This window comes from Amycolatopsis sp. NPDC051373 (genome assembly GCF_040689465.1).
Classification (GTDB): Bacteria; Actinomycetota; Actinomycetes; order Mycobacteriales; family Pseudonocardiaceae; genus Amycolatopsis.
Genome location: NZ_JBFBAE010000033.1, coordinates 1 through 111,766 on the forward strand (window position 1 = coordinate 1; position 111,766 = coordinate 111,766).

Consider the following 111,766-nt stretch of genomic DNA (forward strand, 5'->3'; position numbering starts at 1 on the left):
CTTGCGCTATGCTAGCTCCGTAAGGCAGGATCAAGTCACATCGGAGCAGGTCAAAGCACTATTTGCGGCGACGGCTCTCACGCCATACCGGGACGTTAACGACCGACCCCGACATTTTCGGCAGCTCGGACTCGCCCGGCACGTCGGTGAACGCCCACTTGTCGACGCCGCCGCCCATGATTTCGGCGTAGCGGCGGGCGCCGTCGGCGTTGGCGAAGCGCACCTGCTGGCCGTTGGTGAGGTGGGTGATCTTGACTGCCACGCTGCCTCCAAACGCTGAAAACCGAGAGTGCCGGCCCGCGGAGCTTCCCCCTCCGGGGCCGGCTCGATCAGTAGAACACGTGTTCGAAGGTGCCCGCAAATCGGGTCCCCCTCGTGGGCGACGCATGTCCCCCAGAGGGGTAACACCGCTGGTCAGCGAATCATCGCGAGACGCGGCCAGTGGTCCAGCCCGAGCGCCGCCTCATGCGCGCGGATGGTGCGCAGCGAGGGTCCCCACGACGACTCGAGAAGCTCCCGGAAGCCCAGTCGCGCGTAGTACGGAGCGTTCCACGGCACGTCACGAAAGGTCGTCAAAGTCAGCGCCGGCAAACCACGAGCAACAGTCCACGCGGCCGCCGTCTCGATCAGCTGCCGCCCCAGCCCCCGACGTGCGAAAGACGGCAGCACCGACACCTGCTCGACGTGACCGTTGCCGTCCACGACGTCCGCCACCAGATACCCCGCCACGACACCCGAGACATCCACCACCCAGCACCGCCCGCCGACCCGGTACGGCTCCAGCTCCGCCACCGAAAACGGTTCGTCATCCGCGACGGCCGCCATCCCCAGGTCGCGGAACGGCCCTCCGGCCGCGCGTTCGAGCTCGCCCAGCAGTGGCAGGTCGACAGCGGTGGCGAGCCGGATCATCCCCCATTCCTACCCGCTACACCGAATACGACGAAACTGCTTTCTTGATGCGCTCGGCATACACCTGCAACGCGCTGATCGCCTCGGCCCGCGCGGCGTCGCCGATGCGCGCGGCGGGCCCGACGAGCGAGAGCACGCTCGGCCGCGTCCGCCCCGTTTCCACCGGCACCGAACACGCCCACACGCCGTCTTCGATCTCGCCCCAGCTCTGCGCGTAGCGGTTGGCCAGTGCGAGCTTCAGCTCCTCGCGCACCTCGATCCCGTGTTCGCGCGCGATCTCCGCGACGCGCTGCTCGCGTTCGCCGTCGGGCAGCAGCGCGAGCAGCATCTTGCCGGTCGCGCCCGCGCCGAGCGGGATCGAGTGCCCGGGCTGGAACGTGAACCGCATGGCGCGGTCGCATTCGACCCGATCGGTGCATACGGCCAGGTCACCGAAGTGCTGGAACAGCAAGATCGTCTCGCCGAGCTCGCGCGACGCTTCCTCCATGGTCGGGCGGGCGATCCGGGCGACGTCGTTGGCCAGCCGCGCGGCGCGCGCGAGCGGCATCACCTGGCTGGTCACGTGGTAGCGGCCCGAGCGGGCCTCTTCGAGCAGCTGAAGTTCCTTCAGCAACTGCACGTAGCGATAAGTCGTGGCGACCGGGCTGCCGATCACCTCGGCCAGCTCCGCGACGCTCGCTTCCCACCGGTGCTCGGAGAACGCGAGCAGCACCTGCAGAACCTTGCGCGAACTGCTTGTGCCTGCCGTTCGGCGCGGGCCCGCGGAGCGTTCTTCGGAAGGCGGCATTCGGATCCTCTTCGTGGTCTGCGACCCGACTCGCGAACGCGACAGGTGAGTAAATTACCACATGGCCGGAACAATGGCGCGCAGTGAATTCACCGGAATGATCACGGCCGGCTAATCGGCCCGTTTCCCGGTAATCAGGAACGGCGTGAGCAACCCCGGCACCGTCGCGTCGGCCAGCGCGAGTCCGGCGCTTTCGCCGACGTCCACCACGTGGTAGCGGCCGCGCCCCGCCGCGATCGGCGCGATCACCGTGACGAGCCCGGCGCGCCGCTGGAACCACGAGCGTTCGACGACGATCCCGGTCAGCCCGTCGCGCCGCACCGCGACCGTCGTGCGCGCCAGCGAACCCGAGCGCGTGACGAGGTAGCGGCCGGCCAGCGCGTGGCCCAGCGTGCGGTAACGGTCCCAGCCCACCAGCACCGCGAACGGCACCAGCACCAGCGCGAGCTGCCACGGCCAGTCCGGCAACGCGCCGGCCCACGCCAGCAGGAACAGCGCCGCCGCCGGCACCAGCACGCTCGTCAACGCCCGCGTGATCCGCCGGTTCAACGCCTGCCGCGGGTGCCGCACGAGCGCGGCGCCCGCGACGTCCTCGCCCAGCACCTCGCCCGCCACCTCCTGCGCGCGTCCCAGCGGCGCGGGCGGCAGCAGCAGCCCGCCGCCCTTGTCGGCGCCCTTGCCTTCGCGCAGGCCCGCGGCCACCGCCACGCACTTCGCGCCGCCGGCCATCCGCAGCGGCAACGGTTCCTTCAGCTCGACGCCGCGCAGCCGGTCCTCCTCGATCGACACCGACCGCGTGGTGAGGAGCCCCCGCCGGATGTGCAGCGTGCCGCCCGGCTCGCGCGTGAGGCGGAAGTTCCAGAACGACAGCACGTAGCCGCCCACCGAAAGCACCGACACGAGCAGCAGCAGGCCGATCGCCGCCGTGACCACGGTGAGCCACACGGGTTCCTGTGTCACGCGATCGGCCAGCTCGCGCAGCGGCCCGTAGCGCACCGGGTCGAGGTTCAGCTCGTGCGCGAAGTGGTAGACGGTGCCGAGCATCGCCCCCACCACGGCGATCCCGGACAGCGTGAACGGCGCGTACCGCAGCCACTTCCGGTCGACGGCCGCCACCAGCTGCTCCGGCGGCGCCACGACGTCAGCCGGCACCGATTTCCGGTGCAGCAGCAGGGTCCGAAGTCGTTGCGCCTCCTCGCGCGTGACGGCGTCGAGTACCAGTTCGTCCTTGCCTGGCCCCTTCCCGTGCGAATGCCGCCCGGTGCCGATCCGCACCGCGGCCAGGGAGAACAGCCGGTGCTTGGGCTCCGACACCACGTCGACGGTGCGGATCCGGTCGCGCGGCACGGCCCGCTGCTTGCGCAGCAGCAGGCCGGTGCGCCATTCCACCTGTGTCGCGGTGATGCGGTAGCGCGAGGTGAGGCAGTGCGAGATGCCGGTGGCGATCGTCAGAGCCGTGAACGCGAGCCCGATCCACTGCCAGCTGTTGCCCGAGCCGAGTAGGAGCGCGCCGACGAGCACGGGCAGCGACCGCACGAGGTCGAGCACTGGCCGGATCAGCAGCATCCGCAGGTCGAGCCGGTGCCACGGGGCTTCCGCCGTGCCTTCGTACGCCTGCGTGGTCGCCGGCAGCGCCGCGCTCACGTGGCATCCCCGCGCACGGCATGCGTGGTGCGCGTCAGCTCGTCGGCCAGCGCCACGGCGCGGTCGTGGTCGAGGCCGGAGATCCGCAGCGGCCCCGCGGCCGACGCCGTGGTCACCGTGATCCGGGCCAGCCCGAACAGCTGCTCCAGCGGGCCGCGCTCGATGTCCACGGTCTGGATCCGCGAGATCGGCGCGATCCGCCACTCCTGCTTGAGCCAGCCGGACTGCGTGTACACGGCGTCGGAAGTGACCTCCCATCGGTGCACGCGGTAGCGCCACTGCGGCATCACGAGCAGGTGCAGCGGCCCGAGCACGCAGCAGAGCACGAGCGTCACCGAGAGCCACGACGGCGGGTCGTCGCTCGTGGCCACCACCACCGCCTGCACGCCGATCACGACGAGCCAGCCGATCGCGGCCGACGCCGTCCAGTGGCCGATGGCCTTGCGGCTCACGCGGTGCGCGGGTGGCCGAAGGCTGAGGCTCAGTTCTTCTGCGGTCACCTGCTCAGCGTGCCTGAACCGCGGTGACCGTGGCCACGACAAGTGTCACTGTGCCCCGATCCGGGGCCCCGGTGAGTGCGTGGCGTTACTATTTCGGCCGCGGGCGGGATGGATTCGTGGCGGTGCCGCGTTGAACCCGGTTAAGCCTGTGCACGACAGCGATCAGCAGGAGGATTCCGGTGGGATTCGATCCCGAGGAACTGTACGAGGTGGACTCGGACGTCCCCGACCTGGACGGAGCCGTGCTCCTGCACTTCTTCGACGGTTTCATGGACGCGGGCTCCACCGGCAGGCTCGTCACCGACCACCTGACGAACGAGGTCGAGAACCGCGTCATCGCGCGCTTCGACGTCGACCGCCTCATCGACTACCGCTCCCGGCGGCCGCCGATGACCTACGCGGTGGACCATTGGGAGGACTATGAGGCTCCTGAGCTGGCCGTTCGCCTCCTGCACGACACCGACGGCGTGCCGTTCCTGCTGCTGTCCGGCCCCGAGCCCGACCACGAGTGGGAACGCTTCGCCACCGCCGTGAAAAGCCTGGTGGAGCGCTGGGGCGTGCGCTTGACCGTCGGTTTCCACGGCATCCCGATGGGCGCTCCGCACACCCGCCCGCTCGGCGTCACGGCCCACGCCACGCGCGAGAGCCTCATCGGCGGCGACCACCAGCCGCTGCCCAACCGTATGCAGGTGCCCGGCAGCGTGTCGGCGCTGCTGGAGTACCGCCTCGGCGAGTGGGGTCACGACGCGATGGGCTTCGCCGCCCACGTGCCCCATTACCTCGCGCAGTCGGCCTACCCGTCGGCGGCGCTGCTGGTGCTGGAGTCCGTCGAGCGCGCCACCGGCCTGCACCTGCCCGACGGTGAGCTGCGCGTGGCCGCGCAGGTCGCCACCGCCGAGATCGACCGCCAGGTCGCCGAGTCCGACGAGGTCGCCGACGTCGTGCGCGCGCTGGAGCGCCAGTACGACACGTTCGTCGAAGCCTCGGGCCGCGACAGCCTGCTGGCCGAGTCGCAGGAGCACATGCCGACGGCCGAGGAACTCGGTTCGCAGTTCGAACGGTTCCTGGCCGAGCAGGGCGGGGACGCACCGGACCGCTGAGGAACCGGCGGGTGCCCCGGCCGGCGTCGGTGTCAGTCGCGGGCCCGTCTGCGCCCGGTGCGATACGCGATCGCGGCCGAGCGGACCGTCTGCCAGGCCCACCACATTCGTGTCGTCATGGTCGCCACCATCCCATGATCGGCCCAGGGGGTTTCGGGCAAGCTGCCTGAAGGGGTGCGGCGGGTGACGTTCGGACCACGGGCAGCCACCACGCCACTGATCGGTACACAGTCGCTGATCGGTACACAGTGGACGCTTGCCGTTACCCGCGGGTAGACCGGCCGCCTCGAATCAACGCCCGGTTGACGTATATCGTCCCGGGATGAACCAGCCGCACCAAGATCGTTTCACGGCAAAGACTTTGGGCGGGGCGCTGCGGCGGAAAGCCGGCCTGGTGCTGCGCCGGGTGGCCACCCGCCTGCATGACCCGTACACCGATCAGCTGAACCAGATCCGCGATGAGCTCCGCGAGGAGATCGTCCGCCAGGGTGACCGGTTGCTCGACCGGGTGGTGGAGTTCGAAATCCGCAGCCGCCGCGACATCGTGTACGCCGGCGATCAGGACGCGGCGCTCGAGAGCAACGTCTTCGCCCGCGAGAACCTCGTCGGCGCCCGCCACTTCGGCAGCCCGCCCGAGACGCTGAAGTTCGCGTTGTCCCTGGCCCCGACGGGCGGGATGGCGCTCGAGTTCGGCGTCGCGTCGGGCAACACACTGCGCACCATCGCCGCCGCGCGTGGCGGCGTCGAGGTCTACGGCTTCGACTCCTTCGAAGGACTGCCCGAGGCGTGGCTCAACGGCATGCCTGCCGGCGCCTTCGCCCGCGAGGACCTGCCGGACGTCCCGGGTGCGGAACTGGTCGTGGGCCTGTTCAACGACAGCCTCCCGGGATTCCTGGAAAAGCACCCGGGCCACGTCGATTTCCTCCACGTGGACGGCGACCTCTACAGCTCCGCGAAAACCGTGCTCGACAACGTCGGCCCCCGCCTGCGCCCGGGCAGCATCGTGCACTTCGACGAGTTCTTCAACTTCCCCGGCTGGAAGCGTCACGAGTACCGCGCGTGGATGGAACACATCGAGAAGACGGGCGTCGAGTTCACATACGAGGCCTATACGTACAACGACAACCAGGTGACGGTGCGGATCACGCACGTGCCGGGGTACGAGGCACCCGCGCCGGAGTCGGCGGACCACGCGGGCAGGAAGATCACGCCCTAACGCGGGTGGCAGCCCTGCTCGTTCAGCGGCCCGATCGACGGCAGGACCAGGCCGCACAGGTACCCGTCGATCCAGTGGCCGTTGCCCGCGAGGTTGGTGCCGAGGCGCAGGAGCGGGGCAAGCGCTTTCACGCCTTGGGCGAGGGAATCCTGGTTGCGCTGCAACAAGGACGTGAGCCGGTCGAGGCCGGCGAGTGTCGGGCCGAGGGTGTGGTCGTTGTCGGCGACGAGGCCGGACAGCTGGGCGGCGAGGCGCCGCGAGCCGTCGAGCAGAGTGGAGATGGCGGACTCGCGGCGGGCCACCTCGTCGAGCAGGAGGTTGCCGTCGGCGAGCAGGCGCCGCACTTCTGCGTCGCGGTCGACGAGCGTCGAGGACACGGTGCGGGTGTTGGCCAGCAGCGCGGTCAGCTGCGCGTCGCGGGAGGCGATGGTGTCCGACAGGCGGGAGAGGCCGCCGAGCGCGGTCCGGACGTCGGCGGGAGTGCCGGCGAACGTCGCGGCGAGCGTGTCGAAGCTGCGCGCGAGCCGCGTCGTGTCGATGTGGTCGACGGTGGCCGAGAGGTCGCGGAACGCGTCGAGCACGTCGTAGGGCACGGTGGTGCGCGAACTCGGGATCGGCACGTCCGGGTCGAGCGAGCCGGCGCCCGCCGGGTCGAGCGCGAGATATTTCTGGCCCAGCACCGTTTTCAGCTTGATGGCGGCAGTGGTGCTGTTGCCGAGCCACGCGTCCTTGACCTTGAACGACACGCGCACGCGAGCGCCGTCGAGCGTCACGGCGGACACGCGCCCGACCTCCAAGCCGGCGATGCGCACGTCGTTGCCGTTCTGGAGTCCGGCGGCTTCGGTGAACTCGGCTGCGTACGTGGTGCCGTCGCCGATCACGGGCAGGTTCCGGGCGTTGAGTGCGGTGACGATGCCGAGCACCAGCACGGTGAGCCCCACCAACGCGGTGCGGACGGGGTGGCGGGGACCTCGGGCTGATCGCACGGCGTGAACAGTGCCGCAGGCGGCGTGGTGACGCCAGTCACACAACACGTTCGGTGGAAGCCGGGCAGGTTCGGCGGCGATCGCCGGCGGGTACTTTTCGGCGAAACGTTCAACTCCCGGCGGAAGGTGGCACGGCGTGGCGCACACACGGGTCTACCGCGACGGCGTGCTGGTCGAAGAGAACTTCCCGGTCGAGCAGGTCTCCGACTACCTGCAGGACCCGGCCACCACCGTCTGGCTCGACTTCTGCGAGCCGACCGAAGACGACCTCACCTCGATCTCCGAAGAGCTCGGCCTCCACGCGCTGGCCGTCGAGGACGCGGCCGAGGAACACCAGCGGCCGAAGTTCGACCGCTACGACACGCATTCCTTCCTCATCGCGTACTCGGCGCACTTCGACGTCGACACCGGCATGGTCACGAAATCGGAGCTCGCCGCGTTCGTCACGAAGCAGGCGCTCGTGACCGTGCGCAAGGACGACGGGTTCGACATCGAAGCCGTGGCGCAGCGGTGGGACTCCTCGGCCGATCTCGCGAAGTCCGGCGTCGCGTTCCTGGTGCACGGCCTGCTCGACTACATCGTCGACGGGCACTTCGACAGCGTCCAGGCGCTCGACGACCAGATCGAAGCCCTGGAGGACCTGGTCTTCGACGAGCGGCCCGACCAGCGTGAGCTGCAACGGCGCTCGTTCCGGCTGCGCAAGAGCCTCACGGCTCTGCGCCGCGTGGTGCTGCCGATGCGCGAGGTCGTGAACACGGTGATGCGCCGCGACCAGCACCTGGTCGACGGCGTGATGATGCCGTACTTCCAGGACGTCTACGACCACGTGCTGCGCGCGTCGGAGTGGACGGAGTCGTTGCGCGACCTGGTGGCGACCGTGCGCGAGACGCAGCTGAACCTGCAGGGCAACCGGCTCAACACCATCATGAAGAAGGTCACGAGCTGGGCGGCGATCATCGCGGTGCCCACGGCGGTCACCGGGTTCTACGGGCAGAACGTGCCGTACCCGGGATTCCAGGCCACGTCCGGATTCTGGGTGTCCACAGTGGCCATTGTGCTGCTCTCGGTGGCCCTCTACGCGTCGTTCAAGCGCCGCGACTGGCTCTGATCGCGTTTCACCCCGCGCGCACCCGGGTAGGTTCGGCGGAGAAGGGATCTCGCACTTCGGGGAGAACAGGCATGCGTGACTTCAGCGCCGGGCTGCACCCGGCTGCGGACCTCATGACCGAGGAAAATCTGGCGCACCAGCAAGAAGTGCGCTGCAAAGCGACTCGCGCCGTGGCATCGAACTCGCGCGACGGCGACGACTGCGCGCTCCTGCTGGACATGCTGGGACTGCACACGGCCGACAGCCGGCGCGGGGAAGTGGCCTGATCTCAGCCGGCGGGGAGCTGCTGCTTCTCGGACGTCTCCCGCTCCTGGCCTTCCCGGTCTCGGCACAGCGTGCACACGAGCTTTTGGCCGATGCACTGGCCTTCGGGCGTCACGAGGTGGGCGACGTGCAACGTGGGGTAACCACACTTCTCACAGGGAATCGCGGTGCTCTCGTGGCTGATCAGCACGCGGATCGGCATCGGGCTCTCCTCTGGCGGAGTCGGGTGGCGTCGGGCTAACCCGTTTGGCCGCAGCTCAGACGCGACGGCGGCGGTTGTCACCCGTTCGGCGCAACAGGTTCACCCTGGGTAGAACGACAGCTCCGGCTGCGCATGTCTAGGTCCGATAGACCTCGGTTCCGGCCACGTACGTCCGGACCACCCGCGTCGCGCCGATCTCCTGGCGCGGTCCGTCGAACGGGTCACGGTCGAGAACCACCAGGTCGGCGGCCTTTCCGACGGCGAGCGAGCCCGTGCCGTCGTCGAGGTGGTTCACCGCGGCGCTGCCCGCGGTGTAGGCGCGCAACGCGGTCGCGAGCGGTAACGCTTGTTCCGGACCCAAGGGCGGAGTGGTCGCGCCGGGCAGGACGCGGTTCACGGCGACGTGGATCGCGGCCAGCGGATCGGGGCTGCTGACCGGCCAGTCGCTGCCCATCGCGAGCGCGGCGCCGGTGCGCACGAGATCGCCGAACGGGTACTGCCAGGCGGCGCGGGGATAGCCGAGGAAGGGCAGCGTGAGCTCGTCCATCTGCGGTTCGTGCGCGGCCCACAGCGCCTGCAGGTTGGCCGTGGCGCCGAGGCGGTGGAAGCGCGCGACGTCGGACGGGTGCACCACCTGCAGGTGGGCGAGGTGGTGGCGGCGGTCGGAAGTGCCGTTGTCGGCGATGGCCGCTTCGAGCGCGTCGAGGACGTCGCGGACCGCGCGGTCGCCGATCGCGTGGAAGTGGACCTGGAAGCCGGCGGCGTCGAGGGCGGTCGTGACGGCGCGGAGCAGGGCGGGGTCGAGGAAACCGAGACCGCGGTCGCCGGTCGGGTGGCCGTGGGCGTCGAGGTAGGACTCGAGCATGGCGGCGGTGAACGTCTCGACCACGCCGTCCTGCATCACCTTCACCGACGGCGTGCGGTAGTTGCGGCACCGCGCCGCCGTGGCCGCGCGGATTTCGGCGAGGCGCGCGACCTGGTCCGCGACGGCTTCGCGCGGGCACGAGCGGTCCCACCACAGCGCGCCGGTGACCTTCGCGGTCAGCGTGCCGGCGGCGTCGGCGCGCAGGTAGGACTCGTGGACGTTCGGCCCGTCGCCCGGCACGGGCACCCAGGCGTCCTGCCAGTTCGTGACACCGCAGGAGTGCAGGTAGCGCTGGGCTTCGGCGAGGGCAGCGTCGAGGTCTTTCTGTGTGTCGACCGGTGCGACGCGGGCGACGAGGTCGGCGGCGCCTTCGTGGAGGAGCCCGGTGGGTTCGCCGTCGGCATCGCGTTCGATGCGGCCGTCGGCCGGGTCGGGGGTGTCGCGGTCGATCCCGGCTCGGGTGAGGGCGGCCGTGCTGACCCAGCTGGAGTGGTGGTCGCGGTTGGGGAGCAGCGCGGGGCGATCGCCGACGACGGCGTCGAGCGCGGCGCGGTGCGGGCGGCCGCCCGGGAACGCTTCCATGGCCCAGCCGCCGCCGAGGATCCATTCCCGGTCGGGGTGGGCGCGGGCGTATTCGCCGATGATGCGTGCGTACGCGTCGGCGGTTGCGGCGCCGGAAAGGTCGCAGCGGATCCGTTCGAGCCCGCCCAGCACGGGGTGCACGTGGGCGTCGCCGAAACCCGGCAGCAGGAGTCCGCCGGCGAGGTCCACGACGTCGTCGGCTTCGCGCAGGAACGGCTCCACCGTGCGGTCGCCGCCGAGGGCGACGATCCGGCCGCCGGACACCGCGACGGCCGAGCAGACCGTGCCCGCGGCGTCGGCGGTGAAGACGCGGCCCTCGCGGAACACCGTGGTCGTCATTACTGCACGGTAGCCGGGCGAGTCCACGGAGGACTCCGGGTCGGATGGGGAATTTTCGTTGCCCCCGCGAACCATCTGTGCGTTCCGAAGAGGACCGATCTTGCAACTGACCAGCGAGATGACCACATCGGCCGAAGTGAACGTTTCGTCCGAGATGGTGCCTTCGCTCGCGGTGATCTTGCCCGAAGTTACCCCATCCGGTCGGCCGGAGGGACCAAATCACGGACCTCTGAGCACACTTCGTGACTCCCAACCTTCTAACGGAGGAAGGCGTTGGGGCATTCGATGTATCTGCCACTCCGCCGTAACATCCTGTGCAGAGGAGCAGTCGGGTGAAAGCTCGGCTGAGGGGAGGGGTTTCGAGGATGAAAACAAGCAGGGTGGATTTGGCGGACGACTACCTCACGCGCCAGCAGCGTGCGCTGGCCGAGGCGGTGGAGTCCGACGGGGGTTTCGGTGAGGGAGGCCGCAGCTTCCGGATCGCCGCGCACCTCGCGGCCGAAGGTGGCCTGCACCGTTCCGACGTGATGGCCGCGACAGCGCTTTTCCTGGCCTACACGGCCTTCCAAGAGGGCAACCTCGACGCGGCGCAGGGGTTCGCGCGAAGGTTGCGTGGTCTGGACCCGGCCAGCGTCGAGCTCGTGTTCCACCTGATGCGGCTCGAGGTCGGGCGCGAGCAGGGCTGGCTGCCCCGCACGCAGTACGACGACCTGCTGGCCTACGCGTGGCGCGAGAACCGCTTCGACCTGGCGCAGCGCGCCGGCGACATCCAGGCGCGTGACGTCGACCCGGGCGCGGCGCCGGTCGGTTCGTGGGCCGAGCTCGAGCGGACCCTCTGCCCGCTGCTGGCGTGACGCCTGGCTAGCGCGGTGGTTCCGGCGCGTTGCGCGCCATGAACGTGCCGGCGTCGCCCTGCGACGGGTCCACGAAGACCACGTCGTCGGGGCGCCGCCTCGGCACGTCCACCGACAGCACCACGAGCGGGTGCTCGCCGATCCGCGGGAAGCCGTGGACCTTGGTCTTCTCGAAGTGCAGCAGCAGGCCCGGGCGGGCTTCGAACTCTTCGCCGTCGAGGTGGAACGTGCCGCGGCCGCTGAGCACGTAGAGGTGCTCGTCGCATTCCGTGTGGTAGTGCAGCGGCAGTTCGCGGTAGATGCGGAAGATCCGCGCGCTGGCCGTGGGTTTGTCCACGAAGTACTCGTCGACCAGCATCGTGTCGCCATTGTCGGGTAGCCGTTCTAGGGCGGCGAGGACGTCGAACACGTTGTCGTTTTCCACAGTCAGCTCCAATCGGTTCGGTCGAAGAGCTCTTTCAGCTTGGCACCTCGGGGCGCGCTCGTCGCGGAGATCCAGGCGATGCGACCTCGCAGATGGGCCTGGAAATCGGGGTGGCCGGCGTGGTTCTGCGCCTGGGGGCCGGTTGTCGCGCAGTTGTGGAGCGTGGCGCGGAGGTCGTCGTAGTGGGTGCGCTGGGCCGCGGGTTTGGTGTTGACCACGAGGCCGGCCACGCGCTGGCGCTGGTGCTTGGCGGCGACGGAGGTTTTGTCGTCGCGCAGGTGGAAGCCTTCGTCTTCGACGATTCTGCGGACGCCGGGGAACAGGCGGTGGAGGGGGAGCGTGGCGGCGCCTGAAAAGGCGAGGTCGTCGGCGTAGCGGGTGTAGTTCGCCCCGAGTTTTTGTGCCAGGCCCGAGAGCCTTCGGTCGAGCCGGTTGGTGACGACGTTCGCGACGGCCGGGGACGAGGGTGCACCTTGGGGCAGGTGCGGCTTTTTGAGTTGGTCGCGGACTTTCCTGGGTGCGTTCTTGAGGACGTCCGGTGGCGTGGTTGTGGTGAGGATTCCGGCCAATGCCTGGGCGACGGCGGGTGGGTAGCCGGCCAGTTCGAGCAAAGAGCGGATCCGGCGGGCGGAGACGGTGGGGAAGAAGTGCTCCAGGTCCATGCGGATGACTCTTTCCTGGCCCGCGTGGGGTTCCGCGCACGTGAGGATGGAGCGGCCGGGGTGGAAGCCGTGGGCGGCGTCGTGGACCGGGAGGGCGGTGAGGACGTGCCGGCGGATGCGCCGTTGAAGTTCCGCCAGGCGGGGTTTGGGGCGCTCGATGAGGCGGAGGCCTCCGGTGGAGGTGGGGATCCAGTGGTGGTGGTAGTGGCGGAGAGTGCGGTTGGCGCGGTCGTTCCAGTGGCGGGGGTCGGAGAACCAGGAGAGTTCGCCCGGGGTGAGGTTCAGGGCGGCGGCGCAGGATTCGAAGCTGGCCCAGCGGGGGACTTGCCAGCGCCAGACCGGGGGAAGAGGGTCCAGGGGGCATGGTTCTTGGGGGCCGAGGGGTGTTGTCGACTCGGCCGGGTTGGTCGGCACGACAGGGTGGGACGGGTCGGGCGGTGTGCCCGGCTCGGCTGAGTTGGTCGGCGACGCGGGGGTGACTCTTTCTCCGTTCATCCGCGCGGTCTTGTACGCGCAGCGTGCCGCCCTCGCGTGGGGCGCTGTGATCGGGTGATGTGGTGCGTTCCGGGGTTGCCCCGGAAGGGGTGGTTCTCCACCGGGCTCACCTCCCGCGTCGCCGGTGGTCGAGTCTAGGGGTGGTTGGTCGGGCTCGGCGTGCTGCGCACACCATTGCGCCCGATGAGTGGGTGGTGGGGCACCCCGATTTTTGATTGTCAGACCGCGTTTTGGAAAGCCATCGGGGGCCGGCCGGGGAAAAGGTGCGGGAGTGTGGGGGGTGAGTTGTGTTGCCGGGTGGTGGTTGAGGGGTGACAAGAGCGGCGCCGGCCAGCGTTGTGTGATGGGCAGCGGCGGGGTGCGGTCGGGTTGCGGTGGGAGGTGGCGATGGAACGCGGAGTCGACGAGGCCATGGTCGAAGTTCGGGTCGCGGTGACTGTCGCTGAACTTGAAGAGGCGCGGGAGTGCTGGCGTGCGGCCAATGTCGCGCGCGGCAAGGTGCCTGGGGCGGAGCGGGTGGAGCGGGTGCGGGAGAAGTTGGCGGATCCCGAAGCACTGGTGCTCGTGGCGGTGGAGGGCGGGTGCGTCGTCGGCATGGTGTTGGCCGAGGCGGGGCGGGCGGAAGACGGGCGGGGGCCGGTGGAGCCGGGGTTGTGTCACGTCTCGATGGTGTTCGTGCGGCCGGAGCGCTGGGGCGCTCGAGTGGGCGCGGCGTTGCTGGGTGCGCTGAAAGAGCGCGCCGCGGGCCGGGGCAGAGCCGGCTGCAGCTGTGGACCGGCGTCGCCAATGAGCGGGCGCTCGCGTTGTATCGGCGCGTGGGGTTCAGGGCCAGCGGGCGGCGGCGCGAGATCTTCGGGGTCGGGCAGGTCGTTCACCTGGTGTGTTCCGGTGGGTGACACGGGCCACGCACGGACTCTCTTGACCTCAAGACCTTGCCTATAGCAAGTTTTGCCCTATGCAAGACTCCGATCTTGAACGCCTGGAGCGGCTGACGCGGGTGCTCGTCGCGGTGGCGTGGGACAGCGCCCACGCCGCGCCGCGCGGGGTGACGTTTCCGCAGGTGCGGTTGCTGGTCGTGTTGGCCAGTGTGGGGCGGGTGCCGTGTTCGCGGTTGGCGGCGGCGATGGGCGTGAACGCGTCGTCGGTGACGCGGTTGGCGGACAAGCTCGAGGCGCACGGCTATGTGCGGCGCGGGGAGGACGAGCACCGGCGCACGGTCGTCACTGTTGAGGTCACGAAGGCGGGGCAGGCTGTGGTTGATGACGTGCTCGCGCGCAGGCATGAGGCGCTCGGGGAGTTGCTGGGGCAGCTCGATCCGAAGCAACGCCAACAAGCAGCGGCAAGCGTCGAGGACTTGCTGGCGGCGGCGGAGAAGGCGCCGCTGGTGCCGTCGGCCGGGCCGGGGCGGCTGTGAGCGCGCCGGGGCGGGCGGCGCACCTGGGGGACTTCAGCGTGCGGCCGCGGATGTTGCTGATCACGGGGTTCGCGCTGTTCGTGGGGGCGGCGAGCGCGGTGGCGGCGTTCGCGTTGCTGAAGCTGATCGGGTTGATCACCAATCTCGTCTTCTACCAGCGCGTCGCAACGGACCTGGTGGCGCCGGGCGCGGTCCACCACCCGTGGTGGCTGGTGTTGGTCGCGCCGGTCGTCGGTGGGCTGGTGATCGGCGTGATGGCGCGGTACGGCTCGGAAAAGATCCGTGGCCACGGCATGCCGGAGGCGATCGAGGCCATCCTCACGGGCGAGAGCCGCGTGGCGCCGCGGGTGGCGTTGCTCAAGCCCGTGTCGGCGGCGGTGAGCATCGGGACGGGGGGACCGTTCGGGGCCGAGGGGCCGATCATCATGACCGGTGGCGCCGTCGGGTCGATCCTCGCGCAGCTGCTGAAACTCAGTGCGGACGAGCGCAAGACGTTGCTGGTCGCGGGGTCCGCGGGTGGCATGGCGGCGACGTTCAACGCGCCGCTCGCCTCGATCCTGCTGGCGGTGGAGCTGCTGCTGTTCGAGTGGCGCCCGCGCAGCCTCGTGCCGGTCGCGGGGGCCGTCGCGGTGAGCACCGTGCTGCGCGGCTACCTCCTCGGCACCGGGCCGGTGTTCGGGGTGCAGGCGCCGCAGAGCACCGGGCCGCTGGCCGACGGGCTGGCGCTGATCCCCGGCATCACCGGCGGCCTGCTGGCGATCGGGGCGACGGCGCTCGTCTACTTCGCCGAGGACCTGTTCGCGCGCGTGCCCGTGCACTGGATGTGGTGGCCGGCGATCGGTGGCCTGATCATCGGCGCGGGCGGGCTGGTCGAGCCGCACGCGCTGGGCGTGGGTTACGACGTGATCGACCAGCTGCTCACCGGCCAGGCCACCACGCAGCTGATCGTGGGCATCCTCGTGGTCAAGACGCTGATCTGGGCCCTGTCACTGGGCTCCGGCACGTCCGGCGGCGTGCTGGCGCCGGTGTTCATGATCGGCGCCGCGCTGGGTGCGGCCGAGGGAGCGCTGCTGCCGCACGTCGCGGCCGGGTTCTGGGCGACGTGCGGGCTGGCCGCCGTGGTCGGTGGCGTGATGCGCTCGCCGCTGACCGGCATCGTCTTCACACTCGAGCTCACCCACGCGTGGAGCTACCTGCTGCCGCTCGTGGTCGCCTCGGTGTCGGCGTACGCGTTGTCCGTGTTGCTGCTGAAGCGTTCCGTGCTCACGGAGAAGATCGCGCGGCGGCGCTTGCACCTCACGCGTGAGTACACGACCGACCCGTTGGAGACGTTCTTCGTGCACGAGGTGATGACGCCGGGACCGGCCGCGCCCGCGCGCGTCACCGCGTTCCCCGACGAGACGCTGCGCGAGGTCGCCAACAAGCTCGCGCTCGGCCACGTCACCCGCGCCCGCGTGGTGGACCGCGAGGACCCGGAAAAGGTCCTCGGTGTCGTCACGCTCGCGCAGCTGCTGCACGCGCGCAGACGTGACCTGCACGAGGAGCACCATCGCGAGCGCGTGCTGCCGATGCGGGTCGTGGTCCCGGACTGACAGCCCCGCGCACGTCGCGATCTTGACAGTGTGAAAATGATCCACGTGGGTTCGCAATCGCGGCGGCGCTGGTCGCCCGGGTGGATCGTGTTCACCATCGTCCTGGTGCTGATCGCCGTGCCGGCGAGCGTGTTCGGCTACAACACGCTCACGGCCGGCGCGCACGAGGAGGAGCACACCGTCTCGCCCGCTTACTTCGCCGACGTCTCGGCGCTGCCCGTCGCGCCGCCGGCGCCGGCCGTGCAGCCGGGCGGGTCGAGCGGCACCTGGCGCATCGGCTGCGGCCGCGACGAGGAGGGGCGCCACAACTCCGACAACGTCGTGATCAGCCCCGGCGTCGCCGGCGGGGCGCACCACCTGCACGACTACGTCGGCAACGACTCCACCACGGCGTTCTCCACCGACGCTTCCCTCGCCGCCGCCGGCACCACCTGCCAGGCCGGCGACAAGTCGACCTACTACTGGCCCGTGCTGCGCCTGCCCCGCGGCGACGCGCGCCAGACCGTGTTCGGGCGGATCCTCGTGCCGGACTCGGTGCTGATCGAGTACCAGGGCAGCCCGGTCACCAACGTCGTGCCGATGCCCCGCTTCCTGCGCGCCAACACCGGCAACCCGCACGGGTACACCCAGGGCGGCGTCGGCACCGACCACGTGCAGTGGACGTGCTCCGGCAGCCGCGACCACGTCGGGCGCCAGTACCCGCGCTGCCCGGCCGGCCAGCAGGTCGTGCGGTTGTTCGACTTCCCGAGCTGCTGGAACGGCCGCACCACCGACAGCGCCAACCACAAGTCGCACCTGCTCTTCCCCGCCCCGAACGGCGCCTGCCAGGCCGGCACGTTCGCCGTTCCGCGCCTGCACCTGGAGATCTCCTACACCGTGCCGGCCGGCGCGGAGTACGCGATCGACTCGTTCCCGGAGGAGCTGAACAACCCCGTCTCCGACCACGCCGACTTCATCGACGTCATGCCGGACGCCCTGATGGCGACGGTCGTCGACTGTGTGAACTCCGGCAAGCACTGCTCTGCCTGACGCCCGAGGCCGGACAGTGGCGTTGGTCACGGTTCGGTATCCGCTGAACTGAACCCCGCTCGCCATCCGTGTGCCCCTCGTGGAGGTGAGGAGATCCCGCACCTTGCGGGACTCGGGAGGGTGGTAGCGGATGGCCGGGTTGAGGACCCGTCATCGCCAGCAGGTCGCCGACGAGGCTCTCGTGCGCTCGCTGTTCGAGGAGCACGGCAAGGCGATGCTGGCGTACGCCACGAGGCTGCTCGGTGATCGAGCGGCGGCGGAAGACGTCGTGCAGGAGGCATTGGTGCGCGCTTGGCGACACCCCGACAGTCTGGTCAACGGCAAGGGCTCGGTGCGTGGCTGGCTGCTGACCGTGGTGCGGAACCTGGTCACGGACAAGATCCGGGCGCGGGCCGCGCGGCCGACGGAGGTGGCGGAGTCGCCGACCACCGTGCCGGTGGCGCGCGATCACTCCGACCAGGTCGTGGACTCGATGGTGGTGCTCGCGGCGCTGGACGACCTGAGCGCCGAGCACCGCGAAGTCCTGGAACACGTGTACCTGCACGGGCGGACGGTCGGTGAGACCGCCGAGAAGCTGGGCATACCACCGGGCACGGTGAAATCGCGCTCCTACTACGGGTTGCGCGCTTTGCGTGAGCAGTTCCGGTCGCAGCGACTGGGAGTGGGGGCCGCCTGATGAACACTTCGCACAACGACCGGTTCGACCTCGAGGCCTACGTGGCCGGCGAGGCGGGCACAACCGACCAGCAGGACGTCGAGCAGCACCTGACGACCTGCGCGGAGTGCCGGGAGGAGGTGGAGTCATTGCGTGAGATGCAGGAGTTCCTGGGCGCGTTGCCGCCCGAGGCGCTGCTCGACGGGCCGCCGGACGACGCGGACCTGCTGCTGCAACGCACATTGCGGCAGATCAGGTCGGAGTCGGCGGGTGCCCGCGGCCGGGGCCGGATCCTGGCCGCGTCGGCGGCGGTCGTCGTCGCCGCGGCAGCGCTGGGCGCGGGCGTGCTCGTGGGGAAGTCGGGCGACAGCGGGCCAGGTTCGGCCGTCGCCGCGCCGCCGGTGTCCGCACCGGCCACTGTGGCACCGGGAACCCGCAACGCGGTGGGCGAGTCCGCCTCCGGGGCACGGCTGAACGTCGCGGTCACGCCGGCGGTCGGCTGGGTCCGACTCAATGCGTCCGTCACCGGCATCCCGGAGGGGCAGAAGTGCCGGCTCGTGGTGGTCGGCAAGGACGGCAGCCGTGAGATCGCGGGCAACTGGCTGGTGTCGGACAAGGCCGCGAGCGACGGCGTGAACCTCGACGGTTCGGCGCTCGTCGACCCGGCAAACGTCGCGTCGGTGCTCGTGGAGAACACCGACGGGCACCAGTTCGTGTCGGCCTCGCTGTAGGTTCGCCGAAGGGCGCTGCCCGTTCGTCCAGTGTGGACTGGATGAACGGGCAGCGCCTTTTTGCTTTCCTGGCACGGAGTTCGCGTTTTAGCTAGGTGTGACCGCCGTCACGAAACTTCGGTGAACCCTCACGGGGACCACACCCGTGTACCGGTCATCAAAGGCTCGCCATCTCCGGCAGCCGGCTCTGACAGGGAGAAACCCGAAATGTTGCGTACTCGAGTTGCGATGCTCGCCGCCCTGGTGGCGACGGGTGTGGCGGCGCTGACGGCGTGCGGTTCCACCGCCGGCACGCCGAGTGCCGCTCCGGCCGGTGCCGGGGGCGCCGACACGGCGTCGTCGGTCAACTTCCTGACCGGGACGGCCCAGGAGAACGGCGCGCCGCAGAACACCGGCGACTTCGCCGACCCGTCCGACACCGACGCCGCCGAGCAGTGGGTGGAGCTCGACGCCGGGTCCGCGTCCGGCCTGAACCCGGTGGTGCTGAACGGAAAGGGCTTCCTGCTCTACCGCTTCGACAAGGACAGCCCGAAGCCGCCGACGTCCAACTGCAACGGTGACTGCGCCAAGACCTGGCCGCCGGTGACGGTGAAGGCGGGCGGCAAGGTGTTCCTCAACGGTGTCGACAAGAACGACGTCGGCTTCGTCAAGCGCCAGGACGGCACGCTGCAGGTCACGATCGGCAACTGGCCGGTGTACAAGTTCAGCGGCGACACCGCGCCGGGTCAGGCCAAGGGCCAGGGCGTGGGCGGCACGTGGTTCGGCGTCACGCCAGAGGGCGGCAAGGCCCAGACCTCGCAGGAGGGCACCGACCCGACGACCGGCGTCGACTACAAGACCGGTACCGCCAAGGAAAACGGCGCGGACCTGTCCCAGGGCGACGACTACAAGGGACCGCGCACCGACGACGCCGCGATGAAGTGGGTGCAGCTGACCCGCGGTTCGGCCGGTGGCCTGAACCCGATCGTCCACGACGGTGCCGGCATGACGCTCTACCGCTTCGACAAGGACAGCCCGAAGCCGCCGACGTCCAACTGCAACGGTGACTGCGCTGTGAAGTGGCCGCCGGTGCTGGTGAAGCCGGGCTCGCGCATCTTCGTCAACGGTGTTCCCGCCGCCAAGATCGGCATCCTGACCCGCGCCGACGGTTCCCGCCAGGTCACCATCGGCGGCTGGGCGCTCTACCGCTTCTCCGGCGACAAGAAGCCGGGCGACATCAACGGTGAAGGCGTCGGCGGCACCTGGTTCGCCATCTCGCCGACCGGTGGCAAGGTCCTGCCGAAGGGTGGCGCCCCCGCCTCCAGCGGCCAGGCGGCCCCGCCCGCGTCCTCTTCCTCGACCGCGACCCCGCCGTCCTCGAGCACCACGACTCCTCCCGGTGGTGTGACCCTCGGCAACGGCAGCGCGATCCTCGACAGCGGCATCAACTTCTCCGAGCCCAACGGTTCCTTCGGTGTCGCGGGCCCGGGCTGTGTCGCCAACCCGCAGCCGACGCAGGTTTCCTCGATCCAGCTCAGCGGTGGCCCGGTGAAGCTCTGGAAGGGCCCGAACTGCACCGGTCAGTCGATGGTCATCACGGCCAGCGTGCCCGACCTGAGCAAGATCGGTTTCGACAAGCAGGTCGCCTCGATCCGCTTCGGCGACAAGTGAAGTAATCCGTAGCCGAAGAGCCGGCGTGTGCACCGACGGGGGGTGCACACACCGGCTCTTCTTTTTATGGGCGCTGTTTACGCGATGTGGCGAGAGTGGCCGGACCAGAAGGGTTCGGCGAGTTTTCGTTTGTCCACTTTGCCCACGGAGGTGAGGGGCAGCTCGTCGGTGAAGGCCACGGTGGACGGTACGAAGTGGTCTCCGCCGAGTTCTTCACGTACGTGGTGGCGGAGTTCGGCTTCTGTGGTTCCGGCTACGACGACAGCGTGAACCAGTTCCCCCTCGCCGTTCTTTCCTGGGACCGCGAAGACGGCCGCGGCTTTGACGGCGGGGTGGGTGAGCAGGGTGTGCTCGATGGCGGTGGAGGCGACCTTGGTGCCGTGCTCGCCGGTGATGATCACGTCGGCGATGCGGTCGTGGAGGTAGAGGTAGCCTTCGTCGTCGAAGTGGCCCAGGTCGCCGGTGGGGAGCCAGTTGTCGGCGATCGCGGGTTCGCCGTGGTAGCCGTCCATCATGGACAGTCCGCGGACGAGGATCTCGCCGTTCTCCGTGCGGGCCTCCATGCCGGGGACAATGCGTCCTACGGAGCCGAGCCGGTGGTCCCGGGTGAGCTCTTCGGCGGAGATGCTGGCGATCATCGGTGCTTCGGTGAGGCCGTATCCCTGGCCGACTTTTGCGCCGAAGGTGTCGAGCGCCTGTCTGAGCCTTCTTGGCGGAAGCGGGGCGGCGCCGAGGGAGAGGGATTTCAGGCTGGAAACGTCGGTGCCGGCCAGTGCCGGGCTGTCGAGGACCGCGGCCAGCCTCGGGGGTGTGAGGGAGAGGCTGGTGACGCGGTGGGTTTCGATGTCGCGAAGGAGCTCTTCGGCGTCGAAGTTTGTGCGGAGCACTACTTTGTTGCCGCAGAGGAGTGCGCCAAGCGCGGCGGCGTTGCCGGTCATGTGCGTGAGCGGGGCGGTGATGAGGACGGTTTGGGTGCCGTCGGGGGTGAAGATGTGGGCCATGCCGTCGTAGATGCCGGTATGGCGGATGAGTTTGGGTGTGCCGGTGGTGCCGCCGGTGGGGAAGATCGCGGTGACCCGGTCGGGGATGGTGTCCGGAGTGGACGGTTCGCCGGTGGTGAGCTCATCGAGGTCGAGGAGGGTGGCGCCGGTCTGCTCGAGGGCCGCTTCCCTGGCCGGCTTGCTGGCGGACGCAGCCACCAGCAGCACCTCGAGCCCCCGCAACTGAGCGGCGACCTGCGCGAAGATCACTTCAGGCCGGTTGGACGAGTCGATCGCCACGATGCCGGTTGTGCCGCTGAGGCCGGTGTGGATCCGGCGGAGCGTGTCGGCTGCCCCGCGGTAGGTCGTGGCGAGCCCTTCGTGGTGGAACAGCACGGTGTCGCCACCGTGGTCGAGCATGGTGAGGACGCGGGTCAGGAAGTAGCTCACGTGCGGCACGGTAGCCGTATCTGCTGGCGTTGCGGCCCATGCGGTGCAGCAGCAGCCCCTGCGGCGACGGATCCGGCGACCCTTGCGGCGAAGACCGAAGGGCGGGCTTTCGGTGAGTCCATTCGGCCGATTCGAGGTTGCCGGATCGGTGCAGGCGTGATCGTCGGTGGTGGGCGCGTATCGGGGCAACTCGGCAGGGCGCCGCATTTGCAGATTTCGGACATCGCGCAACCGTTCGGTCGGAACGTTTTCGCCCGTCACGCGCAGGCGTTACCGTGGGCCCACTGGAGGGAGTGCCATGAAGCGTGTCGTGCAGGTGGTGGCCGCCGCCGCGGTGGCCGTGGTGACGGTGGGGGCGGTGCCCGGGGCGGTGGGTGCCCGGGAGCTGACGCCGAGGCAGCTGGCGGGGCAGCGGGTCATTTACTCGTACGCCGGGTTGACGCCGCCGGAGCAGCTGCTGCAGCGGATTCGCGGGGGTGAAGCGGGTGGGGTGATCTTCTTCGGCGAGAACATCTCGTCGAGCAGCCAGATCGCGGGTGTGGTGAAGCAGCTTCGCGACGCGGCGGCGCAGAGTCCGGTGCGCGAGCCGTTGCTGTTCATGACCGACCAGGAAGGCGGGCAGGTCCGGCGGCTGCCGGGCGAGCCGACGCTGTCGGAGAAGCAGGTGGGGCAGTCGGCGAACCCGGAGGCGGCGGCGAAAGCGGCCGGCACGGGAGCCGGGAAGAACCTCGCGGGCGTGGGGATGAACGTCAACCTCTCGCCCGTGCTCGACGTCTACCGGCAGGCCGGCAACTTCATCGACGAGTACGGCCGCTCGTACTCGAGCGACGCCACCACGGCGGGCACGCTGGGCCGGGACTTCGTCGCCGCGGAGCAGGCCACGGGCGTCGCGTCGACGGCGAAGCACTTCCCCGGGCTGGGCGCGGCGCCGGCGGGGAGCAACACGGACGTCGCGCCGGTGACGTTGAACGTGCCGCTTCCGGAGCTGCGTACGAAGGACGAAGCGCCGTATGCGGGGACGGCCGCGAAGCTCGTGATGCTGTCGTGGGCCGTGTATCCGGCGCTCGACGCGAGCCACCCGGCGGGCCTCTCGCCGACGGTAGTGCAGGAAGAACTGCGCCGCCGCGACGGCTTCGGTGGTGTGACCATCACCGACGCCCTCGAGGCCGGCGCCCTCCAGGACTACGGCGACACCGGCAACCGCGCCGTGCTCGCCGCGAAGGCGGGCGTCGACCTCATCCTCGCCTCCGGCCGCGACGTCAACCAGGGCGACGCGGCGGCCGACGCGCTCGCGAAGAACCTCGGCTCGATTCCGGACTTCACGGCGTCGGTCGAACGGATTTCGGCTCTGCGCAAGGGGTTGTCCTAGTCTCGAACGGCGGACCGCCGCAAGTTCGGCGTCGTGACGGCGACGGCGGCCACGCACAGCAAGCCGCCGCTGACGAGCGAGGCCAGCGCGGCGAGGGGACTACGCGTAGCCGGTCATTTCGACGAGAACCACGGCCACGCACAGCAAGGACCGGGTTGATGCGGCATTCGCGCAAGAGAGCTGGCCACCTCATCGTGAACCGCCGCAGACTCGGCGTCGTCGCGGAGATGGCGACCGCACAGGAAGCCGCTGCTGGAGACTGACCACGAGGCCTGCGCAGGAAGCCCGGCCGGATCACTTCAGCGCGAACCGCCGCAAGCTCGGTGTCGTCACGGCGACGGTGGCCACCGCGGCCACGCACAGCAGCCCGCCGCTGACGAGCGAGGCCAGCGCGGACGTCGGAGCCGCCACCAGCCCCGCGCGCAGGTTGCCGAGGTTCGGCCCCGCCTGCCCGACGATCTGCTCTGCCGCAGCAACCCGCCCGAGCAACTCGTCGGGCGTGTTCAGCTGCACGACCGTGCTGCGCGAAACCACCGACACCGTGTCCGCGGCGCCGGCCAGCGCCAGGAAACCCAGGCCCAGCCACGGATCCGTGGTGAGCCCGAACAGCGTCAGCGCAAGACCCCAAGTGGCTGACCCCGCGAGCATCACCGCCCCCGGCCGTGGCAGGCGGGTGAAGACGCCGGAGAACACGGACGCCGCCACGCCGCCGACGGCGATCGCGGTGAGGAACAGGCCGAGGGTGCGCGGGTTGCCGCCGAAGCGTTCGGCGTTGACGAGCGGGAAGAGGCTCGTCGGCATGGACAGGACCATCGCGGCGAGGTCCGTGAGGAGCGCGCCGCGGACGGCGGGGGTGCGGACGAGGAACGCGAGGCCGTCGGCGATGCCGCGCAGGCCGGGGCGCGCGGAGTCATCGGGTTGCATGGCCGGCAGGCCGAAGGCGCCGTAGAACGCGCAGCCGAACGTCACGGCGTCGACGGCGTAGCAGCCGGTCACGCCGACCCAGCCGATGAGCACGCCGCCGATCGCGGGGCCGAGCAACATGCAGCCCTGGAAGGAAATCCGGTTGAGCGCGAGCCCGGCGGCGAGCTGTTCGCGCGGCAGAAGCCGGGGAATGAACGTGCGTGACGCCGGCCCGCTGCCCGCGACGAAACACGATTGCACCGCGAGGATCGCCAGCACCCCGGCGACGGGGAACCCCGGCACCGCGCTCTGCGCGACCAGCAGCACCGAGCACGCGGCCTGCGCCACCGTCATCACCAGGTAGAACCGCCGCCGGTCGACGCGGTCCACGAGGGAGCCCGCGAACAGCCCGAACACGACGATCGGCAACGCCTGGGCCAGTCCGACGACGCCCGTCCACACCGTGCTGCCCGTGCGTTCCCACACCTGGAACAGCACGGCCACGAGCGTCAGCTGCGCGCCGAGCACCGAGCACGTGCGCCCGATCCACAGGCGCCGGAACTGCGGTGAAGTGCGCAACGGCGTCACGTCGAGCAGCGCGCTCATCGCCAGGCCTCGTCGCCTTCGAGCTTCTCGGCGATGCGGTCGTGGAAGCTCTTGCGCGCCAACGCTTTTTCGACGTCCGCGACCACCTTGCTCAACGGGTACGGGATCTCGGCCTCGAGGTCGGCCAGCACCGCCTCCGTCGCGCGCCACTCCGCCGCGAGCCGGCCGACGATCTCCTCGGCCTTGGGCGTGAGCACCACCTTCTTGCTGCGCGCGTCGTCGCCCGTGGTGGTGGTGACCAGGCCGGCTTTGCGCATGGCGGCCACCTTCTGGCTCAACGCCGAGTGTGTCCGCTCCACCGACGCCGCCAGCTCGGTGATCGTCATCGGCCCGCGCGCGTGCAGGCGCAGGAGCTCCATGACGAAGCTCGGTTTGAGGCCTTCGATACCGCGCTCGGTGTAGAGGCGGCCGATGTCGTCGTCCATCGCGTGCTGGAGCAGGCGCATGGGGCGCCAGAGGCTCTGTTCGGTGGGATCGGTGAACTCGGGCATGGCGGGGAGTGTAATAGGGCTTATATAAGTGCTGTTGAAGTAGGGCTGTTCGGGTGAAGGTGTTCCGGTGGCTGGGAAATCGGCCGATTCGTTGTGGTCCAAGGGAGATCTCGTGCCTCGACGCCGGTTCGGAAGTCGATCACGCGGGTACTTTTCCGGCGCTGGCAAAGGATTCCCCACCGCTGCCGGCCTGGAGGATGCATGCGTCACAAGCCGAGGTTCACCCGTCGAGCGGTATTCACGGCGGCGTTCGCGGGGATGGTCTTGAGCGCGTGCGGGGCGGTGTCGCGACGGGTGCCGGCGGCGGCGCCACCGCCGTCCTCTTCGCAGCCGCCACCGTCGCCCCCGCCACCACCGCCCCCGCCGCCGAACGCGCTGGCCACGAGCCTGCTCGTCGGCTACTGCGGCGCGCCGCACGCGAAAGCCCTCGGCGAGATGACCGGTGATCTCGGCGCGGCCGGGCGCAAGCTGGTCGGGCAGGCGGGGGCGTACCGGCAGGCGGTGACGCCCGTCGTCGAGCTCATCGCGACGGCCGCCCACCGCACGCCCGGCCCCGACGGCATGTACCGCACCCGCGCGTCCGACGCCACGATCGCCGGCTACCTCGCCGAGGCGCGGGCGCTCAACGGCGTGCTGCTGCTCAACATCCAGCCCGGCCGCGCGGATTTCCTGCCCGAGGTGCGGGCGTACGAGCGGTGGCTGGCCGAGCCGGACGTCGGCGTCGCGCTCGATCCGGAGTGGGCCGTCGAGCCAGGGGTGGTGCCGGGCGAGAAGTTCGGGCGGACGACGGGTGCGGCGCTCGACGGCGTCGCGGCCTACCTCGCCCGGCTCGCCCAGGACCGTCGGCTGCCCGACAAGATCATGGCCTACCACCAGGTCGCGGCTTCGATCGTCCGCGGCGAGGCCGCGTTGGGGCCGCACCCGGGCGTGTCGATCGTCAAGGTCGTCGACGGCATCGGCAGCGCGGCCGCGAAGAACGCGACCTGGCGCACGCTCATGGCGGCCAAACCGGCGCACGTGCTGGCCGGCTTCAAGCTGTTCTACGAGGAGGACACGCGTCACGGCGCAGCGCTGATGACCCCGTCCGAGGTACTCGCGCTCACGCCGAAACCCGCGTACGTCGTGTATGAGTAAGCGCCCCCGATCCGGGTGACACCCACGCGTGTGGTCATCCGCTCGGCGCCGGGAGGAACGGGCACTCTTGCTGCGGACCCTCCACGACGGGAGCAGCTCGTATGCAGGCCTGGTGGCCCCTCGCGACGGTCGCCGCGGTGTTCACGGCGCTCGCCCTGGTGCACCTCCGCCGGTCGGCCCGGCCGCGTGGCACCAGGCAGCCGGCCGAGGCGCCTTCGACCCGGCGGCTGCTGTCGCCTGAACCGCCTGTTGTCGTCGCGGCGCGCGGCCAGGCCCGCCACCGCCTGGAGGCGGCCGCGCGCTCCCGCGGTGAGGTCGACCCTCTGGCGCGCTACCCCGTGGCGCGGCAACGCCCGGTGCCCAACGCCGTCGCCTGGCACCTCGGCGGCCCGGACTCGACGCTGACGCAACCGTTCGCGCTCCCGCAGCCCCGCAACCGCGGCGCAGACTCGCGGAACTGGTCCGCCGCCGCACCTTCGCGCCCGACCCCGCCGACCCGTCGCCGTACCCGCCCCGGCAAGATCATCACCGACCCGGCCTGGCCGGGGCCCCCGGTTTCCCGGTCCCGCCCGGCGGTTCCCGATCCGTCCGGACGAGACCGGGAACCGCGCGCCTGGCCCACCCGCCGCGACCGCGACCGCCCCGACGATTGACGACGGGTTTCCGGCCACGGAGATCTGACTTCGGAACGATGATCGCGGCGACCCCGGCTGCGGAGCGGGGCTGTATGCCACTTCGGCGATCCACAGTGGTCCGGGTGTCGCGGAGGTCGGACCGGCGACGGCGGTTGACGGCGGCCAGGGTTGTCGTGATCTGGACGCCGAGATCACGACCGTAGGAATCGGCATCGCTCGGTGTTCGGCGGGCGTCGTGACAGAGGTCGGCCGAGATCAGGCCCGTCGCGACCCGCGGCCTCGGAGATCGCGGTCACCCGGACGATTGACGGGCGCCACCGCCGGGTACGTAAGGGACAGCCCGCCGCTGTGGTCCCTCCCCCCACCTCTGCGGCGGCGGGCGCGGGCCGGGCCCCGACTGTGGGGCCCGGCCCTGCCACAGTCTTATGTGGACGAAAGCGCCGGCTCGCCGGGACAGCTGCCCGCGGCAGTCCGTCCGGTGCTGAAGAACTCTACCGCCTTCGACCCGCACGCCACGAGGTCGAGCGAGCCGTGCGCGCCGTTGTCGACGGTCAGGAGCGAACCACCGAGGTGGCGGCGCATGTCCTGCGCCCAAGACGCCGGGGTGGTGGTTTCCGTGCGGTGGGCCACCAGCTGCAGCGGGCTCGTCCCGCGAACCAAGTGCCACGGCTGCTTCGGCAACGGCCACCCGGCGCACCAGTGCTGGTAGCCGGCCATGCCGTGGAACAGCGGCGACGAAGCCTGCCGCTGCTGCTCCTCGCGCCACATGGCGGGTTCGCTCGGATCGGCGCCCTGGTCGTTGCACAGCACGGAAACCTGCATGAGCAAGCCGGCGAAGTGGCTGTCCTCGAGGCCGAACCCGGTGAACTCCGGCTCGTTCCCGACGAGCGGTGGGTTCTTGCCGTCGCGAAGGGCGATGAGGGTGTCGGCCATGGCGAGCCAGTGGGATTGCTGGTAAGTCAGCACGGTGCGGAGATTGCCGCCGCTGAACGTGAGCGGTTTGCCGTCGGCGGTGACCTGGCGCGGGTGGGCGTCGAGGTCGGCGGCGAGGGCGGTGACGTCGGCGCGGATCTTCGCGGCGTCGGTGCCGAGGCGGTACTGGCCGTCGCGCGCGGCGAGCCAGGCGGTGAAGCGGGAGAAGTTGGCTTCTGCGGCGTCGACCTGGCCGTTGTTCATCGTGCGGAGGCTGAAGTCGGGCGGCATCACAGAGTCGAGCAGCATGCGATCGACGTGCTGGTCGTAGCGGCTGCGGTACACGGCGCCGAGCGCGGTGCCCCAGGACACCCCGTAGAAGCTGATCTTCTGCTCGCCCAGCGCGATCCGGATCTGGTCGAGGTCGCGGGCGACGACGTCGGTCGACAGGCTCGCGATGAACTCCGGGTCGTACGCCATGCAGCGGGCGTTCTGCTTGGCTGTCTGCTCGTAGCCCTGCCGGTACCGCTCGGCGGGCAGTGCGCTCGGGTCTGGATTCGGGCCGTCCTCCGTTGCGACGTCGCACTCCTTGCCGCCGCTGAACCCGACACCGCGCGGGTCGAAGCCCACGATGTCGTGGTCCACGCCCATGCCCGCCACGGTCGTGTGGCTCAGGGTGAGCGGCATGTCGAGCCCGGAGTTGCCCGGCCCGCCGGGGTTCACGACGATCACCCCCTGGCGCTTCTCCGGCGACGTCGCCTTCAGCCGACTGACCATCAGGTCGAGGCGGCGGCCGTCGGGGTGGGCGTAGTCGAGCGGAACGGAGACCTTCGCGCACTCGGTGCGGGCGTCGGTCTGGTCCCACTCCTTGATCAGGGTGCGGCACGGGGTCCAGGCGAGTGCCGCGTGCGCGGGCGTGGCCGCGACGACCGCAGGCAGTGCGATGGCGACCGCCAGCAAGGGGACGAGCTTTTTCATGATGATCATGATCGCGGCGCACGAGGTGGGCTGCCTCGGGCGATCGGGTCACAAACCCGGCCGATCGGCTGATGTGTCCTCCGGAGGTAGCTCTGGCGCGACGGTTGTCGGCGGTTGATCGTCTGCGGCATTTCCGGTTACGGCACCGGCGGCCGTACCGTGACAAGACGGCCGATGACCTGTTGGTGCAGTGGGAAACCGGCGTGCTCGCGCTCACCGGCACAGTGCGAGCGCGAACGGACCGGTCACGGGGAGGCGTTCGACGCGCTCACCGAGTGGGTCGGGTTTCCGCTGTGCTGCAAGGTTTGCGGCGGCTCGCAGCTTCCTCGCTGTGCAGAACGACCGCGAGTGGCGGCGGCTGTGCGCCGACGCGACTGACGCGTTTTGTCGGAGGTGGGTGCGATGCTTCCGGCATGGTCCCCGTACTGCTCTTGATCGACGTCCAGAACAACATGCTCCTCCCGCCCGAACCGGTGCCTTCCGCGGCCACTGTCGCACCGGCGATCGCCGCGGTGCTCTCCCGTGCGCGTGCCGCCGGCGCGCCGGTGGTGCACGTGCGCAACAACGGCACCGGCGACGATCCCGACGTGCCCGGAACGCCGGGCTGGACCCTGGTCCACGACGTCCGTCCGGGCGAACACGTGGTGGACAAGACCACGCCCGACTCCTTCGCCGACACTCCTCTGTCGACCCTCGTGCCCGCCGGCGCGCCCCTCGTCGTCGCCGGCATGCAGAGCGACTTCTGCGTGCGCGAGACGACCCTGGAAGCCCTCCGGCGCGGCCACCCGGTCACCTTGGTCACCGACGCCCACGCGACCTACGACGGCGCAGTTCCCGCCGCCGAGGCCTCCGCGGCGGTCGCCGCCGAACTGGCCACCGCGGGCGCCTCGCTGGCCTCGAGCGAGGTGGTCCACTTCGGCTGATGGAGATCACAGCCGCCGCGCGGCCTGCTCGGGAGTAAGGTAAGTCATCGGGTGATGACATCAACTGATGACTGAGGTGTGCCGCGATGTCCGAGATGCGTGGAACACCCTGGCGGCTTGAAGGATGCGAGCTGCCGGGGCGGGCCGGTGCGGTGGTGGTGCGCGGGTTCGTGCCTGGCGGGCACTGGTCGTCTGGACGATCCGGGTGCCACTGCGGCGATTTACCGACGGGTGAGTCGGCCGGGCAAGCGTTCGGCGCGTGCGCAGCGAGTCTGGCGTGGGGTCTGGCGTGAGCGGGCCGCAAGACCGTTCTGTGCGCGCGGCGGGTGAGGCGCCGGAGTGCCCTGTGCCCGCGACCGGCGACGCACCGCAGTGCTCCGCGAGTGGCGCGGGCGAGGCTGACTCGCAGGTCCGCGGTCCGCGGTCCGCGGTCCGCGGTCCCGGGTCGGGGTCGGGGTTGGGCGGGCCTTTCCTCGGTGCCGACGGCGGGCAGCACACGCGTACCGCGGCCGAGGCGCCGAAGCCTGCCGGGGCTGTGCGGCAGCAACGCGATGCGGGTGCGGAGCTCGGGTTGGACAAGCCTGTCCCCGGTACCGGCCCTGGGCGGCCTGCACGTGCCACGAGCGGGCTGGCGGAGAGCGGCAGGGCTGAGGGGCAGGTGCGCGGTTTGGGGTTGGGCAAGTCTGCGCCAGGTGGGCGGCTTGCGGGTGTCGAGGGGGAGGTCGACGAAGGTGCCGGGGCTGAGCGGTACCCACGCGGTTTGGGGGTGGGCGGGCTTGTGCCAGGTGGGCGGCTTGCGGGTGTCGAGGGGGAGGTCGACGAAGGTGGCGGGCCTGCGCCAGGTGGGCGGTCTGCGGGTGTCGAGGGGGAGATCGACGAAGGCGGCGCGGCTGAGCGGCACCCACGTGGCTCGGGTGCGGCGCCGGGATGGGACGGGCCCGTTCGCGACGCGCCGGCCGCGAGGTCCGCGCGCGCCACAAGGGAAGTAGCCGAGGGCCGCGCGGCTGAGCGAACCGTGCGGGGGTTGGTGCCCACATTGGTGTTCCTCGGGCTCGTCGTGGCGGTGATCAGCAGCCTGGGGGCGCCGCTGATTCCGGCGGTGGCTTTGGTGCACCGGGTGTCGCTGGGGGATGCGCAGTGGTCGTTGACGGTGACGTTGGTGGTCGGGGCGATGGTCACGCCGGTGATGGGGCGGCTCGGCGACGGGCCGGCGCGGCGGGGCGTGATGCTGGCCGGGCTGGGGCTGGTGGTGCTGGGGTGTGTGCTGGCGGCGTTGCCGTTCGGGTTCGTGGCGTTGCTGGTGGGGCGGGGGTTGCAGGGCGCGGGGCTGGGGCTGACGCCGCTGACGATCGTGGCGGCCCGGGAGGCGTTGGTGCCCGCCAAGGCGCGGCCGACGATGGCGATCTTGTCGATCACGACGGTCGCCGGGGTCGGGCTCGGGTATCCGGTGACCGGGCTGATCACGGAGCTGGGTGGGCTGCAGGCCGCTTACTGGTTCGGGGCCGTCGTGGCGGCGGCCGCGCTGGTGGCGGCGATCAAGGTGGTGCCCCACGCGGTGAACGCAGAGGCGAAGCGGCTCGACGTGCCGGGGGCGGTGCTGCTGGGGGTGGGGCTCGGGGCGTTGCTGCTGTGGGTCAGCAAGGGTGAGGAGTGGGGCTGGGGTTCGGGAGCGTCGATCGGTTCGGTGATCATCGCGGTGGGCGCGCTGGTGGCGTGGGTGTGGCACGAGGGACGCAGCCCGCACCCGCTCGTGGAGCTGCGGTTGTTGCGGCTGCCGGGGGTGCTCGCGGCCGACGTCGCGGCGCTGTTGTCCGGCACGGGGATGTATCTGCTGACGTCGTTGATGGTGCAGTTCGTCCAGACGCCGCCGGCCGACGGCGGGCTCGGCGGGTCGGTGGTGGTGGCCGGGCTTGTGTTGCTGCCGTTCTCGATCGGGAGCCTGCTCGCCAGCCGCATCGCGCCGCCGGTGATCCGGCGGGGGCGGGGGCGCGTGCTGATCCCCGGGGCTTCGCTGGTCGGTCTGGTGAGCGTCGGCGCGTTCGGCTTCGTGCGACACGACTACTTGGTGCTCACCGTCGTCATGGCGGCAACGGGGCTCGCCGTCGGCACGGTTTTCGCCGTGCTGCCCGGCATGATCACGCGCGGGGCACCCCCGCACGAGACCGGCAGCGCGATGAGCTTCAACCAGGTGCTGCGTTACGTCGGCTACTCCACCGGCAGCGCGCTCAGCGCCGCGATCCTCGTCGGGCACACACCGGACGGCCGGCACTTCCCGAACGCCCTCGGCTACACGGTCGCCGCCTTCGCCGGGGTGGCGGTGTGGGGCCTGGCCGCTGTGTTCGGCATGCTGCTGCCCGGAAAAACGACCGAAGGAGCGCGCGGATGACGGACCGACCCACGCCGCGCCGTCGGGATGCCCGGCGGACGCGGGCCGCGTTGCTGGAGGCCGCGGCGGAGTTGTTCGCGGAGCGCGGGTATGCGCAGGCGACGATTCGAGACATCGGCGAGCGGGCGGGCGTCGATCCGGCGATGATCGCGCGGTATTTCGGGGGGAAGGCGCAGCTGTACGTCGCCGTGTTGCAGGAGGAGACGGGAAACGAGGAGCTCGCGGATCTGGGGGATGCGGAGCGGTTGCGCGGGCTGGTCGGGCGGGCGGTCAGGCAGGGGCCGGGGCCGCTGTACCAGGTTGCGCTCCAGCCGCACGACGACGTGAAAGCCAACGAGTTTTCGCGGGAAGAGCTGCATCGCCGGATCGTGACGCCGCTTGCGCGCCGGCTGACCTCGGAGGGGGTCGAGCAGGCGCAGGCGCGTGCGGAGCTGCTGACGGCGGCGTTCGTCGGGGTGCTGATCGGGCGGACGTCGGGTGCGTTGCCGGAGCTCGCGGCGCTCGACGAGGAGAGCCTCACAGCCTTCGTGACCCGGCTCGTGTCCTCTATGGAGTGAACCGGGCACGGAAAATGCCTCCAAGCACCGGAACCTGTTTCGGGGGTCGGCCGTCCTGGGTAGTGAGGAGGCGGCGTGGGAGCCGCCCACGAAGGGGAGTGCAACATGCGGGGTAAGACGATCGTCCCGGGTATCGCGGTGCTGTTCGCGTTGACGGCCTGTTCGAGCACCACACCGCCGCCGGCCAGTGCGCCGCAGCCGACCCACAACGCGGCGGTGAACGCGGACAAGCCGGCGGTCCAGCAAGAGATCCAGCAAGACAAGGACGTCCGGCAGTCCTTCCACGCCGAGCTCACCATCCAGGACCAGGGCCTCGGCCTGCTCGCCCTCGAGAACACCGGCAAGGAACCCGTGACGATCCAGGGCTGGCCGACGCTGCAGTTCCTCGCCGCCGACAACTCACCGCTGGAGGTGCCGACGCGCAACGTCGACATCCCCGGCGCGGGCCCGTCCATCACGCTGCGCCCGGGCACCAACGCGTTCGCCGGCGTCAAGTGGGAGACGGGCGACAAGGGCAGCACCGACACGTTCGTCGCGACCACCCTCAAGCTCACCCCGCCCCACGGCACGAGCGCGACGGTCGTCGACGTGATCGGCACGGACGGCAAGAAGGTCGGCTACCCCGAGCTCGACGTCACCTCGGTCAAGGTCGGCACCCTGCAGCCCAGCACCCAGGGTGTCCTCGTCTTCTGACCACGTCTCACCGGACGCGCAGGTCATCCAAAGCGGACAGGTCCCACAACATCCCGTGACCTGGCCGGTCCGGAGGGGCCACGCGTCCGTTGTGGACGGTCAACGTCTCCTGCAGCACGTCGTCGATCAGCGGGAAGTGCTCCACGTACGGGCAGTTCGGCACGGCCGCCGCCAAGTGGACGTGCAGCTCCGGCAGGAAGTGCGGGCTCAACGTCGCACCGAACGCCTCCGCGATGGCCGAGACCCGCAGCCATTCGGTGACGCCACCCGTCAGCGCCACGTCCGGCTGCAGCATCGAAGCGGCCCGCGCGTGCAGGTACGCGGCGAACTCGAAACGCCCGTGCAGGTGCTCGCCGACCGCGACGGGCATCGGCACGGCGGCCGCGAGCGTCGCGTGCCCGGTGACGTACCGCGAAGAGCTGCTCTGAGCGCTCAGTCCTGGTAGTCCAGCAGCCCGCGGTGGTGCTCCAGCAACGACTTCAGGCTGTCGACGAGCTGCTTGCGCTCGGTGGTGTCGAGGCCTTCGAGCATCCGCTCGTTGACCTCCACCGCGCGCTCGGTCGCCTCCGCGTAGAGGGCCCGGCCGGCGCTCGTCAGCCGTACGACGCGGCGGCGGGCGTCTCCGGGGTCCTTCACCTGGCTGACCAGCCGGCGGGCGACGAGCCGGCGGATCACGTCCGCGGCCGTCGAACGGTCGAGGCGGGCGCGGGAGCGCAACGTCGTCTGGTTCAGTGGGCCCTCGTGGGCCCTCGTGGGCCAGCGCGTGCAGCACGGCGAACTGCGGCGAGGTGAGGCCGCCGGGGAACACGTCGGACCAGATGGCGACGTGCAGCTGCTGCGTGGTGCGCAGCAGGTGCCCGATCATCCCGTAGAGGTCGAACTCGACCGGATCGGACTTCGCCATCGCCGAACACCCCCGCCCGCGGACTGATCGTCCGGATACGGACGAATGTCGGGGTGAAGGATACAAGCCGCCTGCTCAGCCGGGGTCGGGGCGCACTGGCAGGATCCGTGCCATGAGCACTTTCCCCGCGCTCGACGGCGTGCACCACCACAAGTACCCGGTCACCGACCTCGCCCGGAGTCTGGCGTGGTGGGAGCGCGTGTTCGGCGCGTGGCGGCAGCCCGAATGGGACCACCGCACGCCCGACGGGGTGCTGTTCGCGTACCTGCTTCGGGTGCCGGGGCTGGCCGGCCCGGTGGAGCTGCGGCTGGCGCCCGGCTCGGCGGCCGCACTGGCGGGGTTCGACCCGCTGACGCTGGCCGTCGCGGACGAGGCCGCGGTACGGGCATGGGCGCGGCACTTCGACGCGCTGGAAGTGGCGAACTCCGGAGTGCTGCGGGGAATCACCGGCTGGCTCGTCGCGACCGCCGACCCCGACGGCGTGCCGATCCGGCTCTACAGCAGGGCGTCGCACGAGTGGGACCCCGAAGGCGCCGACCTGGGCAGCTCCTGGACGGCGCCGCTGCCGCGGGACGTCCCGGCCCGGTGATGTGCCCCATCGTCCCCTCGCGACGGTGACCTGCGTCGCAAGTCTGATTCGCGTTTCACGGGCCCGGTGAGGCTGGGTCCGTCAAGCGCGAGAGGCGAAGCGGATGAGCCCTTACGAGACGGCGGCGTCGGAGTCGCTGAGCCCGGCCGAGGTCGCCGGGCTGGCGAGGCGGCTCACCGGTCCCGTCGTGTTGCCCGGCGACGCGGGGTTCGAAGCCGAGTGTGCGACCTTCAACCTGGCCACACCGGTGCGGCCCGCCGTGGCCATCGGGGCGACCACGGTGGCCGACGTGCGGGAGGCGGTGCGGTTCGCGGTCGACCGGGCCCTGCCGATCGCCGTGCTCAGCACCGGGCACCAGGTCGTGAACCGGGCGCGCGGTGCCGTGCTGATCACACTGTCGCGATTGGACGCCGTCGAGGTCGACCCGGTGGCCGGGATCGCGCGGGTGCAGGGCGGCGCGCGCTGGAGCCAGGTCACCGAACGGGCCGGCGAAAGCGGGCTCGCGGGCATGAGCGCCGCGTCACCCACGGTGGGGGTCGTCGGCTACCACCTCGGCGGCGGGCACAGCCCGATTCTCGGGCGGACGCACGGATACGCCGCCGACCACGTGCGCGCGTTGCGGCTCGTCACGGCCGACGGTCCGTTGCGTGAGGTGACCGCTGACGCCGAGCCCGAGCTGTTCTGGGGCCTGCGGGGTGGCAAGGGGAACTTCGGCGTGGTCACGTCGATGGAGTTCGCTCTGTTTCCCGTGAAGTCCTTCTACGGCGGCGGCTTGTTCTTCGCGGGCGAGCACGCCTCGACGGTCCTGCACGCCTGGCGGGAGTGGGTGACGGAGCTGTCGCGGGAGATGTCGTCGTCGATCGCCTTCCGGCACCGCTCGCGGCCGGCGGAGTTCGTGGTCCACGTGCGGTTCTCGTCGCTCGGTTCGCCCGCCGAGGCGGAAGCCGCGCTCGCGCCTTTGCGGGCGCTCGCCCGGACCGTGCGTGACACCGTCGCCGAGACCGCGTACCGCGACGGCCACCGCCTGCACCTGGACCCGTCGGTGCCGGCGGGTTGGCTGGAGCGCTCGGCCGTGCTGCGGTCGTTCCCGGCCGAGGCGGCCGACGCGCTGCTCGCCGTGGCGGGCCCGGATTCCGGGACCGAACCGGGTTTCGTGGAGCTGCGGGCGCTGGGCGGCGCGCTGGCCGACGAGCCGGCCGTGCCGAACGCCGTCGCCGGCCGCGGTGCGCCGTGGGCCCTCGTCGCGTCCGGTGGGCAGGAGCCCGGGACTCGGCTGGACGCCCTCGTGGAGACGCTCGCGCCGTGGTCGCAGGACGAGCGCAACGCCAACCTGCTGACCGCCGGGGACGGCACGACTCCAGCCGAGGTGCGCGCCGCGTACGGTTCCGCGCGCTACGAGCGGCTCGCACAGCTCAAGCGGCGTCACGACCCGCAGAACCTGTTCCGCGTCAACCACAACATCGCGCCGGCGGCCGGCCCGCCCGCGCCCTGGACAGCACGGCCCTGGACAGCACGATGGCCCCGGATCGAGTGATCCGGGGCCATCGTGGTGGTGGGCGATACTGGGATCGAACCAGTGACCTCTTCGGTGTGAACGAAGCGCTCTCCCCCTGAGCTAATCGCCCTCCAGGTGAGTCCACATCGGACTACGTGCGCGATACTGGGATTGAACCAGTGACCTCTTCCGTGTCAGGGAAGCGCTCTCCCGCTGAGCTAATCGCGCGCTGTCGGGAAACCAGCTTAGCGAACCCCTTCCGGGCCCTGTCACGGGGGCCACCCTCCCGCCGCGCCGTGGTCCAAGCGACCCCGCGAGGGGTCCCGCCGGGGTTCGCGTGGCGACACCGACCGGGGCCCGAACGGACTGGCCGGCGGGGGCGAAAACCGGCGGCCCGCAAGGCGAGTTGACAAACCCCGGAGCTGGGCGGACGATAACGGAAATGTGCTCTGACGGCGAGGTGAAATAGCGCCGTTCGGTTCCGGTTCAGGTGTCCGGTACTGATTTCGGAGTAGGCGGCTGTGAGGTGGCGGATGCGGCACGGCGAAGCACCTTCGACTACCACCGCCGCTCACCCTGAGTACAACGCGCTCGGCACTTCCGGCTGGAGCGCGCTGCTCGCCCAGTCGCTCCTCGCGTTCACCGTCGAGTCCGACGATCCGCAGCACTTCCGGGGCTACCTGCGCAACCGCAAGATCGCCGACGTCGACTTCATCGAGATGGCCACCGGCCGCCACGTCGCGCACCGCAGCGCCGACACGATCGCCCGCGACTGCCGCCCCGACTACGTGCTGTGCCTGCAGGTCGCGGGCGTGGGCGAGTTCCACCAGGGCAGCCGCACGGCCGTGCTGCAGCCCGGTGACCTCACGGTCTTCGACGGCACGCGCCCGGCGACGGTGGTCAGCAGCGCCGGCTACCGCAACGTCTGCATCAAGTTCCCGCAGCGCCTGCTGCGGCTTCCGCGCTCGCACGTCGACCAGCTCACCGCGGCCCGCATCAGCGCGCGCGACGGGCTGGCCCCCGCGACCGGAGCGCTGCTGATGACGCTCGGTCACGTCATGGAGGACATCTCCGGCCGCACGCGTTACCTCGCCGCCCGCAACGCGCTCGACCTCGTCTCGACGATGTTCGAAAGCATTCTGGACGTGGCCGGGGGTGACGGGAAAATCGAGGGGAACGTCATTCCCGGACAAATCCGGGAATACATCGACGAACACCTCGGTAACCCGGAATTGTCACCCGCGGCCATCGCCTCCGCGCAATTCATCTCGCTGCGGAAACTGCAGGGCATCTTCCAGCAGAACGGCACCACGGCTTCGGCCTGGATCCGCACGCGCCGCCTCGAGCGGGGCCAGCGCGACCTCGTCTCGTCGGGCGAGATGTCGGTGGCGGCCATCAGCCGGCGCTGGGGGTTCAAGACGCCTTCGCACTTCGGCCGCGCGTTCAAGGACGAGTACGGCGTGACGCCGGCCGAGTTCCGCCGCGAGGCCTCGGCCGGCTGACGGCCGTCACGCGCAGGCGGCCCGCAGGATCCGCTCCACCGCGCCGGCGTCCACCGGCCGCGGGTTCGGGATGGGCAGCAGTTCGCACACGGCCGTGACGGCCTCGTCGAGCCGGTCGAGCGGGAACCCGACCGCACGCAGGTCCGCCACCGCCCCCACCTGCCGGTACAGAGCCTGGAGCCCGGCGACGGCGTCGTCGGCACCGAGCGCGCCCGCGATGGCCCGTCCGGCGCCGCGGCGAGGTTGAACGCGAGCACGTGGGGGCACGGCGGCGTGGGTTTCGGCGTGGGGCAGGTCGAAGGCGCCGCCGAGGGCGTGGCAGATCTTGTGGTGCAGCCCGGACCCGGCCACGGCGACGCCGAGCCGGCCAGGTAGGAGCCGTAGAGCAGCTGCTCACGCTGCGCGGCTCCGGACGCGCGGAGCCCGGCCGCGAGCACGCGGATGCCTTCCGCGGCCACGACCGAAGTGACCGGATTGGCACCGGGTGCCCAGAACGCCTCGACGCAGTGCGCCACCGCGTTGAGCGCCGAGGACACCGCGACCGGCCGCGGCAGCGTGGCCGTGAGGTCCGGGTCGTAGACGACGGCGCGGGGCAGCACACGGTCGTCGCGCCCGGTCTGTTTGCGGGCCGCGCTCGTCGTGCCCCAGACCGGCGTCACCTCCGAGCGCGCATACGTCGTCGGCACGCAGACCAGCGGAAGGCCGGTGGTGAGGGCGACGGCTTAGCCCGTGCCGGTGGTCGAGCCGCCGCCGACGGTGACCAGCCCGTCGACCGAATGCAGCGCGGCAGCCCGGCGGACGGCCTCGGCCACGTCGACCGGCACGTGCGGCCGGACGTCGTCGAACCGCACGACCATGCGGTCGGCGACTTCGCGCGTCACCTCGTCGGCGGACGGCGCGTCGGCGATCACCATGAGCCGGATCAGGCCGAGCTCCGCGACCTCGGCCGCGAGGTTCCGCGCGGCCGCGCCGCTCGCGAACCGCACCCGGACGGGCAACGCGCGGTAGACGAACTCCACCGGGCTCACGCGCCCGGAATCCCGGCCAGCAGCGCGGCCGCCGAGGTGCTGGCCTCGGTGGTGATCACGTGCTCGTCACCGGGGTCGATGCGCAGATCGACCGATGCCCCCAGCCGCGTCAGCGCTTCGGCGGTCCAGTGGACCCGCTGCGCGGCGACCCACGGATCGTGCTCGATGCTGCGCACCAGCGCGGGGACCCCGGCGAGTGGGTTCCCCGGCGCGGCGTCGACCTCGGCCGTTCCCAGATAGCCGCCGGTGAACAGGACCAGGCCGCCCACCCGCGGGTGCTCGTGTACGGCGAATTGCGCGAGCAGGCAGGCGCCCTGCGAGAACCCCCACAGCACGATCCGCCGCCGGTCGAAGCCGTCGGCGCCGATGGCGGCGAGCGTGGCCCGCACGGCCGCGAGCGCTTGGGTCAGGTCGGGTTCGTTGTCCTGCAGCGCAGCGGTGAACGGCAGCGGGTACCAGGTGTCGCCGGCCGCGTGGGGCGCGTAGTAGCGCACGCCCGGCGCGTCGATGTCCTTCGCCACGCCGCGCATGAAGTCCGGCGTCTGCCCGCGGCCGTGCACGGCGAGCACGGCCACGCGCGCCTGGTCGAGGGGCTCGCCCCACTGCTGCACGGGCCTGGTCAAGTGCTTGTTGTCCGACAAACCTTCGTTCCTCTCGCCCCGAAGTGCACCCCTGAAAACCACGACGGCCCTCCGGCGGGGTGTCCCGCCGGAGGGCCGTCGCGTCAGACCTCGATGTGCTCGAGCTTGCCGAAGATCTCCGCGCGGCGGGACTCGAACTGCTCGGGCAGCTGGAACGCGGTGCCCAGTTCCTGCGGCGACTCGTCGCAGGTCCAGCCGCCTTCGGCGTGGGTCACGGCGAGCTCGAACAGCGCGCCGCCGGGGGTGCGGACGTAAACCGACTTGAAGTACTTGCGGTCCTTGAGCTCGCTGATGTCGGTGTAGCCGGCGCCCTCGACCTGGAACTTCACCTCGTCCTGGTTGGCCAGCGTGCCGAGGTTCCACGCGAAGTGGTGGATCGTGCCGGCGCCGTAGCGCCAGGTGCCTTGCTCGTCGGTGTTGTTGACGATCAGCTCGACGTTGTTGCCGATCTTCTCGCCGCCGATGCGCAGCGCCACGCGGTCGCCTTCTTCGGTGAGCGCGCTGTCGCCGAAGAACGTCTCCTGGCTGAACTCGACCATCCGGTCCGGTGTCGCCACGTGCACGCCGACGCCGTGGATGCCGTGGATCGCGTGCTCGGGCGGCACGCCGTTGCCCGGGTGGCCCACGCGCGGGTCGCCGTCGTTGCCGACCAGAACGTACTCGATGCCGCACGGGTGGCGGAAGAGCAGGCGGCGGTCGCCGAACACCTCGGCGTCGTGCACCTCGACCTTGTGCTCGGTAAGCCGCTGGTGCCAGTAGGACAGCGACGTCGAGGGCACCGACAGCTGGACCTCCCGCGCCTGGTTCGTGCCGCGCTTCCCGAACAGCCCGGCCTGGGCCCACGGGAACGAGGTCACCACGGATGACGGATCGCCGGCCGCGTTGGAGTAGTAGAGGTGGTAGATCGGGGTCGAGCCGTCGAACAGCACGGTCCGCTTGATGAACCGCATCCCGAGCGTTTTCACGTGGAAGTCGACGTCTTCCTGCGCGGTGCCGACGGACAGCGTGACGTGGTGGCTGCCTTCGATGTGGGCCATGGGATTCCTTTCCGGAGGGTGGGTGCCAAGTGTGTCCGGCGGGCTCAGCTGTGGACCGCTGGTTCGCCGGGGCGGGGCCGCGCCGCATGGCCGAGCGCCGAGGTCAACGCGGTGGCGACGGTTTCGGCCGCCACCTGAGTGTCGTCCGAAGCGCGCCAGGCGACCACTCCGTCGGGGCGGACCAGGACCAGCCCGGCGGGGCCGATGCCATACGCGGCGCAGAATCCGCCCGTGGTATCGGTGAAACTGTCGGCGCGGCCGACCCGGTGGACGTCGAGCGCGATCCCGGTCGTCGCGGCAGCGGCGGTCGCCGCGGCGGCCCAGCCGTCGGCGCCGGCCGGTGCGAAAGCCACGAACCGGCGGCCGAACAGGTCATGGGTCGAGATCGGTGCGCCGTCGCGCGTGAGCACGTGGTGCGGGGCGCGGCTGCCGGGTGAACCCGCCAGTTCACGGGGGTTTCCGTGCACCTGGCCGGGGACGTACCGGTAACGCAGGTCGATGTCGGCGTCACCGACTAGCGGTTCCATCCCGCCGGCGGCGAGGAACGGCGCCGCGCGCGTGACGTAGCGGGCGTAGGCCTGCTCGACGGTGAAGCGGGCGACGGGCCGGCGTTCGGCTTCGTACGTGTCGAGCAGCCCGGCGCCGGCGGTGCCGTCGAGCGCGGCCTTGAGCTTCCACGCGAGGTTGTGCGCGTCGTGGATGCCGGTGTTGCCGCCGTAGCCGCCGTAGGGCGGCATCGAGTGCGCGGAGTCGCCGACGAGGAACACGTTGCCGCTGGAGAACCGGTCGGCGGTCTGCGCGGTCGCCTCCCACTTCATGACGTCGTCGATCTCCACGTCGATGTCGGGCACGCCCAGTGCCGCGCGGACGAGTTCCACGCACCGCTCGTCGGTGAGGCCGGTCCAGAGGTCGCTGTCGGGGTGCTGCGGGTCGCCGAGCCCGTGCACCGCGAGGAAGCCGGACCGGTACGGCTTTTCGATGCGGAAGAAGCCCTGCAACGTCGGGTTGACGACCATGATCACGCCGAGGCTGCGCTCGCGCACCAGCGCGGCCATCTCTGCGCGGAAGTAGATCGTCACGCTCTTCGAAAGCACGCCGTGGCCACCGAGGCCGATGCCGAGCCGCTCGCGGATGCCGCTGTGCGCGCCGTCGGCCGCGATGAGGTACCGCGCCCGCACCGTGGACGTGGTCCCGGTGGCGCGGTCGCGGAGCACGGCCGTGACTCCGTCGCCGTGGTCGGTGAAGCTCGTGACCTCCGTGCCGAACCGGGTTTCGGCGCCGAGTTCCCGCGCCCGTTCGGCGAGCACCGGCTCGATGGCGACCTGCGTCGCGAAGAGCCGCCGGCACGGGCGAGGTCGCGCACGCCTTCGTTCAACGTCGGCAAGTACCAGGCGATCTCCTTGCCCGCCAACGTCTCCACGGCCATGATCGCCGCCTCCTGGTCGAACTGTTCCGCGGACCGGCGCTGGATCACGTCTTCGATGCCGGCTTCGCGAAGGATCTCCATCGAGCGCTGAAGGATGAGCGCGGCGCGCGGGTGGATCGCGCTGCCCGGGTGTCGTTCCACGACCAGCGAGGGAATTCCCTGCTGCCCGAGGAGTACCGCGCTGGTCATCTCGATGAGACTGCCACCGACGATGAGAACAGGAACGTCGTGGTCCACTCCGGCCACCTCTTTCCTGAGGGTCTTTCTGGGGTAGTGAGTCCACTGTAGAAAGTGCTTCCTTGGTCCGCATCAGCGTGACGCGCACGGGAATGGCCCTGGCGCGCAACGGGATTTCCTCACGCGAGGTGGACGGTGACCGGCAGTGTCGCCCCTTGACGTTGAAACAGCTGCAGCGTGGCGGGTTCGTCGAACGGACCTCGTACCCGGAGGTGCCTCCGCGCGTGGAGTACACCCTCACGGAGCTGGGTTCGTCGCTGCTGTCGGCGGTGCTGGCGCTGGGCACGTGGTCGACCGAGCACCAGGCGCGGATCCGCGGGAACCAGGCGGCGTTCGACGCGGTGGAGTCGCAGGAGGCCGAGAAGCCCTAGTGACCCGGATGGTCGCGGGGTCACTCGGACGTCTCAGTGCTCGGCCGCGGCGGGAACCGGCGCTGCCGGGGCCGACCGCCGGGTGTGGACGAACCGGGCCGACACGATCGACGCGACCAGGCCCAGTGCTAGGAAAATCAGGCCGAACGGGCCGAGGTTGTAGGCGCCGAACGCGGCGATCCCCGCTGCGCCCGTGAGGCCCGAAGCGGCCGTCGCGAGGTAGGTGGCGGAGGCGTTGAGGCCGATGCTCACCGGCGCGTGCTCGGGCGAAACCTCGATCAGCCGGTGCTGCAGCGGCACCAGCGTCGCCCAGCCGCAGACACCCCAGACGAACAGCGCGACGGCCGCCGTCGCGAAGGTACGGCTGCTGAAGGGAAGCAGCGCGAAGTCGATGCCGACGACCACGACCGCCACCGCGATGATGCGCTGACCCGAGATGCGGTCGGTGAGGTGCCCGGCCGTCACGCTGCCGACGGTGGCGCCCGCGCCCCAGAGGAACAGCAGGATGGCCAGCGCGATGCCGTTGCCGCCGGTGGCCCGGTCGAACGACTCGCCGACGAACGTGTAGTCGGTGAACAGGCCCGTGAACACGAGCAACGTCGTGAGCAGCGTGAAGCCGATGCGCGCGTCCTTCATCGTGGCCAGTCGCTCGCGCAGCCCGGCGACGTGCGCGGCGGGGATCGCGGGCAGGAGCACGGCGACGCCCACGGCACCCAGCACGGCGAGCGCGGCGACGAACCACAACGTCGTCTGCCAGTTGGTCTGCGAACCGATCACGGTGCCGATCGGCGCGCCCAGCGCGGTCGCGGAGCTGAGGCCGGCCATGACGACGGCGAGCGCGCGCCCGCGTTGGTGGGGCTCGACCAGCGACGCCGCCGTCGCGCTGGCCGTCGGGGTGAACATCCCGGCGCCGAGGCCCGCGATCACGCGGCTGGCGAGCACCAGCCCGTAGAGCGGGAGGGCGGCGGTGAGGACGTTGCCGACCGCGAGGATCAGCAGCCCGGCGATCAGCAGCCGCTTGCGCGGCCAGTGCGCGGTGGTGGCGGCGATGATCGGCGACGACACCGCGTAGGTGAAGGCGAACATCGTCACCAGGAGGCCGGTCGCGGCGGCGTTCGTGTGCAACGAGCGCGAGATCTCGGGCAGGATGCCCGCGATCACGAAGCCGTCCGTTCCCACGGCGAACGTCCCCAGAGCGAGAACGAGCAGGCGTCGGTACACGGGAGAATCCCTTCGAGGAAGGTTTGATGTACGTCAAACCATAAGAAGGCGAAACCGCTCGCGTCAAGGACGGTTTGATGAATCTGGTACAATTGTGACTGAGGTCGCCGAGGAGGTGCTGTGGCTCGTTACCTGGAGGAACCGGCTGTCGCCGACATCCGGTTCGACGACGTGCTCAACGCGATCGCGGACGACGCGCGGATGCGCGTGCTGGTCACCCTCGCCGACGGTGAGTTCCACCCGTGCGGGCCGGAAGGTCTGCTGGCCGCGCTGCACAAGTCGACGTTGTCGCACCACAAGAAGGTGCTGCGCGAGGCCGGGCTGACGCGCACGAAGCTGGAAGGTCGCAACTACTTCGTGTGCCTGCGCCGCGAGGATCTCGACGCGCGGTTCCCGGGATTCCTCGACGCCGTGCTCGCCGGGCTGGCCGAGGTGTACTGATCCGTCCGAAGTGGACGGTATTACTTGAGTACGCGGGTGTCGTCGGCGTGGATCGGCGTGCCGTCGGGCGTGACGTAGGTGAGCCGGGGGATCGGCTCTTCCGTCTCGCGGTCCACGAGCAGCACGTGGTCCTCGCCGGGTTCGTACGCGTGATCCTGGCCCCACTGCCGCAGGCTCACCACCAGGTCGAACAAGTCCTCGCCGCGCTTCGTCAGCACGTACTCGCGATAGGCGCTGCCGTCCGAGGCCGGTTCGACGGACAGCACACCGGCGTCGACGAGGTTGCGCAGCCGCGCACGGAGGCGCTCGAACAACTGCTCGTCGAACGCGGCCTGATCGACCCGGCGGTGGTCGACCGGCTCATCACGACGTACGAGACGAACATCGGTCCGCTCAACGGAGCCAAAGTCGTCGCGAAGGCGTGGACTGATCCGGCGTACCGCGAGCGCCTCCTGGCCGACGGCACGGCGGCCACGAAGGAACTCGGTTTCGGCGGGCCGCAGGGCGAGCACATCGTGGTGGTCGAGAACTCCGCGAAGGACCACAACGTGGTGGTGTGCACGCTGTGCTCCTGCTACCCGTGGCCGCTGCTGGGCCTGCCGCCGAGCTGGTACAAGGACCCGGCTTACCGTGCGCGCGTGGTCCGTGAGCCGCGCAAGGTGCTGTCGGAGATGGGGTTGGACCTCGACGCGGACGTGCGCATCACCGTCCGCGATTCCAGCAGCGAGGTGCGCTGGCTGGTGCTGCCGGAGCGCCCGGCCGGCACGGAAAGCCTTTCCGAAGACGAACTCGTCGAGCTCGTCACGCGCGACGCGATGGTCGGCGTCGCGAAAGTGGCGGCCCCGTGAGCGCGCCGCTGAGCGTCGACGGGGTCGCCGCACCGCCGCGCGCCAACGGTGAACTGCTGTTCGCGGCGCCGTGGGAGAGCCGCGCGTTCGGGTTGGCGGTGTCGCTCTACGAAGCCGGTGCGTTCGACTGGCCGCGGTTCCAGGCCGCGCTCATCGCGCGCATCGGTGATTGGGAAGCGGACCGCGCCGGCGGCTGGAGCTACTACCACCACTGGCTCGCCGCGCTGGAGGACGTACTCGTCGACACCGGCGCGGTGCCCGGCGGCGAGGTCGCCTCGCGCGCCGAGGCACTCGCTCTTCGCCCGGCCGGGCACGACCACCCGCACCCCCATCCGTGACCGGTGGTCACGTCGTCGCCAGCGCCGCGGTCGGTGTGAGCCGCGCGGCGCGGATCGACGGGTAGCCGCCCGCGACCACGCCGATCACGACCGCGCCCACCAACGCCCCGACGAGCGCGGCCGGCGGAATCACGACCGGCCAGTGCTGGTAAGTCGCGTACGCGAGCGTCGCCAAGGCCCCGGCCGCAACCCCGGCCAGCCCGCCGATCGCCGACAACGTGACGGCCTCGGTGAGGAACTGCACGCGGATCTGATCGCGGTTCGCGCCGAGTGCGCGGCGCAACCCGATCTCGCGGCGGCGTTCCAGCGGAGATGACCATCGTGTTCGCGACACCGATGCCACCGACGAGCAACGCGACTCCGGCTAGTCCGAGGAACAAAGTGGACAGTGTCGCTTGAATGGCCCGCTTGGCCAGCAGGCCGTCCGACGGCAGGCTCACCTGGACCAGGCCCGGCAGCTGCGGGTCCACAGTGGCCGGCAGGACCTTGCGCACGGCCTCGACCTGGGCCTCGTCGGCCTTCACGTAGATCACCGTCGGGCTGCCGTCGAAGTGCAGTTCGGACTGCGCCGCCGCCCAGCCGACGAGCACGGAGCGGTCGATGTCCGGCGACAGCGGCGTTTTGTCGAGGATCCCGACGACGGTGAACCACGACCGCCCGACGTACACCTGCTGGGGCCGGGCGGCGTCGACGCGGGTGAAGCCGAGCCGGCTCGCCGCGACCGAGCCGAGGACGACGGTGGGGAAGCGTTCGTTGGCAGCGTTGAGGAACTGGCCCGAGCCGACGTGCGCGTTGACTGGGAGACGTCGGTGCTCGGCACGCACCACGCGCTGGAACGCACGCCGGTGATCCTCGAAGACGGTTCGTACAACGAAGGCTGGACGCTGGCCCACCGCGACTTCCACCGCGCGCTGCTGGCCGGCTGCGCCAGCCCGCGGCTCGATGCGATCGCCACGTCGTTGCGTGACAGCGCCGAGCTCTACCGGCGCTGGTACTGGGCGCTGACCGACGACCACCAGCGCGACATTCCGGGCGAACACCGTCGCCTCAAGGACTTCGCGCTCGAACGCGACACCGATCAGGCCGTGGCACTCCTCGGGGCGCACATCGAACGCGCACCGCAGGCGTTGATCGCCTACGCGCAGGAAAACGGCTTGGACTCGTCGTTCGCGTGACGTGCCCGGGCTGACGCCGGCCGGGCTCAGCCGGCCGGCGCTTTCCCGGATCAATCGACGATCGTCACGACACCCGTCGGCGCGTCGAGCGCTTCGACCGTGAGCTCGGCCGCGCGGTCGATGTGCACGCGGGGCTCGGCGGGCAAGGCACCTTCGTTGTAGGTGCCGGGGCCGTAGAACTGGCCGTAGCTCAGCACCACGCCGCCTTCGGCCAGCACCGACTGCTCGAGGTCCTTCACCGCGACGGCGTCGGGGCCGTCGGGCAGCTGCCACGCCACGCTCTGCGCGAGGATCTTCGGCGCGCCGGCCGCCCGCGCGGCCTCGATCAGGTTGTGGTTGCCCTCGGTGCGGATGCGCGCGTTGCGCTCGGCGTGTTCGCCGATCTTGGTGACGTCGTCGGGCAGGTCGGTGAGCTCGTTGAGCACGACGTCCGGCTTGAAGTCGCGGACGGTCTGCACGAGCGCGTCGCGGTCGAAGACGTCGCACAGGATCGCGACGGCGCCGAGGCCGATCAACGGTTCCATCTTGGCGGCCGACCGCGTCATGGCGCCGACCTCGTGCCCGGCCTCGACCAGCCGCGGGATCAGCCGCTGCCCGAGCACTCCGGAGGCGCCGGCGAGGAATACCTTCATCACTTCTCCTGGTTCTGGGAACTGTCTGACAGCAACCACGCTACGTGCCATGTGGCACGTGTCCGTGGTCCATTACTGCCCCAGAACCGTGGGCCAATCGGGCAATTCGCGCCCTCGGCCGCCATCCTCGGTCAGAGCCGCATGGCGGCGAGCACCACGGCGCCCACGCGCTTGTAGAACTTCTCGACGGTCGTCCGGGTCGGTCGGGTCACGATCGGTCTCCTGTCCGATGGGTATGCAGTGGACTCAAGGCCAGGATCCGGACGAAATCGGCGCACAGCTTCGCGGCCGCAGGCGCGGACCACTCGGGTGCACGCCAGGCGACGTGCCGGTCGGGCCGCACGAGGACGGCGCCGCTCGTGGTGACCTCGCGCCGGTCCGCCCATTCGCCGAGCGGGTCCGCGAGGTCGCCGGGCCGGTGCCCGCCGATCACGTGCACGTCGACGCGCACGCCGGTGCGGGTGGTGAGGTCGTCGGCCACGGTCTGCCACGCCTCGCCGCCGACGCCCGTCAGCAGCGCGAACCCCAGCCCTTCGACGAGGTCCAAGGTGGACAGTGCGCGGCTGTCGTGTTCCAGGCGGGCGTGGGGAACGCGGGCGCCGGGTGCGGTGGTCGGCACGTACTGGAGCACGGGATCCGGCGGTTCCGGAACGGACGGCAGGTCGTCGGCGACCAGCGCGCCGGTGGTGTACTTGACGCCGTGCGCAGCGGCGTACGGATCCTGGACCACCAGGGCCGGCGTTACGAGGTCGCCGCGCACGGCAGCTCGGCGCCGCCCGGAGGGATCGCGTGAAACCGGGCCCGGGGGACGTGTTCCCCGGGCCCGTCCGTCCACAGCGGACACTCAGGCCGCCGCCGAAGTGAGGCGCGCCGAGCGGGCCACCGAGAGGCGGTCCGCGCCCCACACCAGCAGGGCCACCAGACTGAACCCGGCGCCCAGGACGCAGACCGCCGTCCAGCCCCACGCGCTGTACGCCGTGGTCGCCGCGACGGCGCCGCCGCCGAAGCCCACGGAGTAGTACGCCATGTTGCTGCCGATCAGGCGGCTGCTCGCGTTCGGGTCGAGGCCCACGATGAGGTGCTGGTTGGTCACGTGGATGGCCTGGCCGGCGAAGTCGATCACGATGATGCCGACGATGAGCGGGATCAGCGACTTCGGCAGCCACGCGATCGGCAGCCAGGCCACGGTGAACAACACGAGCGTGATGCCGGTGACCCACTGCGCCCGGCCGCGGTCGGCCAGTGACCCGGCCCGCGCGGCACCGAACGCGCCCGCCGCGCCGACGAGGCCGAACAGCCCGACCGCCGACGTCGACAAGTTCCACGGCTCGGCGGACAGCGGCAGCGCCATCGAACCCCACAGCGCACCGAACCCGGCGAACATGAACATCGTGATCAGGCTCCGCACGCGGAACACACGTTCGCGCGCGGTCAGCGTGACGATCGACGTGATCAGCTTGCGGTAGGAGACAGACGGCCGGTTCGGCAGCTCCGGCGGCAGCCGCAGGCCGAGGAGGATCGCGACGCCGAGCATGAGCACGGCGGAGACGACGAACACCGAGCGCCAGCCGAACGCGTCGGAGAGCAGGCCGGCCACGGTCCGCGCGAGCAGGATGCCGATCACGACGCCGCTGGTCACGATGCCGAGCACACGGCCGCGGGATTCGGGGCTGGCCAGCACGGCGGAGTAGGCGATGATCACCTGCTGCACCACCGTCGCGAGCCCGACTACGCCGCTGGCGATGAAGAACATCACCGGTCCGGGAGACACGGCCACGGCGAGCAGCGCCAGCGCGGCGATCACCGAGCCGATCGGGATGAGCACGCGGCGATTGAGCAGGTCACCCAGCGGCACCAGCAGGATCAGGCCGGCGAAGTAGCCGACCTGGGTCACGGTCGTCACGAAGCCGAGCCCGGCGGCGCCGACACCGAGGTCGTGGCCGATCTCCTCCAGCAGCGGCTGGGCGTAGTAGATGTTGGCCACCGCGATGCCGCAGACAACGGCCAGCAGGACGGCGAACCCCGTGCTGATGCCGGGGCGTGGAGGTCCGGGAGTTTTCCGGACGTCGAGGGAGGTCATGGCGTTCCTAACAGGTGTCGGGCCACAGTGGTGAGTAGCAACCGGATTGGTGGCCCGCGCGCTGGGCTCAAAACCCACGCTAGGTTGCGATTGGGTCAGGTGTATGGTCCATTTCCATGGTGGGAACACGGGCCACTTCACCCGAGGGCAGACGCTCCGCCGAGGGCCTCGGCGCCGATCTGCACCTCGACCACCTGGACCTTCGCGGCCGCCACGGCCTGCGGACGTCGCTGATGGACGCGTTGCGCGAAGCCGTGCGCACGGGCCGGTTGCTGCCCGGCGCACAGCTGCCGTCGTCACGCACACTGGCCGCCGATTTGTCGATCGCGCGCAACACCGTGGCCGACGCGTACGCCGAGCTCGTGGCCGAAGGCTGGCTCACCGCGCAGCAGGGTTCGGGCACGCGCGTCGCCCGCCGCGCGGAGCCCCGCCGCGCGCCGACGCCCGGCTCCGACCGCGTCGCGCTTCGTCGGCCGACGCCGATCCGCACGCCGGACACGCGGTTCAGCCTGCTGCCCGGCAACCCGGACCTGGCGAGTTTCCCGCGCGCGCAGTGGCTCGCGGCGTCCCGGCGCGCCATCATGGCCGCGCCCCACGAAGCTCTCGGCTACGGCGACCCGCGCGGCCGCGTCGAACTCCGTAGGGCGCTCGCCGACTACCTGGCACGCGCCCGCGGCGTTTACGCGTCGCCCGAGCGCATCGTGATCTGCGCGGGGTTCGTGCACGGGCTGCGGTTGATCGGCAGCGTGCTGCGGGCGCGGGGAGTCCGGACGGTCGCCGTCGAGACCTACGGCGTGCCGCAGTACTACGACCTGCTCACCGAAACCGGCCTGGAGACACCGGCTCTACCGCTTGACGAGGACGGCACGTGCACCGAGGGACTGCGTTCGCTCGACGCCGGCGCGGTCCTGCTCACGCCCGCGCACCAGTACCCGACCGGCGGCGCGTTGCGCCCGGACCGGCGCGCGGCCGCGGTCGACTGGGCTCGGTCGACGGGCGGTCTGGTGCTCGAAGACGACTACGACGGGGAGTTCCGGTACGACCGCCAGCCCGTCGGCGCGTTGCAGGGCCTCGACCCTGAGCGCGTCTGCTACTTCGGGACGGCGAGCAAGTCGCTGGCGCCAGGGCTGCGGCTCGGGTGGCTGGTGCTGCCGCGTTCGGTGACGCACGAGGTGATCGCCGCGAAGGGCCACGTCGACTGGGCGCCGGGTTCGTTCGACCAGCTGACGCTCGCCGAGTTCCTCACGTCCGGCGACTACGACCGGCACGTCCGCGCGATGCGGCTGCGCTACCGGCGGCGCCGGGACCAGCTGGTGGCGGCCGTCGCGGAGCACGCGCCGGGGATCCGCGTCTCGGGGATCGCGGCCGGGTTGCACGCGGTGCTCGACCTCCCGCCGGGCACCGAGCGGTCGGTGATCGCCGCCGGTGCGCGGGTGGGTCTGGCGCTCGACGGGCTGGGGGATTTCGCGCACCCGTCTTTGCCGGAGGACAGCGGGCGCGACGGGCTGGTCGTCGGGTACGCGACTCCGTCGGACAGCGCGTGGTCGGGGGCGTTGGCGGCGTTGTGCTCGGTGCTGCCGCGGTCATAGCGTCGCGAGCACCTGCGCGAGGCCGTCTTCGACTACGGTCCCGGTGAGCTCGCCCGCGGCGGCGATCAGCTCGGCGGGGGACTGTCCCATCGCGACACCTCGACCGCGTTCGGCGGCCCAGGCAAGGAGCTCGATGTCGTTGTGACCGTCGCCCACGGCGAGCACGCGGTGCCGGGGGATCGCGAGCTCGACGCGGACGCGTTCGGCCGCCGCGGCCTTGTTCACACCTTCGGCGGCGAGGTCGAGCCACGGGGTGCAGGCGAGGGCGAAGCTCACGTTCCGCAGGTGCATTTTTGCTACCAGAGCGAGGAAATCGTCCATGTTGTGGCCCGGTGCGAACGCGACGACCCGGGTGGTTTTAGTGGTCAGCAGCGCCTCGAACGGCACCGCGGCCTGCGCGTCGTCGAGGCCGGTCGTGCCGTCGGGGAACGGTTCGGTGCAGCGGTAGCGGCCCAGCTGGTCCTCGACGGCGAAGCGGGCGTTCGGCAGGTGCGTGCGGATGGCACACAGGACTTCGGCCGGGTCGAACGACTCCACATGGTGGCGCTGGAAGCCGGATCCGGATTGGCGCAGGGTGACGGCGCCGTTGGAACAAACCAGGAACCGAGGCGTGATGTCCAGGCGGTCGAGCACGGGGATGGTGCTCACGGCGGAGCGGCCGGTGGTGAGCACGACGTGGTGCCCGGCCGCGTCGAGCCGGCGGACCTCGGTGACCACGGCATCGCTGAGGGAGCCGTCCTCGCGGATCAGGGTGCCGTCGATGTCCAGCGCGACGAGCCACGGTCCGGTGTCCTTCCAGGACGGTGAGGTCATGACGGGGATCCTCCAGGGGAGTCGGTTCTTCCCACTGTAGGGACGTTCGCGGGGCTGTCCACTGTGCACTGCGCCATACCGGATTGGCCCACGATCGACGGCCGGAATTGGACCACGTGCGCGCGGGTAGCGGCGCTTAGCGTGATCTCATGACGACTGAACGCCTGCCCGAGCACACCCCGCGCCTGGATTGGATGAAGCTCGCCCCCGACGTGTTCAAGGCGATGCTGCGCCTGGACACCGCGGCGAAGAAGCATCTCGACGAGGACCTGGTGAACCTGGTCAAGATCCGCGCGTCGCAGCTGAACCACTGCGCGTTCTGCCTCGACATGCACAGCAAGGACGCGCTGATGGCCGGCGAGTCGGCCGAACGCATCCTGCAGCTGGACGCGTGGGCCGAGTCGAAGCACTTCTACACCGCGCGCGAGATCGCGGCGATCGAGCTGACCGAGGCCGTCACCGTGCTCACCGAAGGCTTCGTGCCCGACGAGGTCTACGCGAAGGCGGCGCAACAGTTCGACGAGACCGAGCTCGCCCACCTCATCGCGGCGATCACCACGATCAACGCGTTCAACCGCTTCGGCGTGTCGACTCGGATGGTGCCGGGCCACTACACGCCCACCGCGTCCTGACGCACCCGCTCGCTTCCGCCTTCCCTGCGGAGGCGAGCTCTTCCACCGTCCACACTGGACTCTTCCCGCGAAGGACCCCATGACCACCATCACCACCCCGTTCGGCGCGCGAGCCACGGCCGCCGAGGTCCTCGCCGGAGTGGACCTCACCGGCCGCCGCGTGATCGTCACCGGCGGCGCTTCAGGGCTCGGCGCCGAGACCGTCCGCGCGCTCGCCACGGCGGGCGCGCACGTCACCATCGCCACCCGCACACCGGCTCACGCCAAGCAGCTCGTCGAACAGTTTCCGCAGGTCGACGTCGTGGCGCTCGACCTCGCCGACCTCGGTTCGGTGCGCGCGTTCTGCGCGCAGTGGGAAGGGCCGGTCGACGCGCTGGTCGCCAACGCCGGCGTGATGGCGCTGCCCGAGCGCGAGGTCACCGCCGAGGGCTGGGAAATGCACCTGGGCATCAACTTCCTGGGCCACTTCGCGCTCGTCACCGGTCTGCGCGACGCCCTGCGCTCCGGCAGTGGAGCGCGTGTCGTCGTCCTCAGTTCCGGCGCGCACCTGCTGACGGACTTCTCCTTCCCCGACCCGCACTTCGAACAGCGGCCCTACGACCCGCTCGTCGCCTACGGGCAGTCGAAGACCGCGAGTGTGCTGCTTGCCGTCGGCATCAGTCGCCGCTTGGCCGGCGAAGGCGTCCACGCCAACGCGTGCGCCCCGGGTGTCATCCGCACGAACCTCCTGCGCCACCTCACTCCCGACGGCCTGCGCCTGCTCGGCGCCCTCGACGCCGACGGCAACGCCACCACCCCGGCCTACTTCAAGACTCCCGAACAGGGCGCCGCCACGCCGACGCTGCTCGCCGCGTCGCCGCTGCTCGACGGCGTGACCGGCCGCTACTTCGAGGACAACCAGGAATCGCCGGCCATCGACGGCGGCGCGCACCTCGCCGCCGCCGGCGTGGACGCGATGGCGGGCGTCGCGCGCTGGGCCCTGGACCCGGTCGCGGCGGACCGCCTGTGGGACTACGCCTCGGAGGCTGTGCGCTAGCGGGTCACGGGAGCAACGGCAGCTTCCCGACGATCTTGCCCACCCGGTTGCGCGGCCCGACGATGCTCACCGCGTAGTAGTCGAGCGTCTCGCCGGCGGTCTCCTTCACGCCGGCGAGGTAGTCGGCGTACACCAGCGTGTGCTGCGCCACCACCGGCATGTCCGCCACGAAGCACCCGGGCGACGCCGCGGCCTTGGCGCGGATGGTGCGCAGCGTCGGACCGTCGGCGGCCAGCACCGAACACCCCGTCCACGGCAACCCGGGATGCGCCTGCCCGTCGGCATCCACGGCGTCGTCGCCGAGCAGCCCCGTGATGTTCGGCGCCGTCGCCGCGGCCGCGCAGACGGCCGCGTTCACCGCGCGCCCCGGCGGCAGACTGCTGTCGACGACCACCACCCACTTCAAGCGAGCCGTCCGCGTCGACACGGTCGGGTCGACCTCTTCCGGGGCGAACCCGATCGGCGCACTTTCCTCGGTCAACACCACGCCTCCCTGACTGTCCGTACCGCTCTTCACCCGTGAAGCTAGACGAACAACCAGTGGACTCGCCTACGATCCGTACAAGTATCGGATTTGGCTCCGTGGAGGCGGACGTGGACGAACTTGATAAGGCCATCCTGCGAGAACTGCAGTCGGACGTCCGGAAGACCAACCGCGACGTCGCCGCCGCCGTCGGCGTTTCACCCACCACGGCCCTCGACCGCACCCGCGCGCTGCGCCAGCGCGGCATCATCCAGGGCGCGACCCTCGACGTGAACCTGCCCGCCATCGGCCGCTCGGTCCAGGCCCTCGTCGCGGTCCGCGTGCGCCCGCCGTCGCGCCGCGTCATCGAAGGCTTCCGCAACTGGGTCACCACGCTGCCCGACATCCTCGGCCTCTACGTCACGACCGGCACCGAGGACTTCATCCTCCACGTCGCGGTCCCCGACAACGCCAGCCTCTACGCCTTCGTGATCGACAAGCTCACCGCGCGCCCCGAAGTGGCCGACGTCCGCACGTCGATCGTCTACGAACACCTCCGCAACACCCGCATCACGCCGGTCGAGCGCTGAAAACGGTTCGCTCGTCGGTGATTCGGGGCTAAGGAACTTCCTTCGTGGCCCGCGCCCGGAAGTCACGCACTTTGGCGCGGTTCCCGCACGTCGCCATGGAGCACCAGCGGCGGCGGTGCGCTTTGGTGCGGTCGTAGAACCACAGCGGGCACTCCGGTCCCTCGCAGTTGCGGACCAGCGACCGGTCGCCGTGGGCGAACAAGTCGGCCGCCGCTTGCGCGACGGGTGCGAGAAGGGACCGGGACGTGGTCCACGTCCACCGGTCCTCCAGATCGACGACGGCGCCGGAACGGTGGATCTGCAGGCTGCGGCCGCTTTCGGCGAAGATGGCGTTCCACGCGGCCAGGAAAGCCTCGTCCGGTGCCGTGGGATCGCCGCCCGCCCACGCCTGGACCACCGGGCGCAGGCGTTCGCGCAACTCGACGGCTTCGAGCGCCGCCGCGTCCAACTCGGCTGCGCTGAACCGGTTGAGCACCGCGGCGCGATCGTCGATCAGTCCCGTGAGCTCGAGCCACCGCAGATAACCCGCGCCGTCGGGGATCAGTTCGGCGCCTTCGGCGGTGGCCGCGGTGTTGAGGAACGCGAGGGCCGGATGGTCGCTCAGCCCGAGCGGGGGCAATTCCGGTTCCATCGGCCCTCCTTTCCTGTCCGTCCGTTCCGCGTTCGTTGACAGAGGACGCCAACCCCGGCACGGTCGTGAAGACGCTGGACCTCTGGGACGGCTCGCCGCCGCAGTTCGGACCGGCCGGCGCGAGCGCCAAGCTCGCCGTGTTCGCCGGCGGTGCACCGGAAGGCGAGCAAGCCGAGGTGTGGGCGCAGGCCCAGACGCTCACCCAGCCCGGCATGGTCTTCGGCCTCGACCCGGCCGCCGGCTACTCGGGTCTGGTCCACGGCAAGAAGGCCGCCACGATCTATACCAGCGACGTCTACTCCGAAGGCGTCCCCATCCAGTTCGGCGCCGACTTCCACTCCACGTACGTGAAGGACTGGCTGCGCTTCGTCGGCGTCACCGAGGTCACCGAGGTCCGCTTCCAGCCGACCATCCTCACTGCCACCCCGGACCAGGACCGCGCCGCGGCCCTGACCGCAGCCCGTGACGCGGGCAAGGCGTTCTAGTTCGTTCCGGTAATCGGAACTCGGCGGTCCGTCGCCTCGCGGTGGCGGGCCGCCGAGGCGCGTCGAGCATCATATCAATCCTTGACTTGATGCGACCGCAACCTTAACGTTTCCTTTCGCCGCCGGGTTTCCACAACATTAATTCACATATCTGAATAAATGGCACAGAGGTCCCCACCGTGCGAAAGGAAACTGCGATGCGCATGCGCGCCGCGCTCGTCGTGCTGGCGATTCCCGCTTTCGTGGCTGCAACCGCGTTGCCCGCGGAGGCAGCGCCGGCCACCGGCCAGTCCGTGCTGGGCAGCCCGTCCGTGGCTCCTGGCGGCAACTTCGACCTGTCGACCTGGCAGCTCCAGGAGCCGGTCGGCTCACCGGGCTCGCCGACCACCATCTCGTCGTCTCGGCTGCAAGGGCCGAACGGGTTCCAGGACAGCTATTTCTACACCGATACGCGTGACGGCGGGATGGTGTTCTGGGCGCCGGAAAAGGGCGTCACCACGCCCAATTCGAACTACGCGCGATCCGAGCTGCGGGAGATGAACCGCGACGGATCGGCCGCGAACTGGTCGCTGAGTGGTTCGCACAAGCTCAGCGCCACCCTGCGCGTGGTGTCGGTGACGTCGAACGTGTGCGTCGGCCAGGTTCACCTGGGTACCGGCGGCTCGTCGACGAAACCGTTGCTGGAGCTGTACTACCGCTCCAGTGGTGACATCGTGCTGGGCACGGAGAACTCGCCCGACGGCGGCCAGACCCTGCACACCGTCGGCCACGTCGCGGTGGGCAAGACCTGGACCTACACGATCGGGATCTCCGGCGGCAACACCATCGACCTCACCGTGAACGGCAGCACGACGCACTACAGCATTCCGTCGTCGTTCAAGGCGTACAAGCAGTACTTCAAGGCCGGTTCGTACAACCAGTCCTCGTCGAGCAGCACGACGAAGGGCGCACGGGTCTCCTTCTACGGGCTGACGATCTCGCACAGCTGACCGCCTGGGAAATCGGCGCCGCCGGGGCGAACTCGCCCGGCGGCGCCTTTTTTCGTTGCCCGGCTCGGCCCCGGGCACCGCGTCGGCCGGAGCGGCCGGCGCCAGGTCCGCGCCGCCGACCGGGTGAGCGTGGGCTCAGCTCGCCGGCGTGCTCAGGTCAAGTTATTCGCGATTCACTAAATTCCGCGGGGGATGAACGAGCCTGAGTCATCCCGGAGGGTTGGGTCTTCCTGGTCAGGTGACGTCGACGTCCTCGCTTGCCAAAGCGGCCGTAGTGAACCACTATGCACTAGGGTGCTGGACGGACGAAGGAGTCGGTGTGGACTTTCAGGAGGCCTCGGAACACAGGGATCTCCGGGACACGGTGCGGGCGATCGCCGCGAAGTTCGGGCCGGAGTACTACGTCCCGCGCGCCGAGGCCGGCGAGCCCACCGCCGAGCTGTGGGCCGAGTTGGGCCGCAACGGCTACCTGGGGATCAACCTGCCGGAGGAGTACGGCGGCGGTGGCGCCGGCCTGGCCGAGCTCGCGATGGTGTGCGAGGAGACCGCGGCGGCAGGCTGCCCATTGCTGCTGCTCATGGTCTCCGCCGCCATCTCGGGCGAGATGATCTCCGACTACGGCACCGCCGAGCAGAAACAGCACTGGCTGCCGCGCATGGCTTCTGGCGAGGCGAAGGTCGTCTTCGGCATCACCGAACCCGACGCCGGGTCCAACACCCACCGGCTCTCGACCGTCGCGGTGCGGGACGGCGATGACTTCGTCCTCAACGGCACCAAGCACTACATCTCCGGCGTCGACGAGGCCGAGGCCGTCCTGCTCGTCACGCGAACCGGCCGTGACGAGAGCACCGGGCGCGCGCGGTTGTCGCTGTTCCTCGTGCCCACCGACACCCCTGGCTTCGTTGCGACACGGCTCCCAGTGTCGGCGAAGCTGCCGGAGAAGCAGTTCGTGCTCCACTTCGACGACTTGCGCCTGCCCGCGAGCGCGCTCGTCGGCGAGGAGGGCAACGGCTTCCACCAGGTCTTCCACGGGCTGAACCCGGAGCGCATCACCGGCGCGGCCGTGTGCGTCGGTATCGCCCGCCACGTGCTGGGCCAGGCCGCGGACTACGCGTCGACCCGTGCGGTGTGGGACGCGCCGATCGGGCAGCACCAGGGCATCGCGCACCCGCTCGCGAAGGCCAAGATCGAGACCGATCTGGCCGCGCTGATGACTGCGAAGGCGGCCTGGCAGCACGACCACGGCGAACCGGCGGGCGAAGCCGCGAACATGGCCAAGTACGCCGCGGCCGAGGCGGCCGCCGCCGCCGTGGACGCGGCGATCCAGACGCACGGCGGCAACGGGTTCGCCACGGAATACGGCCTGCTGCCGTACTGGGGCATCGCGCGCCTGCTGCAGGTCGCGCCGGTGAGCCGGGAGATGGTCCTGAACTACGTCTCCCAGCACAGCCTCGGGCTGCCCCGTTCGTACTGAGCCCGAGACAAGCGAGCCGAGAGAAACGGACCACCGCGAGATGACCACCGTGTTGCGGTCCGCGCTGAACACCGCGGACGAGACCTTCCAGACCAACCTGAAGCACCAGAAACAGGTGCTGGCCGAGCTCGACGAGCAGATCCAGGCGGCCATCGCCGGCGGCGGGCCCCGCTACCAGCAGCGCCACCGCAACCGCGGCCGAATGCTCGTCCGCGAACGCATCGAGCTGCTGCTCGACCGCGACGCGTCGTTCCTCGAACTGTCGTCACTGGCGGCCTGGGGCACGCAGTTCCCGGTCGGGGCCTCGGTGGTGACCGGGATCGGCGTCGTCTCCGGCGTCGAGTGCGTGCTGATCGCGCACGACCCGACCGTGCGCGGCGGGGCGATGAACCCGTACTCGCTGAAGAAGACGTTGCGAGCGCTGGAGATCGCCCGGATCAACCGCCTGCCGGTGATCAACCTGGTCGAGTCGGGCGGTGCCGACCTGCCCACGCAGTCGGAGCTGTTCGTGCACGCGGGCAAGATCTTCCACGATCTCACCGAGCTGTCGTCGCTGGCGATCCCCACGGTCGCGCTGGTGTTCGGCAACTCGACCGCGGGCGGCGCCTACGTGCCCGGCATGTGCGACTACGCGGTGATGGTCGACGGCCAGGCCAAGGTCTTCCTCGGCGGCCCGCCACTGGTGAAGATGGCCACCGGCGAGGACGCCGACGACGAGGAGCTCGGCGGCGCGGCCATGCACGCCAAGGTTTCCGGGCTGTGCGACTACTTCGCGGCCGACGAGCGCGACTGCATCCGGATCGGGCGCCAGATCGTCGCCGAGTTCACGTGGCGCAAGCTCGGCCCCGGCCCGACGCTGCCCGCCGACGAGCCGCTGTACGACCCGGAGGAGCTGCTCGGTCTCGCGCCTTCGGACATCAAGGTGCCCTTCGACCCGCGTGAGGTCATCGCGCGGGTGGTCGACGGATCACGCTTCGGCGAGTACAAACCCTTGTGGGGCACCAGCCTCGTCACCGGCTGGGCCTCGGTGCACGGCTATCCGGTGGGCATCCTGGCCAACGCGCGAGGGGTGTTGTTCAGCGAGGAAGCCAAGAAGGCCAGCGAGTTCATCCAGCTCGCGAACCAGACCGACACGCCCCTGCTGTTCCTGCAGAACACCACGGGTTACATGGTGGGCAAGAACTACGAGCAGGGCGGGATCATCAAGGACGGCTCCAAGATGATCAACTCGGTTGCCAATAGCAAGGTTCCGCACATCACGGTGAACCTCGCCGCGTCGTTCGGCGCGGGCAACTACGGCATGTCCGGCCGCGCGTACGACCCGCGGCTGATGTTCGCGTGGGCCGGGTCCAAGCTGGCGGTGATGGGTGCCGCGCAGCTGGCCGGCGTCATGTCCATCGTGGCGAAGCAGTCGGCGGCGGCGAACGGGCGGGAGTTCGACCTCGAAGCAGACGAGCGCAACCGCGCGGCGATCGAGGCGCAGATCGAGAAGGAATCACACGCGTTCTTCGTCACCGCGCGGCTCTACGACGACGGCCTCATCGACCCCCGCGACACCCGCACCGTGCTCGGCATCGCGCTGTCCGCCGCGCACTCCAACACCGTCGCCGGCCAGCGTGGCTACGGCGTCTTCCGGATGTGAGGACCACCTTGATGACCAGCCGGACCACGCCGGGCACCCACCCGATCCGGAAGCTGCTCGTGGCCAACCGCGGCGAGATCGCGGAACGGGTCATCCGCTCCGCGCGAGCCCTGGACATCGCCACCGTCGCGGTGCACTCCGATCCGGACGCCGACGCGTTGTTCGTCGAGGCCGCCGACGAAGCCGTGCTCCTGCCCGGCTCGTCGTCGGCCGAGACCTATCTGCGAGGCGAGCTCATCGTCGAAGCCGCGCTGGCCACGGGCGCGGACGCGATCCACCCCGGCTACGGGTTCCTGTCCGAGAACGCCGGCTTCGCGCGCCGCTGCGCCGAAGCCGGGCTGGTTTTCGTCGGGCCGCCGGTCGCGGCGATCGAGGCCATGGGGTCGAAGATCGCGGCCAAGGAGCTGATGGCGAAGGCCGGCGTTCCCGTTCTGCCCGGTGCCACCATCGACGACACCACCGACACGGATGCCGCGACCGTCACCGGGATGGCCGAGGACATCGGCTTCCCGCTGCTGGTCAAGGCGGCCTTCGGCGGTGGCGGGCGCGGGATGCGGATCGTGCGCGAGGCAGCGGACGTCGTCGAAGCCGTGACGAGCGCGCGGCGGGAAGCGGCGTCGGCGTTCGGCAACGGAACCGTGTTCCTGGAACGGTTCGTGGAGAACCCGCGCCACGTCGAGGTCCAGATCTTCGGGGACGCGCACGGCACCGTCGTGCACCTCTTCGAACGTGAGTGCTCGATCCAGCGCAGGTACCAGAAGATCATCGAGGAAGCGCCGTCGCCGGCCGTGGACGAGGCGCTGCGCAAGCAGCTCGGCGACGCGGCGGTCGCGGCGGGTGCCGCGATCGGGTACACCGGCGCGGGCACCGTGGAGTTCGTGATGGCGCCCAACGGGGAGTTCTTTTTCCTCGAGGTGAACACGCGCCTGCAGGTGGAGCACCCGGTCACCGAGGAGATCACCGGGCTGGACCTCGTCGCTCTGCAGCTGAGCGTCGCCGAAGGCGCTCCGCTGCCGGTCGAAGTCACCGAAGCCGCGATCAGCGGGCACGCGGTCGAAGCGCGCCTCTACGCCGAGGATCCCGCGGCCGATTACCTGCCGGGCAGCGGAACCCTCCACCGCTTCCGGATCCCGGCCCTGCCGGGGGTGCGCGTCGACACCGGGGTGCGCGACGGCTCAGTGGTCGGCACGCACTACGACCCCATGCTCGCCAAAGTCATCGCGCACGGCCGCACGCGCGCCGAAGCCGTGCGGAAACTCGCCAGAGCCCTTGCCGAAGCGCAAATCCACGGTCTGGTCACCAACCGCGACCTGCTCGTGGCGATCCTGCGTGAACCCGGCTTCGCCGCCGGCGCGACCGACACCGGTTACCTCACGCGCCACGATCCCGCCGCGTTGATCGGCGTGCCCGGCAAGGAGGCGGTGACCGTGCACGCGCTGGCGGCCGCCGTCGCGAGTCAGGCCGACCGGCGGGCCCGGGCCGAGGTGCAGCGGGTCGTGCCGACGGGGTGGCGCAACGTCGCGAGCGCCCCGCAGCGCGCCGAGTACCGCCTCGGGGACACCGACGTGGACGTCGCCTACCGCTTCACCCGCCAGGGACTCGACGCGCGGGTGGACGGTTCCCCTGTGGACGGCCTCGCGGTCCTCGACGCGCGTCCGGACCGAGTGGACCTGCGCGTGAACGGAATCCGGCGCACGGTCCACGTGCACCAGGTACGCGACATCGTCTACTGCGACAGCGTGCTGGGCGGCACCACCTTCACCGAACGACCCCGGCTGCCCGAGCCCGGCACGGACGCCGCGCCCGGTTCGTTGCTGGCGCCGATGCCGGGCACGGTCGTCCGGGTCGTCGCGGAACAAGGACAGCACGTCGAGGCCGGCGCGGTGATCGTGGTGTTCGAGGCGATGAAGATGGAGCACTCCGTGCGCGCGCCGGTCGCCGGGCTCGTGGCCGAGCTGTCCGTCGAGCTGGGACAGACCGTCGAATCGGGCGAGATCGTCGCCGTCATCACCGAAGAGGAGGCCGGATGACCCCCGTGCGCTACGAGGTGACCAATGGCGTCGCCTGGCTCACCATCGACCGCCCCGAGGCGCGCAACGCGTTGAGTGAGGCGGTCCGAAAAGGACTGTTCGACGGCGTGCACCGCTTCAACGCCGATGACGACGCGAAAGTCCTCGTCCTGACCGGCGCCGGCGACAAGGCGTTCTGCGCCGGCGGCGACCTCAAGGAGATGAACGAGACCGCGCTGAGGGTGCCGCCCCCGGACTTCCTTCCCCAGTTCGGGCGCAACGTCGACGTGCCGAAGCCGACGATCGCCGCGGTCAACGGGATCGCCTACGGCGGCGGGTTCCTGCTCGCCCAGCAGTGTGATCTCGTGGTGGCCGCCGAGCACGCGCGCTTCGCCGTGTCGGAGGTCAAGGTGGGCCGCGGTTCGCCGTGGGCGGCGCCGTTGTCCTGGCTCGTGCCGCCGCGGGTCGCGCTGGAGATCCTGCTGACCGGCGACCCGGTCAGCGCCGCGCGGGCGCAGCAGCACGGGCTGGTCAACGACGTCGTCCCGGCGGCCGGCCTGCGCGAACGCACGCAGCAGCTGGCCGAGCGCATCGCGGCCAACGCGCCGCTGTCCGTGCTTGCCGCCAAGCGCACCGCCTACCTGTCGGCCGGCCACAGCCGGGCTGAGGCCTACGACCTGGCCGAGGAGATCTGGGAACCCGTGTACCTGTCGGAGGACGCGCAGGAAGGCCCGTTGGCCTTCAAGGAAAAGCGCACGCCGGTCTGGCAGGGCCGCTGACGTGGCCGTTTCGATGCGGCAGGTGCTCGACGACCTCGTCGCCGAGACCCGGGTGCTGCAGGACCTCGTGGCGGACCTCGACGACGCGGCGATCTCCCGGCCGACCCCGGCGGTGGGCTGGACCGTCCGCGACCAGCTCACGCACCTCGCGTACTTCGACGAGACGGCGACGCAAGCCGCGGTCGACCCGGCCGCGTTCCGGCTCGCCGCCGACGCCCTCGTGGCCGGTGGCATGGATTTCCCCGACCGGGTCGCGGCCGAACACGCGACGCTGCCCGCGGAAGCGGTCCGCACCTGGTTCGACCGGACGCGCCGCGAGTTCGTCACCGCCTTTTGCGACCTCGACCCGAAAGCGCGGCTCCCGTGGTACGGCCCGGACATGAGTGCCCTGTCCTCGGTCACCGCGCGGCTGATGGAGACCTGGGCGCACGGACAGGACGTCGCCGACGCGCTGGGCCGTGACCGCGAGCCGACCGACCGGCTGCGCCACATCGCGCACCTCGGCGTGCAGACCATCGCGTTTTCCTTCGCCCTGAACGGAAAACCCGCGCCGGCCGAGCCGATCCGGGTCGAGCTCACGGCCCCGTCCGGTGCCGTGTGGACGTGGGGTCCGGCCGAGGCCGCGGACCGTGTCACCGGGACTGCGCTCGACTTCTGCCTCGTCGTGACGCAGCGCCGCCACCGCGACGACACCGCTCTCGAGGTGGCGGGCCCGGTCGCGACCGAGTGGCTGTCGGTCGCCCAGACCTTCGCCGGCAGCCCCGGAACCGGGCGAACGCCCCTGAGTCATGCGGGAGGACCATCGTGACCACGACCGGCGGCCGAGCCGTGCGCATCGGCAACTGCTCGGGCTTCTACGGCGACCGGCTGCAGGCCGCCCGCGAGATGGTCGAGGGCGGCCCGATCGACGTGCTCACCGGCGACTACCTCGCCGAGCTGACCATGCTGATCCTCTGGAAGGCCAAGCAGAAGGACCCGGCGACGGGGTACGCGAAGACGTTCCTCACGCAGGTCGAGCACGTGCTGGGCACCTGCCTCGACCGCGGCGTCCGCATCGTCTCGAACGCCGGCGGGCTCAACCCCGCCGGGCTCGCCGCCGAACTCAGCGTGCTGGCCGAACGGCTCGGTCTGCACCCGCGCATCGCGTACGTCGACGGAGACGACCTCGTGCCCCGGCTCGACGAGCTGCAGGCGGCCGGCCACGCCTTCGCGCACCTTGACACCGGCCGCAAGCTCGCCGACGCCGGTGTGCGCCCGGTCTCGGCCAACGCCTACCTCGGCGCGTGGGGGATCACCGAAGCACTGCGCGCGGACGCGGACCTGGTCGTGACCGGGCGGGTCACCGACGCGTCGGTGGTGGTCGGCCCGGCGGCGTGGTGGCACGGCTGGACCCGCGACGACGCGGACATCCACGACAAGATCGCCGGCGCGATGGCCGCCGGCCACGTGATCGAATGCGGACCCCAGGCCACGGGCGGGAATTACGCGTTCTTCGAGGAGGTCACCGACCGCCGGTACCCGGGTTTCCCGATCGCGGAGGTCGACACCGACGGCGCCAGCGTGATCACCAAGCACGCCGATACCGGCGGGCTCGTGTCCGTGGGCACCGTGACCGCGCAGCTGCTGTACGAGATCGCCGAGCCGGCGTACCTCGGGCCGGACGCCGTGGCCCACTTCGACACCCTCGAGCTCGTGCCCGAGGGCGAGCACCGCGTGCGCATCCAGGGCGTGCGGGGCAGTGCGCCGACCGACCGGCTCAAGGTGGCGCTCAACTACGAGGGCGGGTACCGCAACACGATGACGCTCGTGCTGACCGGCACCCGCATCGAGGAGAAAGCGGCGTGGGCCGAGCAGCAGCTGGTCGAGCTGCTGGGCGGACGGGAGCGGTTCGCGGAGTTCGACGTGCGGCTGCTGCGGTTCGACCACCCCGACGCGCCGACCAACGCCGAGGCCACCGCGCACCTGCGCGTGACGGTGAAGGACCCCGACCGGCGCAAGGTCGGCCGCGCGTTCTCCAACACCACCATGGAGCTCGCGCTCGGCGGCTACCCGGGTTTCCACACCACGACGCCGCCGTCCGCGGAAAGCGCGTACGGCGTCTACTGGCCGACGCTGATCCCCGCGTCCGAAGTGGAGCACCGCGTCACGCTGCCCGACGGGACCGTGCGGACCATCCCGCACAGCCCGGTGACGGCGGTCGCTCCTGAGGTCTCGGAACCGGCGGTGGCCGAGGTGCCCGCCGGGCCGACCCGGCGGCTGCCGCTCGGGACGATCGTGGGAGCCCGATCCGGGGACAAGGGGGGCAACGCCAACATCGGGGTGTGGGTCCGCACCGACGAGGAGTACGCGTGGCTGCGTGGTTTTCTGACCGTCGAGCGCGTGCGCGAACTGCTCCCGGAGGCCGCGGAGCTGGACATTCGGCGTTACGAGCTCGCCAACCTGCGCGCGGTGAACCTTGTGGTCGTCGGCATCCTCGGTGCGGGCGTCGCCTCCGCGACGCGGCCCGACCCGCAGGCGAAGGGGCTGGGCGAGTACCTTCGCAGCCGGCTCGCGGACGTCCCGGAACACCTCCTGCGGGGCTGAGTCCACAGTGGACGATGTGCGTACGCCGAGACGCGACCCGGACCGCAAGGAGCGGATCCTGGCCGTCTCGGCCGAGCTGATCTCGCGACACGGCTACCACGCGGTGGGCCTGGCCGAGATCGGCGCGGCGGCGGGCATCGTGAGCACCGGGGTCTACCGCCACTTCCCGAGCAAGGCGGCGATCCTGACCGCGCTGCTGTACCGGGTCATGGACCTGCTGGACTCGGCGGCCGCCGAGATCCTGGCGACCGCGCCGGACGCGCGCACCGCGGTGACCGAGCTGGTGCGCCACCACGTCCGCGTGGCCGTGGAGGAGCGGCGGATCCTGCAGGTGTACCACCTGGAGGCGCGCAACCTCCCGGCCGAGGACCTGCGCCGGCTGCAGCGGGCCCAGCGCGAATACCTGGAGGGCTGGGCGGCAGCGGTGCGGCCGCTGCGGCCGGGCCTGGCGGAAGGCGAGGCGAGGGTGCTGGTCCACTCGGCGATCGGCTGCGTGCAGTCGGTGTTGTTCCACCATTCGGGCCTGCCCGCGGACCGGCTGACGGAGCTGCTGCGCGGTGCGGCGCACGCCTGCCTGGGAGTGTCGCCAGTCGAACCGGAGGCGAGCGGGTGAGCCGGGAGCGCGCGGCCGTGCGGAGGTCAGCCCAGCACGGCGCGGGCCACGAGCGCGAGGTCGTCCGGCAGTCCCTGTACCGCCAGCGAATCGACCACAGTGGACTCCCACCGGCACAGGTCCTCGCGGATCTTGCCCACCGGCCCCACGAGGGCGACCTCCTCGACGAGCGCCGTCGGGATCGCGGCCGCGGCGGCCCGCTTCTCGCCGCGGAGGTAGAGGTCCTGCACCCGCGTCGCCACGTCGGCGTAACCCACGCGGGTGAAAACGTCGTGGTGGAAGTTCGCTTCGCGGGCGCCCATGCCGCCGATGTACAGCGCGAGCTCCGGCCGGACGTGGTCGGCCGCGCGCTCGACGTCCTCGTCCACGACGACCGGCACCGTGGCGATCACCTCGAAGCGCGCCGGGCGGCCACCGGGCCGGCGGGAGAAACCGGCGTCGAGCGCGGCCCGGTAGAACGCGTCGGCCTCGGGGGAGAAGAACATCGCGTGCCAGCCGTCGGCGATCTCGGCCGCGAGCGCGACGTTGCGCGGGCCCTCGGCACCCAGCTGGATCGGCAGGTCCGGCCGCAGGTGGTGCAGCGTCGAGCGCAGCGGCTTGCCGAGCCCGGTGCCCGACGGCAGCGGAAGGCGGTGGAACTCCCCGTCGTGGGTGAGCGGGGCTTCGCGGGCCAGGACCTGGCGGATGACCTCGACGTACTCCCGGGTGCGAGCCAGCGGACGGGGGAAGGCGACACCGTGCCAGCCCTCGGACACCTGCGGGCCGGAGGCGCCGAGGCCGAGGACCACGCGTCCGCCGGAGAGGTGGTCCAGCGTCGCAGCCGCCATCGCGGTGGCCGCGGGGGAGCGGGCGGGGATCTGCGCGACGGCCGTGCCAAGGCGCACGCGCGTCGTGCGGGCGGCGCACCAGGCGAGCGGGGTGAACACGTCCGAGCCGTAGGCCTCGGCGAACCAGATCCCGTCGAAGCCGAGGTCCTCGATCTCCCGGACGCGCTCGTCCCACCGTGGTGGCACCCCGCGGAAGAACTGGCCGACGTTGACTCCCACGGGGATCGGCATTCCGGTGCCCTCCTGAACGCGCCTTTGGTGAGTGCATCGTTGTTCACTATCGGGCTCCATGCAAGCTGCACTGATCGGGTAACGATGTGAATGGCTAGTGACTTTGGTCTTGCCAGTGCGCGCGTCAAGTTGGATGCTGTGCGGCGTCTGGCATTCGGCAAGGAGGCTGGTGTGGACCTGTTCGGGAAGATCGACGTCACCACGTTGCGAGGCCGCCGCGCGGTCAACCGCTGGGAACGGACCTCCGTCGGCGACGTGTTCGAACGCCTGACGTGGAGCTACCCCGACAAGGTCGCGGTCACCGGCCGGCCGGGCGCGTACGGCGAGGAGCGGTTCGCCTCGGTCACCTTCCGCCAGGCCGACGAGATCGCCAACCAGCTCGCCCACGCCCTGGCCGCGCGCGGGCTCGAACCGGGCGCCCGGGTCGCGCTCTTCTGCGAGAACTCCGTTGAGGCGTACCTGGCGAAGATCGGCATCGCGAAGGCCGGGATGGTCGCCATGCCGATCAACCCCGCGCTCGCCACCGACGTGCTCGAGTACCTCATCGGCCAGGCCGCACCGGAGGCGGCGATCGTCGACGCCGAACTGTGGCCGCGGGCGCGGACGGCCTTCGAGAGCGCTGGGCTGCCGGTCGCCGCGACGATCACCATCGGCGGCGGCGCGGTGGCGGACAGCCCGACGTTCGGCGCGTTCCTCGCCGATCGGCCGGTGACCGAGCCCGACGTCGAGATCCACGGCGACGACATCTGGCAGCTGCTCTACACCTCCGGCACCACGGCCATGCCGAAAGGCGCGATGATCTCGCACTCGGCCAGCCACCTCGCGGCGCTGAACTTCTCCGTCTCGCTGACGCGCGGGCTCCGCGTGGAGACCGAGGTCAAGGTGCTGACCTACCTGCCGATGATCTACCACGTCGGCGACCAGGTGTTCACCTTCTCGGCGTTCCTCGCCGGGGGTTCGCTGGTCCTCGGACGCCGGCCGGTGCCCGACCAGGTCGCCCTGGCCATCGACGAGGAGCGGCCGACCGCGCTGTGGGCCGGCTCGCCGCAGTTCGTCGCCGCGTTGACCGCGGACGCGGAGAAATCCGGTCGCGATCTCTCCAGCCTCACGGTGCTGGTCTACGGCTGGGGTGCGCTCGAGCCGGCCGTTTACGAGACCCTGCAACGGAAAGCGCCCGGCCTGGTCGTGCTCGGCATCTTCGGGCAGACCGAGGCGATCGCGTGCCACCGGTTCTGGCCGGCGAAGTGGCCGGAGGTCTACGAACGCACGGCTCCCGCGTTGAACTACGTCGGAGTGCCGAGTCCGCTGCTCGCCTCCGACGTCGTCGACGAGACCGGCGCGTCCCTCTTGCACGAGCCGCAGATCCCCGGCGAGGCCGTGTACCGGAGCCCGACCGTCACGTCCGGGTACTACCTCAACGAGGACGCGACCCGCGAGGCCTTCCGCGGCGGCTGGTTCCACTCCGGGGACAGCGCCGTGGTGGACGAGGACGGCCTGCGCGTGATGGTCGACCGGTTCAAGGACATCGTGAAGTCCGGCGGTGAGAACGTGTCCAGCTTGCGGGTGGAGGCGGTGCTGCACCGGCACCCGGCCGTCGAGAAGGCCGCCGTGATCGGCCTGCCGCACGAACACTGGGGCGAAGCCGTGACAGCGGTCGTCGTGCTGCGGCCCGGCGCGGAGGCCGACGAAGCGTCGCTCATCGCGCACTGCCGCGCCGCGCTCGGCGGCTACGAGACCCCGAAGGGAGTCGTCTTCGAGGACGCCCTGCCCGAGACCGTCGGCGGCAAGGTCCTCAAGTACAAGCTTCGGGGCCGCCACGCCGGCCTCTACGGGTCGCGCGGCTGAGGATCCCGCTCGCCCTATCGTGATCTCCGGCGCTTCGCCGTCCTTTGTGGAGGAGCCTGATGACCCTGGTCGACCTGACCTACCAGGACTCGATCGCCCTCGTCCGCCTCAACCGCCCGGACCGCCTCAACGCCCTGTCCGACGAGCTCCTGGCCGACCTCGAGACCACGCTCGACCGCATTGCCGCCTCGGCGTGCCGCGCGATCGTCGTGACGGGTGCCGGGCGCGCGTTCTGCGTCGGCGCGGACCTGCCCGAAGTGCTCGACCGGCTGGACGGCGGCCAGGAGGACCTGCTGGCTTTCGTGCGGCGCGCCGGGAACCTGTTCAGCCGCTGGGAAAACTCACCCTTGCCGGTCATCGCCGCCGTCAACGGTCACGCCGTCGCCGGCGGGTTCGAACTGGTCCTCGCCGCGGACGCCGTCGTCGCGGCCGAGGGCGCCCTTCTCGGCGACGGCCACGTCCGCTACGGCATGCTGCCCGGCGGAGGCGGCGCGGTCCGCATCGAACGCAAGCTCCCGGCCAACGTCGCCCGCCGCCTGCTGTTCACCGGCGACCTCGAACCCGCCGAACGCTTCCACGCCTGGGGTCTCATCGAGGAAGTCGTGCCGGCGCAGGGTTTGCTCGACGCGGCGTTCGCCCTCGCCCGCCGCTTCACCACCCACAGCGCCCTCGCTCTGGCCGAAGTCAAACGCGTCGCCAACGCCGCCCGCGACCTGCCCACCGCCGAAGCCCTCGACCTGGAGTACGAGACCTTCACGGCCTACCTGCATGCCCCGGAAATCCGCGCCGGCCTGACGGCCTTCCGCGAGCGCAACCGCCCGCCAGCGTAGGCGAGCGCGCTCGGCCGTCTGTTTCTCGCGGGTTTCACGAGCGGGAAACTGCGACGGCCGCGCTGCGCTCAGCCGCGGCGGCGGCCCCCGAGCGGCCGAGTGCCGGTCAGGCGCCCTGCTCGTCCGGCCATTCCTCGTCCGCCTCGACGACGACCGCGGGCGAGGCCGCGTCGATGCCGAGACAGGCGTGGGCCGCGCCGACCAGCAACGCGGCCAGTTGCGGTACCGGCAGGCCGGAGTTGAAGAACAAAATGGACTGGATGCTGCCGATCGCCGCGTGGACCAGGACGCGGATCTCGCCGTCGGCCAGGTCGGTGCGCAGGGGAGCGACCGCACCGACCCACTCCTCGATGTAGTGGCGCTGGGCGCGGCGCAGTCGCCGGAGGTCGTTCTCCGGCAGGTTGCGCGCTTCGCGGTGGTACACCTGGAGGATCCGGCGGTCGTGGATGGCGATGCGCACGTGGTTGCCGATCAGCTCGCTCACCGCGCGCCGGTCGTCGCCCGCTTCGTCCACGATGGACGAAGCGGCTGTGGACAGCTGGTCCATCACCTGCTCCAGCAGTTCGGCGAGGATCGCCGACTTGCTGTCGAAGTGCCGGTAGATGCCCGATCCCACGATCCCTGCGGCCTGCCCGATCTCGGCCATGCCCACGGTGTGGTAGCCGTTGCGCGAGATCAGCTCCGCGGCCGCGGTCAGGATCCGGGCTTTGCGCGCGGGATCGCGCCGAGGCCGTTGCGCCTCTTTCACCGGTACCTCCCTCCACGGCGGACTTTCCGATCGTACCTCGCACCCCCGCGCCCCAAGCCGCCGCAGGGCGAGCGTCACTCCCGTTTTGCGGGGCAGAACAACCCGATCACGTGAATTGCGCCCGGGCTCGACCGTGGTACTGTCCGCTAGCTAGTGAATCACAGTTCACTAGCTAGCCGCAGCCCTCGACACCTTCCACTTTCGCGCTCACCAGAGGGTTTCTTGCGCAGAAGTCCATGGTTCAGGATGACAAAGAGGTCGACCCATGCCGCTCATAAAGAACACTCATTCACTACGGCGCCGGCGCGCAGCGACCGTGCTGGCCGCCCTTCTCGTGGCCACCGGAAGCGTCGTGACGCCCGTCTTCGCCGCGGAAAATCCAGCAACAGACTGCAAGAACGTCACGGTTGCGGTGACCGCGGCCGGTCAGCCGGCCACCATCGCCGGCACGCTGTGCGTCCCGCCCGGCGCCACCACCGTGCAAATCCTGGTTCACGGCTGGTCCTATGCGCGGTACTACTGGGACCTGCCGTACGAGCCGGACACCTACTCCTACGTGCGGGCGGCCAACCGGCGCGGCTACGCGACGATGAACATCGACCGCCTCGGCGACGGCCAGTCCACCCACCCGCTGAGCGCGTTCGACAACTTCTATGCCGACGTCAGCACCGTCCACCAGGTCATCACCGCCCTGCGTGCCGGCAAGCTCGGCACCCGCTTCGACAAGGTGATCGAGGTCGGGCACAGCCTGGGCGGCATCCTCACGATGACGGAAGCGGGCCTTTACCAGGACGTCGACGCCATCATGCCGACCGGCATCGCGCACTCGCTGAACTACACCAACGTGGTCACGAAGATCATCGCCGACGACTACCCGTCGTCGCTCGACCCGAAGTTCTCCGGCGCCGGCCTCGACCCCGCGTACCTGACCAGCTACCCCGACACCCGCCGCGGCTTCTATCTGGGCAACGCGACCTCGACCGACCCGGGTGTGGTCGCGAAGGACGAGCAGCTCAAGGAAACCGGTAACCTCGTCGAGCTGGCGACGTTGGCCGGCTACAACGTCCTCAACGTCGACCGCACGCTGAACATCCCCGTCTACACGGTTGTCGGACAGCACGACCCGTTCATCTGCGGTCTGCTCGGCCCGAGCTGCTCGGATTCCGCGGCCATGGCCGACTTCGAGCGCCCCTTCTACGGTCCTCACGCGACAGTCCTCGCCGACGTCGTCCCGAACGCCGCCCACGACCTCCAGCTGGAGAAGAGCGCGCCGGACAGCAATGCGCGCATGCTCGACTTCGCGGACCAGTACGTCGGGGCCGGCGCCGCAGTCCGCGACAGCGCGCCCGGTGCCGCGGCGCCCGTCCCCACGCCGCCGAACCCCACCGCGAGTCTGGCGGCACGGGCGGTCAACGCCACGGTCGTGCAAGCCGCCGTCCCGGCCATCGCGCTGCTTCAGCGCAGCAGCAACGTCGTCCCCGGCCTCGGCGACAGCCAGGACCCGATCCCGGGCATGTCGCAAGCCCTCTCGACGATCGGCAACCTCACCGACACCCTCGTCGGCACGTTCCCGGAAGCACTGATCAGCGGCAGCTGAGTCGGCCACAGTGACGGCATACAAATCGGCGGTTCTCACTCGCGAGTGAGAACCGCCGATTCGTTTACGTGAAGAATGTGCCCTTGGCAGGATTCGAACCTGCGACACCTGCCTCCGGAGGGCAGTGCTCTATCCCCTGAGCTACAAGGGCGCATCGCTGCGCGACGACGTCAGCTTAGCGCACCCCGGTTCGCCCGGTGTTCCGCAGGGGTCACCTTCGAGGCCGACACTGCTAGCGTTGATCTTGCCGACGGAGGGAGCAAGGGTGACAGCGGAACCGTTCGAGGCCCACGTGACCGAGGCCGACATCGCGGACCTGCGGGAACGGTTGCGCCGCACGCGGTGGCCCGAGGCCGAGACGGTGGACGACTGGTCCCAGGGTTTGCCGCTGGCCTACGCGCAGGAGCTGTGCCGCACCTGGGCCGAGGACTACGACTTCGGCTTCGCCGACCGGCTGAACGCGTTCCCGCAGTTCCGCGACACCGTCGACGGGCTCGGGATCCACTTCCTGCACGTGCGCTCGCCCGAGCCGGACGCGTTTCCACTGGTGATCACGCACGGGTGGCCCGGCTCGGTGCTCGAGTTCCTCGACGTGCTGGGCCCGCTCACCGACCCGCGCGCCCACGGGGGAGACCCGGCGGACGCGTTCCACGTGGTCGCGCCGTCGCTGCCCGGGTACGGGTGGAGCGACAAGCCGGCGAAGGCCGGGTGGGGTGTGGAGCGGACCGCGCGGGCGTGGGACAGCCTGATGGTCTCGCTCGGCTACGAGCGCTACGGCGCGCAGGGCGGCGACTGGGGCTCGGCCGTGACCGGAGCACTCGGCGAGGTCGCACCGGAGCGGGTGGCGGGCGTCCACGTGAACATGGCGGCCGCGCCGCTGGGGCAATTCGACGACCCGACGCCCGAGGAACAGGCGGCGCTCGCCGCGGCGCAGGAGTTCGGCCGCACCGGCCGCGGTTACTCCGGCCAGCAGTCCACGCGCCCGCAGACGCTCGGTTACGGCCTCACCGATTCACCCGCCGGCCAGGCCGCCTGGATCGCCGAGAAGTTCTGGGCGTGGACCGACAACAACGGCCACCCGGAAGACGCGCTCACCCGCCGCCAGATCCTCGACGCGATCTCCGTGTACTGGTTCACGGCCTCGGCCACGTCGTCGGCGCGGCTGTACTGGGAGAGCTTCGGCTCGGGGTTCCGGAACAAGATCACAGCGCCTTCAGGGATCTCGTTGTACCCCAAGGAGATCACGCGGCCCTCGCGCCGCGAGGCCGAGCAGCGGTTCACCGACCTGCGCTGGTTCGAACAGCTGGCGCACGGCGGGCACTTCGCCGCGATGGAGGAGCCGGAGTCGCTCGTCGAGCAGGTGCGCGGGTTCTTCCGCCTGGTGCGCTGATCCCACCAGGCGGGAGTGCTCATCCGGGGATGGGTATCGGCCTGTGTGCCCGATTACAGTGAACTTAGGCTTACCTGTATTGCACATATGCGCATGCGACTATATATTGCGAAAGGGACCTGGCGAAGGGCCCCGCACCGGTGGTGACCTGCGGAAACGAGGGGGAGGCGACGTCATGGGCCACGGACACGGACACGGGCACGCCGCCGCCCCGGCGAGCGCGTCCGGCCGCTACCTGCGAGCGCTGCTGATCGCCCTCGTCATCGGTGCGGGCTTCATGGTGCTGGAGTTCGCGGTGGGCTTCACCACGGGCTCGCTGGCGCTGATCTCCGACGCCGCCCACATGTTCACCGACGTCCTGGGCGTCGGGATGGCGCTCACCGCGATCGTCCTGGCGCGCCGCAGCGGGCCGACGCTCAGCCGTACGTTCGGCATGTACCGGGCCGAGGTGCTGGCCGCGCTCGGCAACGCGGTGCTGCTGTTCGGCGTCGCCGGATACGTGCTGGTCGAGGCCATCGGCCGCATCACCGACCCGCCCGAGGTGGCGGGCCTGCCGGTGCTGCTGGCCGCGGGAGCCGGCCTGGTCGCCAACATCGTGTCGTTCTTCGTGCTGCGCTCGGGCGCGCGCGAAAGCCTCAACGTCCGCGGCGCGTACCTCGAGGTGCTCGCCGACCTGATCGGCTCTGTCGGTGTGCTGATCAGCGGCGCGATCACCCTCACCACGGGCTGGCGCTACGCCGACCCGATCATCGGTGTCGCCATCGGCCTGTTCGTGCTGCCGCGCACGTGGACCCTGGCCCGACGCGCGCTGCGCATCCTGTTCCAGCACGCCCCGAACACCGTGGACGTCGGCGCGATCAGCACGGAGCTCGCGGCTTTGCCGGGCGTCTCGGACGTCCACGACCTGCACGTCTGGACCCTCACCTCCGGCATGGAGGTCGCCTCGGCCCACCTCACGATGAGCGACGAGGCCGAGCAGTCCACCGTGCTCACCAAGGCACAGGACCTCCTGTCCGCCCGGTACTCCATCAACCACGCGACGCTGCAGGTCGAAGGACCGCAGTGCGCGCGCCGGTGCCAGGAACTGTCCTGGTAGCCCGCAGCGCGCCTGCCGAACAGACCACCAAGGGGAATGCTCGTGAGTGAACGCATCAGTTGCAGCGGCAGGAGTTCGGGATCGGCGTGATCGGGGGGCCGACCACCGTCGTGGACATCGCGGGCCTGCGGTTCGTGGTGGACCCGACGTTCGACGAACCGGGTCCGCACGCCTACCTGACCAAGCTCGAGGGTCCGGCCGTCGACGAGGCCGGGCTCGGCGACGTCGACGTCGTGCTCGTGAGCCGCGCCACCCACCCCGACAACCTGGACGTCAAGGGCAAGGAATACGCCCTGACCGCCAAGACACTCCTGACCGGCGCCAACTCCGCGAAGCTGCTCGGCGCCAACGCCAAGGGCCTCGAGGCCTGGGAGACGATCACCATCCCGCGCGGCGACGGCGGCGGCGACCTGACCGTGCAGGCCGTGCCGGCCGAACACGGCCCCGCCGACGGTGACCGCGACGACACCGGCCACATCAACTCCCAAGTGATCGGCTTCGTGCTCTCGGGCACCGGCTTGCCGACGGTGTACCTCAGCGGTGACAACGCTTCCGTCCGCGTGGCGGCCGAGATCGCGAACAAGGTGGGGCCCATCGACGTCGCGGTCCTCTTCGCCGGCGCCGCCCGCGTCGCGGCGAAGTTCGACGGCCGCCCCCTGACGCTGACCTCCGAACGCGCCGCCGCTGTGGCCGCGGTGCTCGGCGCGAAGACCGTCCTGCCCGCCCACATCCAGGGCTGGGCCCACTTCTCCGAGGGCATCGACACGTTCCCGCCCGCCTTCGAGGACGCCGGCCTGGCCCACGTCCTCGCGCTGGCCGAACCGGGCGAGTGGAACGTCGTGGGGAACCGGTCCTGACGCCTTCTGCCTCTGCACAGGAGCCGGGCGCGGTGGACGAGGTGCGCCCCTCGTCCACCGCGACCACCTGGTAGACCAAGGGCATGCGCAAGGACTTCGATCCCGCCGACGTCGCCCCGTTCGCCTTCTACCGCCTGCTGACCGCGACCGTGGTGCCGCGGCCGATCGCGTGGGTGTCGAGCACCTCGGCAAGCGGCGTGGACAACCTGGCGCCGCACTCGTTCTTCACGGTGGCCTCGGCCGCGCCGCCGGTGTTGCAGTTCACGTCGGTGGGGCGGAAGGACACGTTGCGCAACGTCGAGGCCACCGGGCAGTTCGTGGTGAACCTCGCGCCGGAGCACCTGTTCGAGAAGATCAACATCACGGGCACCGACTTCCCGCCCGACCACAGCGAGTTCGACGCGACGGGGCTCACACGCGAGCCCAGCACGAAGGTCAAGCCGCCGCGGGTGGCGCAGTCGCCGGTGGCGTTCGAGTGCGAGCTGCACAGCACGGTCGGGTTCGGCACGTCGACGGTGGTGTTCGGCCGGGTCGTGCACGTCGCGGTGGCCGAGGACGTGCTCGACGGCGACCACCCCGTGATCGAGCGGCTGCGGCCGCTGGCCCGCCTCGGCGGCGACGAGTGGGGCACCGTCGGTGACGTCAAGGAGATCCCGCGCATCCGGTTCGCCGACTGGAAGCAGCACTAGAAAAAAGGGCCGCCCCCGAAGAACGGGAGCGGCCCTGGAAACAACAATCTCAGGACGCCGGCAGCGGAGCCGCCCCGCGCGCCTGCAACATCAGCTTCATCTGGTTGATCTCCGCGCCCTGCGACACGAGGATGCTGCGGCACAACGCCTTGAGCGCCGGCAGGTTCGAGTGGTCCTGCGCGTACTCCGCCATCGCCGTGCCGCCCTGGTGGTGGCGCAGCATGAGCTGAAGGAAGTCGACGTCCATCGCGCGGCCGGTCAGCGAGCGCAGCTTGGCGATCTCCGCGTCGGTGGCCATGCCCGGCATCGGGGCGCCGTTGGCCGGAGCGCTGGTGGGCACCTGCATACCCGCGTGGCCCATCGGCTCGGTCATCCACGTCATGTACGCGCCGGGCGCCTGCTCGGGCTGGTCCCACAGCATGAGCCAGCCCTTCATGCGCCCGACCTGCTCGGTCTGCGACGACTCGATGTCGAACGCGAGCTGCCGCACCTCGGGGTCCGTGCTGTGGTCGCGGGCCCAGTTGGCCATGGTCACGGCCTGCAGGTGGTGCGTCGACATGTCCTGCGCGAAGCCGACCTCGACCGAACCCGCGCCGGGGATCGCCGGCGCGGCGTCGCTGCCGTCGGTGAGCCGCGAGGCGAACACGCCGATCGCCACGCCGATGAGCAGCACGGCGAGCATCGACCCGCCGATGACGACCCAGCGCGACCACGCGGGCCGCTCGTCGGGCTCGTCGACGTCCGGTTCGAGGTCTGCTTCGGTGCTCACCGCGAGATCACTGTCCTGCCGGAGCCGACGGCGCCGTCACCGGCGCGCTGGGCTGGCCGGGGGTGCCCGGCATGCCGCCCTCCGGCACGGCACCGGAGCTGCCGCCGTAGTTCATCGGCTTGGCGTCGGGGCCCGGCTTGCTCGGGTCGAACGGCGGCGGGTTGCTCGGGTCGAACTGGCCCGGGCCGAGCGCGTCGCACGAGGCGCCGATCTCGGGGTACACGCCGTTGGGGTTCGTCCGCAGCGCGGCGATGAACTCGTCGATGCGCGGGTCGTCGGCCTTGTCCAGCTTGAGCTGGTGGCCCCAGGACTGCAGCGAGATCGGCTTGTCCAGGCCGGGGTACGGCGACATCGAGATGTAGGTCTTGCCCTTGACGCGAGCGGCCAGCAGGTCCACCTGGTCGCCCTTGACGAGGTCCGGGTTGTAGGCGATCCAGATCGCGCCGTGCTCGAGCGTGTGAACCATGTTCTCGGTGCGCACCGCGGTCGGGTAGACGACGCCGTTGCAGGCCGCCCAGTTGCCGTCGTGCGGGCCGCCGAAGGGCGGGCTGTGGTCGTACGCCACGCGCTCGGTGGGCAGCACGTGCACCGAACCGGTGTAGGTCGCGGTGATGACGCCCGGGATCTTCTTGGACGGGTCGGGGTCAGTGGCCGTCGGCGCGAACGACGAGGCCGCCTCCTCGCGGGACTTCTGGTCGCGCTGCGGAGCGGATTTCACCATGTAGTAGGTGACGACGCTGGCCAGGAGGGCCACCACCACGACGACACCGACGATGGTGCCCCACGGAGTGCCCTTCTTCCCCACGACGGACTTGCCGCGCGCGGCCTTCACCGCGTTCGCGGACTTGCCGCGCGTTCCGCCGGTGGACGTCCCCTTCTTACTGGTTGTCCCTTTCGCCATGGTTTGCCGCGATCTCCTCGTGAGATGATGGAGGGATCCGGACGGACCCTGCCCGTCGGCCAGTGTAGAGACCGGACGTCTGATCACCGTGAACGCCTCTCACGATCACTCCAGGGTGATGTGCGACAACCGCAGGTCGGACCGGCGTAAGCGTCCGACCTGGGCACACCTAGAATTCGGCGAGTGACTCCCGCCGCTCTCGCCGACCTGGTCCGCGCTTCCGCCGTGCAGGTGCTCGACGCCCGAGGCGTCGACGCCGCCGTGCTGCCGGAGCAGGTGACCATCGAACGCCCGCGCAACCCCGACCACGGCGATTACGCGACGAACCTCGCGCTCCAGGTGGCCAAGAAGGCCGGGCTGAAGCCGCGCGAGTTCGCCGAGGCGCTGGCCGAGGTCGTGGCGGCCGCCGACGGCGTGGACGCGGCCGAAGTCGCCGGCCCGGGGTTCCTCAACTTCCGCCTCGCCGCCGACGCGCAGGGCGAGGTCGTGCGCCAGGTGCTCGCCGCGGGGGAGGCCTACGGCCGCGGTGACACGCTCACCGGCCGCAAGATCAACCTCGAGTTCGTCTCCGCCAACCCGACCGGCCCGATTCACCTCGGCGGCACGCGCTGGGCGGCGGTCGGCGACGCGCTGGGCCGCGTTCTGGCCGCGCAGGGCGGCGACGTCACGCGCGAGTACTACTTCAACGACGCCGGCGCCCAGATCGACCGGTTCGTCCGGTCACTGATCGCCGCCGCCAAGGGCGAGCCCGCTCCCGAGGACGGCTACGCCGGTGGCTACATCAACGACATCGCCGCCGAGGTCCTCAAGCAGGAGCCCAGCGCGCTGTCGCGGCCCGAGGCCGAGCGGCACGAGACGTTCCGCAGCGTCGGCATCGAGCTGATGTTCACCGAGATCCGCCAGAGCCTGCACGAGTTCGGCACCGACTTCGACGTGTACTTCCACGAGAACTCGCTGCACGAGTCCGGCGCCGTCGACGCCGCCGTGCAGCAGCTCAAGGACTCCGGCAACCTCTATCTCGCCGACGGTGCCTGGTGGCTCAAGTCCAGCGAGTACGGCGACGACAAGGACCGCGTGGTCATCAAGAAGGACGGCAACCCGGCCTACATCGCCGGCGACCTCGCCTACTTCAAGGACAAGCGCAACCGCGGCTTCGACCTGTGCATCTACATGCTCGGCGCCGACCACCACGGCTACATCGCGCGCCTGAAGGCCGCCGCGGCCGCCTTCGGCGACGACCCGGACACCGTCGAGGTCCTCATCGGCCAGATGGTGAACCTCGTGAGCGACGGCAAGCCGGTGCGCATGTCCAAGCGCGCGGGCACCGTGATCACGATGGAGGACCTCGTGGAGGCCGTGGGTGTCGACCCGGCGCGCTACGAGCTCATCCGCTACTCCGTCGACTCCACTTTGGACGTCGACCTCGACCTGCTGCGCAAGCACAGCAACGACAACCCGGTCTACTACGTGCAGTACGCGCACGCCCGGCTGTCTTCTTTGCAGCGCAACGCCGCCGATCTCGGACTGAGGTCCGAAAAGGACGCGGCGGATGTCGATTTCGGACTCCTGACCCTGCCCGCCGAGGGCGACCTGATCCGCACGATCGGCGAGTTCACCGCCACCGTCCGCCGCGCCGCCGAGATGCGGGAACCGCACCGCATCGCCCGCTACCTCGAGGAGCTGGCCGGCGCGTACCACAAGTTCTACACGGTGGGCCGGGTGCTGCCGCAGGGCGACGAAGAGGCCACCCCTCTCACGTTCGCCCGGCTCGCCCTGTGCGAGGCCGCCCGCCAGGTGCTGGCGAACGGCCTGTCTTTGCTCGGTGTCTCAGCTCCGGAACGGATGTAAGAAATGGCGCACCCCGCGGGCCCCCGCCACGCCGACGTCTACCCCCATGCCGACGCCTCCGGGTTCCCGCCCGCGAGCGCCGAGGAACTCGACAAGCTGCCCGCGAAAGTGTGGCCGCGCAACACTTATCGCGCCGGCGACGGCATCGTGCGCATTGCCGGGATGGACGTGCGCGACCTCGCCGAGACCTACGGCACGCCGCTGTTCGTGGTCGACGAGGCCGACTTCAAGTCCCGGTGCGCCGACTACGCCGAGGCGTTCGACGACCCGGCGCTGGTGCACTACGCGTCGAAGGCGTTCCTGTCCATCGAGATCGCCCGCTGGGTGGCCGAGCAGGGCCTGAGCCTCGACGTGTGCAGCGGCGGCGAGCTCGCCGTGGCGCAGCGCGCCAACTTCCCGGCCGAGCGGATCACCTTCCACGGCAACAACAAGTCGATCGCGGAGCTCGACGCGGCGGTCGAGGCCGGCGTCGGCACCGTGGTGGTCGACTCCTACTACGAGATCGCCCGCCTCGCCGAGATCGCCGCGCGCCGCGAGGTCGTGCAAGCGGTCCTCGTGCGTGTGACGGTCGGCGTCGAGGCCCACACGCACGAGTTCATCGCCACCGCCCACGAGGACCAGAAGTTCGGCTTTTCGCTGGCTTCGGGCGACGCGGCCGAGGCCGTGCGCCGGGTGCTCAACGCGCCGTCGCTCAAGCTCGTGGGCCTGCACAGCCACATCGGCTCGCAGATCTTCGACGCCGACGGCTTCGAGGTCGCCGCGCGCCGCGTGGTCGGGCTGCTGGGCGACCTGGCCAAGGAGCACGGCCGTGAGCTGCTCGACCAGCTCGACCTCGTGGACCTCGGCGGTGGCTTCGGCATCGCCTACACCGAGAAGGACAATCCGCCGCCGCCCGCGCAGATGATCACACAGATCCGCGAGATCGTGCGCAAGGAGTGCGCGTACGCCGACCTGCCCGTGCCGCGCATCGCGGGGGAGCCGGGCCGTGCGATCGCCGGCCCGGGCACCATCACGTTGTACGAGGTCGGCACCATCAAGGACGTCGCACTGGGTGACAACAGCACCCGCCGCTACGTGAGCGTCGACGGCGGCATGAGTGACAACATCCGCACGGCGCTCTACGACGCGGTGTACGACTGCCGGGTGGTTTCCCGCTCCGCGAGCGAAGGTGACGAGCCCGTGCTCGCCACTCTGTCCCGAGTCGTGGGAAAACACTGTGAATCCGGCGACATCGTCGTCCGAGACTGCTGGCTACCCGACACTCTTGCTCCCGGCGACCTGCTGGCCGTCGCGGCGACCGGTGCCTACTGCTACTCGATGGCGAGTGGGTACAACCGGCAGCCGCGCCCGGCGGTGGTGGCCGTGCGCAACGGCAGCGCCCGCGTGCTGCTGCGGCGGGAGACGACGGACGACATGCTGCGCCTGGAGGTTTGAGAAGTGTCCACAGTGTCTCCATCGGACGGACGAGCGATCAGGGTCGCCCTCCTCGGCTGCGGCACCGTCGGCAGCGAGGTCGTCCGGCTGCTCACCGAGCAGGCGGACGAGCTGGCGGCGCGCGCCGGGGCCGCGGTGGAGCTGGCGGGCATCGCCGTGCGCCGCCCCGACAAGCACCCCGAGCTGCCGCAGGACCTGGTGACCGACGACGCGGCCGCGCTCGTCGTCCGCGAAGACGTCGACGTGGTCGTGGAGCTGGTCGGCGGCATCGAGCCGGTGCGCGGCTGGCTGCTCGCGGCGCTGGGCGCCGGCAAGGCCGTGGTCACGGCCAACAAGGCGCTGCTCGCCGAGCACTCGGCGGACCTGTTCGAGGCCTCCGACGCCGCGGGTGTCGACCTGTACTTCGAGGCCGCTGTGGCCGGCGCCATCCCGCTGCTGCGCCCGCTGCGCGAATCGCTGGCCGGCGACCGCATCACGCGCGTGATGGGCATCGTCAACGGCACCACCAACTACATCCTCTCCGCGATGGACACCACGGGCGCGGGCTACGCCGAGACGCTCGACGAGGCCGGCCGCCTCGGGTACGCCGAGGCCGATCCGACGGCCGACGTCGACGGTTACGACGCCGCGTCCAAGGCCGCGATCCTCGCCTCGCTGGCGTTCCACACGCGCGTGACGGCGAAGGACGTGCACCGCGAGGGCATCGCCGACGTCACCGCGGCCGACCTGGTCGCCGCGCGCGTGCTGGGCCGCACGGTGAAGCTGCTGGCGATCTGCGAGCGCGTGACGGCCGACGACGGCGCCGAGTCCGTGTCGGCGCGCGTGCATCCGGTGATGATCCCGCGCAGCCACCAGCTCGCGGGAGTCAGCGGCGCGTTCAACGCCGTCTACGTGGAAGCCGACGCGGCGGGCGAGCTGATGTTCTACGGCCAGGGTGCCGGCGGGGCCCCCACGGCGAGCGCGGTGCTGGGCGACCTCGTCGCCGTGGCCCGCAACCGGGTGATCGGCGGCCGCGGTCCGCGCGAGTCGGCGCACGCCGCGCTGCCCGTGCGCCCGATGGGCCAGACGCCCACGCGCTACCACGTGAGCCTCGACGTCGCCGACCGCGCGGGCGTGCTCGCCCAGGTGGCGCAGGCGTTCGCGGGCCACGGCGTGAGCATCGCCGCCGTGCGCCAGCGCGACGCCAACGACACGGCGAGCCTCGTGGTGGTCACCCACTTGGCGCCCGACGCGGCGTTGCAGTCCACTGTGGACGAGCTCGCGAAGCTCGATGTGGTGCACCAGGTTGTCAGCGTGATGCGGGTGGAAGGCGAAGACCAATGAGTGCGTGGCCCGGGATCATCGAGGCGTACCGCGACCGAGTCCCCGTGCCGGACGGCGCGCAGGTGGTGACGCTCGGCGAGGGCAACACCCCGCTGTTGCCCGCCGCGCACCTGTCGGAGCTCACGGGCTGCACGGTGTACCTCAAGGTGGAGGGCGCGAACCCCACCGGCTCGTTCAAGGACCGCGGCATAACCGTGGCCATCACCCACGCGCTGGCGAGCGGGCTCAAGGCCGTGATCTGCGCGTCGACGGGCAACACGTCGGCGTCGGCGGCCGCCTACGCGGCGCGCGCCGGGCTCACCTGCGCGGTGCTTGTGCCGCAAGGCAAGATCGCGATGGGCAAGCTCGCCCAGGCCGTGCTGCACGGCGCGCGCATCCTGCAGGTCGACGGCAACTTCGACGACTGCCTCGAGCTCGCGCGCAAGACGTCGGCCGACTACCCCGTGACGCTGGTGAACTCCGTGAACCCGGTGCGCATCGCGGGCCAGAAGACCGCGGCGTTCGAGGTCTGCGACGCGCTCGGCCAGGCGCCCGACATCCACTGCCTGCCGGTGGGCAACGCGGGCAACATCACCGCCTACTGGGCCGGGTATTCGGAGTACGCCGAAGACGGTGTGGTGAAGAACACCCCGCGGATGTTCGGCTTCCAGGCGGCCGGCGCCGCGCCGCTCGTGCTGGGTGAACCGGTCTCGGACCCCGACACCATCGCGACGGCGATCCGCATCGGCAGCCCGGCTTCGTGGGCGAGCGCGGTGAAGGCGAAGGAAGAGTCCGACGGCCTGTTCGAGGCGATCACCGACGCGAAGATCCTCGAGGCCTACCGCCTGCTGGCCGGACGCGAGGGCGTGTTCGTGGAGCCCGCGTCGGCCACCAGCGTCGCCGGCCTGCTCGCCACCGCCGCGGACGGCCGGCTGCCGAAGGGCAGCACGGTCGTGTGCACGGTCACCGGCCACGGCCTCAAGGACCCCGCGACCGCGCTCGAGGGCAACGTCGAGGTCGAGCCCCTCGCCGTCGATCCCACGGCGGTCGCCGCGGCGCTGGACCTGCGGTGACGGGCTCCTCGGGCCTGCCGGTGGGCGCGTCGTTCCGGGCCGTGGTGCCGGGTTCGACGGCCAACCTCGGCCCGGGATTCGACGCGCTGGGCCTGGCGCTGGCGTATCACGACGTCGTCGAACTGCAGGTGACCGAGGACGGCCTCAAGGTCGAGGTGGTCGATGCCGGCGCCGGCGGGGTCGCCGACGTCCCCACCGACGAGACGCACCTCGTGGTGCGGGCGATCCGCCGCGCGTGCGCGCACCTCGACGTGCGCCCGCCGGGCCTGCACCTGCGTTGCTTCAACAAGATCCCGCACGCGCGCGGACTCGGTTCCTCGGCCGCCGCCGTGGTGTCCGGCGTGGCGCTGGGTTACGCGCTGGCGGGCGTCGCGCTCGACGACGGGGCTTTGCAGCTCGCGGCCGAGTTCGAGGGCCACGCGGACAACGCGGCCGCCAGCCTGCTCGGCGGGCTCGTGGTGGCGTGGTGCGAAAACGGGCGCTTCCATGCCGAACGCGTGGAGCCCAGTACCAAGATCCGTCCTGTGGTGGCGATCCCGGCGCTGAAGTCGTCCACGGACGCCACGCGCGGCCTGCTGCCGCAGCACGTTCCGCACGCCGACGCGGCGCACAGCGCGGGCCGCACAGCGCTTTCGGTGCTCGCCATGACGACCAAACCCGAGCTGCTGCTGGCCGCCACGGAAGACCGGCTGCACCAGGAGTACCGGGCCAGCGCGTACCCCGCGAGCTCCGAACTGGTGCGCACGCTCCGTGCGCACGGCGTGGCGGCGACGATCTCCGGCGCCGGTCCGACGGTGCTCGCCCTCACCACGACGGGAATATTGCCGCCGGAATGCGACGTTGAGGGGTTCGACGTCGCCGAGCTGGGCGTGGACCTGACGGGTGTTCAGGTTGCGGCTCAGTAAAGCCCCGGTCACGTGGCGGGCGGAACGTGCGCCACGCGGGGGGGTGGTTGTTGCACCCGTCCACAGGGCGGTCTACCCTCGGGGGCGTTCGATCACCGTGCGTTTCCGCACCCGATGCCGGTCCTGTTCGCTCCTCGCGAGCCTCCGGTCCGCATCCTTCGTCGATCCGCCAACTCTGCGCCGCCTGGCAAGCGGGACGCGGAGGGACGCAGGCGGGTTTCCGGTTTCGGCGGTGCCGAATTCCGTTTCCTCCGTTTGGGGGAGGCAAACACCCCTGTGCTGGCGACGCTCTCGCTGTGTTCCGCACGGCTAGGCGCGACTCGCCCGCATCGGAAGCAAATGCCGTTTCGCGATCAGACGCGATCGGCGGCAGTCCGCTGATCCACCTGGAGGCGTGGATCGGTCAGGAAGGACATGTGTGAGCAACACCGATCTGTTGAGCGGCGACGTGGAGACCCCCGCCGCGGCCGCTGAGACGAATGGGGCCGCGGCCGCTCCGAAGCGCCGCACCGGGGGCCTGTCGGGGATGGTCATCGCCGAACTCCGCCAGCTGGCGGGCGAACTGGGTGTGGGCGAGACCACGGGGATGCGCAAGGGTGACCTGATCGCCGCGATCCGCGAGCGGCAGGGCAAGACCAAGAAGCGCACCGCCACGGCGGAGACTCTCCCGCTCGACGGCGTCGGCGACACTCCGGCTCCCAAGGCCTCGAAGGCCGCGAAGAGCGAAGAGCCGGCCCGGGCCGAGAAGAAGCGCGAAGAGACCCCGAGCGCCGAGGCGGCGCCGGCTCCCAAGGCCGAGACCAACGGTTCGGCTTTCGGAACCGAAGCGGCGCCGGCCGAGAAGCCCGCGCAGAACGACCACGGCGGCCAGCAGAACTCCGACGGGCAGCAGGAGGAAGGCGGCCGCAGCCGTCGTCGCCGCGGCTCGAACCGTGCCGCGGGCGCGCCCGACGGCCAGCGTGAGCCGCGCGAGCAGCGTGACGGTGGCCAGCAGCGTGACGGTGGCCAGCGTGGCGACCGTGAGCAGCGTGGTGACCGTGAGCAGCGTGGCGATCGTGGTGACCGCGCCGAGCGTCAGGGCGGCCGCGACAACAACCGCGGCGGCTCGGACAACCGGGACAACCGCGACAACCGCCAGCGCAACAACCAGCAGGACAGCGGCAACCGCGGCCAGCAGGACAACCGTTCGCAGGGCCCGGAGGACGACGAAGAGGGCGGCCGTCGCGGCCGTCGCTTCCGCGACCGCCGTCGCCGGGGCAGCGGGGGCGGGCGCGCCGAAGGCGGTTCGCCGGACACGGAGATCCGCGAGGACGACGTCCTGCTGCCGGTCGCCGGCATCCTGGACGTGCTCGACAACTACGCGTTCGTGCGCACGTCCGGCTACCTCGCCGGGCCGAACGACGTGTACGTGTCGCTCTCGCTGGTCCGCAAGTACGGCCTGCGCCGCGGTGACGCCATCACCGGTGTCGTCCGGCAGCCGCGTGACGGCGAGCAGCAGCGGCAGAAGTTCAACCCGCTGGTGCGCGTCGACTCGATCAACGGCCTGGAGCCTGACGAGGCCAAGCGCCGCCCCGACTTCACCAAGCTGACCCCGCTCTACCCCAACGAGCGCCTGCGCCTCGAGACCGAGTCGCACAAGCTCACCACCCGCGTGATCGACCTGATCATGCCGGTCGGCAAGGGGCAGCGCGCCCTGATCGTGTCGCCGCCGAAGGCCGGTAAGACCACGATCATGCAGGACATCGCCAACGCGATCACCACGAACAACCCCGAGTGCCACCTCATGGTCGTGCTGGTCGACGAGCGGCCGGAAGAGGTCACGGACATGCAGCGGTCCGTGAAGGGCGAGGTCATCGCCTCGACCTTCGACCGCCCGCCGGCCGACCACACCTCGGTCGCGGAGCTCTCGATCGAGCGCGCCAAGCGCCTGGTCGAGATGGGCCACGACGTGGTGGTGCTGCTCGACTCGATCACCCGCCTCGGCCGCGCCTACAACCTGGCCGCGCCCGCGTCGGGCCGGATCCTGTCCGGTGGTGTCGACTCGACCGCGCTGTACCCGCCGAAGCGTTTCCTGGGTGCCGCGCGCAACATCGAGAACGGCGGCTCGCTCACCATCTTCGCCACGGCGATGGTGGAGACGGGCTCCACGATGGACACGGTGATCTTCGAAGAGTTCAAGGGCACCGGCAACGCCGAGCTCAAGCTCGACCGCAAGATCTCCGAGCGCCGTGTGTTCCCCGCGGTCGACGTCAACCCGTCCGGCACCCGCAAGGAAGAGCTGCTGCTCTCGCCGGACGAGCTCGCCGTCACGCACAAGCTGCACCGCGTGCTCCACGCGCTGGACTCCCAGCAGGCCATCGACCTGCTGATCTCGCGCCTGCGCAAGACGAAGACCAACATCGAGTTCCTGATGCAGGTCTCGAAGACGGCCCTCGGCGCGAACGACGAGGACTGAGCTCCACCGTTTCACCGTCCGTGAAGGGCACTGTGGGGGAATCCGATTCCCCCACAGTGCCCTTCACCGCGTCTGGGGCTGACGGCCGCTGAGCCGAGGAATACCAGGCCAGGAGGGTTGGTTGAACTCACCGTCAGCCCGTCTGGCACAATGACCCGCTGAAGTCCGGCACCGGTTCACCCCGATCCTGGGGACCCGGGGCCAACAAGAGAGGACACCATGAAGAGCGGCATTCACCCTGAGTACGTGACGACTCAGGTCACCTGTAACTGCGGGAACAGCTTCACCACCCGCAGCACCAAGGACTCGGGCGCGATCCACGTCGAGATCTGCTCGAACTGCCACCCGTTCTACACCGGCAAGCAGAAGATCATGGACACCGGTGGCCGGGTTGCGCGCTTCGAGAAGCGCTACGGCAAGCGGCAGAAGAACGACGCCAAGTAGCTTCGCCCACGGCGCCCACTCGCACGTGCGAGTGGGCGCCGTTTGCTGTCTGTCGGTGAAATTCTGTCGTTGGTGGTACTAGGCCCGGAAGAAGGCGCGGAAGTGGATTCGACTTCGCTCAAGGGGCTGCTCGCCGAGCACGCCCAATTGGAAGAGCAGCTGGCGGACCCGGCCGTGCACGCCGACCAGGCCAAGGCCCGCAAGCTGGGCCGTCGCTACGCGGAGCTGAGCCCCGTCGTGCGCGCCGTGCGTGAGCTCGACCAGACGCGCGACGACCTCTCCGCGGCCAAGGAGCTGGCGGCCGAGGACTCGACGTTCGCGGAAGAGGCCGACGAGCTGGCCGCGAAGATCCCCGACCTCGAGTCCCGCCTCACGGAGCTGCTGCTGCCGCGCGACCCGTACGACGGCTCCGACGTGGTCATGGAGGTCAAGTCCGGCGAAGGCGGCGAGGAGTCCGCCCTGTTCGCGGGCGACCTGCTGCGCATGTACCTGCGCTACGCCGAGCGCCACGGCTGGAAGGCCGAGGTCCTCGACTCGACCGAGTCCGACCTCGGCGGCTTCAAGGACGTCACCCTGTCGATCAAGAGCAAGACCGCCGACGTCGACGGCGTCTGGTCGCGCCTGAAGTTCGAGGGCGGCGTGCACCGCGTGCAGCGCGTGCCGGCGACCGAGTCGCAGGGCCGCATCCACACGTCTGCCGCGGGTGTGCTGATCTACCCCGAGCCCGAAGAGGTCGAGGTCGAGATCGACCCGAACGACCTGCGTATCGACGTCTTCCGCTCGTCGGGCCCCGGCGGCCAGAGCGTGAACACCACCGACTCGGCCGTGCGCATCACGCACCTGCCGACCGGCATCGTCGTCTCGTGCCAGAACGAGAAGTCCCAGATCCAGAACCGCGCCCGCGCGCTGCAGGTGCTGCAGGCGCGCCTGCAGGCCATCGCCGAGGAAGAGGCCGCCGCGAAGGCCTCGGACGCCCGCCGTTCGCAGGTCCGCACCGTCGACCGCTCCGAGCGCGTGCGCACGTACAACTTCCCGGAGAACCGCATCTCGGACCACCGGGTGAACTACAAGGCCTACAACCTCGACCAGGTCCTCGACGGCGACCTCGACGGCGTCCTCGACGCCCTCGCGACGGCCGACCGCGAGGAGCGCCTGGCCGCCCAGTCCGGTTGAGTCAGTCCGGCTGAGCCAGCCCCGCCGCCTCGGACACCTCAGCCGCCTCAGACAGCGGCCGCGATCTCCTCGGTCAGCGGCTCGTCGTCCTCGCGTTCTCTCTGCGGCTTCGGCGGCTCTTCGGCGCGCGGCAGCAGGCTGAGGATCGCGAACGCGAGCGCCAGCACGGTCGGGAACAGCGTGAGCAGCTGGTGCTTCACGCCTTCCACGCCTTCGCCCAGCGCGGACAGCCCGAGCTGCCCGATGGCGAAGAACGTCAGCATCAGCACCACGAGGCCGTACTCGTGCCGCCCCCGCCGGAAGGCGCGCACGGCCGCCCAGATCATCAGCAGCCACAGGGGAACCAGTACGAACAGCCCCGCGGGCGCGGCCAGCGCGGCGGGCCCGGAGAACACCGGCACGCGGTGCTCCTTCGACAGCCGTGGCCGGCCGGAGAGCTCACCGAAGCTGCCGAGGTTGTCGGGGCGCGCGGTGAGCGTGTTCACACCGCCCTGCTGCAGGATCTGCGCGACGCGCGCGGGGTGCGACTCGTAGTACGCCAGCACGTTGCGGCGGCTGATCTTGTCGCGGTACCGCGGGTAGAGCGGGTCGGTCCTGGCCGAGCCCGGGGTCCACCAGCCGGTGCCGATGTAGCGCGCGAACGATCGTGGAAGTCCGAGTGCGGCCAGGTCGGCGTTCGTGTCGTGCTTGCCGTCCGCAATGGAATCGAAGATCGCGTTGTACACGTTGGCCTCGCGGTACTCCGCGTTGGCCGGGTCGCCGTGCGACTGTACCGCGAACGTCCCGCCGCCCACGAGCACGAGCACCGCGAGCGGCAGCGCCCAGCGGGCCTTGCCGCGCTCGCCCTGGGGTTTCACCAGCAGCACCGCGAGCACGAAAACGGGGATGAGCAACAGCGTCTGCGACTTCGCATTGATGTCGATCAGTCCACCGAGGACGGTGAAGGCGGCGCCGGCGTAGCGCTGGGCGCGGTCGCGGTGCATCAGCAGGAGGCCGCCGGCGATCAGCAGCATGCCGAGGAAGGCCGCGCCCTCGCTGAGCGTGGAGGCGAAGTAGCCGAAGAACGCGGAGTCGCCCATGACGATCAGCAGCAGGACCGTCGCGACGACCTTGCCGCGGCGCTCCAGGTCGAGGCCGGTGACCGCGGCGGTGATGGCCACCGCGACGAGCACGCAGGTACCGACGCCGAGGACCAGCAGGTTCAGGACGGCGCTCGAGCCGAAGAGGTGACCGGCTTTGCTCGCCAGCCAGTCGAGCCAGGTTTGGCTCGAGACGTAGTCGCTTGTGCAGGGGACCCCGGCGCCGTAGCTGAACCGGACGAACCCCTCCGACGGGCGGTCGAGCTGCTTGCCGCCGAGTTTGCAGAGCAGCCGCCAGCCGTCGCCGTTGTCGGCCATGCCGATGGGTCGGGGGATGAGGAAACGGACCAGGAGCAGAGCGAGGGAAGCGCCGAAGATGGCGAGACCGAAGCGGAGGTCTTTGGTTCGCACCCGGCCGAGTGTAGGCAGGGCGGTGCCGGGCCGCAGTGTGTGCGGGCATCCCGGTCACCGCCACCAGGCCGGCGCCGCGGCACTCGCCGCGGTCAGCCCGCCCAGTACCCCGACACGAAGCGCAGGAAGATCAGCGCGCCGATCGTCGTGTTCGCGTACAGCACGCCGTAGACCACACCGCGCAGCTTCGGCCTGCGCTCGGCGAACAGCACGAGCGCCACGTACATCACCAGGCACGGCAACAGGTAGCGGTGCACCGACACCACGTTGTTGTTGATCGTCAGCATCACGATCGACGCGATGCCGAACAGTGCGAGCGGGATGCCCTTGGCGCGCAAGGCGATGAAGATGTACACAGAGGACACGAGCAGCAACGCGAGCCCGATGGTGGGCAGCACGTGGCTCATCAGCGTCCAGCCGTCCATCGGGGTGTCGCCGAGGAGCGCGTGGGCCGTCAGCTTCGTCTCGGTCCAGCCGGTGGCGAAGATGTTCGGGTTGAACTTGTGGTACGACCAGGTGGCCACGCCCTTGAGCGCGTTGAAGCTCGCCATGGCGCTGCCGGTCTGGATCTTCATGTACAGCATGTGCGCGCCGAGGCCGACGAACGCGGCGGGGAACCACAGCAACCGCCAGTTCAGCAGGCCGCGCAGCTTCCAGTCCTTCGAGCGCCAGAACTCCAGGAAGCACAGGCCCACGAACACCGCCGCGGTGATCCGCGAGGCCGTGAGCGGGATCAGGCACAGGCCCATCCACAGCCACTGGCGCCGCAGCGCGAACAGGTAGGCCCAGAAGCCCAGCGCGCAGAAGACCGCTTCGCTGTAGAACGAGTGCAGGAAGAACGCCGTGGGCGCGGTGAGGAACGCGGCGACCACCAGCCACTGGGCACGGGCGCCGGTGAAGTAGAAGCGGGCGATCTTGAGCAGTGCCGTGGTGGCGAGCCACGTCGCGACCACGTTGACCACGAAGCCCGCGACGAGGATCCCGATCAGGTGGAAGCTGATCGTCTGCACGAGCCACACGCAGATCGGGAACACCGGGTAGAACGCGCGCAGGGGCACGTAGCTGCTGGTGTAGGCGTGCTGCGCGATGTCGCCGTAGTTGCCGGCGTCCCAGCGGTAGGTGTGCGCGAGCAGGCTCCAGGTCGAGCCGATGCCGGTCTTCGGCACGCCCTCGCTCACCGGGGACGACGGGCCGAACAGCCACGCCACCGCGATCAGCACGACGTTCCACGCGAGCACCACGGCCAGCACACGGGCGAAGTCGCCCGTGAGCCAGCGCGGCACGCGCGAAACCGCGTCGGGCTGCTTCGGTTCGTCCTCGGAGGTGAGCTCCTCGGCGGTCACCGTGGCGGTCATACCGTGCCTCCCGGCTGTTCGGTGGCGGCCACCGGGACCGGGGTCCGCTGCCGGAAGACGACCTTTTGGTAGAGCACGTAGTTCCACACCAGACCCACGGCGATGCCGGCGAACTTCGGCACGAGCACCGTGACGTGGGGCAGCAGCGACCCGACCGCGAAGATCACCGCCGCCTGCACCACCCACAGCCCGAACGCGGTGATGGCGAAGAACAGCAGCACCTGCTTGCGGACGTCGCCGTCCTTGGCGCGGAAGGTGAAGTTGCGGTTGAGCACGAAGCTCAGCAGCATGCCCGCGGTCGTCGAGCACAGGTTCGCGACGAACAGCGGCAGCCCGACGCTGGAGTACAGCAGCGCGAAGCCCACCGCGTCGACGAGCGTGTTGGCGACACCGACCACACCGAAGCGGATCTGCTGCGCGGTCAGGAGCTTCATCAGGCCCTGCTCTCCGCCTGGACCGCATCGACGGTGTCCAGGGTTTCCAGGGTTTCCGCAGCGCGCCCGGTCGGATTCGAGGTGACGCGAGCGTCGGAGGCGAGACCCGTCCGCACCGAGGCGACGCCGTACAGCGGCCGGTTCTGCACCTGCGAGTACGTGCGGCCGATGTAGCTGCCGAGCACGCCGAGCATGATGATCTGGATGCCGCCGAGGAAGAACATCGCGATCGTGATGAACGCCCAGCCGGGCACCGCGGTCGCCGGCGCGAACAGCTTCACGCCGATGACGTAGAGCACGCCGACGAAGCTGAGCGCGGAGATCAGGTAGCCGAGACGGCTGATCATGCGCAGCGGCGTGACGGAGAAACCGAGGATGCCGTCGGCGGCGAAGCGCAGCATCTTGCGCAGCGGGTAGCCGGTGACGCCCGCGTGGCGCTTGTCGCGATCGAACAGCACCGCGGTCTGGCGGAACCCGATGTAGGAGACCAGGCCGCGCAGGAAGCGGTCGCGCTCGCGGTACTTGCGCAGCTCGTCCACGACCTTGCGGTCGATCAGCCGGAAATCACCGGTGTTCTTGGGGATGTCGACGGCCGCCATCTTGCGCAGGAACCAGTAGAACGCGCCGGCGGTGAACCTCTTGAACGCGCTGTCCTGCCGCGAGCGGCGCTGCGCGTAGACGACGTCGTAGCCCTCTTCCCAGCGCTCGATCAGTTCGAGCGCGACGCGCGGAGGGTCCTGCAGGTCGCTGTCCATGATGATCGTCGCGTCGGCGTCGACCAGGTCGAGGCCCGCGGTCACGGCCATCTGGTGGCCGAAGTTGCGCGCGAGCTCGATCACGGTCACCCGCTCGTCGCGCCGGGACAGCTCGGTGAGCAGCACGAGCGAGCTGTCGCGGCTGCCGTCGTCGACGTAGAGGAAGCTGAGTTCGTACCGGTCTGCCAGCGGCCTGGTGACCTCGTCCACGGTCCGGTGGAGCAGGTCGATGTTGCCTTCCTCGTTGAAGATAGGGAAGACGAACGCGATCCGGCGTCTGTCGCTCGAGGGCTCCGAAGGCACGCCAATCATGACGGGACTCCCGTTTGACTCAATGGATCGGGCGAACGCGCTGATCCGCGGCCCGGAGGACCTCAGGATCTTAAGAGATCACGCTCACGGTGCTTCTTCGGGCCCGCATCCGGGCCCGCCTGCGGCCAGGCGGCTCCGGAAGCGCGCCGGAGGTCGATACGCTGGGCGGAGGATTTTCGACGTGAGGGAAAACTTGTGAATCGGCAGCCGCTGCGCCTGGCCATCATGGAGGCCACCCGCATCCTCACCGAGGCGGGCGTGGAGTCGCCGCGGACGGACGCGGACCTGATCGCCGCGCACGTGCTCGGGGTCGATCGCGGGCGGTTGCCGATGGTGCCGCTGGTCGACCCGCCCGTGATCGAGGCGATCGGGCAGCTCGTGGCGCAGCGCGCGAAGCGGATCCCGCTGCAGTACCTCACCGGGTGGGCCGCACTGGGCAACATCACGGTGAACGTGGGCCCCGGCGTGTTCGTGCCGCGCCCGGAGACTGAGCTGCTGCTGGACTGGGGCCTGAAGTTCCTCCACGGACGCGAGTTCCCCGTGGTCGTCGACCTGTGCACGGGGTCCGCCGCGCTGGCCCTGGCGCTGGCGCACGAGCGGCCGGACGCCGTCGTGTACGCCGTGGACGTCGACCCCCAGGCGCTCGCGTGGGCCCGGCACAACGCCGACGTGCACTCCGACGCGGGCGACACCCCCGTGCGCCTCTACTCGGGCGACATCGGCGACCCGACGATGTTCGCCGAGCTCGACGGCCTTGTCGACCTGGTGCTATGCAACCCGCCGTACGTCCCCGAAGGCACGCCCGTGCCCCCGGAGGTCGCAGAGCACGACCCGGCGCGCGCGGTGTTCGCCGAGGAGAGCGGCCTGGCGGTGATCCGCCACGCCATCGCGGCCGGCGCCCGCCTGCTGCGTCCCGGCGGCGGATTGGCGATCGAGCACGACGACACCCACGGGTCGGCCGTGCCGGCGCTCGTGCGGGCGCGCCGCGTGCTCACCGCGGTCGAGGACCACCCCGACTTCACGGGCCGGGCCCGCTACGTCACTGCCCGCCGCCTGGGCTGAAGCCGGGCCGAAACCGCACGGTTCGCCGTAGTCTCTCGCGCATGGCCTGCCGGATCACCGAACTCGTCATCGACTGCGCCGACCCCCAGCGCCTGGGGGACTTCTGGTGCGAGGTCCTCGGCTACGTCGAGCTCGGCTGGGAGGGCGCCGACCTGGAGATCGGCCCGCCCGGCGGCTTCGGCGGGCCGCTGCCGACCCTGGTGCTCAGCCGCAGCGACGAGCCCAAGCGCGGGAAACTGCCGCTGCACCTCGACGTCAACCCGACCGATCGCGACCAGGACGCGGAACTCGAGCGCCTCCTCGCCGCGGGCGCGCGCCCGGCCGACGTCGGGCAGACCGGCGAGGAGTCCTGGCACGTGCTGGCCGACCCGGAGGGCAACGAGTTCTGCCTGCTCCGCCGCCAGGTCGACGCGGTGGACAGCCCGAGCACCGCCGGTTGAACCGAGCTGGAGGGACCATCTCGAACCCGCTCCCGGCTCGTCCCGTCTGCCGTTCGAACGACAGGTTCGGCCGGTACGCCACCTCTGTCCGACTTTCGTCGTGAGGCAATGGGGCGGATTTCGTTCGCAACCCTAACGATCCGCGGTCGACTGAATACCGTCGATCTTCGGGCCCGCCCGCTCCGGGGCGGCCCGATCGTGAAGGGGAGTGTGGATGAGACCCTCCTGGATCCCTGCCCGGCGCACGACAAGGCGCGTCTCGAAGGTGGCCGCGGTCGTCGCGGCCGTCGCCTTGCTGCCCGGGCTGACCGCCGGCACGGCGAACGCCGACACGTTCACCCGCAGCTGGCCCGCGCCGCTGGACTCCGCGCACTGGGCCGACCAATCGGCCATGACGTGGAACGATTACCGCAAGGTCCCCGGCACGAACTGGGCCGACCCGTCGCTCAAGCCGACCGAGCGCACGTTCAAGGGCGCCGTGGTGCTCGCGGACTATGCGGACGAGGACTTCGTGGTCACGAAGCCGGCGCACTCGACGGTGTTCGGCAACCCCGGGCCGTCGGCGAGCAATCTGAAGCGCGAGGACGTGGCGCAGTACTACCAGGACTTCCTCAACAAGCCGGAAACCCTCAACCACGGCCACACCATCAACGAGTACTGGATGGAGGACTCCGGCGGCCGGTTCGGCGTGGACCTCACGGCGTTCGGGCCCTACCGCATGCCGGGCAAGTCCTTCGAGTACGGCATGGAGTTCCAGGACAACGCGTGCCCGCAGGGCTCGACGTGTGACCGCGACCTGCGCACCGACGCGCGCGCCGCGTGGAAGGCCGACGTCGGTGCGCTGGCCGACCAGTTCGACTTCGTCTTCTTCCTCTCCGCGGGCCAGGACGAGAGCTCGACGTGGCAAGAGTTCGGCGAGATGAAGTTCGGCAGCCAGGACGCCGTGCCGGACGAGTTCGGCCCGCCCGGCGACGAGAGCCTGCCCAACTGGGCCGACACCCGCTACGTGCCGTGGACGTCGTGGGCCTCGGCGTCGAGCATCTGGCCCAACGCGCAGAACGGCTCCTCCACGCAGGCCGAATCGTCCGGCCAGGGCACCTACGCCCACGAGTTCAGCCACATCCTGGGCATCGGCGACAACTACAACAACCCGTTCGGCGTCCCGCCGCAGCGCGCGTACACCGGCCCGTGGGAGATGCTTTCGCGCGGCAGCTTCAACGGTCCCGGCGGCCCGCACACGCGCTGGCAGATCCCGGCCACCGAGGGCGGCTCGATGGGCGCGCACCACATGCTGCGCAACAAGCTGAAGCTCGGCATCGTCGACCCCGCCGACGTGCTGCAGCTCGACCGCGACCAGCTCGCGAAAACCGGTCCCGTGACGGCGCGGATCACCGCGCGGGAGGCGGCGCCGGAACCGGGTGCCTACACGGGGCTGAACATCGCGCTGCCGGGCGGCGACAAGTCCCCGAAGTGCGACCGCAACACCGACCCGCTGTGCGACGGCGGCGGTTACGACAACTACACGCTCGAGGTCGTCGACCGGATGGGCTCGGACTCCTTCGCGCCCGACTCCGGCGTGCTGCTGGCCAAGACCAAGAACAAGGACGCGGCGCCGTTCGAGTGGGTCGTCGACGCGAACCCGCAGGACATCGGCCTCACCGACTACGTGAAGCCGGACGGCACGCCGGTGAAGATCACCGTCGGCGACTACCGGCAGCTCAACGACGCGGCGTTCAAGGCCGGCACGGGCTCCTCGGGCGCATATGAGTACACCGACGAGGCCAACCGGCTGCACTTCCTCGTCACCGACCTCGCACGGGATCGCCGCGGCGTGCTGTCGTACACGGTCACCGTCGCCTCGCTCGACGGTGCGGGCCCGCAGGCGCGCGGTGCGCACCTGTGGCCGGCGCTGCCAGCGTTCACCAAGGGCGGGCTCGCCACGTGCGACTTCCGGCTGCTGAACACCGGTTCCGCACGCGGGGCGAAGGCGCCGTACGACAGCGACACCTACCGGCTGAGCGCGAGCACCGACGCGAAGGGCTGGGAGGTGCGGCTGCCCAATGAGCTGGCGACGGCGAAGTTCGGGCAGACCGCCCAGATCGCCGCCTACGCGAAACGGACACCGGGCGCGCCGTACACGGCGCGGGTCAAGCTCACCGCCACATCGGTGAGCGATCCGGCGAAGACGAGCACCACCACCTGCGCGGCCATCGGGTTCTGACCCGGCGTCCCCGGCACCTGACCACCGCATTCGGGTGCCGGGGACGAGGGCTAGGCTTCGCGGCATGAGTGCGGTGTACGACTGCAGCAAGCGCGAGGCCCGGGCCGAAGGGCTGGCCGCCGCGGCGTCAGCGGTGAGGTCGAGCCGGTTGGTGGTCCTGCCGACCGACACCGTCTACGGCATCGGTGCGGACGCCTTCGACGCCGGCGCCGTGCAGGCGTTGCTGCGCGCGAAGAACCGCGGTCCGGACATGCCCGTGGGCGTGCTCGTCGGTTCGTGGTCCACAGTAGACGGTCTCGTGCTCGGCCTGCCGCCGCAGGCGCGGGCGCTCGTGGAGGCGTTCTGGCCGGGCGACCTGTCCATCGTGCTCCCGCACGCGCCGAGCCTGCAGTGGGACCTCGGGCAGTCGCGCGGCACCGTGATGCTGCGGATGCCGCTGCACCCCGTCGCGCTGGAGCTGCTGCGCGACGTCGGCCCGATGGCCGTGTCGAGCGCCAACGTCTCCGGCCGCCCGCCCGCGTCCACCGCGGCCGAGGCGCAGGACCAGCTGGGCGATTCGGTGTCGGTGTACCTCGACGGCGGTTCGAGCGGCGAGGCCGTGGCTTCGTCGATCGTGGACCTCACGGGCGAGAATCCGGTGGTGCTGCGCGAAGGCGCGGTCACGCGCTCGGCGATCGCCGAGGTCATGGGCGTGCCCGTCGAGTCGCTCGCCTGAGCGGTCCACAGGGGAGGCTCCGCCAAACCGCGTCACATCCGGTCGCGGTAGCGTGACGCGGTGACTCGGACCCCCCGGCAGGCGTGACGCGGTCATGCCCCCTGTGCAAGGACTTCTCCCCATCCGGGAGTACCTCCTCGTCGCGCTGACCGCGACGGCGGTGACCTACCTGCTCACCGGCGTGGTCCGCCGCGTCGCGATCCGCATCGGCGCGATCGCCAACCCGCGCGCCCGCGACGTCCACGTGACGCCGATCCCTCGCATGGGCGGCGTCGGCATCTACCTGGGCGTGGCCGCGGCGATGGGCCTGGCGCACCAGCTGCCCGCGCTGAGCCACGGTTTCGACGCTTCGCTGGACTCCGTCGGCGTGCTGCTGGCGGCCGGCGTCATCTCGCTCATCGGCGCGCTGGACGACCGGTTCGAGCTCGACGCGTGGACGAAGCTCGCCGGCCAGGTCATGTGCGCGGGGATCCTCGTGCTCTTCGGCGTGCAGTGGGTGTCGTTCTGGGTGCCGTGGGGCGGCACCGGCGACTCGTTCGGTTCGGTGCTCGTGCTGGACAAGAACCAGGGCGCGCTGCTGACCGTCGTGATGGTCGTGGTGATGGTCAATGCGATGAACTTCGTCGACGGCCTCGACGGCCTCGCGGGCGGCCTGGGCTTCATCGCCGCGACGGCCACCTGCGCCTTCTCGCTGGGCCTGCTCGACAGCACCGGCGGCGACTTCGGCACCTACCCGCCGGCCCTCATCGCGGCGACGCTGGCGGGCGCGTGTCTGGGCTTCCTGCCCTACAACTTCCAGCCCGCCAAGATCTTCATGGGCGACTCCGGCTCCATGATGATCGGCCTCATGCTCGCCGGCGCGACCACGTCCGCGAGCGGCCGCGTCAGCTACACGCGCTTCTCGGCCTCCGACGCGCTCGCCCTGCTGTCGCCCTTGGTCGTGGTCGTGGCGGTCCTCTTCGTTCCCGTCCTGGACCTCGTGATGGCCGTCATCCGCCGCACCCGCCGCGGCGAAAGCCCTTTCGCGGCCGACAAGATGCACCTCCACCACCGCCTGCTCGAGATCGGCCACTCCCAGCGCCGCGCCGTCCTGCTCATCTACTTGTGGGCCGGCATCCTCGCCTTCGGCGCGGTGTCCGTGACGCTCTTCGACGACACGGCCGTGTTCTGGGTCATCGGGGCGGGTCTGGTGGTGGCCGTGCTGGTGTCCCTGGTGCCGCGGTTGCGGGCGCGGCGCCGAGCCGGCTGAGGTCTTCGCGAATTCCGATTCACCTCCTCTCGGCGTCCCCGTCGCCTCCTTGTGAATGTCCGATGGGGCGAGGAATCGATGCGCCAAATCGCGCTCGGCCTGTCGGCTGCGGGTTCGATGATGGCGACTTTCCCGGGGCTGGCGTCGCTGCCGAGCCGACGGGGGCGATTCCGGCCGAATCAGGAAAAACGGTGCTGTGGAACAGGCATCTTCGATCGGGCACGCGCGTCGCTCGCGCTGCAGTGGTCGGTCTCGGTGCTGCCGGCACAGCCCGAACGACGGCCGCTCGGTGCGGGGTTCTCGGTCGGCTTTTCCCAGCCCGCAACGCGATCGGCCGCGTCAGTCCCCATCGGACGGTTTCGGTCGGCATCGTGACCGCGACCAGTCTCGACGGGAACGCGCTGGCCTGTACCAATCCCGGCCGTCCCTGGGCTGCGTGAACCGTTTCGATGAATGCGCCGCGGCGGTCGTCCCGTGGGTCATTCTTGTTCATTTCCGCGACCGATCATCCAGTCGCGGAAATGAATTCTGCCGCCCCGGTTTTCGCGCCCGCGTGGACCCGGGGCAGCCCGTTGTGTTGCTGGGTCGCAGGCCGGGGGTCAGGAGACCAGGTCGCGGGGTTCTCTACACTCGATCTCGAACCGAGTAGGGAGCCCAGCTGTGAGCGAAACCGAAACCTCGACCGACGCGACGGAGAACCCGCACGCCAAGGTGGTGCTGCAGGCTGCTCGCGCGATGACAAAGGCTTCGCTGCTGGTCACGCCGCCGGCGGTGCTCGTGTGCATTCTGGTGTTCAGCATCGTCTACGGGTTGCATGGCTTCCTCGGCTCGCTGGTCGGTGCCGTGCTGGCGATGCTGGCGGCCCTGTCGACGCTCGGGCTCATGCGCTTCAGCGCGGGCCAGGACCCGATGTTCGTCATGGTGATCGCGCTCGGTGGGTACGTGGTCAAGGTCGTGCTGCTGTTCGGCGCGCTCACGTTGCTCAAGGGCGTGCCCGCGCTGCATCCGTTGTCGCTGGGACTCACCATGATCGTGGCGATCCTGGTGTCCGCCGCGGCCGAGTTCGCGGCCTTCCGCAAGACGAAGATCCCGACGATCATCCCGTCCTGACGCGAACCCGGCACCCTCGGCTACCGACAGTGAGAGCACGCTGCGGCATCCGTGTGTGACCTGAAACACGCCAGCCGACTTTCGGGTGTGTGGCACACCTCGCCGAGGCGCTCACCTGTGGTGTTGCGAAACCGGTCGCGCGCGTCCCGGACTTGGGTCCTGGATGGACTCGGGACCTAAGTCCTGAGCTGATCGGCTGGTATGAAGTACGCGTGTACGGCACCGATTGACCTGCTGGTAGGGTCCGCTTCAAGGGTGGCGGCCTCGCCCGCGCACTCCCTCAAACGAACCGCGACCAGCAGTGTGGCGACCCGATGGTTCCGCCCCTCAGCCGCTGGTCCGAAGTGGATTGCAGGGCAGTGCTCTTGCGAGCCAACCTCTGTGCAGGGCATGAGAATCATTCACTGCGCGGTGGGGCTGGCCGCCTCCGGCGTGCTCGTGCGTATCGGGTACGTTAAGTCCAGATCGTGACGATTCCCCCGGCGGAGTGAACGCCGGCCGGGAGAACCGGGAGGAGCGCAGTGATCGCGCTGGTACTGACCGAGGGTGCTGTTTTCACGCCCCCTGGTACTGATGCCTTCGAGCTGCCGCCGTTTTTGGGGTCTGGCGAGTGGGGCTTGAACAAGCCGAAGCTGCTGGTGATCATCGCTTTGATCATCGTCGCCGGCTACTTCTTGGTGGCTTCGCGCAAGCTGAAGATCGTGCCCACCAAGGGCCAGTTCATCGCAGAGTCCGTCTATGACTTCAGCCGCAACAACATCACGCGGAGCCAGATCGGCTCGAAGGAGTTCAAGCCGTTCATCCCGCTGGTTCTCGCGTTGTTCACCTTTATCTTGGTGAACAACCTCTTCGGGATCATTCCGTTCTTCCAGTTCCCGACCATGGCGCGGATCGGCTTCCCGCTGGCCATGTCGCTTCTCGTGGTCTACCCGGTCTACCACTACGTGGGCATCAAGAAGCACGGCCTGGGCGGGTACCTGAAGAACCAGTTGGCGCCGGCGGGGATCCCGAAGTTCGTGCTCCCGCTCTACGGCCTGATCGAGTTCGCGCAGAAGTTCTTCATCACCCCGATCACGCTGGCCATCCGTGTTTTTGCCGCCATGTTCGCGGGTCACCTGATCATCATCGTGTTCACCCTGGGCGGCACCTTCCTGCTCACGGAGACCTCGGGCTGGGCCCTCAAGCCGGTGTCGATCCTGGGCTGGGTCCTGGCAATCCTGATGACTTTCCTCGAGGCCTTCATCCAGGTGCTGCAGGCCTACATCTTCGCCCTGCTGTCGGCCGGGTACATCGGCGCCGCGCTGGCGTCGGAGCACTGAGAAACACACAAGCCCCCGATCCGCGTGAGTGCGCGGACCGAAGTGAAGGGAAACGCACGTGAGCAACATCGTTCTGGCCCAGGCCGCTGAGCAGGCTGTCAACATCAACCCCGGCCTCGCCGCCATCGGCTACGGCCTGGGCGCGATCGGCCCGGGTATCGGCATCGGCCTGATCTTCGCCGCGGTCATCAACGGCACCGCGCGTCAGCCTGAGGCCCAGGGCAAGCTGCAGGGCATCGGCTTCTCGACCTTCGTGCTCACCGAGGTCCTCGCGCTGATCGGTATCGTCATCTACTTCATCGCCTCCGCGGCCTGAGTCACCCCACTCTCGCCAACTAAGGAGACGCTGTGCTGAAGACCGAACTGGTGTTGGCGGCCGAAGAGCACGCCAACCCGATCATTCCGGACATCCCGGAGCTGATCCTCGGCATCGTCGCCTTCCTGATCCTGCTGTTCATCCTGAAGAAGTACGTCGTCCCGCGTTTCGAGACTGCGTACGAGGAACGGGCGCAGAAGATCGAAGGCGGCATCGAGAAGGCCGAGAAGGCCCAGGCCGAAGCCGAAGACGCGCTGGCCGAGTACAAGGCGCAGCTCGCCGAGGCCCGGTCCGAGGCCGCGAAGATCCGCGACGACGCCCGGCTCGAAGCCGAGCAGATCAAGGCGGAGCTGCGGGCCGAGGCCGAGTCCGAGTCCCAGCGGATCGTCGCGCAGGGGCAGGCTCAGCTGCAGGCCCAGAAGGCGCAGATCATCGCCGAGCTGCGGGCCGACATGGGCCGCAACGCGGTGGAGCTGGCGAGCCGCATCGTCGGCGAGTCGCTCGAAGACGAGGCGCGCCGCCGCGGCACCGTCGACCGGTTCCTCTCGGAGCTCGAGACCGCGTCGGCCACCAATGGAGCGGGGAAGTAACCAGAGATGACGCTGCATGCTGCGAGCCGTGAAGCGCTCGACCTCGCCGAGACCCGTCTCGGCGAGGTTCTGGCCGACGCGGGTACCGACCCCGCGACTGCCGGGGACGAGCTGCTCTCGGTCGTCGACCTCCTTGACCGCGAAATCGGCCTGCGCCGGTCGGTCAGCGACGCTTCGGCCAGCCCGGAGAGCCGCCAGGGCCTCGTCCGCCGGCTGTTCGACGGAAAGCTGAGCGAACCGGCCCTGAAGGTGCTCGACGCCGTGGCGGGCAGCCGCTGGTCAAGCCCCCGCGAGCTGGTGGACGGGATCGAGTCCCTCGGCCGCTCGGCGCTGCTCACCTCCGCCGAGAAGACCGGGAACGTCGAGACCGTCGAGTCCCAGCTGTTCCAGGTCGCACGGATCGTCTCGGGCTCCTCGGAGCTCGAGGCCGCGCTGTCCGACCTGGCCGCTCCCGCCGACGCCAAGCGGACCCTGGTCCGCGGGCTGTTCGCGGACAAGGTCGACGTGGTCACCCAGACCCTCGTCGAGCAGGTCGTGCGCCGCGCCAAGGGGCGCGGGGTCGGCAACGGGCTCGACAAGCTGGTCGCGCTGGCCGCGGAACGGCGTGAGCGTTCGGTCGCGTACGTGACCAGCGCCAACGCTCTCACCGACGAGCAGCAGGCCCAGCTCGGGTCGAAGCTCAACGGCATCTACGGGCGGACCCTCGCGCTGCACGTCGAGGTGGACCCCCGGCTGGGCGGCGGGCTCGTCGTCCGCGTCGGCGACGAGGTCATCGACGGCAGCACGGCCGGCCAGCTGGCGGCGGTGCGCCGCAGGCTGAGCCGCGCCTGACGGGTGCGCCCGCACCACAGACTTTGCACACTGGACAGAACAGAAGCGAGAGCGGGAACGAAATGGCGGAGCTGACGATCTCCTCGGACGAGATCCGCAGTGCGATCGAGAACTACGTCTCGAGTTACGCCCCGGATGTGAACCGGGAAGAGGTCGGCGTGGTCGCCGACGCCGGTGACGGTATCGCCCACGTCGAGGGCCTCCCCTCGGCCATGGCCAACGAGCTGCTCGAGTTCCCGGGCGGCGTCCTCGGTGTGGCGCTGAACCTGGACGCCCGTTCGATCGGTGCGGCCATCCTCGGCGACTTCGAGACGATCGAAGAGGGCCAGCAGGTCAAGCGGACCGGCCAGGTCCTGTCCGTGCCGGTCGGCGACGGCTACCTCGGCCGGGTCATCGACCCGCTGGGCGCGGCCATCGACGGGCTCGGCGAGATCGAAACCACGACCCGGCGTCCGCTGGAGCTCAAGGCCGCCTCGGTGGTCGAGCGCCAGCCGGTGTCCGAGCCGCTGCAGACCGGCATCACCGCCATCGACGCGATGACGCCGATCGGCCGTGGCCAGCGCCAGCTGATCATCGGTGACCGCAAGACGGGCAAGACCGCCGTCGCCGTGGACACGATCATCAACCAGAAGGCCAACTGGGAGACCGGCGACCCGAAGAAGCAGGTCCGCTGCATCTACGTCGCGATCGGCCAGAAGGGCTCCACGATCGCGTCGGTCAAGAAGTCGCTCGAGGACGCGGGCGCGATGGAGTACACGACCATCGTCGCCGCCCCGGCTTCCGACTCAGCCGGCTTCAAGTGGATCGCCCCCTACACCGGCTCGGCCATCGGCCAGCACTGGATGTACGAGGGCAAGCACGTCCTGATCGTGTTCGACGACCTGACCAAGCAGGCCGACGCCTACCGCGCGATCTCGCTGCTGCTGCGCCGCCCGCCGGGCCGCGAGGCGTTCCCCGGCGACGTCTTCTACTTGCACTCCCGTCTCCTCGAGCGGTGCGCCAAGCTGTCGGACGAGCTGGGTGCCGGCTCGCTGACCGGCCTGCCGATCATCGAGACGAAGGCCAACGACGTGTCGGCCTACATCCCGACGAACGTCATCTCGATCACCGACGGTCAGTGCTTCTTCCAGTCGGACCTGTTCAACGCCGGTCAGCGCCCGGCCATCGACGTGGGCATCTCGGTGTCCCGCGTGGGTGGTGCCGCGCAGGTCAAGGCGATGAAGTCGGTCTCCGGTTCGCTCCGCATCGACCTGTCGCAGTACCGCGAGCTGGAGGCGTTCGCCGCCTTCGCCTCGGACCTCGACGACGCGTCGAAGGCGCAGCTCGAGCGTGGTGCGCGCCTGTACGAGGTGCTCAAGCAGCCGCAGTACTCGCCGATCCCGGTCGAGGAGCAGGTCTGCACGGTGTGGCTGGGCACCAACGGCCACTACGACTCGGTCCCGACCGAGGACGTGCGCCGCTTCAACCACGAGTTCCTCGACTCGGCCCGCCGCAAGCACACCGAGGTCCTCGGTGCGATCCGCGACAGCGGCAAGTTCGAGGACGACACGCGCGACGCGCTCGTGAACGCGGTGAACGAGTTCAAGAAGGAGTTCACGACCTCCGAGGGCAAGCCCCTGGAGTCGAACGCCGACGCGATGGACGCCGACAAGGTCGGGCAGGAGACCGTCAAGGTCAACAAGCCCGCCCCGAAGAAGTGAGCTGATAGCTCATGGCCGCACAACTCCGGGAACTTCGGTCGCGCATCAAGGCGACCAAGTCGATCGGCAAGATCACGAAGGCGATGGAGCTCATCGCCACCGCGCGCATCACCAAGGCGCGTGCGAAGGTCGCCGCTTCCCGGCCGTACGCGGACGAGATCACCAAGGTGCTCTCGGCGCTGGCCGGTGCGGCGGCGAACCTCGACCACCCGCTCCTGGTCGAGCGCCCCAACCCGAAGCGGGCCGCGGTCCTCGTCGTCACCAGCGACAAGGGCCAGTGCGGTGGGTACAACACCAACGTGCTGAAGGCGACCGAGGAACTGCTCGCCCTGCTCCGTGAGGAGGGCAAGGAGCCCGAGGTCTACGTCACCGGCAACAAGGGCCTGAACTACTACCGGTTCCGGGGCCGCGAGGTCGTCGACAGCTGGACGGGCTTCTCCGACCAGCCGGCGTACACCGACGCGGTCGCGGCGGCGGAGACGCTGGTGGAGTCGTTCCTCTCCGGCACCGAGGCGGGTGCGCCCGGCGCGCTCGCCGGGGTCGACGAGATCCACGTCGTCTACACCGAGTTCGTCTCGATGCTGACGCAACGCCCGATCGCCAAGCGGGTCGCCCCGCTCGAGGTCGAGTACACCGAAGGTGAGGAGCAGAAGCCCGCGGGCGAGCTGCTCCCCAGCTACGAGTTCGAGCCGAGCGCCGACAAGCTGCTGGGTGCGCTGCTGCCGAAGTACATCAACACGCGCCTGTACTCGGCGCTGCTGGAGTCGGCGGCGTCCGAACTGGCAGCCCGCCGCACCGCGATGAAGGCCGCGTCGGACAATGCGAACGACCTGGTGGGCAACCTGACGCGGGAAATGAACCAGGCCCGCCAGGCGCAGATCACTCAGGAGATCTCCGAAATCGTCGGTGGCGCGAACGCGCTCACCGCAGCAGGAAGTGATGATTGATGACCAGTACTGAAACCCCGCGTGCCAAGGGGCGCATCGTGTCGGTGACCGGTCCGGTCGTCGACGTCGAGTTCCCGCGTGGTTCCGTTCCCGACCAGTACAACGCGCTCAAGGTCGAGATCGAGTTCGAGCAGCTGCGCAAGACCGTGACCCTCGAGGTCGCCAGCCACCTCGGTGACAACCTCGTCCGCACGATTTCGCTGCAGCCGCAGGACGGTCTCGTCCGCGGTGCCGAGGTCACCGACACCGGCGGCCCGATCACCGTGCCGGTGGGCGACAAGGTCAAGGGCCACGTCTACAACGCCCTTGGCGAGTGCCTCGACGAGCCCGGCTACGGCGACGACCTCGAGCGCTGGGGCATCCACCGCAACCCGCCGCCCTTCGACCAGCTCGAGGGCAAGACGGAGATGCTGGAGACCGGCCTCAAGGTCGTCGACCTGCTCACCCCGTACGTGCAGGGTGGCAAGATCGGCCTGTTCGGTGGTGCCGGCGTGGGCAAGACGGTGCTCATCAAGGAGATGATCACCCGCGTCGCCCGGAACTTCGGTGGCACCTCGGTGTTCGCCGGCGTCGGCGAGCGCACCCGTGAGGGCAACGACCTCTTCCTGGAGATGTCCGAGGACGGCGTCATCAACGACACCGCCCTCGTCTTCGGCCAGATGGACGAGCCGCCGGGCACGCGTATGCGCGTCGCCCTGTCCGCGCTGACGATGGCGGAGTACTTCCGCGACGTGCAGAACCAGGACGTGCTGCTGTTCATCGACAACATCTTCCGGTTCACCCAGGCCGGTTCCGAGGTGTCGACCCTGCTGGGCCGCATGCCTTCGGCCGTGGGTTACCAGCCGACGCTGGCCGACGAGATGGGTCAGCTGCAGGAGCGGATCACCTCGACCCGAGGCCGGTCGATCACCTCGATGCAGGCGATCTACGTCCCCGCGGACGACTACACCGACCCTGCCCCGGCCGCGACGTTCGCCCACCTGGACGCAACCACCGAGCTGTCGCGTGGTGTCTTCCAGAAGGGCATCTTCCCGGCGGTGGACCCGCTGGCGTCGACGTCGACGATCCTCGACCCGGCCATCGTCGGTGAGGACCATTACCGCGTGGCTTCCGAGGTCATCCGGATCCTGCAGAAGTACAAGGAACTGCAGGACATCATCGCGATCCTCGGTATGGACGAGCTCTCGGAAGAGGACAAGCTCACCGTTCAGCGCGCGCGCCGCATCGAGCGGTTCCTGTCGCAGAACATGCTGGTCGCCGAGGCGTTCACGCAGATCCCCGGCTCGACCGTGCCGCTGGCGGAGACCATCGAGTCGTTCGACCGCATCGCGAAGGGCGACTTCGACCACTACCCGGAGCAGGCGTTCCTGGGTATCGGTGGCCTCGAGGACCTCGAGAAGAAGTACAAGGAAATCACCAAGAAGTGACTCTTTAGAAGACGCAGTCTGAGCGCGGCGGGGGCAGTGTCCATTATGGACACCCGCCCCCGCCGTTCTCGTAACCGAAGCCGGACCTATTACACTCGGTGGTGACACCCCGAGCGAAGGAGTGCTACGTGGCTGAGATGTCCGTGGAGCTGGTGGCCGTGGAGCGCCGGCTCTGGTCGGGTACCGCCACCTTCGTGGTGGCGCAGACCACCGAGGGCGAGATCGGCATCATGCCCGGCCACGAGCCGGTGCTGGGCCAGCTCGTCGAGGGTGGCGTGGTGAAGGTGAACACGACCGACGGCGAGATTCTCACAGCCGCCGTGCACGGTGGGTTCCTGTCGGTGACCGCCACCGGGGTGAGCGTGCTCGCCGAGAGCGCCGAGCTCTCCGACGAGATCGACATCGACGCGGCCAAGGCGGCCCTGACCGCGGACGACGAGGCGGAGCGCACGAGGGCAACGGCCCAGCTCCGCGCGGCCGGTCAGACAGTCTGATCGAGCGACGAGCAGGAGCCGGGCCGTGAAGATCGCCATCGTGGTGCTGGGGCTCCTGATCGTGCTCGCCGTGCTGGCGGCCTGGTACGGCCAGCGGTGGATCCGGATGCGCCGCGGCGGTGGCGTGAGCGTCGCGCTGCGGTGGCGTCCGGACAACCCGCGCGCCAGCTGGCACCTCGGGCTCGGGCGTTACGAGGGCGACGAGTTCGTCTGGTACCGCGTCTGGAGCCTCCGGTCCGGCCCGGACCGCGTGTTCCAGCGCGAGAGCATGCAGATCGCCGACCGGCGGGACCCGTCCGGCACGGAGGCGTACGCGGTGCCGGAAGGTTCCACTGTCCTGCGGTGTGAATCGCCCACCCAGGAAGCGATCGAGATCGCGATGGGGCCTGGTGCGCTCACCGGGTTCCTGTCCTGGCTGGAGTCGGCTCCGCCGGGACGAATGCTGCCGCACGCGTCCTGATCGGCCGTTACCCTGGGATGATGGAGCCCGAGGAACAGGCCGACCGCAAGCGTCGCTGGGCGAAGCTGCCCGAGCACGTGCGGCTCGAGGACATGACCACGGCCCAGGACGTCGAGCCCGGGGCCGATTCGACGTGGGATGTCGACTACGAGCGGTACTGGACCGCCCGGGAGCTGCGCTGACCCGCAAGGTGGCGGTTGCTCAGCCGCCCGGCTTCCACAGCACGTCGCCGTCCGGGTTGGCGAGCCGGCCGAGGATGAACAGCAGGTCGGACAACCGGTTGAGGTACTTCACGGCGATCGGGTTCGTCGTGTCCGGCTCCGCCTCCACGAGCGCCCACGCCGAACGCTCCGCGCGCCGCGTGACCGTGCGCGCCTGGTGTAGGTAAGCCGCGCCCGGCGTGCCGCCCGGCAAGATGAACGACGTGAGCTTCGGCAGCCGCTCGTTGAACTCGTCGCACCAGCCCTCCACGCGCTCGAGGTAGGCCTCGGTGATGCGCAGGGGCTCGTACGGGGGATTTTCCTCGATCGGCAGGCACAGGTCGGCGCCGACGTCGAACAGGTCGTTCTGCACGCGCCTGAGCACGCCGGCGATCTCGTCGCTCAGGGAACCCATCGCGACGGCCAGCCCGATGACGGAGTTGGCCTCGTCGGTATCGGCGTAGGCGCCCAGGCGGGGCGAGGTTTTGGGGATCCGCGAGCCGTCGCCGAGCGCTGTGGTGCCGCTGTCGCCGACCTTCGTGTAGACGCGGTTGATGCGAACGACCATGCCTTCGACTCTACCGGCCCCGCGTGTGCCGAAACTGGGCGAGAGGGCATGATTGGCGGCCATGAGCGAGCACTTCGACGTGCACGGCGGGGCACGGCTGGTCGGCGAGGTCGACGTGGTCGGAGCCAAGAACAGCGTGCTGAAGCTGATGGCCGCGGCCCTGCTGGCCGAGGGCACCACCACCATCACGAACTGCCCGCAGATCCTCGACGTGCCCCTGATGGGCGACGTCCTGCGCAGCGTCGGCTGCGAGGTCGAGATCAACGGCGACACGGCGCGTATCACCACGCCTGCCGAGCTGTCGCACCGCGCGGACTCGGCGGCAATGGGCAAGCTGCGCGCGTCCGTCTGCGTGCTGGGTCCGCTGGTCGGGCGGCTCAAGAAGGCCGTGGTCGCGCTGCCCGGCGGTGACGCGATCGGCTCACGGCCGCTGGACATGCACCAGAACGGCCTGCGCAAGCTGGGTGCCACGAGCACGATCGAGCACGGCTGCGTGGTCGCCAACGCCGAGTCCCTCGTCGGCGCCCAGATCTGGCTGGACTTCCCGAGCGTCGGCGCCACCGAGAACATCCTGATGGCCGCGGTGCTGGCCGAGGGCACGACCGTGATCGACAACGCGGCGCGCGAGCCCGAGATCGCCGACATCTGCACGATGCTCGTGGAGATGGGCGCGAAGATCGAGGGCGCCGGCACGTCGACGCTGACCGTGCACGGAGTGGAGCGGCTGCGCCCGACCGAGCACCGCGTGATCGGCGACCGGATCGTCGGCGCGACCTGGGCGTTCGCCGCGGCGATGACGCGGGGCGACCTGACCGTGCGCGGCGTCAACCCGCACCACCTCGACCTGGTGCTGGACAAGCTGCGGCTCGCGGGCGCCGACGTGACCACGTTCGACGAGAAGGGCTTCCGCGTCGTGCAGCCCGAGCGCCCGAAGGCGGTCGACTGGGTGACGCTGCCCTACCCGGGCTTCGCCACCGACCTGCAGCCGTTCGCGGTAGCGCTTTCGGCCGTCTCCGAGGGCACGTCGATGATCACGGAGAACGTCTACGAGGCCCGGTTCCGCTTCATCGAAGAGATGATGCGGCTCTCCGGCGACGCCCGAACCGACGGCCACCACGCCGTGGTCCGCGGGGTCGAGCAGCTCTCCAGCGCGCCGGTCTGGGCCTCCGACATCCGCGCCGGCGCCGGCCTCGTGCTCGCCGGCCTGTGCGCCGAGGGCGTCACCGAGGTCTGGGACGTCTTCCACATCGACCGCGGTTACCCGCACTTCGTCGAGAACCTCAACCGCCTCGGCGCGCGCATCGAGCGCGTGGCGGGGGAGCCCGAGCGCGCGTAGTCAGTCCACGGGGCGGGCGTCGAGTGCGCGGAGCACGTGCTCGACGACCCGGTCCAGAAATTCGGGGCCCGGGGGCTCCCGGCGCACCACCAGGCGCCAGTAGATCGGCGCCGCGAGCAGGTCCATGGCCAGCTCGATGTCGACGTCTGCCGGGAGCTCACCACGCTGGATCGCGCGCTCGAACAGCGGCCGTGCGGCGTCGCGGCGAGGGCCGCCGATGCGAGTGCGCATGTCGTCGGCCGGCTCGGGGTCGCGGGCGCCCTCGGCGATGAGGTCCGGCAGGATCCGGGCGAACCGCGGGTGCGTGAGCCAGTCGTACACCGCCTGCATCGATTCGCGCAGGTCACCGCGCAGAGATCCCGTGTCCGGGGTCGGCGCGCGGCTCACGCTGAACTCCGAAACCACTGCCGAGATCATCTCGTGCTTCGAGCGCCAGCGGCGGTACAGCGCGCTCTTGCCGACGCCCGCCCGCTTGGCCACGGCCTCCATCGACAGCCGGCCGTAACCCACCTCCGCGAGCTCGTCGAGCACCGCTTCCGTGATCGCCTGCGTGACGTCGGGCTGCAGCACAGCCGCCCCGGTGGGCGTGCGGCGAGTTGTCATGATCGCATCCTAGCGGGTGGACGAGACGGTACCGTTCCATGTAGGTTGACGTCGGGACGGTACCGTATCGTCCGCTCAGGAGGAGGGCCCGATGAAGCAGCTGCTGTTCGAGGACGACCCCCAGTTCTGGTTCGAGACGCTCCGCGTGTTCGGCCACGCGAGCTACGGCGGTTCGGACTTCGGCGAGGTCGTCGCCACCGCTTCCCGCATCAAGCCCGGCGACTACGGCAGCTGGCACGACGAGTGGCTCGCCGCGGCCGAGCGCCTGGCGGCCGAGGCCGACGGGGTGGCCGCTGCGCACCCGATCAGCGCCCGCGACGCGTACTTGCGCGCGTCCACCTACTACCGCTCGGCGGAGTTCTTCCTGCACGGCAACCCTGCCGACCCGCGCATCGCCTACGCCTACGACCGCAGCGTCGAGTGCTTCCACCGCGCGATCGAGGGTTTCGCGGGCGTCGAGCGCGTCGAGATCCCGTATGAGGGTCATGTGCTGCGCGGCTACTTCTACCGCGCGCCCGGCACCGGCCGTCGCCCGATTCTGTTGGCGCACAACGGTTTCGACGGCAGCGCGGAGGATGTGCACTTCTTCGGCGCGGCCGGGGGAGCCGAGCGCGGCTACCACGTGCTGGCGTTCGACGGCCCCGGCCAGCCGAGCGCGATCCACCGCGACGGGCTCGTCTTCCGGCCCGACTGGGAGCACGTGGTGGGCCCGGTGCTCGACTTCGTGCTCGCCGACCCGGACGTCGACCCGGACAAGGTCGCGCTGCTCGGCCTCAGCCTCGGCGGCCTGCTCGCCCCCCGCGCCGCGGCTTTCGACGAGCGCATCAAGGCGGTCGTCGCCGTGGACGGGGTGTTCGACGCCGGCTCGGCGGTAACGGCTTTCCTGCCGTGGGACCGCGCGGAGATCGACCGCCGCGCCAACGCACCGCACGACGAGGAGCTCGACAAGCTGCTGGCCGCCGGCCGCGCCGCGAACCCCACGCTGCGCTGGGCCGCCGACCACGGCCGATACGTGCTGGGCGCGGCGACCGACCGCGAATTCCTCGCGAAGTACCTGACCTACACCCTCGACGGCGGCGTCACCGAGCGCATCAAGTGCCCGACGCTCGTCTGCGAGGCCGCCGACGACCTGTTCTTCAACGGCGACGGCGAAACCCAGCCCGAACCCCGTCGCCTCTACGAACGGCTCACCGGCCCGAAGACGCTGCTCTCGTTCACCGCCGCGGAGGGCGCGGACGCCCACTGCCACGTCGGCGCGCAGCGGCTCGCGACGGCCCGCGTCTTCGACTGGCTCGACGAGACGCTCTAGGTGTACTGCCTGGGGAGGTTGCGATCGGCGCGACACGTGATCGGATGATCTTGGTGTGGGGGAGGGCCTCCGGGTTCGGTGTGGATTGCGACATCTGCACCGGCTACCTGGAGGCCCTCGTGTCCCACCGTAATGCCCCGCTGTCTGAGACCGGCAGGCTGCGCCTGGCCCGGTGTGTCGTGGACGAGGGCTGGCCGTTGCGGCGGGCCGCGGAGCGGTTCCAGGTATCGGTCTCCACCGTGGTGCGGTGGGCCGGGTGCTACCGCGAGCACGGCGAAGCCGGCATGGCTGACAGGTCAAGCCGTCCACGGTTCACCGAGTCCTGACCCGCTACCGGTGCTCCCGGCTGGCCCACCTCGACCGGGCCACCGCACGGCCGATCCGCCGCTACGAGCACGACGCGCCCGGCGACCTCGTGCATGTCGATATCAAGAAGCTGGGCAACATCCCCGACGGCGGTGGGCATCGTGTCACCGGCCGCGCCACCGGAGAGCAGAACAAGAAAGCCACCACCACAGCTCGTTACCGTCACGGCAAACCCAAGATCGGATCCAGCTACCTCCACAACGCCGTGGACGACCACTCCCGGCTGGCCTACAGCGAAATCCTGCCCGATGAGACCAAGAAACCGCGGTCGCGTTCTGGACACGAGCGCACGCGTTCTTCGCCTCAGCCGGTATCACCATCCAGCGAGTCGTGACCGACATTCAAGCTGGGTGTGCGGCGTTGAGCCTGTCTCGTCGGCCGGCGGGAGGGATCGGGGTCGTCCGGCACCCGCCTGTGAACGTTGT

Annotated in this window: 111 protein-coding genes, 3 tRNA genes and 4 pseudogenes; 74 read left to right on the forward strand and 44 right to left on the reverse strand. The window is 70.2% G+C overall.

The window, feature by feature from the left end; translation table 11 throughout:
• Nucleotides 1–58 precede the first annotated feature (58 nt).
• The 5 genes from AB0383_RS41860 to AB0383_RS41880 form a co-directional block, all read right to left on the reverse strand.
• Nucleotides 59–262 carry a hypothetical protein gene (locus AB0383_RS41860; protein ID WP_366190200.1) on the reverse strand — a complete coding sequence of 68 codons (204 nt, stop codon included), beginning with the start codon at nt 260–262 and terminating at the stop codon, nt 59–61.
• A 152-nt stretch (nt 263–414) separates the two neighbouring features.
• Nucleotides 415–909 carry a GNAT family N-acetyltransferase gene (locus AB0383_RS41865; RefSeq protein WP_364184161.1) on the reverse strand — a complete coding sequence of 165 codons (495 nt, stop codon included), beginning with the start codon at nt 907–909 and terminating at the stop codon, nt 415–417.
• A gap of 16 nt (nt 910–925) precedes the next feature.
• A complete protein-coding gene (locus AB0383_RS41870; RefSeq protein ID WP_354877998.1) occupies nt 926–1,621 on the reverse strand; it encodes an IclR family transcriptional regulator C-terminal domain-containing protein in 696 nt (231 codons plus the stop codon).
• A 186-nt stretch (nt 1,622–1,807) separates the two neighbouring features.
• The gene (locus AB0383_RS41875) at nt 1,808–3,262 is read right to left on the reverse strand and encodes a PH domain-containing protein (protein ID WP_364184276.1); all 1,455 of its coding nucleotides are present in this window, start codon (nt 3,260–3,262) and stop codon (nt 1,808–1,810) included.
• A gap of 74 nt (nt 3,263–3,336) precedes the next feature.
• Nucleotides 3,337–3,840, reverse strand: coding sequence for a PH domain-containing protein (locus tag AB0383_RS41880; protein WP_364184164.1), 504 nt, complete (start codon nt 3,838–3,840; stop codon nt 3,337–3,339).
• Nucleotides 3,841–4,019: 179 nt separating this feature from the next.
• Here AB0383_RS41880 and AB0383_RS41885 point away from each other — a divergent pair, with 179 nt between their 5' ends.
• Both AB0383_RS41885 and AB0383_RS41890 read left to right on the forward strand, forming a co-directional pair.
• On the forward strand, nt 4,020–4,940 hold the full coding sequence (locus tag AB0383_RS41885; protein ID WP_364184167.1) for a PAC2 family protein: 921 nt from the start codon (nt 4,020–4,022) through the stop codon (nt 4,938–4,940).
• Nucleotides 4,941–5,262: 322 nt separating this feature from the next.
• The gene (locus AB0383_RS41890) at nt 5,263–6,156 is read left to right on the forward strand and encodes a class I SAM-dependent methyltransferase (RefSeq protein WP_364184170.1); all 894 of its coding nucleotides are present in this window, start codon (nt 5,263–5,265) and stop codon (nt 6,154–6,156) included.
• Here the strand turns inward: AB0383_RS41890 and AB0383_RS41895 are convergent.
• On the reverse strand, nt 6,153–7,142 hold the full coding sequence (locus tag AB0383_RS41895) for an MCE family protein (RefSeq protein WP_366190201.1): 990 nt from the start codon (nt 7,140–7,142) through the stop codon (nt 6,153–6,155). The genes AB0383_RS41890 and AB0383_RS41895 overlap by 4 nt on opposite strands.
• 136 nt (nt 7,143–7,278) lie before the next feature.
• On the opposite strand from AB0383_RS41895, the gene AB0383_RS41900 reads away from it, so the two are divergent.
• A complete protein-coding gene (locus AB0383_RS41900) occupies nt 7,279–8,250 on the forward strand; it encodes a magnesium transporter CorA family protein (protein WP_366190202.1) in 972 nt (323 codons plus the stop codon).
• Nucleotides 8,251–8,321: 71 nt separating this feature from the next.
• Entirely contained in the window at nt 8,322–8,516 is a 195-nt protein-coding gene (locus AB0383_RS41905; RefSeq protein ID WP_364184178.1) for a hypothetical protein, read from the forward strand.
• A gap of 2 nt (nt 8,517–8,518) precedes the next feature.
• Here AB0383_RS41905 and AB0383_RS41910 read toward each other — a convergent pair whose 3' ends face one another.
• Together AB0383_RS41910 and AB0383_RS41915 are read right to left on the reverse strand one after the other, a co-directional pair.
• Nucleotides 8,519–8,716 carry a hypothetical protein gene (locus AB0383_RS41910; protein WP_364184181.1) on the reverse strand — a complete coding sequence of 66 codons (198 nt, stop codon included), beginning with the start codon at nt 8,714–8,716 and terminating at the stop codon, nt 8,519–8,521.
• Nucleotides 8,717–8,852: 136 nt separating this feature from the next.
• Nucleotides 8,853–10,502: an amidohydrolase gene (locus AB0383_RS41915; RefSeq protein WP_366190203.1), complete on the reverse strand. Its 1,650-nt coding sequence runs from the start codon at nt 10,500–10,502 to the stop codon at nt 8,853–8,855.
• Nucleotides 10,503–10,867: 365 nt separating this feature from the next.
• On the opposite strand from AB0383_RS41915, the gene AB0383_RS41920 reads away from it, so the two are divergent.
• A complete protein-coding gene (locus tag AB0383_RS41920; RefSeq protein ID WP_366190204.1) occupies nt 10,868–11,356 on the forward strand; it encodes a hypothetical protein in 489 nt (162 codons plus the stop codon).
• A 7-nt stretch (nt 11,357–11,363) separates the two neighbouring features.
• On the opposite strand, the gene AB0383_RS41925 is transcribed toward AB0383_RS41920, so the two are convergent.
• Nucleotides 11,364–11,780, reverse strand: coding sequence for a cupin domain-containing protein (locus tag AB0383_RS41925; RefSeq protein ID WP_366190205.1), 417 nt, complete (start codon nt 11,778–11,780; stop codon nt 11,364–11,366).
• 2 nt (nt 11,781–11,782) lie between these two features.
• A complete protein-coding gene (locus tag AB0383_RS41930; RefSeq protein ID WP_366190206.1) occupies nt 11,783–12,937 on the reverse strand; it encodes a reverse transcriptase family protein in 1,155 nt (384 codons plus the stop codon).
• Nucleotides 12,938–13,348: 411 nt separating this feature from the next.
• Here AB0383_RS41930 and AB0383_RS41935 point away from each other — a divergent pair, with 411 nt between their 5' ends.
• The 7 genes from AB0383_RS41935 to AB0383_RS41965 all read left to right on the forward strand — a co-directional run bounded on the left by AB0383_RS41935 (nt 13,349) and on the right by AB0383_RS41965 (nt 20,008).
• Nucleotides 13,349–13,879, forward strand: a complete 531-nt coding sequence (locus AB0383_RS41935; protein ID WP_366190239.1) for a GNAT family N-acetyltransferase — start codon at nt 13,349–13,351, stop codon at nt 13,877–13,879.
• 13 nt (nt 13,880–13,892) lie between these two features.
• On the forward strand, nt 13,893–14,351 hold the full coding sequence (locus tag AB0383_RS41940; RefSeq protein WP_364184198.1) for a MarR family transcriptional regulator: 459 nt from the start codon (nt 13,893–13,895) through the stop codon (nt 14,349–14,351).
• Nucleotides 14,348–15,943, forward strand: a complete 1,596-nt coding sequence (locus AB0383_RS41945; RefSeq protein ID WP_364184201.1) for a chloride channel protein — start codon at nt 14,348–14,350, stop codon at nt 15,941–15,943. Before AB0383_RS41940 ends, AB0383_RS41945 begins: the two co-directional genes overlap by 4 nt.
• 45 nt (nt 15,944–15,988) lie before the next feature.
• Entirely contained in the window at nt 15,989–16,972 is a 984-nt protein-coding gene (locus AB0383_RS41950) for a DUF1996 domain-containing protein (RefSeq protein WP_366190207.1), read from the forward strand.
• A 130-nt stretch (nt 16,973–17,102) separates the two neighbouring features.
• Complete coding sequence (locus AB0383_RS41955) at nt 17,103–17,648, forward strand: sigma-70 family RNA polymerase sigma factor (RefSeq protein ID WP_220243906.1); 546 nt, start codon at nt 17,103–17,105, stop codon at nt 17,646–17,648.
• The gene (locus AB0383_RS41960) at nt 17,648–18,358 is read left to right on the forward strand and encodes a zf-HC2 domain-containing protein (protein ID WP_364184206.1); all 711 of its coding nucleotides are present in this window, start codon (nt 17,648–17,650) and stop codon (nt 18,356–18,358) included. The genes AB0383_RS41955 and AB0383_RS41960 overlap by 1 nt, the downstream gene beginning before the upstream one ends.
• A gap of 207 nt (nt 18,359–18,565) precedes the next feature.
• Nucleotides 18,566–20,008 (forward strand): hypothetical protein, encoded by a 1,443-nt coding sequence (locus AB0383_RS41965; RefSeq protein WP_364184209.1) that lies wholly within the window; start codon nt 18,566–18,568, stop codon nt 20,006–20,008.
• Between the two features lie 77 nt (nt 20,009–20,085).
• Here AB0383_RS41965 and AB0383_RS41970 read toward each other — a convergent pair whose 3' ends face one another.
• Complete coding sequence (locus AB0383_RS41970) at nt 20,086–21,438, reverse strand: fatty acid--CoA ligase family protein (RefSeq protein WP_366190240.1); 1,353 nt, start codon at nt 21,436–21,438, stop codon at nt 20,086–20,088.
• Nucleotides 21,439–21,736: 298 nt separating this feature from the next.
• Here AB0383_RS41970 and AB0383_RS41975 point away from each other — a divergent pair, with 298 nt between their 5' ends.
• Nucleotides 21,737–22,807, forward strand: a complete 1,071-nt coding sequence (locus tag AB0383_RS41975) for a glycoside hydrolase family 3 N-terminal domain-containing protein (protein WP_366190208.1) — start codon at nt 21,737–21,739, stop codon at nt 22,805–22,807.
• 294 nt (nt 22,808–23,101) lie between these two features.
• Here the strand turns inward: AB0383_RS41975 and AB0383_RS41980 are convergent, their stop codons facing one another.
• Together AB0383_RS41980 and AB0383_RS41985 are read right to left on the reverse strand one after the other, a co-directional pair.
• On the reverse strand, nt 23,102–24,316 hold the full coding sequence (locus AB0383_RS41980; protein WP_364184215.1) for an MFS transporter: 1,215 nt from the start codon (nt 24,314–24,316) through the stop codon (nt 23,102–23,104).
• Nucleotides 24,313–24,807, reverse strand: coding sequence for a MarR family transcriptional regulator (locus AB0383_RS41985; RefSeq protein WP_364184218.1), 495 nt, complete (start codon nt 24,805–24,807; stop codon nt 24,313–24,315). Before AB0383_RS41985 ends, AB0383_RS41980 begins: the two co-directional genes overlap by 4 nt.
• Nucleotides 24,808–25,008: 201 nt before the next feature.
• Here AB0383_RS41985 and AB0383_RS41990 point away from each other — a divergent pair, with 201 nt between their 5' ends.
• A complete protein-coding gene (locus tag AB0383_RS41990) occupies nt 25,009–25,941 on the forward strand; it encodes a hypothetical protein (protein WP_364184220.1) in 933 nt (310 codons plus the stop codon).
• Between the two features lie 101 nt (nt 25,942–26,042).
• Nucleotides 26,043–26,594, forward strand: a complete 552-nt coding sequence (locus AB0383_RS41995) for a hypothetical protein (RefSeq protein WP_366190209.1) — start codon at nt 26,043–26,045, stop codon at nt 26,592–26,594.
• Between the two features lie 405 nt (nt 26,595–26,999).
• Here the strand turns inward: AB0383_RS41995 and AB0383_RS42000 are convergent, their stop codons facing one another.
• Nucleotides 27,000–28,466, reverse strand: coding sequence for an alpha/beta fold hydrolase (locus tag AB0383_RS42000; protein ID WP_366190210.1), 1,467 nt, complete (start codon nt 28,464–28,466; stop codon nt 27,000–27,002).
• Nucleotides 28,467–28,879: 413 nt separating this feature from the next.
• Between AB0383_RS42000 and AB0383_RS42005 the strand changes: the two genes are divergently transcribed.
• The 4 genes from AB0383_RS42005 (at nt 28,880) to AB0383_RS42020 (ending at nt 33,025) form a co-directional block, all read left to right on the forward strand.
• On the forward strand, nt 28,880–29,389 hold the full coding sequence (locus AB0383_RS42005; RefSeq protein WP_366190211.1) for an isochorismatase family protein: 510 nt from the start codon (nt 28,880–28,882) through the stop codon (nt 29,387–29,389).
• 1,027 nt (nt 29,390–30,416) lie between these two features.
• Entirely contained in the window at nt 30,417–31,775 is a 1,359-nt protein-coding gene (locus AB0383_RS42010) for an MFS transporter (protein WP_366190241.1), read from the forward strand.
• Entirely contained in the window at nt 31,772–32,332 is a 561-nt protein-coding gene (locus AB0383_RS42015; protein WP_366190212.1) for a TetR family transcriptional regulator, read from the forward strand. The genes AB0383_RS42010 and AB0383_RS42015 overlap by 4 nt, the downstream gene beginning before the upstream one ends.
• 105 nt (nt 32,333–32,437) lie before the next feature.
• A complete protein-coding gene (locus tag AB0383_RS42020; RefSeq protein ID WP_366190213.1) occupies nt 32,438–33,025 on the forward strand; it encodes a DUF4232 domain-containing protein in 588 nt (195 codons plus the stop codon).
• A 7-nt stretch (nt 33,026–33,032) separates the two neighbouring features.
• Here the strand turns inward: AB0383_RS42020 and AB0383_RS42025 are convergent, their stop codons facing one another.
• Nucleotides 33,033–33,461: an enolase C-terminal domain-like protein gene (locus AB0383_RS42025; RefSeq protein ID WP_366190242.1), complete on the reverse strand. Its 429-nt coding sequence runs from the start codon at nt 33,459–33,461 to the stop codon at nt 33,033–33,035.
• The gene (locus tag AB0383_RS42030; RefSeq protein WP_366190243.1) at nt 33,458–33,757 is read right to left on the reverse strand and encodes a hypothetical protein; all 300 of its coding nucleotides are present in this window, start codon (nt 33,755–33,757) and stop codon (nt 33,458–33,460) included. Before AB0383_RS42030 ends, AB0383_RS42025 begins: the two co-directional genes overlap by 4 nt.
• 284 nt (nt 33,758–34,041) lie before the next feature.
• On the opposite strand from AB0383_RS42030, the gene AB0383_RS42035 reads away from it, so the two are divergent.
• Nucleotides 34,042–34,518 (forward strand): VOC family protein, encoded by a 477-nt coding sequence (locus AB0383_RS42035; RefSeq protein ID WP_366190214.1) that lies wholly within the window; start codon nt 34,042–34,044, stop codon nt 34,516–34,518.
• Nucleotides 34,519–34,621: 103 nt separating this feature from the next.
• Complete coding sequence (locus tag AB0383_RS42040; RefSeq protein ID WP_366190215.1) at nt 34,622–36,052, forward strand: FAD-binding oxidoreductase; 1,431 nt, start codon at nt 34,622–34,624, stop codon at nt 36,050–36,052.
• A 16-nt stretch (nt 36,053–36,068) separates the two neighbouring features.
• On the opposite strand, the gene AB0383_RS42045 is transcribed toward AB0383_RS42040, so the two are convergent.
• Together AB0383_RS42045 and AB0383_RS42050 are read right to left on the reverse strand one after the other, a co-directional pair.
• A tRNA-Val gene (locus AB0383_RS42045) sits at nt 36,069–36,143 on the reverse strand.
• Between the two features lie 26 nt (nt 36,144–36,169).
• Nucleotides 36,170–36,241: transfer RNA gene (locus tag AB0383_RS42050), tRNA-Val, on the reverse strand.
• A gap of 305 nt (nt 36,242–36,546) precedes the next feature.
• On the opposite strand from AB0383_RS42050, the gene AB0383_RS42055 reads away from it, so the two are divergent.
• A complete protein-coding gene (locus tag AB0383_RS42055; protein WP_364184246.1) occupies nt 36,547–37,515 on the forward strand; it encodes a helix-turn-helix domain-containing protein in 969 nt (322 codons plus the stop codon).
• 6 nt (nt 37,516–37,521) lie between these two features.
• Here AB0383_RS42055 and AB0383_RS42060 read toward each other — a convergent pair.
• From AB0383_RS42060 to AB0383_RS42080, 5 genes and pseudogenes are all read right to left on the reverse strand, one after another.
• A pseudogene (locus AB0383_RS42060) lies at nt 37,522–38,543 on the reverse strand (iron-containing alcohol dehydrogenase).
• Nucleotides 38,540–39,166: a dienelactone hydrolase family protein gene (locus tag AB0383_RS42065; RefSeq protein ID WP_366190216.1), complete on the reverse strand. Its 627-nt coding sequence runs from the start codon at nt 39,164–39,166 to the stop codon at nt 38,540–38,542. Before AB0383_RS42065 ends, AB0383_RS42060 begins: the two are co-directional and overlap by 4 nt.
• Nucleotides 39,167–39,267: 101 nt before the next feature.
• Nucleotides 39,268–40,221, reverse strand: a complete 954-nt coding sequence (locus AB0383_RS42070) for a VOC family protein (protein WP_364184250.1) — start codon at nt 40,219–40,221, stop codon at nt 39,268–39,270.
• Nucleotides 40,222–40,265: 44 nt separating this feature from the next.
• On the reverse strand, nt 40,266–41,612 hold the full coding sequence (locus tag AB0383_RS42075; RefSeq protein WP_366190244.1) for an FAD-dependent oxidoreductase: 1,347 nt from the start codon (nt 41,610–41,612) through the stop codon (nt 40,266–40,268).
• Between the two features lie 65 nt (nt 41,613–41,677).
• Nucleotides 41,678–41,893 (reverse strand): annotated as a pseudogene (locus AB0383_RS42080) (FAD-dependent monooxygenase); the annotation flags it as partial.
• A gap of 53 nt (nt 41,894–41,946) precedes the next feature.
• On the opposite strand from AB0383_RS42080, the gene AB0383_RS42085 reads away from it, so the two are divergent.
• Entirely contained in the window at nt 41,947–42,255 is a 309-nt protein-coding gene (locus tag AB0383_RS42085; protein WP_364188561.1) for a helix-turn-helix domain-containing protein, read from the forward strand.
• 33 nt (nt 42,256–42,288) lie between these two features.
• Here AB0383_RS42085 and AB0383_RS42090 read toward each other — a convergent pair whose 3' ends face one another.
• The gene (locus AB0383_RS42090; RefSeq protein ID WP_366190217.1) at nt 42,289–43,476 is read right to left on the reverse strand and encodes an MFS transporter; all 1,188 of its coding nucleotides are present in this window, start codon (nt 43,474–43,476) and stop codon (nt 42,289–42,291) included.
• Between the two features lie 120 nt (nt 43,477–43,596).
• Here AB0383_RS42090 and AB0383_RS42095 point away from each other — a divergent pair, with 120 nt between their 5' ends.
• Nucleotides 43,597–43,917 carry a transcriptional regulator gene (locus tag AB0383_RS42095; protein ID WP_255638418.1) on the forward strand — a complete coding sequence of 107 codons (321 nt, stop codon included), beginning with the start codon at nt 43,597–43,599 and terminating at the stop codon, nt 43,915–43,917.
• 20 nt (nt 43,918–43,937) lie between these two features.
• Here AB0383_RS42095 and AB0383_RS42100 read toward each other — a convergent pair whose 3' ends face one another.
• Nucleotides 43,938–44,231, reverse strand: coding sequence for a winged helix-turn-helix transcriptional regulator (locus AB0383_RS42100; protein ID WP_364188555.1), 294 nt, complete (start codon nt 44,229–44,231; stop codon nt 43,938–43,940).
• 33 nt (nt 44,232–44,264) lie between these two features.
• Here AB0383_RS42100 and nthA point away from each other — a divergent pair, with 33 nt between their 5' ends.
• Complete coding sequence (gene nthA / locus AB0383_RS42105; protein WP_364188552.1) at nt 44,265–44,765, forward strand: nitrile hydratase subunit alpha; 501 nt, start codon at nt 44,265–44,267, stop codon at nt 44,763–44,765.
• The gene (locus AB0383_RS42110; protein ID WP_364188550.1) at nt 44,762–45,103 is read left to right on the forward strand and encodes a nitrile hydratase accessory protein; all 342 of its coding nucleotides are present in this window, start codon (nt 44,762–44,764) and stop codon (nt 45,101–45,103) included. Before nthA ends, AB0383_RS42110 begins: the two co-directional genes overlap by 4 nt.
• 7 nt (nt 45,104–45,110) lie before the next feature.
• Here the strand turns inward: AB0383_RS42110 and AB0383_RS42115 are convergent, their stop codons facing one another.
• Nucleotides 45,111–45,437, reverse strand: coding sequence for an ABC transporter permease (locus tag AB0383_RS42115; RefSeq protein ID WP_364188548.1), 327 nt, complete (start codon nt 45,435–45,437; stop codon nt 45,111–45,113).
• Between the two features lie 208 nt (nt 45,438–45,645).
• Nucleotides 45,646–46,008 (reverse strand): annotated as a pseudogene (locus tag AB0383_RS42120) (ABC transporter permease); the annotation flags it as partial.
• On the opposite strand from AB0383_RS42120, the gene AB0383_RS42125 reads away from it, so the two are divergent.
• Complete coding sequence (locus tag AB0383_RS42125; RefSeq protein ID WP_366190245.1) at nt 45,949–46,278, forward strand: FCD domain-containing protein; 330 nt, start codon at nt 45,949–45,951, stop codon at nt 46,276–46,278. The pseudogene AB0383_RS42120 and the gene AB0383_RS42125 overlap by 60 nt on opposite strands.
• 50 nt (nt 46,279–46,328) lie before the next feature.
• On the opposite strand, the gene AB0383_RS42130 is transcribed toward AB0383_RS42125, so the two are convergent.
• The 3 genes from AB0383_RS42130 to AB0383_RS42140 form a co-directional block, all read right to left on the reverse strand.
• Complete coding sequence (locus tag AB0383_RS42130) at nt 46,329–46,910, reverse strand: NAD-dependent epimerase/dehydratase family protein (RefSeq protein WP_255638416.1); 582 nt, start codon at nt 46,908–46,910, stop codon at nt 46,329–46,331.
• Nucleotides 46,911–47,118: 208 nt separating this feature from the next.
• Nucleotides 47,119–47,640 (reverse strand): hypothetical protein, encoded by a 522-nt coding sequence (locus AB0383_RS42135; RefSeq protein ID WP_364188545.1) that lies wholly within the window; start codon nt 47,638–47,640, stop codon nt 47,119–47,121.
• Between the two features lie 114 nt (nt 47,641–47,754).
• The gene (locus AB0383_RS42140) at nt 47,755–48,990 is read right to left on the reverse strand and encodes an MFS transporter (RefSeq protein WP_364188542.1); all 1,236 of its coding nucleotides are present in this window, start codon (nt 48,988–48,990) and stop codon (nt 47,755–47,757) included.
• 116 nt (nt 48,991–49,106) lie between these two features.
• On the opposite strand from AB0383_RS42140, the gene AB0383_RS42145 reads away from it, so the two are divergent.
• Nucleotides 49,107–50,579, forward strand: a complete 1,473-nt coding sequence (locus tag AB0383_RS42145; protein WP_366190218.1) for a PLP-dependent aminotransferase family protein — start codon at nt 49,107–49,109, stop codon at nt 50,577–50,579.
• Here the strand turns inward: AB0383_RS42145 and AB0383_RS42150 are convergent.
• On the reverse strand, nt 50,574–51,392 hold the full coding sequence (locus tag AB0383_RS42150) for an HAD family hydrolase (protein ID WP_366190219.1): 819 nt from the start codon (nt 51,390–51,392) through the stop codon (nt 50,574–50,576). The genes AB0383_RS42145 and AB0383_RS42150 overlap by 6 nt on opposite strands.
• A gap of 149 nt (nt 51,393–51,541) precedes the next feature.
• On the opposite strand from AB0383_RS42150, the gene AB0383_RS42155 reads away from it, so the two are divergent.
• Entirely contained in the window at nt 51,542–52,024 is a 483-nt protein-coding gene (locus AB0383_RS42155) for a carboxymuconolactone decarboxylase family protein (protein ID WP_364188533.1), read from the forward strand.
• 79 nt (nt 52,025–52,103) lie between these two features.
• The gene (locus AB0383_RS42160) at nt 52,104–53,060 is read left to right on the forward strand and encodes an SDR family NAD(P)-dependent oxidoreductase (RefSeq protein ID WP_366190220.1); all 957 of its coding nucleotides are present in this window, start codon (nt 52,104–52,106) and stop codon (nt 53,058–53,060) included.
• 4 nt (nt 53,061–53,064) lie between these two features.
• Here the strand turns inward: AB0383_RS42160 and AB0383_RS42165 are convergent, their stop codons facing one another.
• Nucleotides 53,065–53,544 carry a DUF2000 domain-containing protein gene (locus AB0383_RS42165; RefSeq protein WP_364188527.1) on the reverse strand — a complete coding sequence of 160 codons (480 nt, stop codon included), beginning with the start codon at nt 53,542–53,544 and terminating at the stop codon, nt 53,065–53,067.
• 110 nt (nt 53,545–53,654) lie between these two features.
• On the opposite strand from AB0383_RS42165, the gene AB0383_RS42170 reads away from it, so the two are divergent.
• A complete protein-coding gene (locus tag AB0383_RS42170; protein ID WP_255638415.1) occupies nt 53,655–54,113 on the forward strand; it encodes an Lrp/AsnC family transcriptional regulator in 459 nt (152 codons plus the stop codon).
• A gap of 28 nt (nt 54,114–54,141) precedes the next feature.
• Here AB0383_RS42170 and AB0383_RS42175 read toward each other — a convergent pair whose 3' ends face one another.
• Complete coding sequence (locus AB0383_RS42175) at nt 54,142–54,744, reverse strand: CGNR zinc finger domain-containing protein (RefSeq protein ID WP_366190221.1); 603 nt, start codon at nt 54,742–54,744, stop codon at nt 54,142–54,144.
• A 35-nt stretch (nt 54,745–54,779) separates the two neighbouring features.
• Between AB0383_RS42175 and AB0383_RS42180 the strand changes: the two genes are divergently transcribed.
• From AB0383_RS42180 to AB0383_RS42220, 9 genes are all read left to right on the forward strand, one after another.
• Nucleotides 54,780–55,229: an NAD(P)H-dependent oxidoreductase gene (locus tag AB0383_RS42180; protein ID WP_366190222.1), complete on the forward strand. Its 450-nt coding sequence runs from the start codon at nt 54,780–54,782 to the stop codon at nt 55,227–55,229.
• 179 nt (nt 55,230–55,408) lie between these two features.
• Complete coding sequence (locus AB0383_RS42185; protein ID WP_364188515.1) at nt 55,409–56,218, forward strand: polysaccharide lyase family 7 protein; 810 nt, start codon at nt 55,409–55,411, stop codon at nt 56,216–56,218.
• 319 nt (nt 56,219–56,537) lie between these two features.
• On the forward strand, nt 56,538–57,692 hold the full coding sequence (locus AB0383_RS42190; RefSeq protein ID WP_364188512.1) for an acyl-CoA dehydrogenase family protein: 1,155 nt from the start codon (nt 56,538–56,540) through the stop codon (nt 57,690–57,692).
• Nucleotides 57,693–57,732: 40 nt separating this feature from the next.
• Nucleotides 57,733–59,334: a carboxyl transferase domain-containing protein gene (locus AB0383_RS42195; RefSeq protein WP_364188509.1), complete on the forward strand. Its 1,602-nt coding sequence runs from the start codon at nt 57,733–57,735 to the stop codon at nt 59,332–59,334.
• Nucleotides 59,335–59,345: 11 nt separating this feature from the next.
• Entirely contained in the window at nt 59,346–61,364 is a 2,019-nt protein-coding gene (locus AB0383_RS42200; RefSeq protein WP_364188506.1) for a biotin carboxylase N-terminal domain-containing protein, read from the forward strand.
• Complete coding sequence (locus AB0383_RS42205; protein ID WP_364188503.1) at nt 61,361–62,122, forward strand: enoyl-CoA hydratase-related protein; 762 nt, start codon at nt 61,361–61,363, stop codon at nt 62,120–62,122. The genes AB0383_RS42200 and AB0383_RS42205 overlap by 4 nt, the downstream gene beginning before the upstream one ends.
• Before the next feature lies 1 nt (nt 62,123).
• Nucleotides 62,124–62,930 (forward strand): TIGR03084 family metal-binding protein, encoded by an 807-nt coding sequence (locus tag AB0383_RS42210; RefSeq protein ID WP_364188500.1) that lies wholly within the window; start codon nt 62,124–62,126, stop codon nt 62,928–62,930.
• Nucleotides 62,927–64,705 carry an acyclic terpene utilization AtuA family protein gene (locus tag AB0383_RS42215; protein WP_366190223.1) on the forward strand — a complete coding sequence of 593 codons (1,779 nt, stop codon included), beginning with the start codon at nt 62,927–62,929 and terminating at the stop codon, nt 64,703–64,705. Before AB0383_RS42210 ends, AB0383_RS42215 begins: the two co-directional genes overlap by 4 nt.
• A gap of 16 nt (nt 64,706–64,721) precedes the next feature.
• Entirely contained in the window at nt 64,722–65,318 is a 597-nt protein-coding gene (locus AB0383_RS42220) for a TetR/AcrR family transcriptional regulator (RefSeq protein WP_364188495.1), read from the forward strand.
• Nucleotides 65,319–65,344: 26 nt separating this feature from the next.
• Here the strand turns inward: AB0383_RS42220 and AB0383_RS42225 are convergent, their stop codons facing one another.
• Entirely contained in the window at nt 65,345–66,376 is a 1,032-nt protein-coding gene (locus tag AB0383_RS42225) for an LLM class F420-dependent oxidoreductase (RefSeq protein WP_364188492.1), read from the reverse strand.
• Nucleotides 66,377–66,547: 171 nt separating this feature from the next.
• Between AB0383_RS42225 and AB0383_RS42230 the strand changes: the two genes are divergently transcribed.
• Both AB0383_RS42230 and AB0383_RS42235 read left to right on the forward strand, forming a co-directional pair.
• On the forward strand, nt 66,548–68,221 hold the full coding sequence (locus AB0383_RS42230) for an AMP-binding protein (protein WP_364188489.1): 1,674 nt from the start codon (nt 66,548–66,550) through the stop codon (nt 68,219–68,221).
• Nucleotides 68,222–68,280: 59 nt separating this feature from the next.
• Nucleotides 68,281–69,051: an enoyl-CoA hydratase/isomerase family protein gene (locus AB0383_RS42235; RefSeq protein ID WP_366190224.1), complete on the forward strand. Its 771-nt coding sequence runs from the start codon at nt 68,281–68,283 to the stop codon at nt 69,049–69,051.
• A 106-nt stretch (nt 69,052–69,157) separates the two neighbouring features.
• Here the strand turns inward: AB0383_RS42235 and AB0383_RS42240 are convergent, their stop codons facing one another.
• A complete protein-coding gene (locus tag AB0383_RS42240) occupies nt 69,158–69,799 on the reverse strand; it encodes a TetR/AcrR family transcriptional regulator (protein WP_364188484.1) in 642 nt (213 codons plus the stop codon).
• A gap of 316 nt (nt 69,800–70,115) precedes the next feature.
• Here AB0383_RS42240 and AB0383_RS42245 point away from each other — a divergent pair, with 316 nt between their 5' ends.
• A complete protein-coding gene (locus tag AB0383_RS42245) occupies nt 70,116–71,396 on the forward strand; it encodes an alpha/beta hydrolase (protein ID WP_366190225.1) in 1,281 nt (426 codons plus the stop codon).
• Between the two features lie 78 nt (nt 71,397–71,474).
• Here the strand turns inward: AB0383_RS42245 and AB0383_RS42250 are convergent.
• A tRNA-Arg gene (locus AB0383_RS42250) sits at nt 71,475–71,547 on the reverse strand.
• A 114-nt stretch (nt 71,548–71,661) separates the two neighbouring features.
• Here AB0383_RS42250 and AB0383_RS42255 point away from each other — a divergent pair.
• The 4 genes from AB0383_RS42255 to AB0383_RS42270 all read left to right on the forward strand — a co-directional run bounded on the left by AB0383_RS42255 (nt 71,662) and on the right by AB0383_RS42270 (nt 75,428).
• Nucleotides 71,662–72,786, forward strand: a complete 1,125-nt coding sequence (locus AB0383_RS42255; protein ID WP_366190226.1) for an epoxide hydrolase family protein — start codon at nt 71,662–71,664, stop codon at nt 72,784–72,786.
• A gap of 175 nt (nt 72,787–72,961) precedes the next feature.
• Nucleotides 72,962–73,882 carry a cation diffusion facilitator family transporter gene (locus AB0383_RS42260; RefSeq protein ID WP_366190227.1) on the forward strand — a complete coding sequence of 307 codons (921 nt, stop codon included), beginning with the start codon at nt 72,962–72,964 and terminating at the stop codon, nt 73,880–73,882.
• 59 nt (nt 73,883–73,941) lie between these two features.
• Nucleotides 73,942–74,739, forward strand: a complete 798-nt coding sequence (locus AB0383_RS42265) for an MBL fold metallo-hydrolase (RefSeq protein ID WP_366190228.1) — start codon at nt 73,942–73,944, stop codon at nt 74,737–74,739.
• 83 nt (nt 74,740–74,822) lie between these two features.
• Nucleotides 74,823–75,428 (forward strand): flavin reductase family protein, encoded by a 606-nt coding sequence (locus tag AB0383_RS42270; RefSeq protein ID WP_364188471.1) that lies wholly within the window; start codon nt 74,823–74,825, stop codon nt 75,426–75,428.
• A gap of 49 nt (nt 75,429–75,477) precedes the next feature.
• On the opposite strand, the gene AB0383_RS42275 is transcribed toward AB0383_RS42270, so the two are convergent.
• Nucleotides 75,478–76,197, reverse strand: coding sequence for a DUF305 domain-containing protein (locus tag AB0383_RS42275; protein ID WP_364188468.1), 720 nt, complete (start codon nt 76,195–76,197; stop codon nt 75,478–75,480).
• Between the two features lie 7 nt (nt 76,198–76,204).
• Nucleotides 76,205–77,029, reverse strand: a complete 825-nt coding sequence (locus AB0383_RS42280; protein ID WP_366190246.1) for a DUF3105 domain-containing protein — start codon at nt 77,027–77,029, stop codon at nt 76,205–76,207.
• Nucleotides 77,030–77,281: 252 nt separating this feature from the next.
• Here AB0383_RS42280 and argS point away from each other — a divergent pair, with 252 nt between their 5' ends.
• The 8 genes from argS to prfA all read left to right on the forward strand — a co-directional run bounded on the left by argS (nt 77,282) and on the right by prfA (nt 87,732).
• Nucleotides 77,282–78,946, forward strand: coding sequence for an arginine--tRNA ligase (gene argS, locus AB0383_RS42285; RefSeq protein ID WP_366190229.1), 1,665 nt, complete (start codon nt 77,282–77,284; stop codon nt 78,944–78,946).
• Between the two features lie 3 nt (nt 78,947–78,949).
• Nucleotides 78,950–80,380: a diaminopimelate decarboxylase gene (lysA, locus tag AB0383_RS42290; RefSeq protein ID WP_220243832.1), complete on the forward strand. Its 1,431-nt coding sequence runs from the start codon at nt 78,950–78,952 to the stop codon at nt 80,378–80,380.
• A 12-nt stretch (nt 80,381–80,392) separates the two neighbouring features.
• Nucleotides 80,393–81,703, forward strand: coding sequence for a homoserine dehydrogenase (locus AB0383_RS42295; protein ID WP_364188563.1), 1,311 nt, complete (start codon nt 80,393–80,395; stop codon nt 81,701–81,703).
• On the forward strand, nt 81,700–82,755 hold the full coding sequence (thrC, locus tag AB0383_RS42300) for a threonine synthase (protein ID WP_366190230.1): 1,056 nt from the start codon (nt 81,700–81,702) through the stop codon (nt 82,753–82,755). Before AB0383_RS42295 ends, thrC begins: the two co-directional genes overlap by 4 nt.
• On the forward strand, nt 82,752–83,660 hold the full coding sequence (thrB, locus tag AB0383_RS42305) for a homoserine kinase (protein WP_364188456.1): 909 nt from the start codon (nt 82,752–82,754) through the stop codon (nt 83,658–83,660). The genes thrC and thrB overlap by 4 nt, the downstream gene beginning before the upstream one ends.
• A gap of 418 nt (nt 83,661–84,078) precedes the next feature.
• A complete protein-coding gene (rho, locus tag AB0383_RS42310) occupies nt 84,079–86,115 on the forward strand; it encodes a transcription termination factor Rho (protein ID WP_364188454.1) in 2,037 nt (678 codons plus the stop codon).
• Between the two features lie 219 nt (nt 86,116–86,334).
• Entirely contained in the window at nt 86,335–86,559 is a 225-nt protein-coding gene (gene rpmE, locus AB0383_RS42315; RefSeq protein WP_220243829.1) for a 50S ribosomal protein L31, read from the forward strand.
• Between the two features lie 102 nt (nt 86,560–86,661).
• Nucleotides 86,662–87,732: a peptide chain release factor 1 gene (gene prfA, locus AB0383_RS42320; protein WP_364188451.1), complete on the forward strand. Its 1,071-nt coding sequence runs from the start codon at nt 86,662–86,664 to the stop codon at nt 87,730–87,732.
• A 47-nt stretch (nt 87,733–87,779) separates the two neighbouring features.
• On the opposite strand, the gene AB0383_RS42325 is transcribed toward prfA, so the two are convergent.
• The 4 genes from AB0383_RS42325 to AB0383_RS42340 form a co-directional block, all read right to left on the reverse strand.
• Complete coding sequence (locus AB0383_RS42325) at nt 87,780–89,222, reverse strand: hypothetical protein (protein ID WP_366190231.1); 1,443 nt, start codon at nt 89,220–89,222, stop codon at nt 87,780–87,782.
• A 92-nt stretch (nt 89,223–89,314) separates the two neighbouring features.
• On the reverse strand, nt 89,315–90,577 hold the full coding sequence (locus tag AB0383_RS42330) for a hypothetical protein (protein ID WP_366190232.1): 1,263 nt from the start codon (nt 90,575–90,577) through the stop codon (nt 89,315–89,317).
• Nucleotides 90,574–91,011: a GtrA family protein gene (locus tag AB0383_RS42335; protein WP_364188444.1), complete on the reverse strand. Its 438-nt coding sequence runs from the start codon at nt 91,009–91,011 to the stop codon at nt 90,574–90,576. The genes AB0383_RS42330 and AB0383_RS42335 overlap by 4 nt, the downstream gene beginning before the upstream one ends.
• Entirely contained in the window at nt 91,011–92,069 is a 1,059-nt protein-coding gene (locus tag AB0383_RS42340) for a glycosyltransferase family 2 protein (protein WP_366190233.1), read from the reverse strand. Before AB0383_RS42340 ends, AB0383_RS42335 begins: the two co-directional genes overlap by 1 nt.
• Nucleotides 92,070–92,273: 204 nt before the next feature.
• Between AB0383_RS42340 and prmC the strand changes: the two genes are divergently transcribed.
• The 16 genes from prmC to AB0383_RS42420 all read left to right on the forward strand — a co-directional run bounded on the left by prmC (nt 92,274) and on the right by AB0383_RS42420 (nt 107,141).
• On the forward strand, nt 92,274–93,140 hold the full coding sequence (gene prmC / locus AB0383_RS42345) for a peptide chain release factor N(5)-glutamine methyltransferase (protein WP_285972832.1): 867 nt from the start codon (nt 92,274–92,276) through the stop codon (nt 93,138–93,140).
• A gap of 41 nt (nt 93,141–93,181) precedes the next feature.
• Nucleotides 93,182–93,580, forward strand: a complete 399-nt coding sequence (locus tag AB0383_RS42350) for a VOC family protein (RefSeq protein ID WP_364188439.1) — start codon at nt 93,182–93,184, stop codon at nt 93,578–93,580.
• A gap of 214 nt (nt 93,581–93,794) precedes the next feature.
• Nucleotides 93,795–95,801, forward strand: a complete 2,007-nt coding sequence (locus AB0383_RS42355) for a M6 family metalloprotease domain-containing protein (protein WP_366190234.1) — start codon at nt 93,795–93,797, stop codon at nt 95,799–95,801.
• Nucleotides 95,802–95,865: 64 nt separating this feature from the next.
• Complete coding sequence (locus AB0383_RS42360) at nt 95,866–96,516, forward strand: L-threonylcarbamoyladenylate synthase (protein WP_366190235.1); 651 nt, start codon at nt 95,866–95,868, stop codon at nt 96,514–96,516.
• A 94-nt stretch (nt 96,517–96,610) separates the two neighbouring features.
• Nucleotides 96,611–97,765, forward strand: coding sequence for an MraY family glycosyltransferase (locus tag AB0383_RS42365; RefSeq protein WP_366190236.1), 1,155 nt, complete (start codon nt 96,611–96,613; stop codon nt 97,763–97,765).
• Nucleotides 97,766–98,425: 660 nt separating this feature from the next.
• Nucleotides 98,426–98,875 carry a hypothetical protein gene (locus tag AB0383_RS42370; RefSeq protein WP_364188430.1) on the forward strand — a complete coding sequence of 150 codons (450 nt, stop codon included), beginning with the start codon at nt 98,426–98,428 and terminating at the stop codon, nt 98,873–98,875.
• A 521-nt stretch (nt 98,876–99,396) separates the two neighbouring features.
• Nucleotides 99,397–100,194 (forward strand): F0F1 ATP synthase subunit A, encoded by a 798-nt coding sequence (atpB, locus tag AB0383_RS42375; RefSeq protein ID WP_364188428.1) that lies wholly within the window; start codon nt 99,397–99,399, stop codon nt 100,192–100,194.
• 58 nt (nt 100,195–100,252) lie between these two features.
• Complete coding sequence (locus tag AB0383_RS42380; RefSeq protein ID WP_285972840.1) at nt 100,253–100,510, forward strand: ATP F0F1 synthase subunit C; 258 nt, start codon at nt 100,253–100,255, stop codon at nt 100,508–100,510.
• Between the two features lie 32 nt (nt 100,511–100,542).
• The gene (locus AB0383_RS42385) at nt 100,543–101,100 is read left to right on the forward strand and encodes a F0F1 ATP synthase subunit B (RefSeq protein WP_364188425.1); all 558 of its coding nucleotides are present in this window, start codon (nt 100,543–100,545) and stop codon (nt 101,098–101,100) included.
• A 6-nt stretch (nt 101,101–101,106) separates the two neighbouring features.
• Nucleotides 101,107–101,931 (forward strand): F0F1 ATP synthase subunit delta, encoded by an 825-nt coding sequence (locus tag AB0383_RS42390; RefSeq protein WP_364188422.1) that lies wholly within the window; start codon nt 101,107–101,109, stop codon nt 101,929–101,931.
• A 62-nt stretch (nt 101,932–101,993) separates the two neighbouring features.
• Nucleotides 101,994–103,631, forward strand: coding sequence for a F0F1 ATP synthase subunit alpha (gene atpA, locus AB0383_RS42395; protein ID WP_364188420.1), 1,638 nt, complete (start codon nt 101,994–101,996; stop codon nt 103,629–103,631).
• A gap of 11 nt (nt 103,632–103,642) precedes the next feature.
• Entirely contained in the window at nt 103,643–104,578 is a 936-nt protein-coding gene (locus AB0383_RS42400; protein ID WP_366190237.1) for a F0F1 ATP synthase subunit gamma, read from the forward strand.
• Complete coding sequence (gene atpD / locus AB0383_RS42405) at nt 104,578–106,005, forward strand: F0F1 ATP synthase subunit beta (protein WP_364188414.1); 1,428 nt, start codon at nt 104,578–104,580, stop codon at nt 106,003–106,005. Before AB0383_RS42400 ends, atpD begins: the two co-directional genes overlap by 1 nt.
• 128 nt (nt 106,006–106,133) lie before the next feature.
• Nucleotides 106,134–106,499, forward strand: a complete 366-nt coding sequence (locus AB0383_RS42410) for a F0F1 ATP synthase subunit epsilon (RefSeq protein WP_364188412.1) — start codon at nt 106,134–106,136, stop codon at nt 106,497–106,499.
• Nucleotides 106,500–106,524: 25 nt separating this feature from the next.
• Complete coding sequence (locus AB0383_RS42415) at nt 106,525–106,959, forward strand: DUF2550 domain-containing protein (RefSeq protein WP_220243810.1); 435 nt, start codon at nt 106,525–106,527, stop codon at nt 106,957–106,959.
• Nucleotides 106,960–106,979: 20 nt separating this feature from the next.
• The gene (locus AB0383_RS42420; RefSeq protein WP_364188409.1) at nt 106,980–107,141 is read left to right on the forward strand and encodes a hypothetical protein; all 162 of its coding nucleotides are present in this window, start codon (nt 106,980–106,982) and stop codon (nt 107,139–107,141) included.
• Nucleotides 107,142–107,160: 19 nt separating this feature from the next.
• Here the strand turns inward: AB0383_RS42420 and AB0383_RS42425 are convergent, their stop codons facing one another.
• Nucleotides 107,161–107,727 carry a cob(I)yrinic acid a,c-diamide adenosyltransferase gene (locus tag AB0383_RS42425; RefSeq protein ID WP_364188406.1) on the reverse strand — a complete coding sequence of 189 codons (567 nt, stop codon included), beginning with the start codon at nt 107,725–107,727 and terminating at the stop codon, nt 107,161–107,163.
• A gap of 61 nt (nt 107,728–107,788) precedes the next feature.
• Between AB0383_RS42425 and murA the strand changes: the two genes are divergently transcribed.
• Complete coding sequence (murA, locus tag AB0383_RS42430; protein WP_364188403.1) at nt 107,789–109,063, forward strand: UDP-N-acetylglucosamine 1-carboxyvinyltransferase; 1,275 nt, start codon at nt 107,789–107,791, stop codon at nt 109,061–109,063.
• On the opposite strand, the gene AB0383_RS42435 is transcribed toward murA, so the two are convergent.
• Nucleotides 109,064–109,666, reverse strand: a complete 603-nt coding sequence (locus tag AB0383_RS42435; RefSeq protein ID WP_364188400.1) for a TetR/AcrR family transcriptional regulator — start codon at nt 109,664–109,666, stop codon at nt 109,064–109,066.
• Nucleotides 109,667–109,757: 91 nt separating this feature from the next.
• Here AB0383_RS42435 and AB0383_RS42440 point away from each other — a divergent pair, with 91 nt between their 5' ends.
• Entirely contained in the window at nt 109,758–110,975 is a 1,218-nt protein-coding gene (locus AB0383_RS42440; RefSeq protein ID WP_366190238.1) for an alpha/beta fold hydrolase, read from the forward strand.
• 119 nt (nt 110,976–111,094) lie between these two features.
• A pseudogene (locus AB0383_RS42445) lies at nt 111,095–111,680 on the forward strand (helix-turn-helix domain-containing protein); the annotation flags it as partial.
• Nucleotides 111,681–111,766 lie beyond the last annotated feature (86 nt).

Bases quoted from the DNA above. Each gene is read 5' to 3' on its own strand.
- AB0383_RS41865 (WP_364184161.1), bottom strand. From the start codon at position 909: ATGATCCGGCTCGCCACCGCTGTCGACCTGCCACTGCTGGGCGAGCTC.
- AB0383_RS41875 (WP_364184276.1), bottom strand. From the start codon at position 3,262: ATGCTGCTGATCCGGCCAGTGCTCGACCTCGTGCGGTCGCTGCCCGTG.
- AB0383_RS41890 (WP_364184170.1), top strand. From the start codon at position 5,263: ATGAACCAGCCGCACCAAGATCGTTTCACGGCAAAGACTTTGGGCGGG.
- AB0383_RS41905 (WP_364184178.1), top strand. From the start codon at position 8,322: ATGCGTGACTTCAGCGCCGGGCTGCACCCGGCTGCGGACCTCATGACC.
- AB0383_RS41910 (WP_364184181.1), bottom strand. From the start codon at position 8,716: ATGCCGATCCGCGTGCTGATCAGCCACGAGAGCACCGCGATTCCCTGT.
- AB0383_RS41915 (WP_366190203.1), bottom strand. From the start codon at position 10,502: ATGACGACCACGGTGTTCCGCGAGGGCCGCGTCTTCACCGCCGACGCC.
- AB0383_RS41920 (WP_366190204.1), top strand. From the start codon at position 10,868: ATGAAAACAAGCAGGGTGGATTTGGCGGACGACTACCTCACGCGCCAG.
- AB0383_RS41930 (WP_366190206.1), bottom strand. From the start codon at position 12,937: ATGAACGGAGAAAGAGTCACCCCCGCGTCGCCGACCAACTCAGCCGAG.
- AB0383_RS41935 (WP_366190239.1), top strand. From the start codon at position 13,349: ATGGTCGAAGTTCGGGTCGCGGTGACTGTCGCTGAACTTGAAGAGGCG.
- AB0383_RS41940 (WP_364184198.1), top strand. From the start codon at position 13,893: ATGCAAGACTCCGATCTTGAACGCCTGGAGCGGCTGACGCGGGTGCTC.
- AB0383_RS41955 (WP_220243906.1), top strand. From the start codon at position 17,103: ATGGCCGGGTTGAGGACCCGTCATCGCCAGCAGGTCGCCGACGAGGCT.
- AB0383_RS41960 (WP_364184206.1), top strand. From the start codon at position 17,648: ATGAACACTTCGCACAACGACCGGTTCGACCTCGAGGCCTACGTGGCC.
- AB0383_RS41965 (WP_364184209.1), top strand. From the start codon at position 18,566: ATGTTGCGTACTCGAGTTGCGATGCTCGCCGCCCTGGTGGCGACGGGT.
- AB0383_RS41975 (WP_366190208.1), top strand. From the start codon at position 21,737: ATGAAGCGTGTCGTGCAGGTGGTGGCCGCCGCCGCGGTGGCCGTGGTG.
- AB0383_RS41980 (WP_364184215.1), bottom strand. From the start codon at position 24,316: ATGAGCGCGCTGCTCGACGTGACGCCGTTGCGCACTTCACCGCAGTTC.
- AB0383_RS41985 (WP_364184218.1), bottom strand. From the start codon at position 24,807: ATGCCCGAGTTCACCGATCCCACCGAACAGAGCCTCTGGCGCCCCATG.
- AB0383_RS41990 (WP_364184220.1), top strand. From the start codon at position 25,009: ATGCGTCACAAGCCGAGGTTCACCCGTCGAGCGGTATTCACGGCGGCG.
- AB0383_RS41995 (WP_366190209.1), top strand. From the start codon at position 26,043: ATGCAGGCCTGGTGGCCCCTCGCGACGGTCGCCGCGGTGTTCACGGCG.
- AB0383_RS42000 (WP_366190210.1), bottom strand. From the start codon at position 28,466: ATGAAAAAGCTCGTCCCCTTGCTGGCGGTCGCCATCGCACTGCCTGCG.
- AB0383_RS42005 (WP_366190211.1), top strand. From the start codon at position 28,880: ATGGTCCCCGTACTGCTCTTGATCGACGTCCAGAACAACATGCTCCTC.
- AB0383_RS42015 (WP_366190212.1), top strand. From the start codon at position 31,772: ATGACGGACCGACCCACGCCGCGCCGTCGGGATGCCCGGCGGACGCGG.
- AB0383_RS42020 (WP_366190213.1), top strand. From the start codon at position 32,438: ATGCGGGGTAAGACGATCGTCCCGGGTATCGCGGTGCTGTTCGCGTTG.
- AB0383_RS42035 (WP_366190214.1), top strand. From the start codon at position 34,042: ATGAGCACTTTCCCCGCGCTCGACGGCGTGCACCACCACAAGTACCCG.
- AB0383_RS42040 (WP_366190215.1), top strand. From the start codon at position 34,622: ATGAGCCCTTACGAGACGGCGGCGTCGGAGTCGCTGAGCCCGGCCGAG.
- AB0383_RS42055 (WP_364184246.1), top strand. From the start codon at position 36,547: ATGCGGCACGGCGAAGCACCTTCGACTACCACCGCCGCTCACCCTGAG.
- AB0383_RS42070 (WP_364184250.1), bottom strand. From the start codon at position 40,221: ATGGCCCACATCGAAGGCAGCCACCACGTCACGCTGTCCGTCGGCACC.
- AB0383_RS42130 (WP_255638416.1), bottom strand. From the start codon at position 46,910: ATGAAGGTATTCCTCGCCGGCGCCTCCGGAGTGCTCGGGCAGCGGCTG.
- AB0383_RS42140 (WP_364188542.1), bottom strand. From the start codon at position 48,990: ATGACCTCCCTCGACGTCCGGAAAACTCCCGGACCTCCACGCCCCGGC.
- AB0383_RS42145 (WP_366190218.1), top strand. From the start codon at position 49,107: ATGGTGGGAACACGGGCCACTTCACCCGAGGGCAGACGCTCCGCCGAG.
- AB0383_RS42150 (WP_366190219.1), bottom strand. From the start codon at position 51,392: ATGACCTCACCGTCCTGGAAGGACACCGGACCGTGGCTCGTCGCGCTG.
- AB0383_RS42155 (WP_364188533.1), top strand. From the start codon at position 51,542: ATGACGACTGAACGCCTGCCCGAGCACACCCCGCGCCTGGATTGGATG.
- AB0383_RS42160 (WP_366190220.1), top strand. From the start codon at position 52,104: ATGACCACCATCACCACCCCGTTCGGCGCGCGAGCCACGGCCGCCGAG.
- AB0383_RS42175 (WP_366190221.1), bottom strand. From the start codon at position 54,744: ATGGAACCGGAATTGCCCCCGCTCGGGCTGAGCGACCATCCGGCCCTC.
- AB0383_RS42195 (WP_364188509.1), top strand. From the start codon at position 57,733: ATGACCACCGTGTTGCGGTCCGCGCTGAACACCGCGGACGAGACCTTC.
- AB0383_RS42200 (WP_364188506.1), top strand. From the start codon at position 59,346: ATGACCAGCCGGACCACGCCGGGCACCCACCCGATCCGGAAGCTGCTC.
- AB0383_RS42205 (WP_364188503.1), top strand. From the start codon at position 61,361: ATGACCCCCGTGCGCTACGAGGTGACCAATGGCGTCGCCTGGCTCACC.
- AB0383_RS42225 (WP_364188492.1), bottom strand. From the start codon at position 66,376: ATGCCGATCCCCGTGGGAGTCAACGTCGGCCAGTTCTTCCGCGGGGTG.
- AB0383_RS42235 (WP_366190224.1), top strand. From the start codon at position 68,281: ATGACCCTGGTCGACCTGACCTACCAGGACTCGATCGCCCTCGTCCGC.
- AB0383_RS42260 (WP_366190227.1), top strand. From the start codon at position 72,962: ATGGGCCACGGACACGGACACGGGCACGCCGCCGCCCCGGCGAGCGCG.
- AB0383_RS42270 (WP_364188471.1), top strand. From the start codon at position 74,823: ATGCGCAAGGACTTCGATCCCGCCGACGTCGCCCCGTTCGCCTTCTAC.
- lysA (WP_220243832.1), top strand. From the start codon at position 78,950: ATGGCGCACCCCGCGGGCCCCCGCCACGCCGACGTCTACCCCCATGCC.
- thrC (WP_366190230.1), top strand. From the start codon at position 81,700: ATGAGTGCGTGGCCCGGGATCATCGAGGCGTACCGCGACCGAGTCCCC.
- rpmE (WP_220243829.1), top strand. From the start codon at position 86,335: ATGAAGAGCGGCATTCACCCTGAGTACGTGACGACTCAGGTCACCTGT.
- AB0383_RS42330 (WP_366190232.1), bottom strand. From the start codon at position 90,577: ATGACCGCCACGGTGACCGCCGAGGAGCTCACCTCCGAGGACGAACCG.
- AB0383_RS42335 (WP_364188444.1), bottom strand. From the start codon at position 91,011: ATGAAGCTCCTGACCGCGCAGCAGATCCGCTTCGGTGTGGTCGGTGTC.
- AB0383_RS42350 (WP_364188439.1), top strand. From the start codon at position 93,182: ATGGCCTGCCGGATCACCGAACTCGTCATCGACTGCGCCGACCCCCAG.
- AB0383_RS42355 (WP_366190234.1), top strand. From the start codon at position 93,795: ATGAGACCCTCCTGGATCCCTGCCCGGCGCACGACAAGGCGCGTCTCG.
- AB0383_RS42360 (WP_366190235.1), top strand. From the start codon at position 95,866: ATGAGTGCGGTGTACGACTGCAGCAAGCGCGAGGCCCGGGCCGAAGGG.
- AB0383_RS42365 (WP_366190236.1), top strand. From the start codon at position 96,611: ATGCCCCCTGTGCAAGGACTTCTCCCCATCCGGGAGTACCTCCTCGTC.
- AB0383_RS42390 (WP_364188422.1), top strand. From the start codon at position 101,107: ATGACGCTGCATGCTGCGAGCCGTGAAGCGCTCGACCTCGCCGAGACC.
- atpA (WP_364188420.1), top strand. From the start codon at position 101,994: ATGGCGGAGCTGACGATCTCCTCGGACGAGATCCGCAGTGCGATCGAG.
- AB0383_RS42400 (WP_366190237.1), top strand. From the start codon at position 103,643: ATGGCCGCACAACTCCGGGAACTTCGGTCGCGCATCAAGGCGACCAAG.
- atpD (WP_364188414.1), top strand. From the start codon at position 104,578: ATGACCAGTACTGAAACCCCGCGTGCCAAGGGGCGCATCGTGTCGGTG.
- AB0383_RS42420 (WP_364188409.1), top strand. From the start codon at position 106,980: ATGGAGCCCGAGGAACAGGCCGACCGCAAGCGTCGCTGGGCGAAGCTG.
- AB0383_RS42425 (WP_364188406.1), bottom strand. From the start codon at position 107,727: ATGGTCGTTCGCATCAACCGCGTCTACACGAAGGTCGGCGACAGCGGC.
- murA (WP_364188403.1), top strand. From the start codon at position 107,789: ATGAGCGAGCACTTCGACGTGCACGGCGGGGCACGGCTGGTCGGCGAG.
- AB0383_RS42435 (WP_364188400.1), bottom strand. From the start codon at position 109,666: ATGACAACTCGCCGCACGCCCACCGGGGCGGCTGTGCTGCAGCCCGAC.
- AB0383_RS42440 (WP_366190238.1), top strand. From the start codon at position 109,758: ATGAAGCAGCTGCTGTTCGAGGACGACCCCCAGTTCTGGTTCGAGACG.